This window comes from Bradyrhizobium lablabi, assembly GCF_018131005.1.
GTDB lineage: Bacteria > Pseudomonadota > Alphaproteobacteria > Rhizobiales > Xanthobacteraceae > Bradyrhizobium > Bradyrhizobium lablabi_D.
In genome coordinates, this window is sequence record NZ_JAFCJK010000007.1 from 1 (window position 1) to 110384 (window position 110384).

Here is a 110384-nt window from a genome sequence, read left to right on the forward strand (position 1 = left end):
GGAATGGGGCTCTAGATTCTTGTTTTGACGCGTTTTCTTCACGCGAACCGGTTTCCACTTCGCTCGAAAACGCTCTAATACTCAATCCCGAACACGTCATAGAGGCGGCGAAACACCGCCGGCAGCACTTCGGTCAGATCCTCCGCGATCAGCCCTGGCCCTGCTTCGCCGGCGCCCTCGCCGTGCATCCACACCCCGATGTTCGCGGCCTCGAACGCCGGCACGTCCTGCGCCAGCAGGCCCGCGATCATGCCGGCCAGCACGTCGCCGGCGCCGGCGGTCGCAAGCCATGGCGGCGCGTTCGCGGCGATCGTGGCGCGACCGTCGGGAGACGCAACCACGGTATCCGCCCCCTTGAGCAGCACCACGGCGGCGGACCGCTCGGCCGCAGCACGCACGCGTTCGAGTTTCGAGCGGCCGGGATGCTTGTTCGAGATGTCGCTGAACAGCCGCGGAAACTCACCCTCGTGCGGTGTCAGCACGACCTGTTGACCGTCGGACGCCTTGACTGCTTCGAACAGCCTGTCGGGCGCGTCGGCAAAGCTGGTCAGCGCGTCCGCGTCCAGCACAAGATGACGCCGTGCCGAAAGCGCAGTGTGGACGAAGTCGCGCGTGCGCGCGCTGACGCCGGCGCCGGGTCCGATCACACAGGCATTGAGCCTGATGTCGCCGAGCAGTTCGGCGAACTGGATCGGGTTGTCGACCGCGCGCACCATCACCGCGGTCAGTGCCGCCGCGTTGACCGCAAGCGCATCGCGTGGCGAGGCCACCGTCACGAGCCCCGCGCCGGCGCGCAACGCGCCGCGCGCGGCGAGCCGAGCGGCGCCGGTCGAAGCGATGTCGCCTGACACCACGACGGCATGGCCGCGCGCATATTTGTGCCCGTCGATCCGCGGCACCGGAAACGACGCCCGCCAGGCCTGCGGCACGTTCTCCGCGGTCAGCGGCTTGATCTCGTCGAGCACGGCCGGATCGATGCCGATGTCGGCGACGCGCACGCGCCCGCAATGCATCCGTCCCGGCAGCAAGAGATGCGCCGGCTTCTTGCGAAAGAAAGTCACGGTCTCCTTGGCCCGCACGGCGGCCCCCATCACAGCGCCAGTCGTGCCGTTGATGCCGCTCGGCAGGTCGATCGCCAGCACCGGCGCGCCGTTGCCGTTGACCGCCGCGATCATCTCGAGCGGATCGCCCTTCACGGGCCGGTTGAGGCCGGCGCCGAACAGCGCGTCGATGATCAGCGAAGGCCTTCCGAGCGCCTGCGGATTAAACGGCAGCACGGGAAACTTCCAGCCCTTGGCAGCCAGCGCCGCATCACCCTGCAGGCTGTCGCGCCCGCACAGCAGGACCACGGAGACCTCGCGCCCGCGCGCTGCGAGCTCGGCAGCCGCGACGAATCCGTCACCGCCATTATTGCCGCGGCCGGCGACCACGACGATCGGTCCCTCCTCGACCAGATCCATCGCGGCCTCGGCGACCGCCTGCCCCGCGCTCATCATCAGCGCGAAGCCCGGCGTGCCGGCGGCGATCGTCAGCCGGTCTGCGCGCTCCATCTCCGTCGTGGTCAGAACGTCCATGCCGAATCCTCAGTCTATTCGCCCTTTCGAAAGGCACTTCCTGCGAAGTTCGCCCTGTTCCCGCGTCTCATTGCTTAAGGATTGATCTATTTGCCTATTAGATAGGCTCGGATATCATGCGTATCGCCATTCGATATCAGCCGATTGCTTGTTAAAAGGCTGATAACGTTCCCAAATCGGGGGCCATTAACAACTTGGCATAGACCCTGCTTTTGAGGAAGCCGCTCGCTATGGTGCTTCATGCAACCATTGGGAGCGTTTCCGGTTACGCGCCGAAGCCAGAGGACGGACCGGACTGCGCCCCACGCGCATCGAACCACGAACCTGCAATCTGAAATGCCCGGGAGGCGCTCAGTGAAGAAGATCGAAGCCATCATCAAGCCCTTCAAGCTCGACGAGGTGAAAGAGGCGCTCCAAGAGGTTGGACTGCAAGGCATCACGGTCACTGAGGCCAAGGGCTTCGGGCGGCAGAAGGGTCATGCCGAACTCTATCGCGGTGCGGAATACATCGTCGACTTCCTGCCCAAGGTGAAAATCGAGATCGTGATCGGCGACGAACTGGTCGAGAAAGCGATCGACGCGATCCGCCGCGCAGCGCAGACCGGACGCATCGGCGACGGCAAGATATTCGTCTCCAACATCGAGGAAGCGATCCGCATCCGGACTGGCGAATCCGGGCTGGACGCTATTTGAGCCGGGTGCTATCCGAATTTCGCGACATGAGCGAAGAAAAAGGGCTGCCTCGGCAGCCTGATTTCGTTTCAGTAGTCACGCGAATTCACCAAAGCGGCAATGAAAGCCGTCGAACGCTGGAAACCGTCCTGCAAAGCCATAAGGGGTATTCATGAAGACCGCCAAAGACGTCCTGAAATCGATCAAGGACAACGACGTCAAATACGTCGACCTGCGCTTCACCGATCCGCGCGGCAAATGGCAGCACGTGACCTTCGATGTCAGCATGATCGAGGAGGACACCTTTGCCGAGGGCCAGATGTTCGACGGCTCCTCGATTGCCGGCTGGAAGGCGATCAACGAGTCCGACATGTGCCTGATGCCCGATCCGGTGACCGCGACGATCGACCCGTTCTTCGCCGAGACCACCATGGTCATCATCTGCGACGTGCTCGAGCCGACCACCGGCGAGCCCTACAACCGCGACCCGCGCGGCATGGCCAAGAAGGCGGAGGCTATGGTGAAGTCGATGGGCGTGGGCGACACCGTGTTCTTCGGCCCCGAGGCCGAGTTCTTCGTGTTCGACGACGTGCGCTTCTCCGCCGAACCCTACTCGACCGGCTTCAAGCTCGACTCTTCGGAATTTCCTTCCAATTCGGCGACCGAATATGAAGGCGGCAACCTCGGCCACCGCATCCGCACCAAGGGCGGCTATTTCCCGGTACCGCCGCAGGACTCGGTGCAGGACATGCGCTCCGAAATGCTCGGGGCGATGGCCAAGATGGGCGTCAAGGTCGAGAAACATCACCATGAGGTCGCCTCCGCCCAGCACGAGCTCGGCATGAAGTTCGACGCCATGACGCTGATGGCCGACCAGATGCAGATCTACAAGTACTGCATCCACCAGGTCGCTCACATCTACGGCAAGACCGCTACCTTCATGCCGAAGCCCATCTACGGTGACAACGGCTCCGGCATGCACTGCCACCAGTCGATCTGGAAGGACGGCAAGCCGGTGTTCGCCGGCAACAAATATGCCGACCTGTCGGAGACCTGCCTCCACTACATCGGCGGCGTCATCAAGCACGCCAAGGCCATCAACGCCTTCACCAATCCCTCGACCAACTCCTACAAGCGTCTGGTCCCGGGCTATGAGGCACCGGTGCTGCTCGCGTACTCCGCGCGCAACCGCTCGGCCTCCTGCCGCATCCCCTACACGGCGAACCCGAAGGCGAAGCGCGTCGAGGTCCGCTTCCCGGACCCCATGGCCAATCCCTATCTCGGCTTCGCCGCGATGCTGATGGCCGGCCTCGACGGCATCAAGAACAAGATCGATCCGGGTCCGGCGATGGACAAGGACCTCTACGACCTGCCGAAGGAAGAGCTGAAGCAGATCCCGACCGTGTGCGGCTCGCTGCGCGAGGCGCTCGAGAATCTCGACAAGGATCGCGCGTTCCTCAAGAACGGCGGGGTGTTCGACGACGACTTCATCGACAGCTACATCGAACTCAAGATGACCGAAGTCGAGCGCTTCGAAATGACCCCGCACCCGGTCGAGTTCGACATGTACTATTCGCAGTGAGGTTTCAGAGCCCGGCGAATACCAAAGGCGCTCCGAGAGGGGCGCCTTTTATTTTTGGTATTTTTGAGCGCCCGCGACCGTCACGGCGGACAGACCTGCTCGGCTACAATCGCCAGCGCCGCCGCGAGGAAATCGTCCTGGCTGAACTTGGCGTGTCGCATGGCCGCGAGCATTCGTGCTTCGGGCGAATGTGTCCACGTGCCTGCCCCGTTACACCCGAAACAATCTTGAATACCGCGCCTTGATTGCTTCGCTCTGCGCTTGCACCTCTGCGGGTTCTGCCTTGAGCAGCTTCAGCTTGGCCAGCGGCACGTGCTCGCCCTTCTCCTTCACCTGCGCATGGAACGAGCGGTGCGCGAACACATCGATCAGCATCTGCTGGGCCTCCGCGCTGAACAGGTAACTCTGGAACAGTTTTGCCGCGTTCGGGTTCGGCGCGCTCCTGAAGATGCCGCTCGGCACGACGATCAGCGGCGAGCCTTCGGCCGGATAGACCACCTCGACCGGCTTGCCCTGATCCTTTAGCAGTACGAGATTGTAGTCGTTGCCGTCCGCCATCACGGCACGTTCACCGAGCAGGATCTTCTTCGGCGGATCGGCGGCCGACTGCACCTGCATCACCTTCTGCTGCGCAAGCTTTTCCAGGTACGGCCAGCCGAGATCGCGCGCCAGAACGAAGGTCGCGGTCAGGATCGCGCCGCTGTAGCCGGGATGGCCCTTGACGATCTTTCCCTGCCATTTCGGATCGAGCAGGTCGGCATAGCTGTTCGGCGCCTCCTCGCGCTTCACCTGGTCGGTGTTGTAGCCGACCGCCTCCAGCCACGCGCATGACGTCGCGTGCGTGCCGTGGGGATCGACCTGATCGGCCGGAAAATGCCTTGCGACATCCTCGGGCACGTATGGCGCGAGCCAGTCGTTCTTCCTCCAGTCTAGATAATGCGCGGGGTCGGTCGAATTGGCGACGTCCACCGCATTGATGCCGCTGCCCTGCTCCTGCGCGATGCGTTGAAATATCCGCTCGGCGCCGGAGCGCTCGACGCGGACGCTGATCCCCGGATACTTCTGTTCGAAGGTCCGCGACAGCCGTTCGGCAGTATTGAGTTCGAGCGCAGAGTAAAACGAGACCTTACCTTCCTTCTTCGCCGCCTCGATCAGCGCGGGCGTCACCGCCGATGGCGGCGGTGCAGCCGCCTGCAGTGGCTCGGCGAACACCACGCCGGCCACCGAGGCAGCCGACACCTTGAGCAGATTGCGTCTCGACCATTTGCGGTCTTGCATGCATTAGTCTCCGTGTGATCGGGCCGTTAGCCGCCGGCCATGCTATTGTTGTGGTTCGACTGTAGCACAGACGGCATCGTTCGCCCGATGACGCGCAAGATGACCACGATTGCGGCGAGCGCAAGCCGGTGTCGTCCGAACTCGTGCTTCGCAGGCCCCCGGAATGACACCGCGGATTGGTGTGCACCAAAAAATCTGGATTCATGAGTGCGATCAATGCGACTCATGCCGTCCAGTCCCTGCGCAAAAAATATTCCGCTTCCGTCGTCGCGCAAATCAGTTGTTCAATCCCGCCCGTCTCACCTGAATGAGGGGCGGCTCGCGATCGTCACGAACGTGGTGTGAGATGCGGTGGACGCAGAGCGCGTGACTGACGAGCATGCGTGAAGCGGACGGCGAAGTCGTGTGGTTCTGACGCCCCGATGCAGGTGTCAAGTCGGCGAGAAGCAAGCTTCTCACTGGCGACGGTGACAACAAAGCTGGTCTCACCGGGAAGATCACGAAGGACACCGTAAAACCATCGCGCAGGGAAAGCCGGAGTGTTTCCGGTTACACCTGTGGTCCTACCCCCGTGCTTTTTGTTGCACGGGGCCCACGGGTGCGATCGGCACCCGGCTTTCCCTGCGCCCTCGACTGATTGAGAGGGCGGAACGAGACGCAAAGCTCGGACAAATCATGTCGCGAGAACGCGAGCTTACATCCTCATCGCTGTTTGACCTGGATGACATAGCAACCCCCTATTCGCGAGGGCGAAGCGACGAGGCGATCCATTGTTTTCTCTCTGCAGGACGATGGATCGCGCTAACAATGACGGCAGGGAAAGCGCGCTGCGCTCCATTCTCATCATACCCGGGAGGTCGCCAGCAGCACGGCGGCCACTGGCCCTATACTGCGCCCTGCCGCTCGCGCAAAGCGTCGCCAAACGCTTCGAACAGCGCACGGTTGATCGGGTTGCGCTGCGGGTCGTACTCGGCGTGCCACTGCACGCCGAGCGCAAAGGTGGGCGCATCCGCGATCCGGATCGCCTCGATGGTGCCGTCCTCGGCAATCCCCTCGATCACGACACGTTTGCCGGGCTCGAGGATGCCCTGCCCGTGCAGCGAATTGACGCGGATGGTCTCGCAGCCGAGGATTTTCGCGAACGCGCCGCCCGGCGTGAGTGTCACGTCGTGCCGGTCGGCGAACACGACGGTTGGATCGGGATGGATCTCGCCATTGTCGAGCCGGGGCATGCGGTGGTTTATTCGGCCGGGGATCTCGCGGATTTCCGGGTGCAGCGAGCCGCCGAAGGCGACGTTCATCTCCTGCAGGCCACGGCAGATGCCGAAGATCGGCACGCCGCGCGCGACGCAGGCTTCCGACAGGGCAAGCGCGACGTCGTCGCGATGGAGATCATAAGGCTCGTGCGCCGCGCGAGGTTCGGTGTTGAAGCGGTTCGGATGGACATTGGCGCGCGCCCCGGTCAGGACCACGCCATCGACCACGTCGAGCAAGGCGGCGACGTCGGTGATTTCGGGCGTACCGGCAAACATCAGCGGAACGGCGCCCGATACGTCGGCGACCGCGCGCAAATTGCGCTCTCCGACCATTTGAACCGCGAAACGATTTTCAATGCGATGGGCGTTTCCGATCACGCCGACCACGGGTCGTCTCATTTATCTACGTCTCGCGCGAGAGTTTTCGCTATTAGGTGCGATTCCGGGATGATCATGCCTTCGAGTCCGCGTGGGATCAACAATTTATCTCTGAATCCGCCGCCTGCAGCCCCGCGGGAGGACCGGGTCGCATGGACCGTAAGCGCGCCGGAGGCGGATCTGGTGCCCTCGGTCGTCGAGGCGCGACGCAGCCGCTTGATCCCGGCTGCGTTTTCGCGAAAAAGGGGTCGGACACCTGCGAGAGGGAGCGATGGTGACTTATCCGGCTGACAACCGCCTGCGGGCCCGCAACGACATGGCGTGGGCGATCGCCGTCGGCGGCATCGGCATCGTTTTGTTCGCCTCGCTGCTGCTGTTCGCCTGGCACTTCGCCTCGACGCTGTTCCTGCTGTTCGCCGGCATGCTGTTGGGCGTCGGCCTGAACGCAATGACCACCCTGCTCGGGCGCCTCGTCAATTTGCCGCATGCGCTGCGGCTTGCGATCGTTTGCCTCGCGCTCGCCGGAGTATTGTCCGGCATCGTCTTTCTCGGCGGCACCACCATCGCGCAGCAGGCGACGGTGCTGAGCGACACCATCAAATCGCAGCTCGGCGGCGTCAAGAAATTCCTGGAAGAGCACGGCGTCGATACCAGCTATCTCGATTTCACCAATGCCGCCGGCGCGGCCGCGCCGGCAGGCTCCGCGGCCACGACGACCGCGCCGGTCGCGACGCCATCTCACAATCTGCCGAGCGCCGGCGCGCTTGCCTCGAGCGGCGGCGCAATCGTCAGCCAGACATTGAAAGTGCTGCTCGGCACCGTCAGCGTGGTCGGCAACTTCTTCATCGTAATGTTTCTGGGCCTTGCCTTCGCAGCACAGCCCAGCGTCTACCGCACCGGCTTGCTGTTCCTTGCGCCGGCCAAGTACCGCGGCGAGGCGACCGTGATCGTCGATCGCATCGGCGAGACGCTGGAACGCTGGCTGATCGCGCAGATGATCACCATGGCGGCGGTGTTCCTCGTGACCTGGATCGGCCTCGCGGTCATCGGCATCCCAAGTTCGTTCATCCTGGGCATCCAGGCCGGACTGCTCGCCTTCATTCCGACGGTCGGCGCGATCCTGGGCGGGCTGATCGTGGTGCTGGCGAGCCTCGCCACGGGATGGATCGCGGCGCTGTCGGCCTTCGTCCTGTTTCTCGGCGTGCACGCGCTGGAGAGCTACGTGCTGACGCCGATCATCCAACGACAGGCGCTCGACATCCCGCCGGCCACGCTGTTTGCGTTCCAGATCCTGCTCGGGGTCGTGTTCGGCATCTGGGGGCTCGCGCTGGCGCTGCCGCTGATGGCGATCGCCAAGGTGATGATCGACCACTTCAAGGCGGAGGACGGCGCGGCCGCGCAAGCCGCGTGAGATGGCGCTAAGCGGTCAGCACGGTCTCGGTGTGCTCGACCTCGGGGGGCGCGGCAAAATACGGGCCAACCAGCCCGCGCCAGGCCGTAAAATCCTCCGAGCCGCGGAAATCAACGGTGTGGTTCTCGAGGGTCTCCCACTTCGCGACCAGCCGGTAACGCGAGGGCTTCTCGATCGACTTATGCAGCTCAAATCCCTTGCCGCCCTTGGCGCGCAGAAACAACGGCCGCGCCTCGGCCACCGCCGCTTCAAAATCCTTTTCGCTGCCGGGCTTGACGTCGATGAGTGCGATTTCCGTGATCATTGGGTTCTCCCTGGGAAGAAACCGTCTGTAACGCGGTCCGCGGGATCGGTGAAGCCTGCTTCCGCGCCCGTACCAAACATTCGGGTGCGGCAGGGCCATTTGGCGCCAACCGAGGCTTCAGCCGAGCAGGAGGATGGTCCCCAACGCCATCAGCGTGCAGCCGAACAGCATCGCGATCGTCCAGCCGCTCTTCGGCCGGGCGTAGCGGCCCTGCGCGCGCCGCTCGGCAATCAGCGCCGTCTCGTATTCGTCCGAGCTTGAGAACATGCAGGCGAAGCCGCCGCGCGCCGAAACGGCGGCCGCTTCGAGCGACATCAGGGCAGTGCGAGGATTGCTGGTCGGGATCGACTCCATGCTCAAAATGATGGAGCCGAATGGTTAATGAGCGGTTGCCGCCTATGCCACCAGGGGCTTTTGCCGGGCCGACGCCGGCAGGCCAGCGGTCTTGCGCCGCCAGTTCTCGAGCGACAGCGGCAACTCCGCCGCGGCCTCGACGCGGTTGCGACCACTGCGCTTCGCCTGGTAGAGCGCCGTATCGGCCGATGCCAGGAGCACTTCGAGCTCGGTTCCGGCGGGCCCGCCGGCTACGCCGATACTGACGGTGGTATCGACCGGCCCCTCCTCGCACACGATGCCGGAGGCCTCGAACGCCTCCCGCACCCGTTCGGCGACAAGGACGCCCTCCTCCAGCGGACAGGGCAAAAGTGCTGCGAATTCCTCGCCGCCGATGCGACCGGAAAGATCGCTGATGCGGAGATTACTGACCACCACGGTGGCGAACAGTTTCAAGATTTCGTCGCCGGCAGGATGGCCGAAGCGATCATTGATCGATTTGAAGTGGTCGATGTCGAAAATCATCACCGTGACCGGACGGCCGGCATTGGCCTCGCGCTCGATCACCCGCGTGCAGGCTTCGGTGAAGCCCCGGCGGTTGAGCATGCCGCTCAGCGGATCGACCGAGGCGGCGGTCTTGTGCACCGCCACCGCGCGGTCCGAGACCATCATGAAAATCACGAACACGGTCCCGATCGCGTACAACACAAGCTCGATGGAGAACATTTTGACCCAGAGGCTGGTCGCAAAGTGCTCGTCATGGGGCCGCACGATGTCGCCGATCAGGATCGGCAGCATCAGCACGCAGCCGTGCACCACCGGCACGACGATCGCAGGCCAACGCCTCTGCATCGAGCGACGCCGCTCGTTCCACAATTCCGCGGCTGTCAACGCGGCATAGATCGCGACGACCGCCGCGCCGATCGTCAGACGCATCGCGGGATTCTGCACCATCGTAACGGCGACGATCCAGGCGGCCGGTCCGAGCATGAGGCCCAGCAGATTGGGCTTGCGGCCGTGGAAAACACGAGAGGCGTTCCAGACTATCCCGCAGGCGGCAAAGGCGACCGCGTTCAACGCCAGCAGCAGGGGCGCGCCGAGCGCAGAGCCCCCGACCGTCCAGAGCGCGACCGAGGCTGCGCCCAGCAGATAGGCGCTGCCCCACCATTTCAACGCGGGGATGTTCTCCTGCTTGCCGAAGAACATCAGCATGGCGCCGAGCATGCCCGCAACCATGGTAGCGAACAAATAAAGTGTCGACGTGTCGAACGACATGAGATTACCCCAGCCAATATAATCTATACTTCGCAGGCGCATTTTTATGTGATGCTGCGCTACCGCGAGATTGACACGCTAGGGACCGCGGGTTCCAATTCCGTTTGCACGCATCCGCAAGTTTTCGCGAAAAACTGCGTTAATTCAGTTCTAAAGTCACAGCAAAAAGGGCGCTTCTCAGCGCCCTCTTTAGTTTCGGATTTGTCGCAATTGCAGCGAATTTGATCGCAGCGATTAGCGCTTCGAGAACTGGAACGACTTGCGCGCCTTTGCCTTGCCGTACTTCTTGCGCTCGACCGAGCGCGAGTCCCGGGTGAGGAAGCCGCCCTTCTTGAGGACGCTGCGCAACTCGGGCTCGAAATTCGTCAACGCCTTCGAAATGCCGTGACGAACCGCACCGGCCTGGCCCGAAAGGCCGCCACCGGCAACGGTGCAGATCACGTCGTACTGGCCGTTGCGCGCGGCTGCGACCAGCGGCTGCTGGATCATCATGCGCAGAACCGGACGGGCGAAGTAGACTTCGAACTCGCGGGTGTTGACCGAGATCTTGCCCGAGCCGGGCTTGACCCAGACGCGGGCGACCGCATCCTTGCGCTTGCCGGTCGCGTAGGCGCGGCCGTACTTGTCGGTCTTCTTGACGTATTTCGGCGCCTCGGGAGCGGCCGGTTTCAGCTGCGCGAGCTGGTCGAGGGACTGCATGGTATCGGACATTACGCGGCCCTCATGTTCTTGCGGTTCATCGCGGCGATATCGACCTTTTCGGGGTTCTGGGCTTCATGCGGGTGCTCGTTGCCGGGATAGACCCGCAGATTGCCCATCTGCTTGCGGCCGAGCGGCCCGCGCGGAATCATGCGCTCGATTGCCTTCTCGACGACGCGCTCGGGGAAGCGTCCCTCGAGGATATCCTTCGCGGTGCGCTCCTTGATACCGCCGATGAAGCCGGTGTGCTTGTGGTAGACCTTGTTCTCGCGCTTGCGACCGGTCAGCACCACATGTGCGGCGTTGATGATGATGACGTTGTCCCCGCAATCGACGTGCGGAGTGTAGGTGGGCAGGTGTTTGCCGCGCAGACGCATCGCAACGAGGGTAGCGAGACGACCGACAACCAGACCCTTGGCGTCGATCAGCACCCACTTCTTCGTCACTTCGGCGGGCTTGGCCGAGAACGTGCTCATGTGTGAATCCGTGAAATGAAAATCGGCGCCGCGTGCGCCGAACTGAGCGGCTTTCTAGAGAAGCGGGCGCCGTACGTCAACGCCCGAACACATCAATTACATGAGCCAAAACAATATCTTAAAATTAAGGTGTTATAATACCAGAAAAAAGCCTATTGATTCGGAATGGAATAGGTCGCTGTGACATGAGCGATCGGGTCGGGCGACGGGCTGGACAGCAGGGTGACCTCGCCCACTGCAAGCCGCTTGCCGAGCTTGAGCAGCCTGGCGGCCGCGAGCACGTCCTGCCCCGACCGGCCCTTGCGCAGGAAATTGATGTTGAGATTGGTTGTCACGGCAAGGCCGACCGGCCCGATCGCCGATAGCAGCACCACGTACATCGCGCAGTCGGCCAGCGCCATCAGCGTTGGCCCCGACACCGTGCCCCCCGGACGCAGCATGCGCTCGTTGTAGCGTTGGCGAACCAGACAGGTTTCGCCGTCGGCGCTTTCGATCTTGACGTCGTCGCCGCTGAAGACTTGCGGAAATTCCCTGCGAAGGAACTCCTCCAGCTCAGCCACGCTCATTTTCGCCGTCGCCATCCCGTCCCTGCCCTCGCTTCAGCCTGCCTGTTACATTAAATTGTCTGCAGAGACCTAACGGAAAACTGGTAATGCCCCAAGCCGCCCGCACCGCCGCACCACAGCCGTCAATTCTCCTGCGCGAACAGATCGGCAGCATTGCCGTGCTCACGCTCAACCGTCCTGATGCGCGCAACAGCCTTTCCGAGGACCTGATCGGGGCGTTGCATGGCGCGCTGAAAGAGATCCATGTCGACAAGAGCATCCGAGGCGTCGTGATCGCAGCGAGCGGTCCGGCCTTCTCCGCCGGCCACGACATGAAGGAGCTGACCGCGCGCCGCAGCGATCCCGATCGCGGGCGCGCCTACTTTTCCCAGATCATGACCGCATGCAGCGCCATGATGCAGGCTATCGTGCATCTGCCGAAGCCGGTGGTCGCGGCCGTCCAGGGCGTCGCGACGGCCGCGGGCTGCCAGCTCGTCGCAAGCTGCGACCTGGCGGTCGCCTCTGAGGCTGCGAGCTTCGCGACACCGGGCGTCGATATCGGCCTGTTCTGCTCGACGCCGATGGTGGCACTGTCGCGCAACGTGCCGCGCAAGCAGGCGATGGAGATGCTGCTCACCGGTGAGCCGATTATGGCCGCAACGGCGAAGGATATCGGCCTGATCAACCGCGTGGTCCCGGCGGGCACCGAGCGTGACGCCGCAATTGTGCTTGCGCAAAAGGTCGCGCTGAAATCGGCCTATACCGTGAAGCTCGGCAAGGAAGCGTTCTACCGCCAGGCAGAAATGACCCTCGCCGAGGCCTACCGCTATGCGGCCGACGTAATGACCGAGAACATGATGGCGCGCGATGCCGAAGAAGGCATCGGTGCCTTCATCGACAAGCGGGAGCCGAAGTGGCAGGACAAGTGACTCTGTCGTTGCGAAGCGGAGCGACACATTCCATCGCGTCACAAGGAAGGATGGCTTGCATCGTTTCGCTCTTCGCAATGCTCAATGAAAAAGACGAGTGATGAACCACGACGCCTACGACGACAACTACATCCGCAGCATCCTCAACAACGTCAAATCGATCGCGATGGTCGGCGCTTCGCCGGTCAACGTGCGCCCGAGCTATTTCGCGTTCAAATATCTGGCGCAGCGCGGCTACGACATGATTCCGGTCAATCCCGGCCATGTCGGCAAGACTCTGATGGGCAAACCCTTCGTGGCATCGCTCGCCGATATCGGCCGTCCGATCGACATGGTCGATATCTTTCGCAATTCGAGCCACATCATGCCTGTGGTGGACGAGGCGCTGGCGTTGACACCGCCGCCAAAGGTGATCTGGATGCAGCTCGGCGCGCGCGATGATGCGGCGGCGGAAAAAGCAGAGGCGGCAGGCCTGAAGGTCGTGATGAACCGCTGCCCGAAGATCGAATATGGCCGCCTGTCGTCGGAGATTTCATGGATGGGCGTGAATTCGCGCACCCTCAGTTCGAAACGCGCGCCGATCCCGACACAGGGCATGCGGCTGTCACTCAATCGCACGAGCCTTGGAGGCGGGCAGACCGCCGCATCCGACCGCGCCGCAAAGAACAAGAGCGAGACGAGCTGACGCGAGCGCGCAATAATTGCTTTGGTCGAGCGGTATAGCGAAGCACGCCAGTTTCAAAAAGCGCGCCCGCTTGCCAACCTGGCTTGACGCCGGGCGCCGCGATCATCAGCATGCCGCGCGTTTTCGACAAAGCAGAACAGGATGCAATAATGACCGATCGTCTTCCGGGATTTGCCACCCTTGCCGTCCACGCCGGGGCACAGCCTGATCCCACCACCGGCGCGCGGGCGACGCCGATCTACCAGACGACCTCATTCGTGTTCAACGATGCCGACCATGCAGCTTCGCTGTTCGGCCTGCAGGCCTTCGGCAACATCTACACGCGCATCGGCAATCCGACCAACGCGGTACTCGAGGAGCGCGTCGCCGCACTCGAAGGCGGGACGGCCGCGCTAGCGGTCGCCTCCGGCCACGCAGCCCAGCTCGTGGTGCTGCAGCAATTATTGCGGCCCGGCGACGAGATCATCGCGGCGCGCAAGCTCTATGGCGGTTCGATCAACCAGTTCACCCACGCCTTCAAGGCCTTTGGCTGGAACGTCGCGTGGGCCGATCCCGACGAGATCTCGACCTTCGAGCGCGCGGTAACGCCGCATACCAAGGCGATCTTCATCGAGTCGATCGCCAATCCGGCCGGCAGCATTACCGATATCGAGGCGATCGCGGCGGTCGCGCGCAAGGCCGGCGTGCCGTTGATCGTCGACAACACGTTGGCGACGCCCTATCTGATCAAGCCGATCGACCACGGCGCCGACATCGTCGTCCACTCGCTGACGAAATTCCTCGGCGGCCACGGCAACTCGCTCGGCGGCATCATCGTGGATGCCGGCACCTTCGACTGGTCGAGGGACAACAAATATCCGATGCTGAGCGAGCCGCGCCCGGAATATCATGGCATCAAGATCCAGGAAACCTTTGGCAATTTCGCCTTCGCCATCGCCTGCCGCGTGCTCGGCCTGCGCGATCTCGGGCCCGCGCTGTCGCCGTTCAACGCCTTCATGATCCTGACCGGCATCGAGACGCTGCCGCTGCGCATGCAGAAGCACTGCGACAACGCCAAGGCGATCGCGGAATTCCTGGCCGGCCACCCGGCGGTATCGGCGGTGAACTACCCCGGTCTTCCCGGCGACCGGTACAACAACTTGCAGCGCAAATATGCTCCGAAGGGCGCCGGTGCGGTGTTCACCTTCAGCCTCAAGGGCGGCTATGACGCAGGCGTCAACCTGGTGTCGAACCTGAAACTGTTCTCGCATCTCGCCAATGTCGGCGACACCCGCTCGCTCGTGATCCACCCGGCTTCCACCACCCACAGCCAGCTCGACGACGACGCCAAGGTAAGGTCGGGCGCGGGGCCTGACGTGGTCCGGCTCTCGATCGGGATCGAGGACAAGGAAGACCTGATCGCCGACCTCGAGCAGGCGCTCGACGCCTGATCATTAACCGTCCGGGGTGCCGCACCGCCCCGGACACTTTGCCCGATGCGACGAGCCTCTCGTTAACGCTCATTCCGGCATAAAGTGGCATTGATTGGGCTCCGGATGATTCGGGAGAGCATTGATGCTACGCTGGACAATAGCACTGGCGATCGCGCTGCTCGCGCTTTCGCCTGCCGAGGCCGCCGACGGCCCTGCCGCCGGCAAGCGCGCCGCGTATCGCGCTGCCCGACAGCTTCCGCCGGGCCTTCCCCGTCCCCACTACGCCTACCGCACGACGGTCGCCCCTGCCTATGTCAGGCCCGGACGCCAGCTTGTTGTCTTCGTTGAGCCCGAAGTAATACCGCTGAACGCTGTCCCCTACATCCCGATCGTGCCTCGCACGCCGTGGCTGCCGGGTTCGGCGACGCTGCCCGGCTATTACGGCACGACCCATTCCTACATTTATGACGGTCCGTATTACGGTGGCGCCTACGTGACCTACTGGGATCGCCTGCCGTATGCCTGCGGCGTCTACGGCTACTGCTAGCGCGGACCGAGCGCGTGGCCAGATCGGCGCAGAAAAGCAGCGCATCTAATTCCGGGAACGCGATCACCGCCGATCTCGTCGCAGTGCTGGTGGCCGTCGCAGACGGCGAGCCGAAGATCATGACGATTGGCGGCGGCACGGCGCTGCCAAGTGGCCCGTTCGAGTTCGCCCACCGCTCGCTGCAAACCGGCCTCAGAGCATGGGTCGAGGCGCAGACCGGGCATCCGCTCGGCTATGTCGAGCAACTCTACACCTTCGCCGATCGCGGCCGCGCCGGCGACGTCAAGGCGCCGCACACCATCTCGATCAGCTATCTCGGCTTGACCCGCGAGGACCGGGTCGGCGAAGGTTTCGAGGCGCATTGGTCCGGCTGGTACGGCTATTTCCCCTGGGAAGACCATCGCGCCGGCGTGCCGCCCATGCTCGCCAAGGTGTTGACGCCGCGGCTCAAGGCCTGGGCGAAGTCGGCGCCGTCACCGACGTTGCAGCGCGAGCGCTGGCAGCGCTGCGCGATCAATTTCGGTCTCGACGGCCGCGCCTGGAACGAGGAGTTGGTGCTGCAGCGCTACGAGACGCTTTACGAAGCCTCGCTCGTTCCGGAAGCCGTTCGCGACAACGGCCTCACAGCCTCGGTCGTGCCGGGAACGCCGATGACGTCGGATCATCGCCGCATCCTCGCCACCGGCATCGCGCGGCTGCGCGCCAAGATCAAATACCGGCCGGTGGTTTTCGAGCTGATGCCGGCCGAGTTCACCCTGCTGCAACTGCAACGCAGTGTCGAGGCGCTCGCAGGCCGGCTGGTTCACAAGCAAAATTTCCGCCGGCTCATCGAGCAGCAGGAACTCGTTGAAGAGACTGGCGCAATCGCCACCGAGGCGGTCGGGCGCCCGGCCAAGCTGTTCCGCTTCCGCCACGCCGTCCTGGCCGAACGGGCCGTCGCCGGCACCAAGCTCCCGCTCTCGCGTACTTGAACTCGCGCGCACTTGACAGACTTTATGCTCAGGATAAGTATAAGCCATCTTATGCTCACGGAGAGTATAAATGGTCAACCTCAACACCGAGCTTCTCGCCCGCACCGCACCGCTCTATGAGCGGGTCAAGCGGGTCATTCCGCCGTTCGAATGGGCAACCTTCGCCGAGGACGTAGACGCAATCATCGATCTCAAGCGCCGCCGCAGCGCGGTGGTGCTGGCGCACAATTACCAGACCCCGGAGATATTCCACGGCGTTGCCGACATCGTCGGCGACAGTCTCTTGCTCGCGCGCGAAGCGACCAAGGTGGACGCCGACATCATTGTACTCGCCGGCGTGCACTTCATGGCCGAGACGGCGAAACTCCTCAATCCGGCCAAGACAGTGCTGATCCCCGATCTCGAGGCCGGCTGTTCGCTTGCGGATTCGATCACCGCGCAGGATGTGCGGCTGATGCGTGCGCGCTATCCGGACGCGCCGATCGTCACCTATGTCAACACCTCTGCGGCGGTAAAGGCCGAGTCCGACATCTGCTGCACCTCGGGCAATGCCCTGAAGGTCGTGGAGTCCCTGGGCGCCGAGCGCGTCATCATGCTGCCGGACGAATATCTGGCGCAGAACATCGCCAAGCAAACTGGGACGAAGATCATCACGTGGAAAGGCCACTGCGAAGTGCACGAGCTGTTCAGCGCGGATGATGTGCGGCAGCTGCGCGAAGATCATCCCGGCATCACCATCCTGGCGCATCCGGAGTGCCCGCCCGAGGTGGTCGCCGAGGCGGATTTCGCCGGCTCGACGGCTGCGATGTCGAATTTCGTGGAGACCAAACGGCCGCCACGTGTCGTGCTGCTGACCGAATGCTCGATGAGCGACAATGTCGCCGCACAGCATCCGGATGTCGAATTCGTCCGCCCCTGCAATCTTTGTCCGCACATGAAGCGGATCACACTGAAGAACATTCGCCATGCGCTGGAAACAAACCATCATGAGGTGACGATCGATCCCGCGATCGCCGGCCGCGCGCGACGGGCTGTCGAGAGGATGCTGGCGCTATGAGCACGAATATCTCCGATCTGACCGGCCTGCCGGTAATCATCGGCGGCGGCGCCGCTGGACTGATGACCGCGCTCTATCTTGCCCCCGAGCCGGTCGTTCTGCTGTCGAAATCGCCATTGGGTGCGGAAGCCTCCAGCATGTGGGCGCAGGGCGGGTTTGCCGCTGCCGTCGGCGAGGATGACACCCCGGCCTTGCATCTTGCCGACACGATAGGCGCTGGCGCCGGGTTGTGCGACGAAGCTGCCGCCAGCCGGATCGTGCAGGAGGCTCCGAACGCCATCGAGCATCTTGCGAGCCTCGGCGTCGCCTTCGACCGCCGAGCGGATGGCGGCTGGCGTCTTGGGCTCGAGGCCGCGCACAGCCGGCATCGCATCGTGCATGCGACCGGCGACGGCACCGGCCGCGAGATCATGCGCGCCCTGATCGCGGCGGTCCGTCGCACACCATCGATCATCCTGCGGGAAGGCGTCGAGGCGCGCAGACTTCTCGTCGAGGACAACGCCATTACCGGTGTTCTGGCCGCAACCGACCGCGGCGCGCTTCCGATCGCAACCAACCGTGTCGTGATTGCAACGGGCGGCATCGGTGGATTGTTCGCCGACAGCACCAATCCGAGCGGATGTTTTGGCCAGGGACTTGCGCTTGCGGCGCGTGCGGGCGCGAGGCTCTCCGATCTCGAGTTCATCCAGTTTCATCCGACAGCCTTCGATGGGCCGTCGCGGCCGATGCCGCTCCTGACCGAGGCCATTCGCGGCGACGGCGCCGTGCTGATCGACGAAACCGGATACCGTTTCATGGCAGATCAGCCTGGTGCGGAACTCGCCGCGCGCGACATCGTCGCTCGGGCCGTATGGCGCCATCGCAGCGCGGGGCATCGGACGTTCCTCGACGCGCGGCAACATCCGGGGCCGCAGTTCGAGCGGCGCTATCCCGTGATCAGCGCGTTCTGCAAGATGGCCGGCATCGATCCTGTCAGTGATCCGATCCCGGTCCGGCCCGCGGTGCACTACCACATGGGCGGCATCGCCGTTGACGGCCACGGGCGCAGCACAGTGCATGGCCTCTGGGCCTGCGGCGAAGCCGCGCGGACTGGCCTCCATGGCGCCAACCGACTCGCCAGCAATTCGCTGATGGAGGCGATCGTCTGCGCGCGCTGGGTCGCGGACAGCATTGGCGGTGCGGGCGCGGGTGTGCAGCCGACGTCGCGCGCCGATGCGGCTCCGCTGGCCGCCGATCCTTCTGCCGTGCGGCCGATCCTGACGCAGGGGCTCGGCGTGCTGCGCCACCACAACGGCATCGAACGCGCGATCCGCAGCCTCCATCCGCTCGCCCGCGGCGAGGGCCCGGCATCGGATCCCGCACTGGTCGGATTGATGATCGCTGTCGCAGCCCACCAGCGCAATGAAAGTCGCGGCGGCCACTTCCGCAGCGATTTCCCGGAGAGCCTTCCCTTGGCTACCGCGTCGTCGCTGTCGCTCGCGGAGACGTTCGGCGCCGCGCGCGAGATCCTCGAATCCACGCTATCGGCTCGGAGTGCCCGGTCATGACCCTCAACCCTCTGCTGCCGCTGATATACGAGCCGCTGGTGCGGACCGCCTTGCTGGAAGATCTCGGCCGCGCCGGCGATATCACCGCTGACGCAATAGTGCCGGCCAACCAGCAGGCCCGCCTGCAGATGCGCGCGCGCCAAACCGGCGTCGTCGCCGGACTCGATATTGCGCGTTGCGTCTTTCAGATGGTGTCACCGGATGTCAGCCTGCGCGCCGAGCGACCGGATGGCGGCGCCGTCGAGCCCGGAGACGTGATCGCGACGATCGATGGACCGGCGCGCAGCCTGCTGACCGGGGAACGCACGGCGCTGAATTTCCTCTGCCATCTGAGCGGCGTTGCAACAGCAACGGCAACGCTGGTCGAGGCGGTCAAGGGCGCTCGAGCGCAGATCGTCTGCACCCGCAAGACCACACCGGGATTACGCGCGCTCGAAAAATACGCGGTTCGCGCCGGCGGCGGCGGCAATCACCGCTTCGGGCTCGACGATGCGGTGCTGATCAAGGACAACCATATCGCACTGGCCGGCGGCATCCGCACGGCCGTCGAGCGCGCCAAGGCGCACACGGGTCATCTGGTCAAGATCGAGGTCGAGGTCGATACGCTGGCGCAGCTCGAAGTGGCGCTGTCGCTCGACATCGATGCCGTGTTGCTCGACAACATGAGGGTCGAACAGCTCGCTCAAGCGGTCAGGATGGCTGACGGCAAGGTGATCACCGAGGCCTCGGGTCGTATCACGGCGGCTACCGCGCCGGCGATAGCGGCGACCGGCGTCGACCTGATCTCGGTCGGCTGGGTGACCCACAGCTCGGCCGCACTCGATATCGGGCTGGACTACCTGTCGTGAAGGTCAACCGGGCTGGCCGACGGGAATGAGCTTCGGCTGATCCAGCTCGGTCCGCCGCACAGCCAGCCGCTCGACCTGCAGGACCGCGAGCGTCAGCACGACGATCGCCACCGCCTGATGGGTCAGCGCAAGGTCGATCGGCACCTGATGCAGCAGTGTCAGGATGCCGAGCGTCGCCTGCGTCGTGATGGCGGCCACCAGCCACCAGGCGCCTGATACCACCGCGGTCGGAGCCCGCGAGCGCACCGCATCGATCGCGTGCAGGATCGCCAGCACAAACAGCAGATAGGCGGTCATGCGATGCTCGAACTGCACGGTCAGCGTGTTGTCGAACAGGTTGCGCCACCACGGCGTCTCAAATAGCAGCCGATCGACCGAGGGGATCAACGCGCCGTCGATCTCGGGCCAGGTATTGTAGACCCTGCCCGCACGCAGGCCCGCGACCAGGGCACCGAAATAGAGCTGCACGAAGGTAAGCACCAGCAACAATAAGCCCGTGACCTTCAACCGTGACGGCAAAGCCGCCGATGGCCGTTCCGTCAGTCGCCGTAGCGTCCAGACGATCGCAGCGAAGATCAACAGCGCCAGCGCGAGATGCGTCGCCAGCCGATATTGCGACACCTCGATACGCTGCGATAGCCCGGAGGCGACCATCCACCAGCCGACTGCGCCCTGCAGCGCCCCAAGAGCGAAAATCAGCCACAGCCGCCGCTTCAATTCACCGCTCAGGACGCCACGCCACAGGAAATACAGAAAGGGCAACAGATAGGCGCCGCCGATCACGCGACCGAGCAACCGGTGGCTCCATTCCCACCAGAAGATCGTCTTGAACTCGTCGAGCGTCATCCCCGCATTGAGCTCGCGATATTGCGGGATCGTCTTGTAGCCCTCGAAGGCCTGCGTCCATTGCGCCTCAGTCAACGGCGGCAGCGCGCCCGTCACCGGCTTCCACTCGACGATCGACAGCCCGGACTCGGTCAGCCGCGTGGCCCCGCCGACGAGCACCATCAGCGCGATCAGGGCGGCGACTGAAAACAGCCACATCCTGACGGCGCGGAGTTGCGTTGGCTTTGCGGACATGCCGGCCATTTCGCCCTGACTTGATTGGATTTTCCCGCCCCTTATAGTCCGCCCCGCCCGCGGCGCAAGCGCCGCAGAGATGACGAGTTGCACATATCAGCCATGGCCATACGTACCCGCAAACTGCTCGGAACTATCGCCCTGCTCGTCCTGGTCGTGGTGTGGTCGCTGCTCGGCATGACGGTGGCGCAGACGCCCTGGCTCGCCAATTCGGGATTGCTTCAGGCGATCTTCTACGTCGTCGCCGGACTCGGCTGGGTGCTGCCGGCGATGCCGATCGTCGCGTGGATGTCGCGGCCCGACCGCGCCTAGGGCAGAATCCGAAACTGCCCGGTGGCTTTCCGGAAAGACGATCCTGCTCAAGTAAAAAGCTCGATGACGATCAATCCTCATCATGGCGCTTGGCGCCGAAAACTTCGGGTCGGCTGCACCGACGCGAACATGACGCCTGACAGCAGCACCCGCATCATCCGCAGCGATCGCTCACGCCCGTCCCACGCAATGCGCGGGAGCACGTGAAGGTTGGTGTGGCCCTGCGCTTTGACGACGCCGGGAATTGTCGAGACCGCGCTCGCAAAGCCGATCTCCTCCGCCAACACCACGTGCCGGCGGTCGAACGACTCGCGATCTCCGAAAGGGAAGGCGAAATGCCTGATGTCACGGTCAAACGCCGCCTGCGCAACCGCCTTCCCCATCGCCATTTCGCGCCGCGCATCGTCTTCGCTGAGATTTGACAGCACCGGATAGTTCACTGTCGCGCTGCCGAACGTCACGTTCGCATCCGCGGCGAGCTTTGCCAGATCGTGCCAATCCATCGATGCGTTGCGCGACATCTGCGCGAGATCGACCGAGTAGCGGCTGCAAAGATCATTAATGGCAAATGACAGATCGGGCGGCGGCAGCGAGCGCATCCAGCCGAGGCAAAAATCGAACACTGCGCGCTTTTCCGAGCGATCTGCGATCGCAAAACGGCGCTCCCGGCCGCTGATCATCAGGCTGATCCGGCTTTCACGCCTGATGATGTCCTCCAGCGCAAGCCACCACGTTTCGCCCACGCCGTCCGGAAACGCCGTCGGCAGATACACCGTGAATGGAACGGCATGCCCCGACAGCACCTGATAGGCGTGCGTGATGAAGTCCTTGTAGGCGCCATCAAATGTCAGGCAGGCAAAGCGCCTGCGCTCGGGCAGCGTGACCGCACGTCGGCAGGCCTCGTCGATTCCGATGACGTCGTATCGCCACCGCTTCAGCGCGCGGATGATGCGATCAAGAAATTGCGGCGTGATCTCGTGGGACCGGAGCGGCTGGAACTGCGCGGAAGGGACCGGACGCACCCTCTCGAAGCGCAGGATGACACCGGCTCCGCCGGCCTGACGCTCCTTCAGCCTGAAGAGCCCGCTGAAATAAGCGAGTTCCATCCGCGCTCGCCGCAAAAACCTGCCGTTCGATGCCAAGATCCCGTCCCACTACGGCGGATCACCCCACCCCGCCGCGGCATTGTTATTACTCTTTGTTGACGTTTCCCTGCGAAAGTCGCAGTGCCCCGAAAATTGTAAATCATCGCTCCAAGACGGATTCTGGAATGACCGTGGCTGCTGCAATCAAACGCCAGACAGCGGATGCACGGGCGTGGTCGAAAGCAAGCCGCATCGCCGGCGTCGACATTTTTCATGATCTTGCCGCGGTCGAAACCATCTGGCGCGATTTCGAAACATCGAAGCAGTTTCATACCCCCTACCAGCGCTTCGATTTCCTTGCCGCCTGGCAGCGGCAGGTCGGCGAGCGCGAGGGTCTGGGCCCTTTCATCGTCGTTGGCCACGACAGCGAACGCCGGCCCCTGATGCTGCTGCCGCTTGCCGTTGAGTCCAGCCTGGGTGCGCGGTGCGCGCGTTTTATGGGCGGCAAGCATTCGACTTTCAACATGCCGCTGTGCGACCGTGGTTTTGCCGCCAGTGCGAGCGACGCCGATATCGCGGTGCTGATCGCCTCGATTGCGGAACGCTCGCAGGTCGATGCGCTGGCGCTGCATCAACAGCCGCTCCGCTGGCAGGACCTGCCGAACCCGATGGCGCGACTGCCGCGCCAGCCATCCGTCAACGATTGCCCGCTGCTGTTGATGGAACCGGGCGCCGCGCCGGCGACGCTGATCAGCAGTTCGTTCCGCCGCCGGTTGAAGGGCAAGGCGCGCAAGCTGCAGGAACTGCCCGGCTATCGCTACTACCTCGCGACCGAGAGCGCAGACATCAGCCGCCTGCTCGACTGGTTCTTCCGCGTCAAGCCGCAGCGCATGGCGGAACTCAAGCTCCCGGACGTGTTCGCAGAGCCCGGCATCGAGCAGTTCATACGTACCGCTTGCCTCACGCCGCGGACCGATGGCGACGGCCATATCATCGACCTCCACGCGCTGGAATGCGACGAGGAGGTGATCGCGATCTACGCCGGCGTCGCCGATGGTCATCGCTTCTCGATGATGTTCAATACCTATACGATGTCAGGCAACTCGAAATACAGCCCCGGCCTGATCCTGATGCGCGACATCATCGATCGCCATGCGAGCCAGAACTACCGCGCTCTCGATCTCGGTATCGGCTCGGACGAGTATAAGCGCCTGTTCTGCAAAAACGACGACGCCATCTTCGATAGCTTTGTCCCGCTCAGCCTTCGCGGGAGGCTGGCGGCGAGCGCGCTGTCGGGCCTCAATCGCGCCAAGCGGACCGTCAAGCACAACCCGGCTTTGCTCGAAATCGCGCAAAACCTGCGCAGCATGTTCCGCTAAACCACGACCCAGAGCTGGGTTTTCAGTCGGCCTGTCCGCCCTGCCCTGAGCGACCGTTCGGCACACCGAGCCGCATCATCGCGTCGAATACCAGCATGGCGGCTGGCGACAGCGTGCGTTTCCGAAGCCTGATCAGCCCATAACTCTCAAGCGTGAGCTTGTCCCGAATTCGCAGCATTTTGAAACGCTGCGGATCGACCAGATCGAAGACGAGCATCGGGACCGGCACGATCGCGTCGATCCCTGCCGCGATCCCGACGGAAGCGAGAAATGACTCGGTATTGATGATGCGCCGGGGCGGCGTCACGCCACGGCTGTAAAATAGCCGCTCGAGCGCCTGACGCATGAAGGATTCCCGCGGCTGGCAAATCCATTGCTGGTCGACCATGTCCTCCAGATCGACGTTCTCGCGACCGGCCAATGGATGCTCCATACGAACGAGCAGCGCCGCCTCCTCGGCACCGATCTCGTGATAGTCGAATTGCCGTGGGTCGACGCCGGCCGGAATCCGGGCAACGACGAAGTCGAATTCGAGCGCCAACAGACGCTCGATCAGCGGCGGGCTGGTACTGACATCCAGCGAAATATTCACCCGGTGAAGCTTCTTCCCGAGATACTGAATGACATCGATCACGAGTTCGACGCAGGGTTTGGCCACGGTTCCGACGGAGACCGTGCCGAGCTCGCCGGACTTGTAGCCCGCGAATTCGTCCGTGACCTGATCGAGGTCAGCCAGCACGCTCTTCCCGCCGCGGATCAGGATCGAGCCATAGGCAGTTGGCTCGACACCACGCGCTGTTCGTTCAAAAAGTGGAACCCGCGCCAGGGCTTCGATCTCGGCGAGCATCTTCGAAGCCGCCGATTGGGTGATGTTCAAGCGCTCGGCGGCGGTCTGCAGCTTGCGCTCGCTGTCGAGAGCGACCAACAGACGCAACTGGCGCAGTTTGAGATCCCTGATCACGGCTCGGCGCTGTCCTGCCCGACTGGTTCCGGCGTATATGCCGCGGTGCGGCATGACCATTTCGCCGTGGCTGCATTCCGAAATGCCATTAGCCACCCGGTCATGAATTACACAACAATGAACTCGCCAGTTGCAAGGACAGACAGCTCGGGATCCGGCTGCCGTACGCCCGGCGGGACGCACGATTGGTGGTGATGCGATCGGCCATAGCGGCCCCGATCGGGCGCCAGATCAAAAAGAACCAGGGGATGAGACAAGTGATCGATACCGTAGAAAAGCGCGCCATCGCAAAGATCATGCGACGGCTCATTCCGTTTCTGATCCTCTGTTACTTCGTGGCATACCTCGACCGCGTCAATGTCGGCTTCGCCAAGCTGCACATGAACGCATCTCTTGGGTTGAGCGAGGCCGCATACGGACTGGGTGCGGGTCTCTTCTTCATCGGATATTTCTTCTTCGAGGTTCCGTCCAACATCCTGCTTGAACGATTTGGCGCACGACGCTGGATTGCCCGCATCATGATCAGCTGGGGCATCGTCTCGGCCGCGTTTGCGTTCATTCCATGGATGTCTGCGGCCAGCGGACTGTCGAACGAGTCGATTTTCTACTCTCTTCGCTTGCTGCTCGGCGCCTGCGAGGCCGGTTTCTTTCCCGGCATCATCTTCTACCTGACGCTCTGGTTCCCGGCTGCCTACCGCGCCCGTGTCATCAGCCTCTTCATGCTCGCGATTCCGATCTCGAGCATCATCGGCTCACCGATATCCGGGCTGCTGCTCAACCTCTCAGGGCTGGGATTGGAGGGCTGGCAATGGTTGTTCGTTTGCGAAGCGCTACCCTCGATCCTGGTCGGCTTCGCTGTCCTGATCTTCCTGACCGACTTCCCGCGTGATGCGACCTGGCTTGCAACGGACGAGATCAAGTGGATCCAGACCACCCTCGAATTCGAGCGGCAGCAAAAGGAGGCCGTAGAGCATATCTCGATGCTTCAGGCACTCACGGACTTGCGGATACTGGCCTGCGCCCTGGTCTATTTCTGCCTCAACGCGGCGTCCTACGGCATCGCCTTCTTCCTCCCGACCATCATCAAGGCCTTTGGCGTTACCGATACCCAGACCGGGTTGATCGCGGCTCTCCCCTTCGTGTTCGGCGCCATCGGCATGGTACTGCTCGGTCGCCATTCCGACCGCACCGGCGAGAGGAAGATGCATGTTGCCGCAGCGCTCACGCTCGCCGCCCTCGGGATCAGCATGGCGGGACTGGTGTCCAACCCGGTTCTGATCGTCGCCCTGCTTTGCCTGGCACAGATCGGCGTCTCATCGGTGCCGCCGATGTTCTGGCCGATGCCGGCCAGCATCCTAACCGGGGCATCGGCGGCCGCGGGCATCGCCGCCATCAACTCGCTCGGCAATCTCTCGGGCTTCGCAGGCCCGTTCGCGATGGGATATCTGAAGGATCTCACGGGCGGATTTACCGCGGGGCTACTGTTGCTTGCGGCGATGGGGTTGCTCGGCGCGCTCGTCGCGATCAAGCTGCGGATCGATCCGATCCTCGAGCGACGCATGGCCGAGCCTGTGATGGTGCATTAAACATCTGACTCAGGCCGCAACCACCCGTGGGCCCGGCACGACCACATCCAACGACTCGTAGGACTCGCTCAGCATAGTCACGTCGGAAAAGCCGGCGGCCTTGAGCTGATCGACCATCACCGCGCGCGCGTTCTGCGCCATCGCCGCGTCAGGCACGACAATCGCCTGCGCTTGCGCGGAGAGCAGTTCCGCCGGCAGGTCGACGGCCGAGCCGGCATCGAGCACCACGTGGTCATAAACCCTGAGCAGCGCGTCGATCGCGAGCGTCAGCCGCGGTGATTGCAACTGCGCGCGGTCAAAGTCCGGGCGCCCGGCGCTGACCAGTTGGACACGCGACAGCCGGTCCTTGGTGATGATTTGCGCAAACGACGCTTCGCCCCGCATCAGCTCCGCAAGCCCGGGCGCGCCCGGATCGGCCGAAACCGCGGCCAGCATCGGCGAAAAGCCAACGAGATCGACCACCACAACCCTGGCCTGGCGCGCCATCGAACGCGCCAGGGTCAGCGCAGTCAGCGTGACGCTTTCGCCCGGCGCGGTACCGAGGATAGTGAGCTTGTGCGCGGCGGCGCCTGCGTCGCAGAGGCGCTCGGCAAGCCGATCAATCTCGCCAGCCGCCGAGGCGACTTTCGACCGCGGTTCGCTGAACACAGGCGGGGGCGTGGGCGGGGGCTCGATGGCGAGCTCCCGCGGCGCTGCCACCTCCGGCTCATCCTCGGCGGCTTCCTCGACAACCGGTTCGGGCGCTGGCTTGCGGATGGCAGCCACCGCCGGCGCGAACGCACGCGCGACCGCGCGCGGTGCCGACATTCGCAGCAGCTCGGCGGTGATGACGAGGCCCGACGAAAGCAGGAGCGTCGCCAGCGTCGCGATAAGCACGATCGGCAGTTTCTTCGGATAGGCCGGCGTGTTGGAAACCGTGGCGCGCGAAATGATGCGGCCATCGGCCGGCGCGCCCTCGATGTTTTCGCGGGCGGTCGCCTCGCGGTATTTGGCGAGATAGGATTCAAGCAGGTCGCGCTGCGCCTTGGCCTCGCGCTCCAGCGCGCGGAGCTGCACGTCCTGACCGTTGCTCGAGGACGCCTGCTTCTTCAATTGATCGAGACTCGCGGAGAGCGCCTCGACCCGCCCGCCGGCAACGCGGGCGTCGTTGTCCAGCGAGCGCGACACCTTGCTCGCCTCTTCGCGTAGCTGCCGGTCGAGATCGGCGAGCTGTGCCTTCAATTCCTTGATGCGCGGATGGTTGTCGAGCAGCGTCGACGACTGCTCGGCGAGCTGCGCCCGCAGCGTCACGCGCTGCTCTGACAACCTGCGGATCAGCTCGGAATTGAGTACTTCCGACGCCTCGATAGGCCTGCCACCCTGCAGCATCTCGCGGATCAGCCGCGCCTTGGTTTCGGTATCCGCCTTCAATGCACGGGCGTTGTTGAGCTGCGTATTGAGCTCGCCCATCTGCTGGTTGGAGAGCGAGGTGTTGTTGGTGCCGATGAACAGGCTGGACTTCGAGCGAAAATCCTCGACATGGGCTTCGGCCTCCGCGACCTTCTTGCGGAGGTTCTCGATCTCACCGGAGAGCCATGCGCTGGCCGACTTGGCCTGCTCCTGCCGGGCGGATTGCTGCAGCACCAGATAGCCTTCGGCGATTGAATTGGCAACGCGCGCCGCAAGCTCCGGATCGCGCGACTGGAACTCGATGACGATGACGCGCGACTTGTCGACCGCATACGCCGTGAAGCGATCGTAATAGGCCTCGAGCACCCGCTCTTCCGGCGTCAATGTGAACGGATCGCGGCCAATGCCGATCAGCGCGAGCAGCGATTTCAGCGGCGAGAAACCCTGCAGCACCGGATCGAATTCCGGTAGCTCGGCGAGCTTGTTCTTCTTGATGATCTCTCGCGCGAGGTCGCGCGACAACAGGAGCTGCACCTGGCTCGTCACGGCCTCTGCATCGAGCGCGGAGCGTTCCGGATCGCGCTCACCGTTCGGCCGCAGGAAGACGTTGTCGCGGCCATCGACCAGGATGCGCGCCTCGGACTTGTAGCGCGCGGTAACCAGGTTGACGCCGATGAGCGACAGCGTCAGCGCGAGCACGGTGGGGACGACGATCCAGCTCCGCTTGCGAGACAATGCGCGGCCTAGCGCGTGCAGGTCGAGATCGCCCGCCTCGGACACAGGAATGGGCCTGTCGGGAGCGGCATTGGCGGCAACGGGCTGCACAAGTTCGGCTCCTGCCGGAACAGGTCTGGCGACGGTTGGCGCAGACTTCGGCAAGGCCCGCTGCATCACGGCCTTGCCGGCGCGCCAAATCCCAAAACGCATCACACACTCCCCGCGGACCCGCGACCCACCTCAAGCTGGCGCGATTACACTCCATTATGGTTGCCGCTGGGTTAATCGGCCGCGGGCGGGGCATTCCGCCACGACCCGCCGTCATGTTTTGTTAACCATGCGCATCCTTAATCGACGCTGATACTTTTTCAGGATTCCCAAAATGCGTCGTGCGCGCGCCCCCATTGCAGGTCTGGACGCTGCACTCGCCGGCGAACGCTGGCTCTGATTTCCATGGCCCAAAATCAGAAACAGGACCAGATTCACGAACAGCCGCTGCGCATCCTGCACGTCGTCCGCGCCCCGGTCGGCGGCATCTTTCGGCACATCCTCGACGTTGCCAACGGGCAGGTCGCACGCGGCCACCATGTCGGCATCATCGCCGACAGCCTCACCGGCGGCGATCGCGCGAATGCGGCGCTCGCCGAGATCGCGCCGTGCCTCAAGCTCGGGGTCCGCCGCGTGGCAGTCCGTCGCGAGCCGCGCTTCGCAGACCTGGCGGTTGCCGCGCGGATCGCCGGCCTGATCTGGAAGCTGAGACCGGACGTGGTGCATGGCCACGGCGCCAAGGCCGGCGCCTATGTCCGGCTGCGGCCGCACGCGAAAAAGCTCATTCGTGTCTACACGCCGCATGGCGGCTCGCTGCACTACCCGCTCGACACGTTCAAGGGCAATTTCTACAGCTCCCTCGAGCGCGCGCTGATGAACAGCACCGAGCTGTTCCTGTTCGAGAGCGCGTTCGCTCGCGACACCTATCAGCGCACCGTCGGCGTGCCGGCCGGGCTGGTGCGCTGCGTGTTCAATGGCGTCACATCGGAGGAATTCGAGCCGGTCATCAAGGCCGACGATGCTACCGACGTCGTCTATGTCGGCGAGTTCCGCCACATCAAGGGCGCCGACCTCCTGATCGATGCGGTGGCGAAGCTGCGCGCCGGAGGCATGCCGCTGACGCTGACGCTTGGTGGCGACGGCGAGGAAACCGAGATGCTGAAGGCACAGGTGAAGCGGCAGTCGCTCGGCGACGCCGTGCGATTCATCGGTCACGTCAAGGCGCGCTACGGCTTTTCCAAGGGCAGCTTGCTCGTAGTCCCCTCGCGCGGCGATTCCATGCCCTATGTGGTGATCGAAGCGGCGGCCGCCGGCGTCCCGATGATTGCGGCCAATGTCGGCGGCATCCCTGAGATCTTCGACAGTCATACCGACGCGTTGTTCGCGCCGAGCAACGCCGCCGCAATGGCCGACGCAATCAAGGCCGCGCTCGACAATCCAGCCGTGACGGCGGCGCGCGCCGCGAAGCTGCGCCAACGCATCGCGGAGCACTTCTCGCAGCAGGCGATGGTCGAAGGCGTGTTGGCCGGCTATCGCGACGCATTTGCCAGACGTTAACCATTCCTTACCCGCGTAACCGTTTCTTCCGATTCTCCCCTTAAGTCTTGCGGCGGGGAATTTGGCCCCTGCGCCCGCATGCCTATCTGCATGTGCAGGAATGGACGTGGACACGTGGAACCGCTCAACGCACGCTCGATGCTGGATGCCGCGGCATCCGCAACGGCTGCCCGCCCGGAGATCGAACGACGACGGCGCTTGTCGCCTGCCGCGCTTGCCGTCACCAATCAGAAAGTTCGCGGCGCCTACTCACCGATCGTGATCGCGGGCGGCGTCCGCCTCGGCGATTTCGTGCTGCTCAGCCTGGTAGGCATCAGCCTCTATCTCGCCTATGTGATGCCGCTCGCGGGCTTCCGCTGGGAATACATTGCGGCAATCCTCGGCATGACGGCCGCGACCGTGGTCTGCTTCCAGGCCGCCGACCTCTACCAGGTCCAGGTGTTTCGCGGCCAACTCCGTCAGATGACGCGGGTGATCTCGTCGTGGACCTTCGTGTTCCTGCTGTTCATCGGCGTGTCGTTCCTGGTCAAGCTCGGCGGCGAGGTGTCGCGGGTCTGGCTGTCGTCGTTCTTCTTCGCCGGGCTCGCGGTGCTGATCATCGAACGCCTCGCGCTGCGCTTGATGGTACGCGCCTGGGCGCGCGACGGCCGCCTCGACCGCCGCACCGTCATCGTCGGCTCCGACCAGTGCGGCGAGCAGCTTGTCGAGGCGCTGAGGGCCGAGCCTGACTCGGACATCCACGTGCTCGGCGTGTTCGACGACCGCAACGACAGCCGCGCCATGGACACCTGCTCCGGCAGCCCGAAGCTCGGAAAGGTCGACGACATCGTCGAATTCGCCCGCCGCACCCGCGTCGATCTCGTGCTGTTCGCACTGCCGATCTCGGCCGAGACACGCATCCTGGAGATGCTCAAGAAGCTCTGGGTGCTACCCGTCGATATCCGATTGTCGGCGCACACCAACAAGCTGCGCTTTCGTCCCCGCTCCTACTCCTACCTCGGCAAAGTGCCGACGTTCGACATGTTCGAGGCGCCGATCACCGACTGGGATCTCGTGATGAAATGGCTGTTCGATCGCGTGGTCGGCGGCCTGATCCTGCTCGCAGCGCTTCCGGTCATGGCGCTGGTAGCGCTGGCGGTCCGGCTCGACAGTCCCGGCCCCGTGCTGTTCCGCCAGAAGCGCTTCGGCTTCAACAATGAGAGGATCGACGTCTACAAGTTCCGCTCACTCTATCACCATCAGGCCGATCCCAACGCGTCGAAAGTGGTGACGAAGAATGATCCGCGCGTCACCCGCGTCGGCCGCTTCATCCGCAAGACCAGCCTCGACGAATTACCGCAGCTCTTCAACGTCGTGCTGAAGGGCAATCTCTCGCTCGTCGGCCCGCGTCCACACGCGGTGCAGGGCAAGCTGCAAAACCGACTGTTCGACGAGGCCGTCGACGGCTATTTCGCCCGCCACCGCGTCAAGCCCGGTATCACCGGCTGGGCCCAGATCAACGGCTGGCGCGGCGAGGTCGACACCGACGAGAAGATCCAGAAGCGCGTCGAGTTCGATCTCTATTACATCGAGAACTGGTCGGTGCTGTTGGACCTCTACATTCTCCTCAAGACGCCGTTCTCGCTGCTGACCAAGAACGAGAATGCGTACTGAGAGCGCGGTACTCTCCGCGCGTCATTGCGAGCGGAGCGAAGAAATCCACCCTTACGCTCGGGGATAGATGGATTGCTTCGTCGCTTCGCTCCTCGCAATGACGGAGCGGGCGTGTCGTCATGTTGTGTTGCGTGAGTTCATTATGACCTATGCGGCGACAGCCGGGATCCCCCAACAGCCGCTTGCGGCGGCGCCCGGCGTGCTGGCGCTGCAGCGGGCGCTGGTCTGGCTGGCCGGCGCGTCCAGCGCCATCGTGTTCATCGAGCCAAGCCCCTATGAGCTCGTCACGCTGACGGCCTGCGTACTGTTCTTTGCCACGGGCCTGCGGATGCGGCTGGTGTTCATGCCGCTCATCTTCGCACTGATCGTGCTCAATGTCGGCTACAGCATCGGCGCGATTCCGTTCCTCGACAATTCCGTGATCGTCAACTGGATCGCGACTTCCTGGTACATGGCGGCAACGGTCATCTTTTTCGCGATGGTGATCTCCGAGGACACCGACGCCCGCCTCGACATGCTCCGGCGCGGCCTCGTCGTCGGCGCGATGATCGCCTCGATCGCGGCGATCGCCGGCTACTTTCACCTGGTGCCCGGCGGCTACGACCTGCTGACCCTGTACGACCGCGCCCGCGGCACCTTCAAGGATCCGAACGTGCTCGGCGCTTTCCTGATCCTGCCGGCTCTGTTTTCGCTGCAAAGCGTCGTTTCCGATCCCTTGGGCAAGGCGTCGCGCAACGCGGTGGCCTTCGGCATCATGGCGCTCGCCATCCTGCTCGCCTTCTCGCGCGCCGCCTGGGGCGGGCTGATCATCACCTCGGCCTTCATGCTGGCGCTGATGGTGCTCACCAGCCGGTCGCAGGCACAGCGCTCACGCATCATCGTGATGGCGTCGATCGCCGTGATCCTCGCAGTGGCACTGGTCGCCGTGCTGCTGTCATTCGACTCGATCGCACAGATGTTCAAGCAGCGCGCGAGCTTCGACCAGAGCTATGACGAGGGCCGCTTCGGCCGCTTCGGACGGCATATCCTCGGCGCCGCGATGGCGCTCGATTTTCCCTTCGGCATCGGGCCGCTGCAGTTCCACAACTACTTCCCCGAGGACACCCACAACTCCTATCTCAACGCCTTCATGTCGGGAGGCTGGATCTCGGGCGTCTGCTATCCGGCGCTGGTGTTCGTCAGCGTGATCATTGGCTTCCGCTATGTTTTCGTGCGCGTGCCCTGGCAGCGCACCTATCTCGCGATCTTCGCCGCCTTCCTCGGCACCGTCGGGGAGAGCTTCATCATCGATACCGACCACTGGCGGCACTTCTGGATGATGCTGGGCACGATGTGGGGCATGTACGCTGCCGCAGAGCGCTACCGCGCCACGGCTTCGGTGCCCATCAGCGAAGAGGTGGCTTCATCTTGAGGCTTGCCCGCTTCTCGGGCGGCGTATCGATCACGCCCTTCAGCGCCTGGGTCGCTTCCAACACGCCCCGGTAGCCGTCATTGGCGAAGCGCAGCAGCAGCCGCAATTCGTCGTCGGTGTAGCCGCTCCACACCTTCTCCATCGCCTGCTGCATCGGCACGTAAAACTTGCCGATCTCGGCGGCCTTCTCCGGCACGACGGAGATGAAGACCTTGCGCCGGTCGCTGGCGTCCCGCTCACGGCGGACATAGCCGGCCTTCTCGAGCCGGTCGACCACGCCGGTGATGGCGCCTGTGGTGAGACCCGTGACCTCGGCGAGGCGGCCGGCCGTGACTCGCCCCTCCAGATACAGAATATCCATGCATTCGAGGTCGGAATTGGAGATTCCGGCCACGTTCGCGACGGCCTGGCCGAACATCACACCCTGCGCCGACGACCGCCGCATCGCTTCCTCGAGTTCCTGCAGCAATGCGGTGCGCGCTTTTGACCTTGACAACGCGGCTCCTGTACCTTACGAAATTGATATCTTAGTAACTAAGCTAATTAGTCACTGATCTTTCAATAACCCACACGGATGCATGGAGCAAGGCATGACGCGACATCCCCGTAAAGCCCTGATCATCGGCGCCGGCATCGCAGGTCCGGTAGCCGCGATGTTCTTGAAGCGCGCCGGCATCGAGGCCGAAATCTACGAGGCATGGCCCTATTCCACCGGGATCGGCGGCGGCCTGCAGATCGCACCGAACGGTATGCATGTGCTGGCCGAACTCGGCCTCGCCGACGAATTGATCGCCCGCGGCTCGATCGCCGAATCCTTCGACTTCTACTCGCAGGGCGGCAAGAGGCTTGGCTCGCTCAATCGCAACATGCGGGAGCGGTTCGGGCAGCCCGCGGTGAACATGTGCCGCGCGACATTGAACGAGACGCTTGTCGACAAGGCCTGGTCGTCCAATGTCTCGGTTTTCTTCGAGAAGCGGCTGGTCAAGATAGAGGACCGCGGCGACCAGCCGGTCATCGTGTATTTCGCTGACGGCACGACCGCCGAGGGCGATTTCGTGATCGGCGCCGACGGCGTGCATTCGATGGTGCGGCGGCATGTGGTCCCAGACGGGCCGATGCCGTTCGACACCGGGCTGATCGGATTCGGCGGCTTCGTGCCGCGCGCAGTGATCGAGAATCTGGCGATCGGGCAGCGGGTCGAGACGACGTTCGGACAGAGCGGCTTCTTTGGCTACGGCTTCTGCAGCTCCGCCCGTGACGGCGGCGCGATGTGGTGGAGCACACAACCCTCGCACGGCATGACGGCTGCGGCCTATCGCCTCCAGACCCAGGATGCGATCAAGCAGCATCTCCGCGACTTTCATTCCGGCTGGCATGATCCAATCCCGGCAATCATCGAGGCGGCCGAGAACATCGTCGTGACGGATACGCTCGACGTCGCGACGCTGCCGACGTGGTCGCGCAAGCGCACGCTTCTGATCGGCGACGCCGCGCATGCCACGAGCCCGCATGCGGGCCAAGGCGCTTCGCTCGCGCTGGAAGACGCGATGCGCCTCGGCGCGCTGATGCGGGACGGCCAGGAGCTCGGTCTCACCTTCCAGAACTTCGAGCACGAGCGGCGTCCGCGCACCGAGAAGATCGTCGCCATTGCCCGCCGCAACGGCAACAGCAAGCGCCAATTCAGCCCGACCGGCGCCTGGATCCGCGATCACATGCTGAAGCTCCTGCTGCCGCTGTCGTCCAGAGGCATGGATTTCATGTACGCGTACAATCCGCGAGCGACGTGATGAACCCTCCTCTCCTTCTCCTCGGCTCTTGCGGGGTCGAGACGAGCGGAACTCGCTCCTAGAGGGTTGGGGTGAGGGGCTGACGCCGCAAAGATGGTGATTGCTCAGACATCCACTCAGCCGAAATTCAAGCGCTGCTTGAATTTCGACCTCTCCCCGCAAGGGGACCGCAAGCGGGGCGAGGTAAAGGAAGTTACTTCTCCACCGTGAACGTCAGCCCGGCATTGTCAACGAGCCGCTTGATCAGCCTGTGCTGCATCGCCGCGCCCGGCGTCCAGAATCCGGCGGGCAGGTCGGGCGCATCCCGCAGCAGGCAGATCGCGCATTCGGAGATCATCTTCGAGGTCGAACCGTAGCCGGGATCGCGGTCCCCCTTGATGGCGGCGCGGACCTGCCGGCCATCGGGCGCGATCGCGACATAGAGCAGGTCGTAGAGCCCGTTCTCGCGCTCTTCCTTCGATGGCCCCTCACCCGGCTTCGGCGCATTCGGGCCGGTCTTCCCGGCGTTGGCGGCCATCACCAGCTTGGCGTTGGCCTCGCCTTTCTCGCCGGGTCCGGTGAGCACCATTTCGTCGTAGACGAAGTCGCGGCCGTACGGGAAACCCATCAGCATGTTCGAGCGGTGGACGTTACGCGTGTTGATCGTCGCCATCATGAACGGCGCGGACCAGGATTGCAGGTCCTCTTCGTAAGCCGGCTTGCTGCCGCGCGGCTGCTTCGGCCCTTCAAACCCGGGTGTCAGCGCGAACGGATTGTTCAGGATCGCAACGAGACTAAGATCCCTGGCCACCGCTTCGAATTGGGCTCGGGCACTCGCCGCGGTGCCGCCCGAGAGCGTGCCGCGCATGTCGCGCACCCGGCCCTTGACCCGGGAGGCCGGCGCGCCGAACACGCGCCTTGCTTCCTCCTGCACGAAGAACGTGCCGAGCTCGAACGGAATCGAATCGAATCCGCAGGAAAACAAGATGCGCGCGCCGCTCGCCTTCGCTGCCGCCTCGTGCTTGTCGATCATCTGACGCATCCAGACCGGCTCCCCGCAGAGATCGAGATAGTCGGTGCCGTCCTGCGCACAGGCCGCGATCAGCTCGTTGCCGTAGAGCTGGTAAGGACCGACCGTGGTAACCACCGACCTGGTCCGTCCAACCATCGCCTTCACCGACGCAACGTCGCTTGAATCGGCAACGATGAGCGGTGTGTCGGCGGGCGCGCCGATAGCGTCACGTACCGAGGCAAGCTTGTCCTTGCTGCGCCCGGCCATCGCCCATTTGAGCTCGCTGTCTCCCTTATAGCGCGTGGCGAGATATTCGGCGACGAGCTGGCCGGTGAAACCGGTGGCGCCATAGACGACGATGTCGAATTTCGACGAGGCCATAATCAGGTTCCCTGCGAAGCGAATTGGCGCCCTTTTGTCATTGCCAGCGCAGTGAAGCAATGACTGTGGAAACGTCGTTCTTATTTCTTGCCGTACGACACACCCATTCCGGCGCGCACATCGGCCTGGATGCCGTAAGGCGCGATCGGATAGCGCAGGCCGTTCTTTGCGAGCTGCTTCATCCCGGCAATCGCCTTGGCAAGATAGGCCGGCGGCAGCGCCATCAGCATTTCCTCGTCGGGCACGCCCCCATAACGCCGCTCCGCGAAGCACGGCAGCGACAGGCTCGGCTCGCCGGACTTGAGCGCCCGCCCCCACGAATCCGCGCAGGCGGTTTCACCGACCACGCCCCATTCGAATTTCTTGTAGCCGACATACTGAAGGCCGTTGATCAGGATGATCATCTGTCCAGGCGTCGCATAAACGAGGCAGATGTCGGGCGGGTTGAGCCGGCCGCTGGTCAACGGGCTCACCGCCATCGCCTGGTATTGGCCGTAAGGCACGACATCGAGTGCCTCCTGCCGCTTGCGCGCGTCCTCAAGCGTGCCGTGCCAGACGCCGACATAATTTTCGCCGGCAAGCCATTTCTCGTCCTGCGGTCCGAGCCCGATCACGGCGCGGCACTGCGCGCCGACGAGATCGTCGCCTGTGATGCCGACCGTCCAGCCGAGACGCGACGCCATGCTGATGATCTGGTCGGTGGTGTGGATCGCGCTTGGACGGCGGATCTTCGGGATCGCCTCCATGTCCTCAACGCGCGCGAACATCTTGATGCCGGTGACCGTGGTCTTCAGACGCAACAGCGCGTTGAGGTCGGCCACCATTCCGGCGAGGTCGAATTGTTCCGGCGGCATCTGCTGCTGCATGGCGTGAACTCCCTGACGGCGGCGTCGCACCGCCCGTTGTTGCGGTGATGTTAGCCGGATTGATTGGCCGAGGCGATTGCCGGCTAAGGTCTAGCCGGCGGCCCCGGCAGCCAGTCATCGGTCTTGCCGGCCAGATGATAGGCCAGCAGGCCGAGCCACTCCCGCATGCCGAGCTCGGTGCGCGCGAGGCCCTCGTTCGCCATGCTCGTGAAGCGGAGGAGCGGATGGACTGCATTGCCGGTGCGCCAGTCCACCGGATAGGCCTCAACGTCGAAACCCGCCTTTCGGAACAGCCCGACTGCGCGCGGCATGTGAAAGGCCGAGGTGACGAGCAGCCAGCGCTCGCCCGGCTTCGGATTGAGCAGCGCCTTGGAGAACTCGGCATTCTCAACCGTATTGCGCGAGCGGCGCTCAATGATCAATCGCGATCTGGGAATACCCAGGCTCTCGAACAGTTCGCCCGCGTAGTCGGCCTCGCGCGCATCGCTCGAGACGAGGTACGGGCTGCCGCCGGTGAACACGAGACGCGCATCCGGATATCGTCGCGCCAGGGCAGCCGCAGCGATGATGCGGTCGGCGGCGGTCCGCACCACGGCAGAGCCGTGCGCCTCCGAAAGATCGGCGTCGATCGAGCCACCGAGTACGATGATGCCGTCAGGCGCGCCGTGCGAGGCGTCCCATGGCGGGAAACGTGACTCCAGCCCATAGAGCAACGCGCTGCCGAACGGCGTAAATCCGCAGATCGCGAGCAGGACCAGCGACAGCGCCATCAGCCTGCGGCCGAGCCTGGCAAACCGCGTCAGGAGCAAGATAACTCCGAGCAGGCCGATGTAGATCAGGAGATTGATCGGCAACAGCATGATGCCGAGTGTCTTGGAGAGAACAAAAAACAAGGGAAGCCTCAGCGAAGTTCTGCTACGTCATACGCCGCCGTTGCTGCAATCAAAAGACGCGACATGACCCACCATCACCTGACCTGCAGTCCCGAAGCCTGTCATTGGGGCTTTTTTGAAGCCAAGCTGAAGCCTGTCCTGACGATCGCGAGCGGCGACGAGGTCACGATCGACACCGTTAGCGGCGGTCCGGACGTCGTGCCGCCCGACCGCAGCAAATTCCATGTGCCGCCGGAATTGGATGATATTCATGCCAGCAACGAACGCATGGTGCCGGGCCACATCCTCACCGGTCCAGTCGCGGTCGCGGGCGCCGAGCCCGGTGACGTGTTGGAAGTCGATATCCTCGACGTCCAGCTCCGGCAGGACTGGGGCTACAATCTGATCAGGCCGCTATCGGGCACCCTGCCCGACGATTTTCACGAGATGCGCATCCTCAACATCCCGCTCGACCGCGGCCGCATGGTCGGCCGCATGCCCTGGGGCCTCGACCTGCCGCTGAAACCGTTCTTCGGCGTGATGGGGGTGGCGCCGCCGCCGGCCTGGGGCCGCATCTCCTCGCTGATCCCGCGCGCGATGGGCGGCAATCTCGACAACAAGGAGCTCGGGCCCGGCGCCAAGCTTTATTTGCCCGTGTTCGTGCCGGGCGCGCTGTTCTCCTGTGGCGACGGTCACGGCGTGCAGGGCGATGGCGAGGTCTGCGTCACCGCGATCGAGACCGCGCTAACCGGCCGCTTCCGCCTCACGCTGCGCAAGGATCTCAAGCTCGCCTATCCGCGCGCGGAGACCGCAGATCATTACATGACCATGGCCATGGATCCCGATCTTGACCAATGCGTCGTGCGCGCGCTGCGCGATATGATCGCGCTGCTCGGCGAAAAGCGGAATCTGTCGCGCGAGGACGCCTACACGCTCTGCAGCCTTGCCGCCGACCTGCGTGTGACCCAGACGGTGAACGGCTCGAAGGGCATTCACTGCATGATCGCCAAATCGGTCGTACACGGGTAAGGTCCCGCCTCCTGATCTTTGGCTAAGCCATTCATCGCCCTGACGATTTCGGCGATGCCTGCACGCGTCAACCGCTCGTGCGCGGCCCGCTATCGGCTTGCGCTGCCGTCTGGCCTTCGGCTTGACTCATCATCCCAATCCTAAATAGAGTCTAAATAGATACTTTTCAGTGCATGCGTTCAAGGCTAGCGTCCCTCATGGCTACGGAAAAGGCCGAAACCGACCGCGTACCGGTCACGTTGGCGCTCTCGACCATCGGGTATCTTGAGAAACTGGTGAGACAGGGCACCCACGGCACGAGCGTTCCCGGCGTTGCACGGACCCTGATCGAGGAAGGCATTCGGCTCGCCATCAAGGACGGGCTGCTTGCAATCCGCGACAACGGCCGCGCGCCCTGAGGACGTCGGACGGCGCGGCGGTTCAACAGAATGTGGAACCGTCAGATGATCGCGATCCAACCGACCTGGACGCCCGAGCGCGTCGAACAGCTCAAGAGCTATTTTGAAGCCGGCCTCTCGTGCCGTGACATCGCATTCAGCATAGGCGTCAGCCGCAACGCCGTGATCGGCAAGCTGTCGCGGCTCAACCTGACGCGCGGTACGGCCGGCGCCGAGCGCCGTCCCCGGAAGAGGTCCGGCGAGCACCCCAGGAAGCAGACAGCAAAGCAACAGCTCCTGATGCTGCGGTCGGCCTACGGCGACCCACAAGAGGAGGACGCTCCTGTCGTCAGCGCGAACAGTTGCTCACTGCTCGAGCTGAGCGAGCAGCGTTGCCGCTGGCCGATCAGCACGCCCGGCGCTGACGATTTCTGCTTCTGCGGTAACACCCCGCTTGGCGGCCTGCCCTATTGCCTCGGCCACTACCGCCTCGCTTATCAGTTCGGCCCGCGCCAGCGCACTGCGCGCGGGTGATCAACCGATTCGCCAGCCGGTCTCCGCCACGATGCTCTGATAGAATTCGACCGTATAGGCCTGCTCCGGCGTCTTGCGCACGCGCTCATCGAGCCGATGTGCATCGTCACCGACCAGGATGCGCCAGCGGCCGGCTTTCACGCCATCCAGGATGATCTTGGCAGCGGCGGATGCCGTGGTGGGAGCCTCGTCGTGGAAGATGCGCGCGCGGTCGAGGGCGGCCTGCTGGATGTCCTCGTCCGACATCGCAGCGACGTCGACTCCTTGTCCTTGAAGGCGCTGCCGCGCCTGCACGAACTCGTCGGCAGTGAGCCGGTCGGACTCGGTGCCGAGCCGCACCTTGCGCGAATTCGACACGATCGAGGTGCCGATATGGCCGGGCATCACGACCGAGCATTTGACATGCGGCGCATTAAGGCGGAGGTCGTTGATCAGCGCTTCCGTAAATCCCTTCACCGCGAATTTCGCCGCACTGTAGGCGGTGTGCGACACACCCATGCCGACAGAGGCCCAGAAGCCGTTGACGCTCGAAGTGTTGACGATATGCGCCTCGTCGGCCTTGACGAGCAGCGGCAGGAAGGTGCGGACGCCGAGATAGACGCCACCCCAGCAAATATTGAAGGTGCGCTCCCATTGCTCGCGCGTGTTGGTGAACAGGCTGCCGCCACCGCCGATGCCGGCATTGTTGAACAGGAGATGTATCTTGTCGGTGTGCTGCTGCTCGATCAGCTCGTCGCGAAAGCGTTTGAAGTGATCCTCGATCGAGACGTCAGCGACATGGGTCGTGATCCGGAGCCCCTGCGGCAGCTTTTCGACCTCGCAGAGCCTCTTGGTCTCCGCCATAGCCTCGGCCGAGACATCGCACATCGCGACATTGCAGCCCTCGGCGACGAGTTGACGCGCCAGCTCACGGCCCATCCCCGTGCCACCTCCGGTGATCACGGCGATCTTTCCAGCAAAATCCTTCATCTGAAATCCGTCTCTTCCCTGGTTCTTCTTCGTTCGGGCTGGCGCGCGGAACGCAGTCCAACCGGTTGCACTCTACATCACGGAATCATCGGACATCAACGACGGCACCGACGCGCCAATCTCACGCGCATGTGAGCGTTACAGCAAATCGAGGCAGCAAGACGATGTAACGAAATCATTCGATATCTCGAACCAGTGAATATCGAACAGTTGGGGGAAACAACCATGAAGCTCCTGAACAAGATGGTTGCAGCGATGCTGATGGCAATCGCGGCGGGCATTTCCGCCGGGAGCGCCAGGACGGCGTTGCAGAAGGGGCGCAACGCGGTGCTGATCCACGCCTGTGCGGACGGATCGCACTAGTCGCTCCGCCGCCTCGAATCGAACCTACTCGGCCGCCTCGACGCGTTTGCTGCCCGGCACACGGAGCCCGTCGAGGGCCTTCGCAATGGCCGCCTGCTGCGCCGGGGAGGCTTCGGGCATCGGAGCACGCGAGAAGCTTCTCGGCAGGCCCTGCAGCGTCTGCGCGTGGCGCGCGCAGGCCGGAAGGTTGTCGGAAACGATCGCGTTCCACAGCGTCAACAGCTTCTTGTGCAGCTCAAGCGCCCGCGGATGATCGCCCGCCTTGACCGCATCCCACAACGCTACCGATGCATGCGGCGCCGCGCTCAGGATCGCGGCGATCGACCCATGCGCGCCGAGCGTATAGGATGGATACATCAGCGCATCGACTGCACTGTAGATCAGTTTGTCAGGCGCCATCATCATGAGATCGGCAAACAGCTTGAGGTCGCCCGCGCTCTGCTTGACGCCGACCACCAGCGGCACCTCGGCCATGATCCGCGTCAGCAGCGCCGGCGAGAGATACGACCAAGGCACGACGTTGTAGATGATGATCGGCATGCCGGTCTCATCGGCCATGCGGCGGAAGTGACTGACCATCGCCTCGTCATCGGGCTTGAACAGATAGTGCACCGGGGTCACCTGCAGCGCCGCGACATCCATGTCGCGCACCAGCCCGCCACGGCGGATCGCGTCGCGCGTGGAATCGACGATGATGCCGGCGATCACGGGCACCCTGCTCCGCGCGGCCTCGACCGTTGCCGCAATCAGGTCGCGGTATTCCTCATGACCGAGGGTATGGCCCTCACCGGTCGAGCCGCCTGCCGCCAGGCCGTGGCTGCCGGCTTCGATCAGCCAGTCGACCTGCGGCGCCACCAGCGTGAGATCGAGCTCGCCGTCCTTCCGGAACGGCGTGGTCATCGGCGGTATCACGCCGGTCGGACGTATCTTCATCGGCTTGCCCTCGCTGTTTCGATTCCCACCGATCCGATCCCGCTCTTGCGCCGGTTCTCGCGACGGTTGGATCGAGCCTAGCCGATGTCGCGACGGCGTCCAGTTGCCGCGTCGCGGGACTGGCCGGCGAGCCGGTTATGGGTGGCGGCGAGGCGCCGTAGAATCAGCCGAAACAGGCCGCGCCAGGAGAAATCGAGGATGACCTCGTGATGCCGCAGCCCCTTGCCGCCCTTGACCGGGCCGAGATCCCGGATCAGGCAATAATGGCCGCTGCTCATCCGAGCCAGCCGGCTGTTCTTGAAGCGCCCCATGACGAGCGAGAATGCATCGCAGATCGATTCCGTCAAACCTTGGCTGCGCCCAATCGAATCTGCGCTTCCGACAACCTCATCGAAAGGTCGCCGTCACGGCCTGTGCACCGGCCATGTACGGCCAGCCTGTGAGCATGCGGCCGAGGAGATGGTCACCAGCCAATTCGCCGAAGGAGCCCGCCACCGGGCGGACGTGCCTTGCGCGAGAGCGGGATCGCGGCTAATTGAACGGCATCGGAGCGTGGCGCAGCCCGGTTAGCGCACTAGTCTGGGAGACTAGGGGTCGGAGGTTCAAATCCTCTCGCTCCGACCAATAAAATCAAACACTTAGCAGTAACGCTGAAAGCTGGCTATAAATTTTGTAGCCACTGTGTAGCCAGCCCCTTTTCCCGACCTAAAGAAACAGCCCGCCCCATCGCTGAGGCGGGCAAATCACCAGCGCGCTGGTGCTTTCAGGCCAGAACTCCGCACAGTACCTCACCTGATTCCCCAGTCTTCGACACCGCCCGCATCTTCCGGACCGGCCCGACGCCCTGCTCTAGGTCCGCGGCGCCCCAAACGTGGTTGGCCTGCCAGTCCGCGGACGTTTGGTTCGTAGTCGAAGTCCAGCCCAGGCTAGGCTCGTCATCGACATCAGGTTCACGCTCGTCCTCTTCCTCGCGGTCGTCGCCGTGATTGGCGTTCGCCGCGAAGACGATGGCAGCTTGATAATGCTGCTCTGGGGACCGGCGTCCCGTTTGCCAGTGGGAAGGTTCTGCGTCCAAGGGCATTCAGCATGTCAGCCAAGAGGTCGATCTGCGCCTCTACTTGCTGACGGCTGTGGTAGATTTGGCCTAGCCATTATCGCTTTGAGGGTTACGGCCGGGTGTTGCAGACGCCACCCGGCCTGCGATAAATGTGATGACGAATTTAGGTAACTACATTTATGGGCAGGCCACCGGCTAGGATTCAGGGTCGCCCCTTTCAGATGCGCGTCACTTACGATTTTCTGAAGCCGTCGACGACTGGGCCAAAAAGCAGCCCGACGAGCCGTCACGGTTTGTTAGCGCTTCGCCGGCTGGTTGAGATGCGATTGAAGACGAAGGGGAAATAGCCGGCCGGCTGAGACGTCCCGAGGACCGCGGCAAGGGAGCGATGCGCTTTCGCGCGCGCTGTGGTTGCGTTACCCTCAGCCCATGCGTGATTCACGTTGGCCGGGTGTTGCGACGGCGGTCGCAGTTTTATGGATTTTGTCGACGGTGGGTTGGCTGGGGATCGCGGGGCCGATTTGGCACGCGAGCAAGCATGCCAGCCCGGACGCGTGGATAGGATTCGCTGGTAACGCACTGGGTGCGATCGTTGCGCTGCTTGCAGCTATAGTTGCCGGTTATGCCGCATATCGGACCGTGCTGCCGATGCAGAGGCAGCTTTCAGAACTCGTGCGGCAGAACAATTTTGCGCACTACGATCGGCTGCAGCGCCGGGCAGCCGATCTAGTCGATATTAAGATCTTGATTGAGAACATCACGGCCCATCTGGAGGTCATGGATCGGTCGCTCTCATTGTCCGGGCTCGGGGCGTACGAAAAAAGAGGCGTGGCATTCGAACGCCTCGAAGCAAGTGTCGGAGCACTTAACATGACCCGACGCTCTGTCTGGGGAGACGAAAATGCTCAGAGTTTAACGACTTATTTCGTCGACAACTCGATCCGCGCGATGACTGCAGCAAGATCCGCGCTTGCTGGCTCTGCCCGGCCGTTCTCGGCCGACGAATGGGCTGCCATTAAGAAAGTCGCCGTTGAAGGCGGCGTTGCCTTGTATTCGAGAGTAAAGTTGGAGAGTGATATCTTGTCGTCTGAGATTGCCGCGCTCGAACCGTTGGTCCTTAGTCGACAACCTTTTCCCCAGCTCTGGAAGGGAGACTATCCTGGACCTGAAAAGCTTGCAGAGATGTATTCAGGCAACCGGAAATGAGGATCAGGGCGTGACCTATAATTACGCGGAGCCTTTCCCCACCCACGACACTCTGTAGCTCTCGCGCGTTCCGATCCCCAAGGAATTGATGATTTGCAAGGCCGCGGCGACATCGCTTGGATACGCCAATGCGTCGCCGCCGATACACGAAATGGTCAGGCCATTACCCGCCCGGCAGTCCCTCCGACTGGGTCGCTGACGGCCACGTCACCTGCAACATCCAATGCCACGGCGGCTGCGGACGCAGGGTTGATTTCCGCTTGAAAGCCCTCCCCCAGGACCGGCCCTGGTCGCGCGTCGGTTGGTGTCTCGTCTGCACAGTCTGCGGGACAGCCGGCGCGGTGAACATCGTCCCCAACTGGCATGACCGGATTGGGTATGCGGCACCTTTTTCCAAGGGATGGAGATAGCGATTTCCTATCGATGAAATTCGCCGTTGGGGCTAGTTCAGAATTGCAATTGCCGCGGGCGTTGTCGGCTGTACCATTTCGATAGTCGTGCGGATTGGCCGACGCACATCGCCCCGACCGTACATCGCGCGGGATCGCCGCTCCGCCCCAAACGGAGCGACGGTCCCGCCCAGTCCGTCAATTTTTGCACTTTTCGGGGTTCCGTAGCCCTGCTAGCCTAGTTCCATTGCCGGAAGTGGAAATGGAAATGGAATTGTTGATTCAACCTTTTCGGGGTGGGGTCGTGGCAAGAAAATTTCAGGAGCTGCCTTTTATCGCATCGGCAGTCTGCGCGATGGTTCTCATCGCAACCAGCCCAGCGCACGCCGTAGTGTACGATGTCTCTGGCACCAATCTCGCGGGCGATACGATAACTGGAACGATCGTTGGCGATGCAACGTTGTCCACGATCACGTCAATCAACCTTGTCGATTCTGCACTCTCGAGCCCGGTGACTAGCTTCTATTTTTATGACGGTTCAAGGCTGTTGGCCTTCGCAGCTGATGCTGCTCTCAACAACACTGTCGACGTAAGATTTACCTCAGATCCTGCAACTCTCCTTCAAAATTTTCAGCTTGCATATTCTACCGATGTGGCAACGGCTATTTCCAACTTTGATCCCGCGATCTGCGGTACTGATGAAGGTTGTGTGGCCTCGATTCTCCAAGCGCGAGCCGACGCAATCGCTTCGGCACAAATTGACTTTTATTTTCCCTTTGCCGCAACGGCGACTCCGCACGTCGCCGCCGTTCCTGAACCCTCCACCTGGGCGATGTTGATCCTGGGTTTCTGCGGCCTCGGCTTCGCGACCTACCGCCGCCGCAACGGGCTCAGCGTGACCTGATATTTGGCACAGCGCGCGATCGGTTGGCACCGGGAATTTGACGATCCGATCGTGCTGCCCGGCCGCGCGCTGTTGCGAGTTGGCGCCTCTTCGAGAACCCCACTTACGTGCGGCTCTTCAATTCCGGCATCGACATTATTAGAGCGCTGACAGTCGCAGCGCATCCCTGTCCCACACATGCTTGCGCCGTCGGTCCAACGCGAGATGAGGTGGTTCTCGCAGACCCACCCGAGGCTATGGGCAAATCGAACAATGCGGATCGATCACGGCGTATCAGGCGTCCGTAGCGGCGAAGATTTGTCCTGGTTCAACAGCTCTTGCCTCGCCAATTCCCAAAAATCATCGTCACGATCTTTGGGCATGCCGTGACGCTCCCAGATCTGATAGGCGCGCACATTGATGTCTTCTTCCGTTGGCTCGGGCACGCTCTACTCCATTAGCGCCTGCGGTCGCGGCGACAACAGCCATTCGCTCATGTGTGCGCCGGTCTCAGCCTGGTTGGCCCGTTGCAACAGAGCCTCTTTCTCAACACCGGGTGGCATCGCCTTCGCCCGATCGCGAAACTCTTGGGCTCGTTGAGCTAACCGCTGCTCGAGAGTTTCGATTTGGATTACTCGCCGTCGAATCTGACCCATGCCCGCTTCCTCTTTCCTCCCTGCCAAACATTAACGAGGCAGAAGGTTCCCAAACATTAACGAGCAGCCTATTCTGACGCCTTCATGGTGCGTTCAACCGCATCGGCCAGCGTCCGATGATGCGGCGCAAGCTTGGCGAAGAGCGCTCTCTTGGTCGCGTTGGTCGCGAATTTGCTGATCAGGTCGCATTCCTCAGCCTGAACACGCAGCTTTTTCAGGTGCGCCTTCATGTCCTTCATTCTCCCCGAGATACTGGGATGATCGCACATGGAACTGATCGGGAACCGCTGCTTCGCTAAATCACTCCCTGCTCTACAGCCACCAGACGCGTGCCGACCTCAGCCGACGCAGTGCATTAGCGGAAGGTGGCAGTTGCGGCATTAGCGCGCGGATTGAACGAACGCACGACGGCTGCGGTCCAATAGTAGATCGGGTGACTTGGGCGACGGGTCTAGGCGATGGCTGAATCCGGCCAGCAGCGCGACAGCGCGTATCCATGATTGCGTGTAGGCACCCAGTACGCCAGGAGATAGCGATGGATAGTGAAAAGCTCAGAGAAACGATCGTTGGAACACTTAAGCGGCGAGAGGCTCAGAAAATCGATTTTCATTGCGGCTCGCGGGCTGTCAACCGATCCATCCTCAACCAGGTTGTCGACAGGTTGAACAATGGCAAACTGTTCACAGATCCTGACCCATCAGCTCTCTCCACTCCTTCTGCTGAAGCGCAGTATTCTCCTAGAAAGCGAACTCTGTTTTTTAAAAGCGAAGACTATGGATCAGTGTCTTCGGCAGAACAGGGCACGATAGTTCATGAATCGGTGCATGCCGGTTTTCATGTTATTGGACACGGAGAGAAGTTTTTACGAATTGACAACGAACCCTCAGCCTACTTGGCCGAGGCATTCTTTCTGGTCAATTGCGGTTGGAGGTTCGAGGAAATTAGCAATCGTCCGATGCACCTTCAGTTAGCATTCACTATCGCGTTGAATATGCGATCCCAGAAACGATCCTCTGTGTCGCGGGATGATCTAAAGCTTTTGCGCAACGGGATTGCGAGGCTCGAACTAGGTTATGATACGGAAACCAGATTTGGGACTGACAAGGACTATCAAGGCATACCCAAATAGCGCCCGCTGCGGTCACCTCGGACGGGCGCTTTGGCAAGGTAGCATGCCACTCCACCCCACCACCTCACTGCAGCCCGCAGCCGTTCATTCACGACGGCCAGCTATCAATCTAACCTGAGATTTCCCCACCCACGGCGCGCTGTAGCTCTCGCCCGTTCCGATCCCCAAGGGATTGATAATTTGCATCTGCGCGGCGACATCGCTTCGATGCGCTATGCCCGCCGTTGGCACGCGCGTTGCGATTCGACCGTTGCTGGCATTTCAGCGACCCAGCTTGACACAGGCGTCGCCGGGACAGTGCATTTCGAGCCCGGCGGCGTATTTTTTTGGGATTACTGGTGTCACCGTGGGCTTAGTCGCCCCTTGCCTGTCCGGTGAATTCCGAGTTTGCCGCTGAGCCGAAGTTATTCAGTGCAACTATTTTCGACGGTTGGGTGGGCCGGTGGCCGCCGGCTCCTTCGCCGGCACGAACGATACCGGGGGACTCGTTCGGATCATGGAGGCCGCCTTGTCGTTCCTGTGGGCCACGAGGATCGTCGCCGCCGTAGCGAGCATCAGCAGCCCGGAGGTGATGACGACTAGAAAGAGGCGCTCCATGCGAACTCAATCAATCTCGCGAGGGCCTGTTCCGATGTTGCCGCGACTGTTTTGGGCTATATCTTACAGATCAAGGCGTCGCGTGTAGGGAGACGTGCGGTGCGTGAATACACTGGCCGGGAGGTGTTGCGGGACCGGGGCTTTTGGGTGACGATGGCGATCGGGCTCTCACCGGTCGTGGTGTCCGCCGCCATTCTGACCTGGGTGATATGGATGGTCTCCTAGAGAGACGTCCCAGTTGCGCAAACTGTTCCGACAGGAAACGGCCGCCACGCACGGAAGGTGCACCGGCACCGCCAACCCTGGACGTTTTCTTCCGGCTACAGGGACCTCGGGAAACTTTGGCAGCGGGACCGGAAGATCGCTGAATTGACAACGCGAGAGCGGCCGCTAATGGGCAGGTTCTTTATTGGGATTGTCATCCTGAGCATCGCGATCTTGCTGGCGTTCTACCTGCATATCATCGCGCTCTAGAACTTGGCTGACGTCAGGCTCCTCAATTCCGTCCTGAGGGGCCTGACACTCCCAGGGCATCCCCGCTCCGCACTGACAGCCCCATTCAGACCAAGGCCGCTTGGGATGGTTCTCGCACACCCAGCCGATGCCGAGGCATATGGGACAATCCGGATCGATCATCAGACGGGAAGACTATTGCTGTTGGGCTGGTCGGGCTGAGTTGGCGTGTCAGGGCTCTCGCTCTCGGCGTTCAACTCGACTTCCGCCGCGTGCCAGAACTCAGCATCTCTGCCTTCGGGACGGCCGGCCTTTTCCCAGAGTTGGTGCGCGTAATTCCGAATTTGATCTTCCGTCGCCATTGTATTCTCTTCGCTTGGTTTGAGATCGCTCTTTCACACCGCACTTGCGAGCGTTGCCGCACAAGCGACAAATGCGAGAACGCCGGCATTCCGAGCTTCCGATCGAATGAAAAGCCCCAGCTCCCATGCGCAAGAGGGTTGTTCCGAGAGCTGGGGCGAAGTGGGCATCGTATCCCGCCGCAGTGCCGGAGGGGCACAGACGGCAATCGCCAACTTTTATTTAGACCGGTCGGTTCCTATGCAGGCGCTTCGCAACGCTGCCGCAAGGTGTCGGGCGGTTGACTTGGATCAAGGCGGCCGGAACTCACGGGATCAGCGTTCCGGCATGACCGAACGCCGATTCGATTGGATTGAGATCGCCTGCTTCATCTCGATAGCCCTAACGCTGGTGGCCCTCGTCGTGCTTTTCTCGGGCTTGATGGAGCCGTCGTCGAGCTAACCTGGCACAAACTGCACTGGCGGCCTCGAACGCGCATAACTTATGTTGGTCGCGCAATGTGGAGTTGCGCGATGGGAAGAGACCTACTCTATACCGCGTCGATCATAATGCTGGGGCTTTGCTCCATGGCGATCACCGCTATCGCCGCTTTCATCTAGATGACCGCGCCCCAAGCCCAGACCAGGGCTAGGAACATCTTTCCATCAAGAACGTCGATCTTTTGCGGTCCATGGAGAACCCCAAATGATCGGCGAAGGCGAACCGCTGCAACACAGCGATGGGCGGAGTAAACTCGACGAGGCCAAGGAGGCCGTTCAGGCGGCTGCGGAGACGGTCAAGGCCACAACGCAGACTGTTGCTGACGCCATCGATGCGGGTCGAAAACCCGGCGCGCCACTCGACCGCCTGGCTCGCTGGACGCGGGAGGCGCCCCTGCCGGCGATCGCTGTTGCGTTCCTGATCGGCGTGGTGATTGGCCGCCCGCGCAGGTGACGCAGGCTGCCACCGCCGCAACGCGCTCAGCATAGCCTGAATAAAAGGACCCCAGATCCTCCGAGGGAACTGGGGCCAAGTTTGCCCTAATGGTTGCCGCCAAGTGCAACTGCGACAACGAGCGCCGCTTACTTCAGCCTAGCTGGTTCAGCAACCGTGGCCATCGGTCGCAAGGTGAAGAGAGACCTGACGGCTTGTAAATCTTTGGAGACGCGACACGGCCGCCGCCAACAAAAAGCGACCCAATCACGTACTGGGGCCGCAGGCCGTTACCTTATCAACGCCACTGTAACCGGGCCGGACAGTGCTCGTTCCTATCGCGGGGACGGCCGCTTCGGTTAATGGTGCTCTCCTGCTTCTGCGGTGGTGGCGCAATCCGCACTTGCGTTGCCAAACCTCACGGTCGTAGCCTCCGTCTCGCTTACGCGGAGGTAATGTCATGGGCGGTGACATGCTCTTTCGGGCCTGGGTCGTGGTGCTGGGCCTATGCTCCATCGCTTTCGCAGCATTCGCCCTATTCCTCTCGTGACGCTCGCAGAAGGCAGGCCTCTGACGGCCAGAGAGAAACAACTCCTCAGGCGCATGGCTCTGGGGCAGTCTGATCGTGAGATCGCCATCCAGATCGGCGGGACAGAGGCACAGGTCGCGACCCAGCGCCTCCGCTTGCTCAGGAAGCTGAATATCCGTTCTGCTGCTGAGATTATGGACGCTGCCGGGAGGTTGGCCCCTTGGCCGCGGCAAAAGGGTTTGGTCCGCGAGTGTCCAAAATAAAAGGGCCGCTGCAACTTGGAAACAGCGACCCTCCGGGTTTCAAAAATCTTCGAAATGAAAAGCGCCAGCCTCCCCGGTAGTCTATCCTTTCCCGATTAATTTGGTTCCCGCGAACACATATGTGAATTTCGTCTGTCCTAATTTGTTTCTGTTGATGTCTGAATTGGGGCGGAACCAACTGCGTAAAAAAGCCCCAGCTCCCAGGGGGCAAGGGGGGTTGTTCCGAGAGCTGGGGGCGAAGTGCGCATCATATGCCGCCCGCGCCGAGAGGGGCACAGACAGCAATGGTCAACTTTTATTCGGACGGCCAGGTTCCTATCTCAGACGCTTCGCAGGTCGGGTTTCATAGGACGCGATGCCACGATCCCACGGCGGGCGCTTATTAACCGGCCGTTAATTCGCGCTGTGGAGACCTGAAGGCTACCGCCAAGGCGGAGGCCCCATGGACCGTACAGCCCTGCTAGAGCAATTAAAGGAAGCCGAACGGAACATATCTGAAGGCGTGTCCAGGCTTGCGCGACAGGAGGTACAGATCGTGGAGTTGGACCGAGAGGGCCGCGAGTCTCAGCGGGCAAAAATCGTTCTCGCCACCTTAAAAGAAATGCTTGCGCGGCATTATGAAGATCGTGAGCGCATTTTGATGGAGTTGAAAAAGTAGGACCTCAGTTGGCGGAATCATTTTAACTAGCAACACCTCCGCCAACGGCCAATGAAGCGGCGATCTCTCTGGAGGGAGCCTCTCGATTGCAGCTAATTATGGCCCATATCACCGGCAACGGTTTATCCGTGGGCGTCGGTGGCTGAGAGACCGGTTTGCGCTCCCGCCTACATCATGTCAGGGAGGCATGCCGATGGAATATCGCGGCATCGAGTATACCGTCGTCCGGAAGATTTCGCCTAACGGCTGGCGTTGGACGGTTAAGTGCGATCACAAGGACAAGGTCGGAACGGCTTTTGATCGCGAAAGCGCAATCCACAGCGCGAAGAAGTTTATTGACGCGCTGATCAAGGTTCGATTGAAGCCCGAGAGGTAAGGCCGCCTCCGGCCGATACGCTGGGCCATGGCCCACGGGAGACGCTGGGAGACCATCCGATGAAGGACATGCAGGCACACTTGGAAAAGCTGCGGGTGCAGGTTCTGAATGTGAGCTGATCCGTGATTTGGCAACTGACAAGGCAAAGCGCGAACTATTCGACCGCATCGCTCAACACCACAGGGTGTTGGCAGCCGAGATCGAGCGGGCTATCTCAGCAGGCACAAAGCCTGCCTAGCAGCCCTTGCAGACGCTTTTCGCCTTCTGGTCGGCTCTCCTGTTCTCGCTATCGATCTGGGCGTCGCTGGCTTCCTCCCGCGTCGTCGTGGGGACGTTTCGGTGCGGCGGCCCGCCATCGCCAGCGCCTGACGGATTGTTGAGGCCTGCGTCGTCGGCGCCTTGGGGTGGGTTGGCCGAGTTTTGCAGATCGCCATCGAGCGGCTTGGCCGGTGGGTTAGCGATGCCTGTAGTTGTGCCCTGATTGACGCTCGACAAGTCGGCGGTACCGCTGGGGGCGTTGCCGGAGCTATTCATTCCGGCAGCATTCGCGGCGCCTTGCGGCGTCCCACGCACGCCAATCGATCCGACGCCTACCGAGCCCGCGCTCGGCGACCCTGCCGCGCCTCCCGCCGATGCACTACCGCCAGAGACGCCACCGGCACTACCGTCCCCACCTCCGCCGCCCCCACCTTGGGCACAGGAGGGATTGACTGAGGCTGTCGCCATCAACGCAGCAAATGCACTTGTCAGGATCGCCTGTCGCATTCGCATGTTGCTCTCCCTCTGCACGTCAGCGGACCAGGCGCCAATAGAGCGCGGCGAGAACTCCGAACATGCCGAAGAGACCAGCAATTCCAAGTATCGAGTCCCTCGGGCATCTCCCTGCGTCTTAGATTTTGCGCGATGGAAACGCGGGCCATGGTGAGCGGTTCCTGTAACGCGAGGTCCCCTGTAGGAACACCGCGATAGGGATCAGAGTTGGCACTGGCATTCGCTGTCTGTGTCCCTCGGTACGGGGGCGACGTTTCTGTGCAGTCCGCCTGCACGTCGTGCAACAAGGAGTAGCGTCACAATGAAGCGTCGTCGTGTCCAACAACCGTTGGCACTTGCTCAGCGCCTAGCGCAGGAGGCGACCAACCTGCGCCTGCAAGCTCGCGGCATGCCACGCGGCGTTCGCCGCGACGAGTTGCTGCGGAAAGCGCGCCAAGCCGAAAGCAGCGCGCGGGTGACGGAGCGGGTGAGATCACCCAGACCGAGGCTCCCAGAATAGGCCTTTCCCCTCGCGAGGAACGGCCCCGGCGCGCGGGCTGTCAGGGATACGCGCCAGAGCCGTCTCATCCCCCTCGGTGTGCGCTCGGCCGAGCGCAAACTCAGCGTAGCGGGAGTCGTGACCTTGTCGGATGAGACAGCCTGTCACTGTGCGTTTGAATGAGAGCCTCCGGTCTGGCTGCTATCCTTCATATTGATGATGGGCGACGCCAGCGTTGGCAGAAACTATCGTGCCCGCTTCGCGTTCACTTTTGGATGTCAAAAGAGTTTCCGAGCGAACGCGATAAACTGACACCAGAACAGCGCAGGGCCAGAGACGCCGAGCGTCGGCTTGATGCCGAGCAGGCGATGCGGGAGCATCAGCTTGCGGAGGAAGCACGCCAAGAGAACATGAAACGGCTCCGCGCTGCACGATTAGCACGAGAAGCCTCGGCCAAAAAATAAGCCGCCTGAGTTGGCGGCGAAACCGTATTAGACCGACGATCTCGGCCCGGGAGATGATCGCAACCATCCCGCCATATGGGCCGCAGCCTCGTTCTGGCGAACTCTGTGTAAGACTGCCTCTCGCTCTTCACCTGCCGGAAGCAGTTTCGCCCGCTCTCGGAGCTCCTTGGCCTCCTCGACCAGTCGCACTTCGAGGGCATCCTGCTTCCCGTAGCGTCGTCGCATGGCCTTCCCTTTCCTCAGTCTGCCCGCCCGGAACGGAAACCATAATTCGTTGCGACGCTCTAAGTTCCAACGCTGTTCACGGCTGAGGGACGAGGCATGCGATGGAAAGGTTGTCGCATGCAGCGCACCGTCTAATCTCTTCGTTCGGGATGAAGGTCGCGCTTCTGGGCTTCGTACTCAGCTATGAGCAAGCGATCCCATCTAGCGCGACCCGGTCTGTGATACGCGCGGAAAGCGCTTTGAGGTGCTCGACCTTCTCGTCCAGCTCCACGCACTTCTCACACATGACCAATTCCGAGCGTTCGTCCGGGCGCAACTAGGCTGGGCAAAGCCTGTCGTCGCCATTGTCGCCGTACCCACGTTGAATTCTCGCCGCCGCATGTGCCGTCCTCTGGAGACCACGCAAATGGGAGCACGAGCGTAGCACTTTGTCGTGGGGCGGTGGGGGTGAAAGGACTGCTTTGGGGTCATTCGCGTCGGAAGTTGGCGAGAACGGGTATGTCTTGCTTAGGGCGCGATCCAAATGACCGCGCCTACAATGGCCAGCGAAACAATTATCACCGTTATGTCGACGGCGAGCCAGTCGGGAACGCCTCTCGATGGTTGTTCACTCATGGCGCGACTCCTTGGTCCGCGTTAAGACCAAATGCTAAACCGGAGCAGCGCGAGCCTGTGTGTTCCACGTCACTAACACAAAAGAAAGACAAACGCTTGAGTTTTCGCTCTCGACGAGTACAGCCGCGCCCTTAGTCCAAACAAGTTGTCGCGAATGACCGCAGCACCGACATGCCTCTCAGCGGAATGCAGCGAGCTTCGATTGAAGCTCGATCCGGAAGGCGTCAGTCGAGCAGATCGCCTTCAGGCTCTTCCGGCGCCCGCGACACCTTGCTGGCATCTGCCGGCGTCGCGCCCACTGAACTTAGGCACAGCCTCAGCAGGCTAAGCGCCTTCGTGCCGATTTCCTCACCTGATTGCAGGCGGGCTCCACAATAGGTCGCCCAGTCGGCCATCAGCGGGCGCTCTTTTTAACACCCACCCTCGCGCGTTCCGATCCCCAAGAGATTGATAATTTTCAAGCCCGTGGCGACATCGTTTCGATGCGCCAATGCATCGCCGCCGATACAAGAAATGGTCAGGCCACTACCCGCCTGGCAGTCCTGCGGACTGGCTCGCTGACGGACACGTCACCTGCAACATCCAGTGTCACGGCGGCTGTAGGCGGAGAGTCGATCTCCGCCTGGACGCCCTGCCCCAAGATCAACCGTGGTCGCGCGTCGGTTGGTGTCTCGTCTGCTCCGTCTGCGGCGCGGCAGGCGCCGTGAACAGCGTGCCGAACTGGCACGACCGGATCGGGGTACGCTGTGCCGTTCAGCAAGGACTGGATATCTCAATAGTTCGGCACGGGCCCAAACGACCCCCGGCGCGAAGGTGATCAAAGACGCCGAGGATCGCCAACCCAGTGGGGTGGGTTTTCTCCCGGTTCTGGAAATTGGGGGGCAGGCCGGGAGCAAGGGACCGACTCCGCAACCGTCCCGACGTTCCTATCACGCGCCTAGGCTGGCGCCGCTCTCGGGGAATAGTCCTGTTGAATCGACCCGAAACAAAAAAAGCGACCCCGATAAGACTGGGGCCGCAGGCATGTACCATAACGCCACGGCAACCGGGCTTGACAGAGCTCGTTCCTACTGCGTTCGCGAGTATCAACCAAACGGCCAGAGAACGTGGCGCGTGCTGGACAATTTGGACCCTGAGTGGAACCTATAGCCTTCCCCTATATTCTGGATCACGTGGCGCACCCTTGGCGGCGATCTGTTTCGGCGGCGGGCCCAAGGGTGTTTAGTCGAGGAAATTGGCTGTGGGCAACTTCCTTCACAATCCGAAACATTGGCGGGATCGCGCGGAAGAGACGCGTACTAAGGCGGCCCGTTTCTACAATGTCGAGTTAAAGCGTCGCATGCTGCGGATTGCAGAGGAATACGAAAAAATAGCGGATCAAGCCGCAGAATTGGAGCGCACCACGAAACTCTTGCAGTCGGAAAAGTAGGTCTTGGGCTGTTCTGGTTTAGGCGAGCAGAAACCAAGCCTTAGTTGGTGAACGGTTCCCCTGCGCGAGGAACCGCCTCAGCTCGCCTCGTCCCAAGACGTTGACGTAGGACAGCTTTGGTGAAAATTCCGCGAACGACCCGGCCTTTGCATCAGCAGCCCTTGCAGATGCTTTTCGTCTTCTGATCGGCCCTCCTGTTTTCGGTATCGATCTGCGCGTCGCTCGCTCCCTCCCTTGTCGTCGTCGGCGCGTTTGACCCCAGCGTGCCGCCACCGCCCACACCCGACGAATTGGCGGTGCCAGCCGCATTGGTGCCTTGGGGCGGACTCGTCGAGTTTTGCAGGTCGCCATTGAGCTGGTTTTGCTGCGATGGATTGGCAAGGCCGGTTGTCGTGCCCTGATTGGAGCTCGGCGTGTTGTCGATTTTGCTGGGGGCGTTGCTGGAGTTATTCAGTCCGGTGGCATTCCCGGGACTTTGCGACATTCCAGTCGCGCCACGCGATCCGGCCGCCGAGCCCGCACTTGGCGATCCCGCCGCGCCTCCCGACGATGCGCCACTGCCAGAGGCGCCACCGGCACTACCGCCCCCACCACCGCCGCCGCCTCCCCCGCCACCACCGCCTCCTTGAGCATATGAGGGATGGACTGAGGCTGTCGCGATCAACGCGGCAAATGCTGTTATGAAGATCGCCTTTTGCATTCGCATGTCACTCTCCGCTGTATGGGAGAGACCAAGGAGTAGCAGAGACGTTTTGTTCCTAGGACCGGCTCAGGCCACCGTCTGCTCACGCATTACTGTGTTTTCGCGCCCGGCACAGCTTGCGCGGGTTGATGGATTGGTTGGTCTTGAATACGCCTATGCGGGCGGGGCCGTCATCGTTCTACTAGGGCTAATCGCCCTGATCGCCTTTTCAACAGGTCGGCAGGCTGCTCCTCCGGCTGCGCCGATGCCGTCAGCCGGTACACCGGCCGCACGGGGCACCACAAGCCCCATCGCCTTCGTTGAAGCGCCACTCGACGCCCCAATGATCAAGCCCCAGCCTGCGCCGAGCCCTTCACCGACACCGAGCGCAAAGGCAATCCAACCGAACGCCGCCGCTCCGCCATCGAACACGAGGCGCAAGGCCGAGATTGCACTGACCGCGGCAGCCATTGCCGCCATCATCGTGAAGACCAGCCGGGACCGGTACTACGCCACAGGCCATCCATGTGCTTGCCCGGATGATCGCATGCGCAACGGTCGAGCATGCGGCGCGAGGAGCGCCTATTCACGACCGGGAGGAGCTGCGCCGCTCTGCTACCCCGCCGATGTGACGGTCACGATGATCGACGATTACCGCAAGAGCTTGGCACGCTGAGCTGAACCGAAAGAAGCCGCGGGGAATGTTTGCAATCTCAATTACCATCCCGCCTGTGGCTTCGGCTTGGGCTGATTGCGCAATGCGCGGCAAACTACCAACCTTTCCACAACGGAGCTTCGCGCCACCATCAAGGCACGTCGCCCGACTTCCTCGACCCGCCGATGCTGTATGGCCGGTTTAAAAAATAGTCACGGTTGCCAGTGGCCGCTTCCGCTTATTGATCAATGGCCAGCATGATTGCTTGAACGTGGTGATAGCACCAGCCCTCGCGCGTCGCCTGACGGCGCGCTTGTTCAAGGGCCTTGAGAAACGACGGCGGGTTGGTCTCATCATCGAACCATCGCAATGGTTGGCTCACCATTGCCGACCTCCCAAGACCCTCCCCTTGGTTGGGCCGGGCACGTCCTTCTTGAGCCGGTCTCGCTCGGCGCAAAGGGTATCGAGCTTGTCGAGCATTCGCTGGAGCAACGTTTCGGCAGAGGCAGTTGAAACCTCGGCCCGTTGGAGCTGGAGGATTTCCTTACGCTGGCGACCAACCTGCGCGCGCACGCGCTCGATCTCCGCGAATAAACTCAATATCGGGCATTGCCTGCCTATCAGGTGATGTCGGTCATCGTGAACGAATAGAGAACAAAATGCAAGGGGCGTAGAGTGCCGGTCATCACACTTGCCGGCCGAGCCGGATGGCGGGCTCACCACTTGGGTCTTATTCGACGCATAAATGCTCCAACACCCTATTGCAGGCCTTCTCAGCGTCATCATAGGTTTTAAATGGCGATCCACTAACCTTGATCGCGCCGCTGGAGTCAGAGTTAGCGCGCCAAGACGCAACGTAGCCGGGACGCCCGTGAAAGCCGGGACCGGTGGTGCTCGCGAAGCTGATCACGAATGAGAAGCCATCGCTGTTTGCGAGCCATAAATTCATATTCTCGACGGGGCGGGAATTGCAGGGGAAGATCGATTTTCGTCCTCGTCATCTCAGCTCCGACGCAGCCAATGAGGGTCGATGTTCAGAGCACGACGGCGCGGGCCGCGTCCGTCACGCGCCATGCAAAAGCGGCGTCGTTTCAAGCAAACTCAATCATTGGAAGAACGTCTAACTGACGAGGCAATCCGCCTCCGCCAACAGGCTGACGTGTTGGCCCCCGGGGCTGACCGTGAAGGCCTTTTGAAGAGGGCCCGACAGGCTGCGACCGGCTCGCAAATCAGCGAGTCGCTGCGATCCCCCGGCCTTCGGTCTCCACAGTGAGCCAGAAGCAATCCTTGACCATCGTCACCGTGTCGAACCCCACCGCCTTCTCGGGAAAAGGCAGCATCATCGTGCTCGAATACGCAGACGAGGATGTCGCAAAGACGGTGGCCCGGAAGATAGCCCTGGAGACCGGTCGCTCCGTCACGGTATGCGGCGAGGACAGGAGCGTGATCGAGACGATTCCAGCCACGACCCATTGAAGTCGTTTCGCGGGCCGCCTCACCGGCTGCGCGCCAGCGTTGCGCTCCAGACACGTGAGCGACAGCCATGCGACATGCGGCAGATTGGCGCTGAGTCGGCTTATCGCCCAACTCGCGGTTGCGGTTCTTGCGCTCAATCCGGTGCCTCTGCCGAGCAAGTTCGACGGGCTCATCAAATGAGCTAACACTTGAGGAGAGACTCACCCCCGGCAACGGTGGGAACAACAGGAACAAACACTCATCATTTTGCTTTCCCGCGGTAGCCTCGCGCTTCGCGAGGCGCGAAAGTCAAACATCCGAGGGGACTATGAGCAGGAAGCCGATTGGAATGGCCGTGCTGGCGCTCGCAAGCGTGCTGACTTTGAGCGGTTTGCAAGCGCAAAATAGCAAGGGCAGCAAAGCAGATGGCAAAGCAGATGAAACCTTTTTGAAGCAGGCGATGCAAGGCGATATGGCGGAAGTCAAAATGGGACAGCTGGCCCAGCAAAAAGGCGCGGACGACAAAGTGAAGCAGTTCGGACAAACGCTGGAGAGCGACCACACCCAGAATCTTGAGAAGGCCAAGTCGGTGGCACAGGAAATCGGGATGAGCCCACCGGAGGCGGTCAACACCGAGCAGAAGGCGACATACGACAGACTGAACAAACTCTCTGGCCAGCAGTTCGATAAGCAATTTGCTCAGCACATGGTTCAAGACCACAAGAAGGACATCAGCAAGTTCGAACAGGAAAGCAAGAAATCAGGTTCGGTCGCCAACTTCGCGCAGGGGACGCTGCCCGTGCTGAAGAAGCACCTTGAAATGGCCGAGTCGCTCGGCGGCCATCAGACAAAGGGATCTGGTCGCTGATCTTCCCCCGGTAAAGCGGGCACATCGTCCGGATAGTCCTGGGACCGGGCGAGCACGGGCGCTGCCGATTCGGGCGATGGATCGGGGCTGGCTCGTGCTGCATGAGAGCAGCACCTACGCGAAGTCCACGGGGCGGCATAGACCTGTTCGCAAAGAAAAAGGAGCGGCCCCAGCTCCTGGGGATTTCGGGAGGTCTTTCAAGAGCCGGGGCCAAGGGGCTCTTCCTCGAAGCTGCCCGCGCTCACTCGGGCAGCACAGCCACTTTCCCCAATCCTTCCGGTTCCGTCATTAACACATGCGATTCATGAATCCGGATTTTCACAAGGACTCGTTTTAGGCGCATCGCCACCGTACCTTGGAGTCCGTTCATTCGGAGCACTGCGTAATGGCCGCCCAGGCGCCTTCCATCATTCCGAACGACCGGCTGGACCGAAACTTCTATCTCGTGCTCGAGGACTTCACGAGCGGCGCGGCCTTCCGCGAGACCGACGAGGGCATCGACTATCCGACCCTGTCAAGGACCTGCTCTCGGGCCAATACGACTGTGTGCTGCGGATAGTCGCCTTCAACCCGGCGGAGGGCTGGGCGCGCGACGCGTCCGCTGAAGTAGCCCACGATCTGGAGGGGCGGATCGGCGCCGAGGGTCTTGAGGTGTCCGACAGCCTCACAGATTTCATCGAGAGCTATCTCGGCCGGCCGATCGGCGCACAGTTGGCGCTGCCGCTGCGCCCCTGATGGTACATCGATGGCGTCTTGCTCGCGCCGGCAATCACATACCCGCTCCATTGACAGCCCATCGGATCTTCAGTCCAGGCAAGGTGCGGGTGGTTCTCGCAGACCCAGCCGATCCCGAAACAGATTGAGCAGTTTCTGTTCACCTAAAGAATATCGGGGGTGCGAAGCGGGGATGATTTGTCCCTATTACGCAATTCCTGTTCGGCCAATTCCCAAAACTCCTTGTCGCGGCCTTCAGGCCGCCCAGCCGCTTCCCACAGCCTATGAGCGAGAGCGCGTATCTCGTCGTCAGTCGGTTCAGCCATTGCTTTTTCATTCAGCCCAGTTCCGCGAGGCTAACGCGGCCTAACCTCGACCGGTTCCAGCCGGCGGCTACCGGAAGGTTTGCGGCTGTGTCAGTTTTAAATCACCTTTGAGTTACGCAGTGTGTCGTGGCGTGTCGCTCTGATGGTCGCGGAAGCTTTCGACCTCTTCGGGCTCTCGCTCGTCGATGCTGGCAAGGTCGTCGCGCGCTTGGCGGTCAACCCGAAGGAGTTCGTCCAGCTTGGCGTGAATGGCTTGCGTGTCGCGATGCTCTGAACGCTGGATAAACAGCGTCATCAGCAGGGTGGCGAGTGTGGCGACGCCGTGCCAGTTGAGCGTTGCCGCATCCAAACTTAGCCACAGCACAGCGTAAAGACCGATGGCCGCCACGGCCCATGGGCTTGATAGCCATGTCCCGGCATTTGTGAGAAGTTGCCTCACGGGTTCACGCGCCGAGACGCTTTTCCACGCGCCTGCGGCTATTGCCGACCTTCTTCACGGCTTTCTTGACCGAAGCCGCCGACTTCCGCGTCTTCTTGGCCTCGTAGCGAACCTCATAATTTTGCCCGCCCGCGACACTCGCCCGGTCCTGCTTACGGCCCCGCGCGGTCTTCTTCGCCTTTGTTGCCATTCCTCTCTCCCATTGTTGTTCAAAGCCAACGCGGGTTAACCTTGATCGGTTCCGGCCGGCCGCAGCCGCCGGAACGATTGCGCCTGCTTCAGTTTTGAATCACCTGTTTGAGTTACGGAGTGTGTTGTAGCGTTTGAGCGGAGGAAGCCGCCGGCGATCGGCACCAAGGCGCCCTTCCCCGGCTTCATTGCACCGGCGCTGGCTTCGCCGATCGACAAGGTGCCGAACGGCGCGCGCTGGATTCACGAGATCAAGTTCGACGGCTATCGCGTCCAGGTGCACCTCGCCAACGAAACGGTGAAGATCTTCACCCGGCGCGGTAACGACTGGACCACCCGCTTCAGGAAGGTCGCCGACGACGCCTGGCACATCTCGGCATCCTCCGCGATCGTCGACGGCGAGATCGTGGTGCCAGGCGCCGACGGGACCACGGATTTTTCGGCGCTGCAGAACGAGCTGCGCGGCAAGTCCGGCAGGATCGTACTGGTCGCCTTCGATCTGCTCTATCTCAACGGCCGCGACCTGCGGAAGCTGCCGCTGCTTGAGCGCAAGGCCGAGCTGAAAAAGATCATCGCCGGCAGCCACATCCAGTTCAGCGAGAGCTTCGAGGCCGATGGCCCCGAGATGTTCGCGCACGCCTGCAGGGTCGGGCTCGAGGGCGTCGTCTCCAAGGTCCGCGACAGCGTCTATCCGACCGGCAGCCGCCGCCGCGACTGGGTGAAGAAGTCCTGCGCGCAGCGCGAGACGTTGACGATCGCAGGCTTCGCGCTCGACGGCGACGAATGGGACGGCATCTATGTCGGCCGGCGCAAGGGCGAGGGTCTGATCTACGCCGGCAAGGTCGACCACGGCTTCGACAAGGCCTCGATCGCCGACTTGCGCAAGCGCCTGACGCCGCTGATCCGCAAGACTCAGCCCTACACCAGGCGCATCGCGCACAAGGCGATCTGGGTCGAGCCGGAGGTAAGGGCCGAGATCGAGTACCGCGCCAAATCCAGCGAGGGCAAGGTGCGGCATCCGTTCTTCCGGGGCGTGCGAGAGGACCAGTGATGGCGATCGACAAGCGCAATTGTGAACAGTGAGTCGCCCCATGCCCAGAGCGCTTCCGCGGGTTCTGGAACGGAGGCCGAGGGCGCCGTGTTGGATCTCATGGATCGCTTCTGCCTCGCCGTCATCGTCTCCGCCGTGCTGCTGCTTGTCGCAGCGGCCGGCCTGCTCGTGCAGACGACGAGGGGACCCAGCGCCGCCGCGATCGCAGAACGTCAGACCGTGGGCCGGCATTCATTTTATCCAGGGCAAAGCTCGGCTATACCCTGCCGCCACTCGCTGACTTCGCCCTGTCCAAACGTGAGGGGCGCGGACCGCAGTTCTCCGCCGTGAAGGAAATTCGGTGCTATAAGGCCGCGCGGGACTGGGTGAGCCGGCCTAAGGACCTAGGACGATGCCAATTAATCTGCTGCTGAAAAAAACGAGCACCCGCCAGAGGAAGTCGAACTTCTGAACAAGGCTTTCGACCAGGCTCTTCATTTGCTGGGCATTCTCGATCGTGATGACGCGCTTGCCGAGATGGTAGCCCGCGACGTTATTGACATCCGCACAACCGGCGTCGGCGATCCGCGCAAGATCGCGGAAAATGGCCGTGAGACGGATGGGCCTCCGGCGAGGCCGGTCACTGCGTCTCGCGAGAAGCTGTAGCGCGGATCGCTGGCCAACCACGCGGCGAAGGCCGGTGTAATGACTGGATCAAGGTGAAGAACCGGGCTCCCCCGGCGCACGGCCGCATCGAGGATCAATTCTAACGCGCGGACGTCGGGCTTTGGGATCTAAGCAGAACTTTTTCTGCTCAATCAGGGTGCCGGTTTTTGGTAGGAACTCCAAACTGCCGGGCGAGTTACACAACCGCCGAGAGGATTGAACGATGAGCGGCAATCTAGTCGAGTTCGCGGTAGCAGTGGATTTCTGCTCATCGCGCGCGTCCTCCATTGGGGCAGTATTTGAATAGAGAGGCGACAATGAAAGCACCCCTTCTTCTTGCTGGCGCACTAATCATCGGATGCACCGCCCCAGCACTGGCTGAAGATTATTACGTCGTCCAAGGACCCAGCCGTCACTGCACGATTACCACAACGCGCCCGGCAGACAAGGAAGTCGTGACGCAGATCGGCCCAATGGCGTTCACGAGCCGCGTGGAAGCTGAAGACCGCATCAAGCAGACTAAAGTCTGCGACGAAGGCACTGTTGGTAGCACTAGCGGCACTAGCAGCACGACTGTTATCAAAGAGAAGTAATCGACAGCCTCGTTCCTGATCGAATTCTGCGGATTCCGAGAAGGGTCGCGCCCGTTTCTGTGGGCGCGACTTTTTGTTTGCAAACCACCTGTTGGAGCCCTGCGCCGGCTGTGCGATCCTTGCCCGCCTGTCCCACGTGGGCTACAGGAATCAACGTGAACGAAGTCCCTTGATCAAGTCAAACCGCACGGCGGTCGACCACCTAGCGCACTACCAACCTGCGACTGAATCAAGAAGAACCGAGCTCACCCGCATGCATCGTGGATCAATTCTAGGGCGCGGATGTCGGCTCTTGGGGTTCTGACCGGAAATTTTCTCCTCAATTATAGCATTGCCGGTTTTGACCTCATAGCAGTCATGGACTCCGTCGTCGCCGCAACTTAAAGCGCTATCCTTAGAGAGCACAACGAGCGTTGACTGTTCTCAGACTGACGCCGTTGGACACAGGTCTCTAGGATCGCCAGCTCGACGTTTGTTGATTGGAGTTGCTACCTAAAATCATCGTCGACGTCCAGAACGCGCTATTGATCTCAGTTCATGCGGAACTCGCACAATCCGCGCGTTTGGAACGCCACACCGCAAAGCCTGTTGTCTTTTTCAGAAATGACCGTCGTGGTCGCCCCCCATTTTCTTGGAGCGTCAGATGAGCCAACGAAAGCCGGCAACAGCGTCAAAGCGCTCCCGCCATCCGGAAATGGCCGCGCGGGCCCAACAAAACAAGCAGGCCGTTGTTAAAAGCCAGAAAGACAATTTTCCGCGCTCTGTTGCGGCAGTCTCGATTGAACCGCCTCACAAGCTTCATGACGATTCAAAACATCAAGCTCCCATCGTTGAGAATGGGGGTGCCTTACAAAATGACCTCAGTCAGAAGATGAGGGATAGCGATCCAACGAAAGGGTTTGCTTTAGCGACGGCAAACACGCAGGCTTATCAAGCGAAGCTTCTTGAAATAGCGCAAGCCAACGTGCAGTTTGCCTTTGAATTTGGCCTGAGGCTTGCGACGATCAGGTCACCAACTAAATTTTTCGCTGTCATTGCGGAATTCACACGCAGGCGGATCGACATGTTCGGGCAGCATTCGAAAGAAATCGCTGCATATCCGTTCTGGCGCATCGAGGCGTCCCGACAGCTCACGGCTCTGCCGGGACGATGACAGCAAGCCAGACCCGCTGTAGCAAATGGATGGACGCAATGCGGATTACGCACGCGCCGACCACGTTTGCTTGCTTTCGGCGGAGCGAGCGCGGGCCCACGGCGAGGGAGGGGGTCAGCCTCTGCCATTGGACCTTAGCGAGCCCGCCCATTGGTGACTGTGATGTCTGCTTTTCCGGCCATTAGGTCGCGTTGTTCCCCCGATTCGAAGTACCGCGCCGGCGCCGGTTGCTAACCGGTCGATTCGCAAGGGATGATGAAGGATTGCTTGCGGTCGATCACGTCGCGGCCGGCGGTCAAAAGTTGCAGGAACGGATGACTATCAGCGCAGTTTTTGATGACCCGCAAAATATTCGTCGGCCGTCATCATTAGCCTGGCATAGGTCACGGCATCATGCTGATTGACGAAGTTGACACCAACGTCCGGCCGCAACGAGAACAATTGCTCTTCCAGTTGCCAGATCTCCCATCCGTTCACCGTATTGAGCTGCTTGGGATACATCTCCTTGCGTTTCCTCATCGCACTCTCCTCCGACAATCATCAACTGATCTCAGGTCAAGAATCCTATCGGCACCGCAAACCAAGCAAGCGCGATGAGCTATGATCGGAAATCTGCGCTGTCGAGAAGTAATGACCGTTGTGAGGGCCGGCGCGGCCGTGGAGCCAGCCGCCCATTCAAGGTTAGTCAATTTGGCTGCTTACTCAAAGTGCAACCGTTAACCAAATCTTTAGCGCGGCCCTCATACTCGACAGCTATATCTCTAAGTCTGCGGGCGGCAACCTCGTGCACTGTTTCGGCCGCGACCTGGCGGCAGTAAGCTGCATGATCAAGTAGGGCACGGATTTCTCGCTGCTCCATTGTGTGACAACAGCTCTCGTTTAACTCGGTTGCAATCTTCGACCAAAGTTCTGAAATAAACAGCAACGAAAGCACCAGTAGGTTGTTTGAACTAGTGTCACGACTTCCGCAATGAGGTGCTGCACGTGGAATGCTATCTGTGTGCCCTCGCGGCAGAACAAGCGTGGTCAATCTACCTAGATCGGCATCACACGGTCTCGCCAGAGGACGAGCGACGCTGCGCGCTAGAACGCTTTGTGCGGGCACGCTGGCAAGCCGGAGAAAAAGACCTGGATGAGTTGACGTGCTCGGGCTTGTTCTTCATATCGCGTCTTGCTCCGACGGAGGATGGTGAGGATTGATTCGGCGCATCTCGCTAAGCTTGTTACATGAAATCTTGGCGCATAGTGCACAGCCCAATCTCGTTCTGGCTGCGCTGTCTTTTTGCGCTGCGGCTTGCGCAATTGTCGTATTGAGAGCGGCGATGGCCTTAGGAGCGAGGAGCGTCGACGCTTGGCTCTCCTAGAGAGGCGAAACGGCGTTTGGGCTGCGCGCAGGTCTCCTGCGATATCTCGATTGTCCTGCATCGTCCCTCTCCTACGCGGCGGCGCGTTCGACCGGCCGCAGGCGCATCGGCTTTCCGCCCGGCGGACTCCGTGGTCCTTCGTCCAACGCACAGAGCGCTTCCAGGATCTCGTCAATGGTCACGGGCGCCTTCAGTCCTTGCGGAGCCAGGATCGACGGGCACGACGCGATCGCGGTCGCATCCGATGCCCATGAGGCCAGGATGGCGCGCTTCTCGGCCAGGCTTAATTCCGGATGAGCGACCACATCGCGCGGGTGCGCGAACACTGAGCCAGGGTGAAGGAGAGAGTTGAAATCGAAGACGTTGTCGTGCGCGAGCGTCGTCCGCATGGCTTGCCTCCAATCATAAAGACGCGTTGATGGGTGGCCGCACGGAAATCTCCGGGCGGCAGTGATCGGTCCTAAGCCGCGGTTGATTAAGTAGCCTCGCCCTCGATCTGCTTGACCTGCCCGGCGTTTGCGCTCGTGATGGCGATGCGGCGCGGCTTCATGGCCTCGGGAATCTCGCGTTGAAGCTCGATGACCAGCAGACCATTTTCGAAGCGAGCGCCCTTGACCTCGACATGGTCGGCCAGGGTGAACTGCCGCTTGAACGAGCGCGTCGACATTCCGCGATGCACAAACGTCTTCCCGTCCTTCTCGGCTTTCTGGCCTTCCAACGTCAGGACGTTCTGTTCAACCGTAAGGGCCACCTCGTCCGGTGTGAATCCGGCTAGCGCCACCGAGATCTGGAAGCGGTTCTCGTCGAGCCGTTCGATGTTGTAGGGGGGATAGCTCTCTTCGGCGGTCCGATGAACCTCGTCGAGAACGTCAAACAGGCGGTCGAAGCCAATGGTCGACCTCCACAGCGGAGTCCAATCATACCTCATATCCAAATCCTCCGTGGAGCAAGATGGTTACGAGCAGGCTCCGGACACCGTCCGGGCGCCCGTCTCATTCGCGGGACCCCGAAGGCGCCCCGGCCGCCGCGATGGCGACGCCGAAAAAATTTGGAAGGCCGAAAAAAGTTTCAAGGGGTCGGCGGAAATTTTTTCGCGCTAGGAATCGCGATGGTTAATTCGGTGCTGCCGGCCTATTCCCGGGCGTGGCGCAGCGCTTCCTTCAGTCTCTCCCTCTCGCTCTCCCAACGTACCTCCTCCGCCTCAAGGCGCTTCTCGATCCTGGCACGCTCGGCATCAAGGGAGCCGGCACGCTCTTCGTGCTCCCGCTGCGCCTTGTCCAGCGCCGCCTGCGCTTTCGCTACTAACTCTTCGCGACCGGCCCGCTCTCTCTCCCTGGCCGCCTCTTTTCTGCGGCGCTCGGCTTGGCGCCGCTTCTCCTCGCGCTCGAACTCCGCGGCGGCCTTGCGTCCTTGGCGCTGATCTTCGCCGCCGGCTGTCTTCGCGGCTCCCGCCGAGGGCTCTTCTTTCGTCCCTCCCCTCGTCCTCCACGTCGGGCAGGCCGGCGTGCTCGGCGAAGCGTCCGTTCGATCCTGCCGCCCGCTTGAGAACCACGCCCGGCTTCGACATGGTCCCTCTGACCACCTCGGGATCATCGGTCTCGTGGGCCGCGCCCTGATGGAAGAGATTGCGGCCCGTGCCCATGCCTAAGCGCCGCCTCATCGACGGCGCGGCGATCGCGAGATCGTAGAATCCGATGGCTGTCTGGTAAGCCTTCAGCTTCCGCGGCATGACCGGTTCACCTGCGCGATCGCGATGCCTCGGCATACTACGCCGCATAGGGCGTGTTCCTCGCCATGTGCCGGTTGAGATCAGGTGAGCCGTCCTTCCACCAGACTGGGCCGCGGTCTCCGAGCGCCCGTTTGGCATGGCCTACGGCGCGATGGGCAGCAGCCTCGGACCAGATCCTCGCTCGCCTTTGAGCCCGATGTTGCCCGGCGTTTCGATCGCGGAGCGCATGGGACCCGGACTGGAAGGCAGCATGAAATTCGTCGAGCCGCCCTGCGCCGACCCGGAGAAAGCCGCGCGCAAGATCATGGAGATCGCCACCGGTCTCGGAACGCCGGCCGAATGGAAGGCTGGTCTCGACTACGCCATCGCAAAAGGTTTGATCTGCGCGAGGGCGGCACTTACGCCAAGTTTACCCAGGCCGGGAAGAACCTGATCGTTTAAAAGCCCAGCTCCGAGGTTTCGGGGTTCTCAGTAGCTGGGGGCCGGAGTGCAGCGAGTGCAAGCCTGGAAGTTGCCGCCCGAACCCACGACGGGCGGCAACCAGCAGTTTGCACCGACCCATCCATCCACCACAATAACGCATGTGAATCGCAATTCGGTGCGCAGCCGCATGCCCTTCCCAGACCTCGCTGCAATGTCTGCTCCCACATCAAGCGGACATCGCAGATCAAAGTGAGAACCGCGAGCACCCCGCCTACACTCGCGTCATTGATCAATTCTGGCGGCACGAAAATGCCCGCTCCTGGTGCGACCAAATGCGGGCCGGGTTGCGTCCCGGTCGATAGCGACAACCGTCCCTGGGGCGCGGTGTGCAAACAACTGCAAACGAGTTGGCCGGTCAACCCGCACCGGAGAGATGCCTAACGAGTTGTCCGATCCAATAGGCGAACGTCAGCAGGCTCGCCAGCAGCAACGATATCATCGCGGCCGGAGACCAATATACGCGCTGCGCCGTGGTATCACTGCTTCGCTCATGTCGCCGTCCTAGCGGCCCTGAAGGCCGATCCTATCCGGCCGCTCCAGCAAAACGATTGCTGACGTTCTCAAATACGAACTGCCGCCGAACTGGTGTCCTCACCTCAACGCGCTCGCACAGAATTCGTCTCGGGGAAAAGTGGCATCGAGCAGGAACGTTGGGAGGTCAGGCAAGTTTGATTCAGGAATTTAGGAGGACCATCGCGCCAACAGAAACGTCTCCCTGCAGAGCATTCTGATGTACAAAACTCCGATCTACGATGAGTTGAGGCAGGTCGAGCGCGACGTCGTCGAGGGGGAGCGACGGCTCGCAGAACAAGAGGCGCTTGTTGTTGAGTTGAAGCGGCAGGGTCAGAATACGGACAACGCCGAAAAGGAACTTGAACGATTGCGCCAAAACCAGCGTCGTTGTGATCAAGACCGCCAACGCCTCCTCTCGCTGTTACAGCCCTGACAGGGCTTCGTGCTTGTTCAATGCTCGGCGGTCTGTTCTGGTGTACCTGCTTCACCTCGGGGGGCGCCAGGGTCTTCGAATCCGCTTGCGATCTGATTTCAGGCCCGGCGTTGGTCGGCCGAAACGGTGACCATGGGGGTAACTGCAGATTTCACGGCTTCCTTGGAACGTAATCGGCCTTGCCGTTTTTTCCTAATTGGGAGGCTCGGCTCTCGGCGCCAGACTCAAAACGAGCGGCGAATTAAAAGGAAAGTATGATGAAACCGGCGGTGGCGGCTCTCGCGTTGACACTCGCTACCTCGATATCCACGGTCTCGGCGGAGCCGGTAAGATGGACAACTTACACCATCCCGGAGACCGGCACGTCGATTGATTTTCCTTCTTCGATCTTTACTGAAGAAGCTGGTCGCCCGGACGGTTATGGGCAGCGATATCGAACCGCCGACGGCCGAGCCGACCTCACAATACAGGCAGCGCCTAACGTTTCGAACGATTCCCCTGCCGCCTTTCTCGCGAAGAAGCATCCGCCTCCGCGCATTCAGTACAGGCGAGTGGCACCTCGCTTCTTCGCGGTCTCGAGCTACAAGGGCGACAGGGTCTGGTACGACCGCTGCAATTTTTTGAGGCGGTTGGTCCATTGCGTCCTGATCAACTATCCGGCCAGCGAGGAGCACGACTGGGATGACATAGTCACTCGCATAAGCCTATCGCTCAGAGCCAAGTGAGATTTCGCCGGCGCGCCGTTCAGAGCGCGCTCACGCCAAAAATAGGATTGTGGTCATCGGCAGAGGATGCGAGACGGCAGCCCCGGATTGTCGATTCATTGGATGCGTTACTGATATCTTCCCTTGACTGTCTCGCGCACGAGGTATTTCGAACCGCCGTGCAGGAAGCGTGCGGAACGCGTCTCTCCTCAATCAGAGGCGACATGCTCGGGATGCCGCGCGACTCCATTTCGATAAGTCGGCCGCCATCGGCAGCCGTTAGCCGACAGCAAGAGCCGCTCATTTCAATGCCGGCCCGGCGTCATGCTCAGTATGCGGTCATTCAGCTATGTCCCATCTGAATGCTTGCTTGGAGACTTTTGCCGCTTGATAGCTGAGGGAGACGTGAATGGCCTTCCTCTCGCCGAGAGCGCGATCAACGAATACCTGAATGCGACGCCCGGCTCGCAGAGCGGCCTCCGTCTGATCCAGCAATCTGTTCTGGTCCGGCGCGACGCCGTCGGCCGGCACAGGCTCAAAACCGCGGCTGGCGACAGAAACAAAATGCCGCTGCGTCCTTTATAGGAGCATGAAGAGGAGCAAGCCACCGAAGTTCGCTTGGTTCGTGTCACAACCGATGGTGGCGAGCGATAGATCTGGCTTGCCGCAACCCCACGCGAGGAAGCCTGGATCGAGTGCTAGACGCCATCCCAGAAGGATGGACGGTCAGCCTTGTTGAGCGGCAGCTCAACGCCGAACATACAGCGGCTCTGAACATGGCGCCCGGAGAAATCCGCCAGCACCAAGCATTCTAAGCACCTCCGCGTATTTCGGAGCGCCAGTTCAGCGCCCCTTCGGGCGGGGCGGCCATGAACCAAGTCGGTGTCTCAAATTCCTCGAAAGTTAACCTCTGATGGAGAAAGCCGACGCCGTCGCCAATAGGCTATCGGACACCACCGGGCAGTCCTGAGGCATATACCGGTGATGAGAACGCCGTTTGCGCTTTCGCCTTCTCCAACGGAAAGGAGCGAGCGCATGATCAAGCGTCGCCGCCGTATCAAGCACCGGAAGACCTTTGAAGAGCGATTAGCTGAAGAGATTGCGCGCTGCAAAGCTGCCGCAGATCATCTTCCACCCGGCGAGCAGCAAGAGATATACCTACGGCGGGCCCGGCAAGCCGAGACGGCCTCTCATATCAACGAATGGCTGACCTCACCCGGCCTCCAGCCTCCGAAGGAAGTGGCTGACCTGGCTGCGGGTGGGAAGAAGTAGGTTTGCGACCGCGCTCCCGTGGATCCTGTGCCGCGGCGCCTGCAGTGGTGGAGCGCGCGGAGGCCACCTCAATTTAGCAACCAAACAGAGTTTCAACATTTGTCCTCGGTAATCGCCAATCAGGAGGACAACAAATGTTGCGTTTCTCATGCTTCTCCCAGCGGCAGTTTTGCTGAGTGCGGCGCCGGTATCCGCTCAAACGCAGCCAGCGCAGAGCAGCCCGAACAACAACGCCATCGACCGATCGAGTTATAACAACTCAAACGCACCCGTGGCTGGACGAAACAGTTTCACGGAGGGGCAAGCAAAGTCGCGAATTGAGGCTGCCGGTTTTTCGGATGTGTCGGACTTGAAGAAGGACGACAGCGGCGTCTGGAGGGGCAAGGCCAAGAAGGAAGGCAAGCAGACTGAAGTCAGCCTGGACTTCCAGGGCAATGTGAACCCAGCAAACTAGGAGGGAAGACCAGATGACCACTACCATTTCTCGCCTTTACGACAACTACGCGGAAGCAGAGCGCGTCGTTCAAAACCTGGAAGCGAACGGAGTGCCACATTCGGACATCAGCATCGTCGCAAACAACGCCGAGCGCTGGTACGACCGCGGTGGCAAAGTGGATCGGGATCGAGATGGAGTTGACGACCGGGCCGAAGGAGCCGGTGCAGGTGCAGGCATCGGCGCGGGTGTAGGTGGAGCGGCAGGTCTGCTCGCCGGCCTCGGCTTGCTGGCAATTCCCGGCCTCGGTCCCGTTGTCGCCGCGGGATGGCTAGTCTCTACCGCAGCCGGTGCGGCTGCGGGCGCCGCCTCGGGCGGGATCGTCGGCGCCCTGACCCAAGCAGGCGCTTCTGACGAGGAAGCATCACGATACGCCGAAGGTGTCCGCCGTGGTGGCACACTTGTCTCCGCACGCGTCAATAAGCAGGACCGCGGGCGAGTAGAGGCCATTCTGGATCAGTCATCGGTCGATCTGACCAAGCGCACTGCGGCATGGCAGAAATCAGGCTGGAAGCGCTTTGATCCCGCGGCCGAACCACTTGGTCGCGACGAGATACAACGAGTGCGCGAACTCTATGGCGAAGGAACAGGATTGAGACCGTGATACGGACGACTGCGCGCCCGGTGCGCAGTGCTGTCTTCAATCAAGCCACCGGCCCCAGCTCTGAGGAGCTGAGGCCAGCGGGCTCACAGGTGGCCCAGTCTTGGCACACCGCACGCAAAGCCCCATTGAACCGTTGGCGCTCTGTTCTGATTGTCAGTGCGTCATTTTATGAGGTGCCCCATGAGCAAAACCAAGACGCTTCAAGACCTCTTTCACGACGCCCTTAAGGACATTTACTACGCAGAGAAGAAGATTCTCAGCGCATTGCCGAAGATGGCTAAAGCAGCTCATAGCGAGAAACTGCGTTCCGCATTCGAGCAGCATCTCCGAGAGACGGAAGGTCAGGTAGAGCGGCTGGAGGGCGTTTTCGAAGAGATTGAGGCTAGGCCACAGGGAAAGACTTGCGATGCCATCCTTGGCATGATCGTTGAAGGCAAGGAGATCATGTCGGCGTACAAGGGCGGCCCGGCCCTCGACGCGGGCTTGCTTGCCGCTGCTCAGGCGGTCGAACATTACGAAATTTCCCGCTATGGGACATTGATAACGTGGGCCGACGAATTGGGCCTCACAAACGCCAGTGCGCTTCTCAAACAGACACTCGCCGAGGAAGAGAACACTAACGAAATCCTTACAAGGTTGGCGAAAAGCGTAGTGAACGAAGAAGCCCAAGCGGCTGAATGAAATCTCGTTGCCAGGGGAATAGGTCCGCTGTACCCATCGAAGGAAGGGATCGCGAGAGCTGCCCGGCGCGCGGTCGGAGGGATGTGCGCAGCACCATCATCACACACCGTGAATGCTTAGCGGATTCTCGTCGAGCCCGATAGGAACCCGGCATCTTTCCGACAGTTGACGGGCTGTCATCGCGCCGCCCACGGGCATACTATCGGTGATGAGACCGCCTATTTGCGCTCCCGCCCAAACGTACCAGGGAGGAGCGTCATGAAACTACGCCACAACAAGCAATCATCGACACTTGAGCACCGCCTATAGCAAGAGGCGGCCAACTTGCGCTTGCAAGCTCAGGGCATGCGACCCAGCATTCGCCGGGAGGAACTGTTGCATAAAGCTAGCCAAGCCGAAAACGCCGCGCGCGTGACCGAGCGGCCTGGTTCAGCCGACCCCAAAGCGCCAATCTAAAGCCTACCTTGCGCGCAAAGCCCTTGGTTGCCTGAGCATCACCGACCATATCTCGGCCGCCGATGGCTGAGAGACCGGTCGCTCCCACCACGCAACATACACAGAGCGAGCGAGCTAATGATGACTACTGCGAAGTGCGAAGAGTTCGCGCATCATTGTAATCAGCCCTCGCCGGCGGGCGGCATTTCCAAGGACCGAGATGCCACCCCGACGCTCATCGCTAGAAGTTTTAATGTTTAGCTGGCCAATTGGATAAACTATCCGCGCTCGCAAGGGACGACGATAAGGCCGCCTCTGTTGCCCGCCGCGCGCCATATAACGACTCCGCAGGAACTCCCAGCGCTGGTCGGCAGAATTAGGCCGCTCTTGCTTTATTTCGGAGCGCCAGTTCCGCCACCTGCACCCGTGGTCTGAGCTTGACTCGGAGGATGCGCGGAAGCGCCCGGCTTGTCTTGGTCGGCCACGTATCCGGACTCTCCGGAATTGCGTGTCTTGGCGCCTTTGTCTGCATCTTCGTTGGGCTCGCTTGTCTTGAGCCCTTTGTCGCCCTGCATCTTCTCGCTCTTCTCACCGGTTTGGTTGCTAGGCGCAGCCTGTTGCTGTTGTGCTGTTGCTGGGAAGGCAATCGAGCTTCCGGCAATGACGACCATCGCGAGTATTGAGGTCCGCATGATTTTCCTCCAGTGCGTTCTCTGGTTCGGTAAACGTGCGAACTTCCGAAAGTTTCCTGGTGACCTCGGGAAGCGGAATACGACGCGGAGCCGCTCAAAGGATCGAGCTGGGTGAGCTTCGCGACGCGGGCATCTCTCACGCCGCGCACCATGAAGCGCTTCGAGCGCTCGGCGACATGGTCAGGGATGCCATAGCAGTGCCTGACGGACCTCAGACTGTAGTCATTGAAGTCCGCGATAGCGGTGCGAGCTTCTACCTCAATCTTTTGAGTAAGGCCATCTTTACACCCAGCCCTAAACGCTCCGAAACCGTGGTCGGTGATGAGAAACAAAATGCCCCTGCGGTCTTTATAGGGGGATGAACGTCAAGCCCGCAGATGAGGTCACTCTGGTTCGTGTTACGACCGATGATGGCGAGCGACAGATTTGGCTTGTCGCAACCCCGCGCGAGGAGGTTCTGGATCGCGTGCTAGACGCCATCCCACTAGGATGGACTGTCAGTCTCGTTGAGCGGAGGCTCAGCGCCGAGCATGCGGTGGCTCTGAATATGGCGCCTGGAGAAGTCCGCCAGCATGAAATATGCTAATCCCCTTTTGCTTTGTTTGCCAATCGGTGGCACTGCACAGCTGTCCGGCGGCACCAAGGAAGAAGAAGCGGCGCGCATTGCCGAAGAAATCTATCGGTCCGCATGCAGCATTCTCGCTAGTGAGCTGGACCGAGCCAGCCGCATCGAGCGCTTGCGAGAGAACGGTGAGAAAGTAAGGACTGGCCTCGGTTGGCGCCCTCTTTCAGTCGGGCCAAGCTCGCGATGTGAATGAAGACATTGTGGTGAGCGCTTAATCGAGTGACGACGTTCCCCCTGTCCCGCCATTGCTAGAAAGAAGCGGTGTGCTCATCTGCGCAGCGAGATCGGCCCGACGCTACTCTGGATCGCCTGCCGCATAGGCTGGGGAGGTTTCAATGCATCCGCTCAACCGGTGCAAACGGCCCTCATCACGTCGCGGTGGTCGGCAACCGGTGAAAAACGCCATGGCAGCCCTTTAGGCACTATTTGGCGGATACATTGTTAGGGTCTGATGGACGACCGTTTGAAAGAAATGAGCCATGGCAGCGAGCTGGATAAGCTTCGCCGTCACATGCGCATTTTGGTCGATATCGGGCGACTTGAGAATGTTGACTTGGACCGCTTTTTAGACCGGGCCGTCGTCCAGATCGCCCGGGCAGTAGAGATAGATCACGTCAAGATTCTTCGATATCGTCCTGAGGCGGCCGATCTCCTCCTCGTCGCGGGTATCGGATGGAAGGAAGGTGCCCCCCGCACCGCTACCTTCCCCGTTGACCTACGTTCGCCTCCTGGGCGCGCGTTTCAAACAGCAGAGCCTGTCAGCATCAAGGACTTCAGCGAGCAAGCGGAATATTGTCGTTCCGATTTCCTAAAGCAGCATGGCATTGTCTCGTTGAGCAACGTGCCTGTGCTGATTGGTGGAGCGGCATGGGGGGTGTTGGAAGTAGACAGCACTACACCAAGAGACTTCACGGAGGATACCACCGACTTTCTCACCGCTGCTGCCGCCCTAATAGGAACCGTGCTGCGCCAAAGTGGGCGGCCGGATGAACAAGCACGTCTAATGGCTGCCGTTGCCGAATCTCAAAAGCGAGAGATTTTGCTTCGCGAAATGCAACATCGGGTCAAGAACAACTTCCAGCTCGTTCTATCATCAATTTCCATTCAAAAACACCGGTATGAAGGCGCGGAAGCGCATCGGGCTCTGAACCACGTAGCGAGCCGGATCAACGCGATCTCGCTAGCACACGATCAGCTTGCTCCTCGGCAGGAGGGCCAGATCGTTAGACTCTCGCACTACATTCGTGCGCTTTGCAGCGCAATCCGCCAGCAGGTTGAACAAGTCGAATTCGATGTCGAATCCGACGAGCTCGAATTGAACATTGATCGGGCGTTACCAGTTGGTCTCATCTTGAATGAGACAGCGATGAATAGCATAAAGCATGCGTTCGGCACGGAAGGTGGCAGGATCAGAGTGCGCTTGGTAGGAGGCATCGGCTATGGTGAGGCCCGTTTGACCATGTCCGACAACGGGCGGGGCATGCACAATCCAAACAACAGTGGATCAGGACTCAGATTGATTGCCTCTCTTGCTAAACAGATCGGCGGGACTATTGATCACGAGAGTAGTCATGAGCGCGGCACAACGACAACCCTCACGTTTCCCCTGCTAGGCTAATCGACGGCGAGAAATTAACCCGACATCTCTCTGAGAGATGTCGCCGTCGCTGGATGCCTGATGAGACCCGATTTGAGTTTTCGTCGCATAGGAAGCAAGGGAGCGATCAAACTTCCAGCCGCGGAACTCGCCAGACCGCTCCCTCCAGTGCCGCATCTCTTCCGGCAGCCGACGTAACCGACGAGATGCCGTTTGGTCGAGCTCCGCGCGGAGACGCATTCGTGTCATTAGACGAAAGTTGCCGCGAACCCTTTCGCCGCTCGATCGTTCCCTGCCAGTTTGCGCGCTCGCGCTGTGGTCTCGCGACGAGCGACGGCATTGGCGTTAACATCGGTTGCTGCGGCCTTTCCGGTCCAACAAAAATAGGTCCCGACGTGTAGGCGCCGGGACCAGCTCAATCGGAGGTCCATTCTTCGCAAGCATCGAAACAAGTAGGATATCGCGACATCGTTCCTATTCTCGAACCGGAGCCATCCCTTGCCTTAACCCATGTGCATGAACCGAAGGCTCCCTTGGTGCGAAAAGACTGCGCCAATGGATTTCGGAGGACACATGGAAAAGAAGAGGCGAAACCGCGCAAAGCAAATTTTGACGCTTGACGAACGTCTTGCTCGGCAAGCGCAGAGCCTCCGGATGAGAGCCTGCCACACCGCTTCGGCTCAAGAGCGCAGTCTGCTGTTCAAGCGGGCGCGTCAAATGGAGGAGGCCCGGGACATTAGCGCGCTGCTGTCGGCCCCCGCATCGCAACCAGTTCGCGCCAAGGACCTCAGCTCTAAGGGGTGTAACGCGAGCTGAGGTCCCAGGACACACGAGGCACCGCTGATCAGCTCAGCGGTCCTCGCCGGGTTTCAAAAGACACGAATGAAAATGACCCAGCCTACCCGGCCCCGGCATCGTCAACTACATTTGCCGTTTTCACCATAACCTGTGTGAATCCAGCGCAAAAACTGATCTAGAGAATGCAGCTGTCGTTCGGACACCGGCTGCGAAGCTATCTTTGGAACCATTTTCTTGCTGTGGGTTAATGTCGATCATCGGTAACGATCCTGAGGCACCGATGGCTGAGAGTGTCGAGCTCCCGCCTTTTTTGGTCCGGAGCGCGCTTCAAGCCCCGCCGGTTCAAAGAGATCCTCCAGCACGGAGTGACACCGATGTCCGCGAATGTGGCGACTGCGCTGCTCACGAAATTGACAGTGTCGAACCAGCTGGATGGAGACGACATCCAGGCGCTTAGCAGACTACCGATGCGAATCCGAAACCTGGAGGCCCAGCAGGTCATCGTCGCCGAGGGCGACCGTCCTGAAGAATGCTGCCTCCTCTCTGAAGGCTTTGCCTTCCGATCCAAAACGACATCCGACGGTCACCGGCAGGTTCTTTCACTGCACATCCCCGGCGAGGTTCCGGACCTTCAAAGCCTCCACCTCCACGTGATGGATCATGACCTCTCGACCCTTACACCGTGCACCCTCGGATTCATCTCCCACGATGCGTTGAGACACTTGAACCGCGCACGGCCCAACGTCGCGGCAGCTCTTTGGCGAGAGACCCTGATCGATGCCGCCATTTTCAGGGAATGGATGGTCAATGTCGGGCGGAGGTCGGCGACGGCTCGGATGGCGCATCTCTTTATCGAGCTGCATCGAAGACTTGAGGCGGTGGGACGCACGCGCGATGGAGAGTTTGGATTGCCAATTACGCAGGCCGTTCTGGCGGACTGCCTCGGCTTGTCAACGGTGCACGTAAATCGTGTGCTCCAGAATTTTCGGCGAGCGGGGGTGCTGACGGTTAACCGGGCGCAGTTCCACATCCTCAAAGCAGACAGGTTGGATGAACTCGCCGGCTTCGAAAGTACCTACCTGCATCAGCGTCCCGACGTCTAGTCTGTATCCGAGTCGATCTTTTGAGCCGACACGTCGATTCGAAAGATGGGTGTCTCGCCTCGCTTGACCTGGATCGACCAGTGATTGGAGTCATCGAGATTGAGCGTCGCAGCTTCGGAAGTCGAGAAGGGCTGACCATTCGCGATTTCGAAAAAATACTGTGCCATGACAGGCCGAACGATATCAGTAGGCCTTGGTTCCTAATGGCGCCCGGTACCTGTTTTGGGATTCGTGCCGACAATACCTGATGGCCCCTTCGATCATCTGATATTGGCACCGACGAAAGACTGCGGTCCTGCCGCAACCTCGCCAATTGCCGAAGGACCTTTCGCGATGCCCAGCGACGGCGACACGCGACGGCGACACTTGGCTCAGCTGGATCGGGGTTATCAGCTTAAACCGCGGCATTTCCAAAGTAAGATGCGCAGCGATCGACAGCCTCCCGTTGATGCAGCCGACGCAGCAACTCCAATGGAACGACTGCCAACACGATCGGTTAGCAGAGATCAACAGGAGAACAGCACAATGACAGTTACAAAGATTGCACTAGCCGCCGCCTTCGTCTTCGGATCGATCGCTGCGGCAAGCGCCCAGGGCGGCGGTGCCGGCGGCGGCGCAGGTGGCGGCGCAGGTGGCGGCGCGGGCGGTGGTGCAGGAGGCGGTGGAAACTCCCCGGCCGCAGCCACCGGTCAAGGCGCTTCGAGCAGCCCAAGCTCAGCGAACCCGGGTGCCACGGCCAATGATCAGAAGATGAAGAGCCAGAAGAAATGAGAGGTGACGCCCGCTGGGGCAGCACCTCGGCGGGCATTTTTACGGACTTGCGCCTGAATGCCTCGCGCCTACACGGCGCGCAACTCAAGACCGGGTTCATCAGCTCTGCTTTCTGTGTCTGCTGATCACATGGCCTGACGCTGTCGCACCTTGTCACGACCTTGGTCGCCCGCCTCGTCCCTTGCCGCCCGACGTGGAAGTGCCGCTCCCGCTGCGATTGGGAGACATGCCCTCATAGCATTCGGATCCGCGCTGGGGTTGGCCGTGCTGGCGGCGGGGTCGCCAGTGACGGAGCCGCGACCGTTGTGCTCACCGGCAGTTTGGCCCATCGCGGGCGAGAGCATTAAAATGTTAGAGCTGCGGATGCGACGATTTTCCCCATCCACGTGGTCCTCTGACAGATCCCTCTTGGGCAGCCCGGAAACGCGGGCGGCACGTCAGCCAGAACCGACCCACGGCGGCAGCGCGCGGGGCGGTTGCTGCCGCGCGAAACCGACGCGCTGGGAGCGTGAAAGTTGCTAAGTTTGGCCTCAAGAAAGCGCCCGCAGCTCAATCGCATCCCGAGCCATGCGCTCCAGCTCGAACCGTGCGACCTCCGCCGCGGGTTGCACCCCCGAGGCGTTTCCTACTATGGCCATCGGGGGAATGCGATGCAGGATTACCGCGTCTACATTTTGGGGGATGACGGCCATACCATTGACCGCCCCGAATTTTGGTCTATGGATGACGAAACGGGCAAGGACTGTGCCAGGCAGTTTATCGATGGCCAATCGATATCGAGCTTTGGCGACAGGACCGGAAGATCGCTGAATTGAAACGCGAGACCGACCGCTAATGGGCAGGTTCTTTATCGGGATCGTCATCCTGAGCATCGCCATCTTGCTGGCGTTCTACCTGCATATCATCGCGCTCTAAAACTTGACTGACGTCGGGCCCCTCCATTCCGTCTTTGAGGGTCCTGACACTCACAAGGCATGCCCGCTCCGCACTGACAGCCCAATTCAGAGCAGGGCCGCTTGGGATGATTCTCGCACACCCAGCCGATACCGAGGCATATGGGGCAATCCGGATTGATCATCAGCCAGGAAGGCTATTACTATTGAGCTGGTCGGGCTGAGTGGGCGCGTCTGGACTTTCACTCGCGGCGTTCAACTCAACTTCGGCCGCATGCCAGAACTCAGCATCTCGGCCTTCGGGGCGGCCGGCCTGTTCCCAGAGTAGGCGCGCGTAATTCCGAATTTGATCTTCCGTCGCCATTGTACTCTCTCCTCTTTGCTAAGCGCCTACGTGCCTTTTTGGCCTGCTTTTTCTCGATCTGGACTCCCCGAACTTTTTGCAGCCTTTTGCTTCTTGGCCGGCCGGTTCAGCGCCATGAACTCTTCCGATGACCTGTTACGCTCGGCCCAAGCCGACGCTCCGCCGATCGCACTCTTTGTTGCGATCGCTTCTTCGCCGTACCCTGCGGGCATGGTCGCCCGGGCGGCTTGCATGACTTGCGGCCCGGTGTGCGCTCGACTCGAGTGCTATAGTGGCAATTCGCAGTGATTCGAGACCCGTCATGAAGAGCAATGCCCAACGCCGCCCACCGTTGGAGGCCGCCCGCCCTGCCTACCGCAATCTCAACGGCTGGGCACTCGCCAAGCTGCTGGAGCATCATGTGGTCCGCGAATGCGAGCACCATGGCCACGTCCTCGATCGCGCTGATCCCGCCGCCTGCAGCCGCGCTCGCGAAGCGGCGTGGAGCGATCCCTTCCCCTGCGCCACGCCGGACGAATGCCTTGGCGCGATTGACGACGTTATGGGAGGAATTGGCGATACCTGTCCGGAGTGCTGAGCGGCTCGAGCGCCGGTCTAGGACGGACGCTCGCAGTTGCTCGGCCCGCCGCGGGCGTGCTGCCATCCGGTCGAGACCCGCCTGCTCACTCGGACGAAGACGGCCGGCGTCCATGACGCCATAGGCCTAGCGCTAACCCAAGCACCGTCGCACTGATGAACATCCAAAGCATGCGGAAGGCTGTTCCGCCACACCAGACGCTCCTCTCACCATGCGCTGCCCTACAAAGCTGAATGCCGGCCGGAACCGCAGGTCCCGACAGTTTGATGCCGGCAGTCCGGGGAACCATCCATGCTGACTCCACATCTCCGCTTGCGCGCCTATATTGAACCCATTCAGTATCAAGGGAGTTTTGTGTATGGCCCCGCGCGCCAATTGGAAGGGCTTTTTGCGGTTGTCGCTCGTGACATGCCCTATCGCATTGTTTCCGGCGACCTCTGAATCCGACAAGATCAGTTTCAACCAGATTAATAAAAGAACCGGCCACCGGATCCGCTACCTCAAGGTCGACGCCGACACTGGCGAAGAGGTGTCCACCGAAGACATCATCAAAGGTTACCAGGTCGACAAGGACCAGTACCTTGAGGTCACCAAGGAAGAGCTCGAGAATATCGCGCTGGAATCGACGCGCACCATCGAGATCGACGAGTTCGTACCAAAGAACGAGATCGACGATCTCTATCTCGCGCGTCCTTACTACATCTTGCCCGATGGCAAGGTCGGCCACGACGCCTACGCCGTCATCCGCGAAACCATTCGCTCGACAAAGTAGCGCTCGCCCGTGTCGTGCTGACGAACCGCGAACACGTCATCGCGCTCGAAGCGCGAGACAAGGGTCTGATGGGCATGCTGCTGCGCTACCCCTACGAGGTGCGCGATAGTGCCGATTATTTCGACGATATCCAGGACGTGAGGATCACCAAAGACATGCTGGATCTTGCTAAACATATCGTCGAGCAGAAGTCCGGGCATTTCGAGCCGGAGAAGTTCGAGGACCATTATGAGACCGCGTTACAGGAGTTGCTGGCGCGGAAGCAGAAAGGCCAACCGATGCCCACGGCGCGCAAGCCGGCGCCGAGCAATGTCATCAGTCTGATGGACGCGCTGCGCCAGAGCATCAAGGGCGCGGGCAAACCAGCCTCTGTGGCGAAGCCGGTCAAAGCGAAAAAGGCAGCCAAGCCCCGGCGCAAGGCCAGCGTTTGATCTTATGCCGTCGGCCTTCCGATCCAGATTCAGCAGGCCGTTGAGCCGCGCATTGCGAGCAGGTGCTGGTACCCCTTATCGACAATCTCCTGCTCTTAACGCCATCCAATCAGACACAATTCTAAACCTTTGGACTTTTTTGCCGCCTTCTTTTCCAGCTCGAGCGCTGATGAACTCGCCGACGCTGACCTTGCCCCCAAGTTTTATCCAATTCTGAGTTCGCGCTAGCGGTTGGATTTGCCCGGTCGGGCGGTAGTAGCGACGGGAGCTGGCGCGGAGCCTTCGACATAGCGCAGCGGCAGGTCCCGTCGCGGGTGGCATGTGATGGCAAACTCGGAGGGTGTCTTCCATCCGAGCTGCGAGTGTGGTCGTGCAGCCGTCTCCGCCGAACGACGTTTTGCTTTATCGATGTTCTCCACTCGGCCCTTGCGATCATGGTCGCCCGTGCTGGTTGGCTCGCCTCGTCCCTCCCACTGGTAAGGTTCACTTTGTTCCGCGAGCCCTTGGGGTTTTGAATGGGAACAACCCCGTGTCGGCGAGATTGTCGCTGTATGGAAATTTCGAAGGCAATACGAAAGCAGGCGGAAGCGGCCGAGCGGAGGGCGACCCAAACCGCTGACGCTATCTTTGCCAACCAAATGAAGACACTAGCTGAGGCATTCCGTGCCCAGGCCGACGTTTTGAAAAGGAAGAAGAAAAAGAAGAAGAAATGAGTTTCACCGTCAAAGGCACGTGCAAGCACGGCGAATTGTCGCACCGCAGAAGAACAGCAGAAGCGGCGCTCAAAAAGGCGCGAGAGCTTACCAGGACTGGTTGCTACGACGTGCACATCATTACCCCCGAAGGCAGGGACTACGCCTCCTCCGAGTTTGGCGATATTCCCCGTACGCCGGCGCACCGACCTTTTCAGAAAAATTACACACCTCTGTGAACCCCGCATCCAGCTCGCCGGGTCTCGTTATGGCCAATGCCAGATCCGTGGGGAAGCTGGAGACCATTTTTTGCCAAACGTGTCGCCGCGTAGCGCGAATGGTCCGGGGCATTACGCGCTGCTCAAGCTTAACGACTCATCTATCGCTGATGGGTCGGCCGCCGATCTTCCACAGGACTATCAATCAGGCTGACCACTTATCCTCTTCGCGCCGATCACGTCTGGAAAGGAAAGGCCTTCGGAAATCTATGTATGGCCTCACCAGAGGAACTCTAACCCCTCTCGAGAATTGGATGTGACAGGAGGAGCGCAATGATGCGAACTTCTTGGACACTCGCGGCGGCTCTTGCGCTCGGCTTCATTGCCTGGACTGTCTTTGCTACTCCGCAAAAAAGTGCTTTGCGGCTGGAAAGCTCCGATTCCTCGAATGACGTCCCTGATTTGCGACTTATATCAGAACGCAGCCCTTACATGCGAACAGAGCGGTAAGCCGCTCACTAGTCTCTTTCCGTAGCTATCGCTCAGCCTGCAAACTGACCTTAGAATCACGGCAGTTGCACAAGCGTTTTCGGTGCGCCGTGCGTAACGCTCTTCGCACTCCCTAGGAACACCAGCTAATATCCCAGTGTTGTCGAATACGACACAGCATCTTTGATCTGGCGGGCGAACTGTCGGCTTGAGATGAGCTTGGAGCCCCGTGAGAGCGGCGGCGAAATCTTTCGAGGCGGTCATCGGGTAAGGACGCGCAGAACCGCTCGCCCTTGCATCAACTCAAGCGGGCGGCCCGATATCGACTGCCCAAGGCTCCCGTGGCGTGACAATCCTGATCCAACGCAGCCTCCGCCGAACTGGATGGGCCGTGCGGTCAGAACTCCGGCGCGACGATTTGATAGGAAAAACGAGGTCCACTGGTGGCTAGGCATAAGGATCAAAGCTTTTTGCTGTTGCTTGTCACCGTTACTCTGGCTTTCGCCTGGATTTTGCAGCCATTCTACGGCGCCATACTTTGGGCAGTTGTCGTGGCGGTCATCTTTGCGCCGATTAATCGAGAGCTGCTGAGGTCGATGCGCGGGCGGCGCACTCTCGCTGCCACGGTAACGGTAACGATAATCGTCGCTATGGTGCTTCTACCTCTGGCGATCGTAGCGACCTCGTTAGTTCAGGAAGCCTCGAGGCTTTACGCAAAGGTCCAATCTGGAGAGTACGACCTTGCCGGTTACGTCCAGCGGATTCTCGATGCGCTTCCGGCCTGGGCAGCAAGCTTGCTGAGTCGATTCCATCTGACCAATCTCTCGACACTTGGCGAAAGCCTGCCGTCTAATCTCGTGAAAGGCGGACAGATTATCGCGCCTCAAGCGCTCACGATCGGAATAAACACGTTTGATTTCATGATCGGCCTGGGGATTATGTTGTACCTTCTGTTTTTTCTTTTGCGTGACGGGAAGGAATTAACCGAGCAAATCAAGAAGGCCGTTCCTCTCCGCGACGACCAGAAGGGGGCGCTCTTCAGCAGATTTGCGGATGTTGTCCGGGCGACCGTCAAGGGTGGTATCTTGGTGGCCATTGCCCAAGGCACACTCGGTGGGTTGGCCTTCTGGTTCCTGGGTATCCACGCGCCCTTGCTGTGGGCTGCGTTGATGGCCTTCCTATCCCTCCTGCCGGCGATAGGAGCCGCGCTGGTCTGGCTACCAGTGGCAATCTACTTTCTGGCAAGCGACGCCGTGTGGCAGGGTGCTGCCCTGATCGCGTATGGCTTACTCGTTATTGGATTGGTGGACAATGTCCTCCGTCCTTTCCTGGTCGGTAAGGATACCCGGCTGCCCGACTACATCGTGCTCATTTCCACGCTGGGTGGCATTGAGGTGTTTGGTTTGAATGGATTTGTCATAGGTCCGCTCATCGCGGCGATTTTCACGGTGAGTTGGCAAATATTTTCCGCCTCCACGACGACATCATAGGGGGGCCCTTCTTAGCTGATGCCGTCGCGCCGGTTGTCCATCCGTAATCACTGTGCGAAACCCTTTGACTGAGGGTGCATATCTACGAGGGCCGAGAATAGTACGCGGGCTAACGGACCCGGATCGGCTTACCGACGCCGACCCGGGCAACTAGGAAGATCGCGCCCGATCAGCGCATACCGCCATAGAGCTGCCGCTCTCTGCGGAGGTCTTCGGCCCCGTAGGGTCGGCCTGCGGGATCGAACCCCTTCCATCCAGTCTTCTGCCATGCAGCAGTCCGATCGCGCATGTTAACCGCAGACTCGTTCAGCAATGCTTCAAGGCGGGAGCGATCCGAATCCGGAACGCGAGCCGATACCAGAGTGCCACCGCGGCGGACGCCTTCCGCATAGGCGTGAGCGTCCTCTTCCGACACCCCCGCCTCCGTCAGGGCACCGATAATTCCACCGGTGGCAGCCCCCGCAGCGGCGCCTACGGCGGTCGCGGCGAGCCAACCGGCCGCAACGACCGGCCCAAGGCCGGGAATCGCGAGCATTCCCAGACCGGCCAGAAGACCCGCAGTTCCGCCGAGACCCGCGCCGACTGCTGCACCCGCACCGGCACCCTCGGCACGGTCGTCAACGCCGTCACGATCGCGGTCCTTCCTGCTGCCCTCGTACCAATTGTCGGAATTATTGGCGACGATGCTGATCTCCGAGTGCGGTACACGCGCATCTTGAAGTCGCGCCACAGCCCGTTGAGCGTCCGAATAACTGTCGTACAGTCTTGAGATCGTCGTGGTCATGTCGATGCCTTTCGTTAATTCACATTGCCTTGGAAATCGACGCTGACCTGCGTCGTCTTTCCACCCTTGCTCGCCTTGCCTCGCCAGACGCCGTTGTCGTCCTTCTTCAGATCGGAGACGCCGGTGAAGCCCGCATCCTCGATCTTGGACTTGGCCTGCCCCTCGGTGAAGCTGTTACGACCCGCAACAGGGGCGACGGAGTTGTTCTGTCCAGCACTGTTGATAGCGTTATTGTTTGGGCCGGGTTGCGCAGGTGGATTCTGCGCAGCGGCCGCCGTGGCGAAAAGAAATCCAATCGAAGCTAACATGAGCGAGCGTTTCATCGTCTCCTCCAGTGTGTAAGGAGCGCTGTAACCTCCCGCACCAGGGCAAAGTTCCTCGAAGACACGAGCGCGCATGACTGCGCCAAGCATAAGGGCTCATTCGTCGCAGGCGTCGGACCGGAACCCGCTTTGCATTCGAACTGCAGATCTTGGGCTGCGGAACACGGTGCTTAACACAGGTTAGCGCTCGCTCTGCAAAGCAGTTGCTTCTTGAACATCGCCGCGAATAAGGATCGACCTCGTCGCGCGTTTTGCGACCCCTCTGGCGCGTCGCCAACTCCCCGCGGTCATCATGGACAGACCGGGGTTGATACTCGCCTTTCAAGGTAAGCCAGCTCATTGCCGCCGAAGACGATCGATCGACGGTGGACTGCAGCCGGCGACTTCTCATCGCTGGCGGCGCTTACTGAGCCGAACGCCATGCGGCTCGGAACACGCGATGACGGCAACATTCGCACGACAACCAAATTGGAACTTCGCGGGTCAGGCTAACGTTCTCCGACGATTGGGAGCAACGGATGACCAGCAAGTCCCTTTGGGCGGACGTTGACGTGATGCCTGCGGCAGGTTCGCTGGCAGAGGACGTTGAGTGTGATGTAGTGGTGGTCGGATCGGGGATCGCGGGAACTTCGACGGCTTACGAGGTCTGCAAACGTGGCAAGTCGGTGGTGATAATCGACCGCGGCCGCATCGCGGGCGGGATGACCTCGCGTACTTCCGCGCATCTGGCTCCGCTATGCGACGACCTTGTCAGCGAAATGACGAAGATCAAGGGATCGGATGCGACGAAGTTGTTCTGCGACAGCCAGGCGGCGGCGATCGACCGTATTGAAGTGATTCAAGAGCAGGAAGAGATCGACTGCGATTTCCGTAGGCTCGATGGCTACCTGTTCCAGGGCCGCGATATGACTTCCGACATCATCGACCAGGAGATGGACGCGGTGCGGGAGATCGGAGCTCCGGTGCACCGGCTGGTCGGCATGCCGTTCAACGGATGTGCGAACCGGCACGTGCTACGCTATCCGAGGCAGGCGACGTTTCATCCCCTAAAGTATCTCTCCGGCGTAGCAAGAGCCTGTCGGAACAACGGCGTGACTTTCTTCCGCGATAGCCCGGTGGAAGAAATCAGTGAGGACAATGGCATTGTGTTGGTGAGAACGACGCGCGGCGTCATTCGCGCCAAGCACGCGGTCGTTGCGACCAACTCCTCGATCTCCGACCGCTTCGCCATCCATACCAAGACAGCACCCTACCGGACTTATGTCATGGCGTTTGAAATCAAACGAAACGCCCTGCCCGATGCCCTCTACTGGGACACCGAGGAGCCTTACCATTATGTGCGTCTACAGCCGGGACCGGATCGTATCGACTACGTTCTTGTGGGCGGCGAGGACCACAAGAGCGGCGAAGCCGACGATGCGGACGAGCGTTTCAAAAGACTCAAAGCATGGGCGCGTGAACTGATCTCCGGTCTGGGCAGGGAGACACATCGTTGGTCGGGGCAAGTGCTCGACACGATCGACTACGCTGGCTTTATCGGCCAGGATCCGGGCTGCAAGAATGTCTACGTCGCCATGGGCGATTCAGGGCAGGGCCTTACCCACGGCGTTGTCGGGGCGATACTGAATACGGCGCTGATCATGGGTGAGGACCATCCGTGGAAGGAACTCTATGCCCCGGGCCGCATCCCGCTTAAGGCGGCCAAGAACTTCGTCATGGAGAACGTCACCCCGGTGAAGAGTTTCGCGGAATATGTCGCGCCGGGTGAACTTCATTCACTAGATGATTTGAGGCGCGGACAAGGCGCAATTGTGCGACGCGGCCTAGAGAAAATCGCAGCTTACCGCGACGAAGCCGGCGCGCTTCATCTGAATTCGGCAAGCTGCAGCCACGTTGGCTGTCACCTGCATTGGAACAGTTTCGAGACGTGTTGGGACTGTCCATGCCATGGCTCGATGTTCGACGTGAAGGGGCAACCGATCAATGCTCCCGCAGTCGCACCGCTCGACAAAAGGTGACGACCCCTCCTCTGACGCTGCCAGTCAGTCAGTCGTTCAAGCCGTCCGGCCCCTCGCGCGATCCGATGGCCGCCGCGAATCACGGAGTTACATCGGCTGCAGCGAATTGTTGCCACGGCGCGATAGGAACAACGGCAGCGCCTGCCCGTTCGGGACTGATATTCTCTCTCATGCCCGAGGTCCTCCATGTACCACCATGTGAAGAAGCTGATGTTCACCGTTCGCGTCGATGAGCCGGACCCTCGTTTCGGCAACATGCTGCTTGAACAATTCGGCGGCGCCAACGGCGAACTCGCGGCCGCAATGCAGTATTCAATACAGGGGCTCAACTGCGAGGATCCGGATCGCAAGGACCTGCTGATGGACATCGGCACCGAGGAACTGAGCCATCTTGAGGTTGTCGGCACTCTCGCACGCATGCACCTCAAGCCATCAAAGTTTGACCGTCAGGCCGCAGAAGCCGATCCTTTAATCGCGATCGCGGGCGGCGGCGGAGTGAACCTGTTCAACTCCCAGGGAAACGCCTGGACCGCCGACTACCTGAAGATTACCGGTGAACTGGACGTGGACCTACGGAGCAACATCGCCGCCGAAGCGCGCGCAAAGATTGTATACGAGCGCCTGATCAATTTCTGCGACGACGCAGGTACAAAGGATGCTCTGCAGTTTTTGATGACCCGCGAGATCACCCACATGAAGGCCTTCGCTCTGGCGCTTGAGAGCATGGGAAAGCCGCCATTCAGTATCGGCCGCATCGCGCCGACACCGGGGCTCGTCGATCAATTCTTCAACGATTCTACCGGCACCGGTGAGCATGGCGAGATCGACACCCGCGGACCGTGGAACGAGGGCGGCGACTGGATCTTTACAGATTCGCCGGCCATTCAGGCCGGAGAACCTGGTCCGGCTGCCGCCATCGTAACTGAGAGTTCACCGCCGGTGGACGAAACCGGCCTTGGCGATCTCCTGCTCGACGAACTCCGTGATATCTTGCATGCGGAGAAGCAATTGACGAAGGCGCTCCCCAAAATGGCGGAAGTCGCGCGTTTCGATCAATTGCGTGACCTCTTCGAGCAGCATTTGACCGAGACCGAATCCCAGATCGAGCGCATCAACGAGTGTTTCGAGTTGCTTGGCAAATCAGCGCGCGCAAAGCCGTGCAAGGGCATGATGGGCCTCGTCGAAGAAGGCCAGGAGATCATCGCCGAAGGCAAAAACAAGGAGGACGCCGCAGCTGACCTCGCTCTGATCGGTGCGGCGCAGCGGGTCGAACATTATGAAATTGCCGGCTATACCACGGCGCGCAACCTCGCCCAACAGCTACGCCATAGCGCAATCGTCAGCTTGTTATCGAAATCACTGGCGGAGGAGGAGAACGCGGATCAGTTGCTCAACCAGGTCGCGCGATCCTTGATGTCGGTCGCAAAGATGCCCGCTACTGTCGAGCAAACCGAGTAGTGCCCACTTGATCTGCCGATTGATCATCGGCCGATCTTTGCGGACAGGAATGCCGTTGACATGAGGACGCGCCTGCCGGGGAGCGGAAGCCCTAGTCCGGCGCCGGCACGCGCGAGATCAAGCTGCATAATCGGCGGAAGGCAACGATCGCGCGCGGCCGGGGTCTGTAGTCTGAGGAGTTGTTCATGCCATCATCGTTCGTCACCATGACGAGCAGGATATTGAAACAGGACATTTATCTTGTCGAAGACGATCGCGGCGGCTCGGATCATGCGAGTGGTTGATCTTGGAGATCTTGCGACCAACCGCATTCTTGACTGGTGGCGGGGCTGGTTCAGTGAACAGATGCCGATCTGCTCAGGGTGGCGAGAGCGCGACCATGCCGGGCTATTTGACGCCAGCACAGATGGCGGAGCTGCGGAAGCCAACCGACACCGAGTTTGACGCGGTCGTCGTCCGTCTGATGAGCTTGCATCATGCGGGGCAGTCCAGATGGCAGACGTGGAGTGGCATTCGTCCGGCGAACCACGCCTGCGTCTGATGGCTCATGCCATACCGCATGAACAACAGGGCGAGATCGCCTTGATGAATCATGTCAACGGCATCGGAGCGGTGCGGCAGGCGATCCGCAATATGCTGGCGAACAATCTTCCCCTGTCACAGCCGTCGGCGTTGGCCTTAGGCGTTCGCTCTTGCCGTTGCGGTTGGTGACCGGGCCCGTGCCGATCGTCATCACGCCCCAGCGCTTCACGTCCTGCACAAAGGGGATTTCGCATAGTCCCTGTACAATGCCGTCATTATGCATGGCGATGGCGGCGTCGTGCTCTCCAATTTGGGAAGGTGAAGCGTTCCTGTCCGTCCATGTCAGTCCCCTGCGACAGGAACAGCGACCGGTCGGCCGCGTTCTATTGCATCACCGCGAAAGGAGATGTCGAATATGGGAATTTTCACCAAGGACATCAAAACCATGGAGGACCTGCTGGTCCACGGCCTTCAGGACATTTACTACGCCGAGCAGCAAATCATTAAATCGTTGCCCAAAATGATCGACAAGGCGACCAACCGCAACCTCGTGACCGGGCTGAAGGCCCATCTCGAAGAGACCAACAAGCAAGTCGAGCGGCTTCAGAAAGTGTTCGAAAAGCTGGGCAAGGAGCCCAGCGGGACACAGTGCCCGGCGATCGACGGCATCATAAGGGAGGCCGACGAGACCGCAGGGGAAATCGAAGACAAGGCCGTGCTGGATGCCGCCCTTGTCGCTGCTGCGCAGGCGGTCGAGCACTATGAGATCTGCCGCTATGGCACACTGATCGCCTGGGCCGAGCGGCTCGGACACGACGAGATCGTGCGGTTCCTTACCACCAATCTGAACGAGGAGAAGGCGGCGAACAGCAAGCTCAACACCGTGGCGCTACGCAAGGGTGTCAACGCGAAGGCTTCGAGCGCCGCTTGATATCCGGCGTGGTCGATCTCAGCGGCTTCGCGGGATCGCGGAGCCGCTTTTTTGTCCGGTCCGGACTCTCCGCACTGATCGCAGTTTGCGTCGCACGTACCAAGCCGCGACCGAGACCAATAGCCAGGCAAGCGATGCGCCAACAAAAGCGACCGCGACGCTAGTTTCCGCCGCCAACGAGAAGACGATCGCAAAGGCCAGCATGCCCAGCGCGCCGAGCGCGGCGCCGGCCGAGTCGACCGCGGCCGCCATTTGCCCGCGGCGCTCCCCGGCCACGCCCGCATCCCGCTTGCGGCGGATCTCATGCTTCTCGATGAGCGTCGCGCTGGCGCAGAAGATCGCAGGAAGGCCGAGAAAGAGGCCTCCTGTGGACGCTCCATAGCGGCTGCTGATGAGACCGGTGAAGACGGTTGCGATGCCGCCTAATGCGAAGCGAACCAGATATTCGTACCAGCGGCCTTCCTTCAAAGATGAGGGCGAAAAGCGGATCGGGGTCATGCCTGCCCGCCAGCGAAAATCAGCAGTCCGAAGGCGACAATGAGCCAAACGGCGAGTGATAGCACGGTGGCGAGCAATGCTCGCATTCGCGCGCGAACCACGACGTGGCAGACGACGACACTATAGGCGGCGAGCGCGATCGCACCCGCAATCATGGCATGGGTTTGCAGAGTCGCGTAGCCCGGTCCGTGCTGATATACCGCGATCCCGAGCGTGGCGAGTGCAACCGAGGGCGCAGCTGCGAAGAGACCGGCGAAGCTCTTGGGACGTAGAAGATCTCCCAGCATCGCGAAGGCCGAGACCACAGCGCCTCCAATGAGAAAGCGCACGATGTGTTCTGTCATTTCGCCTTCTTCCAGAGTTTCAACAGTGGTCCGCCAGCGCCATAGACCGGATCCTTGCGCGGCACCGGCACCTTCGGGATGGTCTTCAACGCCTGCGCTCGCTCCTCCACAGCCGTGCATTCGTCGTACGTGCCCGCCGGCGGATAGGCGCCGATGACGAGGAAGTTGTCATCGGCCGAAAGGCACTGATGGCCGGTTCCGGCGGGCAGAATGGCGACATCGCCCGCCTTCAACGTAAAGATCCGCCCCCTGTTGCCGCCGAATCTCACGCGCCCCTTGCCGCGCCCAATGCCGAGCACCTCATGGATTCGAGAGTGATAGTGCACGTAATCGTAGACGCCGTCGCGCCAAGTGTCCCCCCATCCATTGGCCTCGAAAAGGTCCTCGATCACGGCCGCCGGGTCGTGGCGCCCATCCAGATCGACCGCACCGCGATAGATGATCAGCGGCCATCGCGGATGGTTAGGGACGAGACCATCGTCCTTGAAGCGAACCGTTTGGGGCTTGCGGGGTCGAGCAAGATCCGGAGCCCATCGCTTGCCCGGCCGCTTGAGACCGGTGACGCGCTCCGCATACTCCTTCAAGTCTTCAAGTATCGGCATGATCGGTTTCCTTCGATAAGCAGTCCGGGTAGCCAGTCCATAATCTCAGCAGGCGCTCGAGCACCGCTCCGAGCACGAAACCCGCGATGGCATCGCTCGCCCAGTGCGCCAGGACCACGATGCGCGTCAGCGAAATGCCGACGGCAAGCGCGCGAACCGCCCGGCGGGGACCGGCCGGCAGGACGCCGGCTGCGGATGCCAAGGCGCCCATGTGCAGTGCGTGGCCGGAGGGAAAGGCGTCGTTGCGCTTGCCCGAAAAAGAGACCCCGTGGACGTGCCCGATCACCGTCCTTCGGTCAGGACGCGTTTGGTCGAACAGAAGTTTCAAACCGTGGGGCAAAAGGGACGCTGCAACCGTGACCAGAAGCGTGTGGTCGCCGGCGCGCTGCAGCGCTTCGCTGCGTCCGCGCGAAGCAATCCAACCCGCCGCGGCGAGAAACAAAAGGACCTTCTCGTCGGCTCCCCAGGGTCAAGGCGCGGGCGATCTCCTCGGGGGCGGACGCGGTATTGCGCGCGATGGCGCGCGCGATCAAGACATCCGTCTTGGTGGGTCGAATCGTGATTGGAAAGCTTGACCCCGGGCGCAAACTTCGTCGAATTCTATTTGCCGTACGCATGGCTCCAACGATCGGAAACGTAGTGCCAGGGCCGCTCAGATCGTTCGGTCCTCTCCGGCGGCTTGCAGATGCGACAAAGGCGCTTGACCTGACAGTTCAGTTCAAGGTCCTCGCTCACCTACCCGGTCCTAACGCGTCTTCAGACTCTCACGGAGCGCATCTGCCCCGCTCCGGGCAGTTTCTCGCAGCCGCTCGAGAGTTTCGGTGCCGAGGTCATCGACTTCGGCCTTGAGCGTGTCGGCGGACTCGCGCACGCTCTGGGTTACCGCCCCTGCCCGAACAGTCAGGTCCTCTTTGACGCTGTCGCTGAGCTCACCTGCCCATTTGTTTTCGAGATCGGACGCACTGAACGCGCCCGCAACGGTCGCTCCGACCACCAAACCTATTGCGCCCAGCAGAAGCGGTTGTCTCTCGAGCAGATCCGAGAACGACGACTGGACCTTTGCGATCGTCTCCTTTCGGGGCAGCGCGTCGCCGAGCTTGCCCAAGTTTTCCCGCGCATAGGCAACACCCTCATCAAACCGATCCTTGGCCGCATCTGCTGCGCCCGCCACGACATCCGCCGCCGTGCTTTTGGCATCGCGCAAAGTGTCGCCCAAGTGTTGTGATGATCCGTTGTCCGTCTCCGGAGCGGTCGGCGGGCTGCTCGTGAATTTGGGTGCGCTCGACCGCAGATTGGTGCCAATATCGGCAAGTGGTGCCGTTGCCGCACCCATCGAAGTTGCCACGTTTTTCAGCCTCTCGTTACCCATCAAGAGCCACAGCGCGCCTCCTCCGATCAGCGCGGCGGCAAGCGGATTTTCCCGCACTGCTTCCCTCAGATTGTCCAAAAAACCTGATTGTGTGCCGCTCATCGCACCATTTCCTTCACGGTGTCCTTGTCCTTCTCTAGCTGACGCATCGTTTCACGAGGCGCCAAATGGCGGGCGTCCAGCCGGTTCATACCGACAGCAAACAACACGCCGGCAACCACTGCCGCAACGATCGCGGAGACAAGGTATGAAATCGGCTGCGACCAGCCGGCCGTGATCAAGGCCGCCGACAGGGCAAAAAGGGCCATGACGAGCGCCGGAACGACCAGGATGGCACCCGCCGCGAAGAAGCCGATGGCGCCGCCGACCCGCTGCATCTTCTCGCCGACTTCGGCCTTGGCGAGATCAACCTCGTTCTGAAAAAGCTTGGCGAACTGCGAAAGCGCGTCGCCAAAAAGGGTTGAGACCGCCCGAAGATCAGATCGAGTGTTCATGACGCACCCTCGCCATCCGAGGATGCCTTGCTTCCCGAGGCCTTGAAGAAGCGTATTGCTGCGAAGCCGGCGAGCACCGACAGTCCGAGAAAGGCGGCCGGCTGGCGCTTCGCAAAGTCGGACGCCCCGTCGACAAGGTCGCCGAAAGTTCCGTTGCGGACCTTCTCGCCGACGTCTTCGACGTAGTCAGCGGCGGAGTTGATTCCGCGTGCGGCAAATGGCGCGTCGCTGTCGAAAGCATGGGCGGCTTGCCGAATGTTTCCCGCGAACCGACTGAGGAAATCCGCTCCGGAGCGCTGCTGCTGTTCGGCTTTGTCCTGGAAGTGATCTGCGGCTCCCTCCGCCACGTCTCGTGCCGCGTCGGCAGCTTCCTTGAACTTGTCGCGCGCGACGTCCGTTGAGGCCCGCAGCGCGTCGCCTGCGCGTTGCCTGACCTCGCCGCCTGCATCGGCGATTTTGTCCTTCATAGTTTGCGAGGAGGTCGAGCCCTGCCCCTGAGAGGCAGCTTGTCGGATATGGCTTTCAAATTCGCTCATGACGGTTTCTCTTCAGTTCGAGAGGGATTAAATGCTGCCGTCACCATGTCGTCGGCCGCTTCCTTCAGCCTTTCGGACATGTCCCGGGTCATCCGGCTGGCGTGTTTGCCGAGATCCGCATCCGATACGCTTTTCGCAGCGGCATCGGCGGCCGACAGGACCGCGTCCTTGGCCGTCTCGAATCCCGACTGAGCCGCCCTGCCTGCCGCACGCTTGACGCCATCGCTCGCCTTGCCGATCGCCGAAGATTCCGCCCTCGTGTTGGGAAGCGAGGCCGCAATGATCGCTCCGATTGCGACGCCCAAACCGGCGATCAGGGCGGCGTTGTCGTGAAAGACCTGACGCACGGTTTCCGGTGCAGCGGTTGCCTTTTCGCGTGCAGTCGAACGGCCCCGATCGATGCTATCTTTTGCGGCGTCCGAGGCGGTTTCGATGCCTGCTTTCACTCGATCAACAGTCTGGGTCAGCCGGTCTTTCAGGTCGCCGGCAAGCGTGCTTGCGGTGGCCTGGGCTCCACGCGCTAGGTCGGCGGCCTCACGCCCCGTCGCGGATATCGCATCCGCCGTATCTTCCCCGAAGGATCGAGCGCGTTCGGCGGCCTCACCTGCTATTTCCGTGGCCTTTTCGATCGTGGGCGCCGCCGCCTCAACAGCGCGGCTGCGAACAGTCTTCGACGTCAGGGCGAGGCCGGCACCGATCATCAGAAGGGGAAGTGGAAAGCCCCGAGCCAGCCGCAGGAGGGGCACCGCAACCGCGGTTCCCGCAGCGATCGTCTGCATCGGGTTCTCCATAGCTTGCTGCTTCAGCGTGTCGCGCCAGCCTTGGGCTTTTCGGCCGACGAACTCGGAGACTTCTGACTTGATCCCTTGCGGAGAGACCTTGTGGCGAAGGTCTTCTGCAGTGTCGGTGATTTGTTCCCTTAGCCGATCGACGGTCGCCGCGAGTTGCGCCCGGCTCCGCTCGGACTCTTCTCTTAATTGCTCAACGGATCGCGTCATGGCCGTCACCGCCTCATCGTTCTTGTTTGAAGGCGAACTCAAGCCTTGTTGAATCGTTCCTCTGGGGGCTTGGCGGTCCGGTGCGTGCTCATCGGCGATAGCCTTGGTCAGTTCGGCGCCGAACAGAAATATCTGGGCGGAATAGTAGGTCCAGATCATCAGAACGATCAGCGCCCCGGCCGCACCATAGGGCGAGCTTGGCGCCGCCCGCCCGAGGTAGATGCCGATGAGGGACTTGCCGACCGTGAAGAGCACGGCGGTGACAAACGCGCCCAGCACCAGGTCGCGTCGGGGTATCGCCGTATCGGGCAGGACCTTGTAGATCGCTGTGAACAGTACCGTGAAAATGGATAGGGACACGACGGTATTGAGGATGACCAGCAGGACCTTGCCGCCGAACCAGCCCTGAAAGGCATGCCCGAGGGCCGATAGCGCGGCGCTCGCCGCCAACGACACCATCAGCATGAAACCAAGCGCAGCCACGAGCCCCAGGCTGGCCGCACGGGTTCGGATCAGCGACGAGACCGGCTCGTCGATCGGCTTGGCCTTAAACGTGGCGTTCAGCGCTGTGTGCATTTCGCCGAAGACACCTGAGGCCGTGATCACAACCGTGAGAACGCCAACGAGCGTCGCCAGAGTCCCGGAGCGCGGGTCGCTCGACCGCTCGAGGATGGACTTGATGAAATCGCCACCTGCGGGCCCGAAAAGCTGGCCAAGCTCGTGGCTGATCGCCGCGCGCGCAGCGTCCTGGCCGAATGCGAGGCCGGCGATTGCGACGACGATGAGAAGTACGGGCGCGAGCGAGGTCGCGGCATAGAAGGCAATCGCCGCCCCCCGGCTCAAGGCATCGTTGGCCACAAAACCGGAAACTGCCACCTTCAAAACCCGCCACAAGCGTCCCATGCGATTCTTTCATGGTCGATACGAACGGCACATGCTTGCGGCAACGACTAAAGGTCCTTGATTGTTTCCTTGAGTTGAGGGACGCAATGTCGCGAGGGAGCAAAGGTTAATCGTGGGCTTCTCTATGACTGGCCTCAGGCAAACCGTCCAAGAGTAGCTGTGGGCTTGGGCCTGTTACCCGGCCGGCCTTCGAGGACTGATGGTGGTTCGATACAGTGATGCCAAATCGACACCAATCAGATGACCTGCACTGGACGTGTCGTCAACTTGCTCCTACCCAATGTTCGGAACCAAGTCGGCGTGGCCAATGTTGACACGAAGCCAGTGGGCGCCCGGACGATGCACCCGCTCACCTTCGCCCCGCCCGCTTTTTCCTAGCAGCTTTCGTGACTGTTTTCTTGCCTGCGGTCCCACGTCGAGCTCTTGACTGAGTCGTTTTTGACCTCTTCGATGACTTCTTGGCGGTTTTCTTAGCTGTCCTTTTTCGCGTCTTCGTAGCGTTGGCTATTGTCGTCGCCACTTTCTTGACGGGCCTTGGCAGTCGCTTAGCAACCGCCTTTTTGGCTTTTCTTGAGGCCGCTTTAACAGCCGTTTCAGCAAGGGTCCCGGCGGCCTGCGCCGCTAAATCGGTCATTTGATCAATGATGGGCTTTCGCTCCTCAGGAGGGTTATCGCCTCCATTCCCGTGCGGCGTTTTCTCAGTATCCATGGCCGGCTCGTTGGGTCCACCGTCGTCGCTTCGATCACCACTCGGCAACGGTACCCGTCGTCAGATTTCGCCCTGCGTGACCGATCTGGACAATCAAGCCCAAACTAACCCATTTTGTTCCTGGAAGGCACTCGCACAAAAACCGCCCAGCCTTTCGCCACGCTTTCTTACGCCCGCAAAGTTGCTCGGCGGCGCGGTCAGCGCCAGCAACAGCCTTTTTCCATCGTGCCGCCCGGGCCCGGGCTATCGCCCTTCGATGAAGGAGATCCGATGAGCCACCACCAGCCCAGCCCAAGCGCGAGCGCTGGGCCGAATTAGCTCCGCACAAGACCGGCGGCCTTCAATGCCGCCGCGATGATCGGGCCGGGCGCAACGCGTGGCGACGGGCCGGGCAGCGCTGCGGGGATCTCCGGAACCGGAAGACCTGCGGCCTTGAAGGCCGCCGCAATGATGGCGTTGGGGTCGAGCGGGTAACGCGACTGCCGCTCTTCATCGTCAGCAAGCGAGGCTTCGGCCGAACCGTGCGCGCCTTCGGCGGCCGCTCCTGCGATGACAAGGGCGCCGCCATCATTCGCAATCTGGATAGTTGCTGACACGGGCACCGCGGCATCCGGCAAATCAACCCGGGATTTGTGCAGGCACCAGAAGCGTGCGATGTGATGCGTAGAGGAGATTCCCACATCAAGGAAAAATGCACCGGCAGAGCCGCAACTCTCATCCGTGGTCGTCGCGAGCGGCACGCCATGCGCCATGCCACTGATGGAGAAAGCCTCGATAAGGGCCTCGCCGTTTGGATCGCTCCAAACGCGGCGGGTGAAGCTCTCGGCGAATTCGTGATGCGAGGAATTCTCCGGAAGTCCGTGCACGTTGGTCCACTGCCGAACGATGTCGTCACCATTGCAAGATTTTACGATCGGATCGCAGGTGCCGTGCCATACAGAGATTTTCGGCCACGGCCCGCGATGTTTGGATGCCGCCCGCACGCGATCACCAAGCGCCTCTGCGGCATATCTCTGCTCGGTGAACATGGCCTCGAATGCTTGTTGAACGTTGTTAGCGCACCCATAGGGTAGTCCGGCAATAACGGCGCCCCCGGCAAAAACCTCTGGGTAGGTTGCGAGCATAGCCGACGCCATGGCCCCGCCGGCGGAGAGGCCGGTCACGAAGACTTTGCGGCGGTCGGTACCAAAAGCCGCAATGGCGTGCTCCACCATCTCTCGGATCGAAAGCGTCTCTCCCTCTCCGCGCGCGATGTCGCCAGGCAAAAACCACGAGAAACAGTTTTTCAAATTGTTGGCGGGCTGCTGCTGCGGATAGACAACCGCGAAGCGTAGGCTGTCAGCAAGCGACGACCAGCCGGTGCCGCGGTCATACTCGGCGGCGGTCTGAGTGCAGCCATGTAGCGCGATGACCAAGGGCGCCCCACGCGCCAGGTGTTTCGGCGCGTAGGCAAACATCCGAAGATTGCCGGGATTTGTACCGAACCTGGTCAATTCTCGCAGTCGGGTCGGGCGGTCGGCGGGCGCCCCGGCCGCGCTGTTTCGAGCCGCTGCAAGAAGACCTTCAAATTTGCTTCGAAGGCCTGAAGACGGGCAAGCATCTGCGGGAAATCGCGCATGGAACACCCTATTATTGCATTGCAAAAAACAATGTGCAGCGCAACATGGGCACTTGCGCGGTTGAGTCAAGAACCGCGCCGGTAATTTCGCTGGACGCAAGACTGCGTGCTTCATCGCGGTCCGCTGTCCATTGCTGACAATCTCCAACTACATCTGTTCTTCGCGCTCGCCGTGAGCGAATCCGACCGCATCAAGGCAAAACCTTACCGCGGCCCCGTGAGTGCGGTCAGAAGCTGGGCAGGCCAACCCTGTTCAGAGACCGCTCCACCGCCTTCGCCCAGAGCGTGCGGGCCATCGTGTCGCGCATCTGATCTCCCGCGCAGGCGCCGTCCACCTCGGCATCAAGACTGCAACCGGCGGTGAATGCCTGTCGATGACCGTGCGCCGCCTAATCAGCCGCCTCAACCTCGCAGGAGCCGCGCCTGACCACAATCAGTTCAGCGCTGCGCTCGTCAAGCTTAGGTCTGCAAGAAGCTGCCCAGTGGCGTGATGTCCAAGGGACAGGTCGAGCTTGCCAACAAGCTTCAGACCGATGATCGCAGCGTGCGCCGATGGCCGGTGGCCAGTGCCAGTGCCGACAACGATCGCAGCGCTTCCCAGTTTTGATGCTCAAGACCGGTCGCCAAGAGCGTGTCGAAGCGGTTTCCGTGGATCGTTGAGACCGCGCTCACGCTCCGCTAATCGCTTCGCGATCGATGGTGAAGCTGTGTTGCGCGGGGTTGACGGCTTATCCGATTTCGACGGCTGCTGTCCCGCAAGCACGATGCCGACGTTCAGTTCTATGCTTCGACATGCTGGCGGGCGGCGGCAACGATTACCGCGCGTCGCCGCTATCGCAGCTGACACGCCGGGTCGATGGCATCCACCTGGCCCCTGCGAGCACAGCGAGATGGTGCCGACCCATTCCGCCACGCTGCCTGATGGGGCTGGAGGGTCTGGTGGCGAACCATGCGCAGCGGGGCTAGAAGGCCGGGCGCTGTACCCATTGGGTGGAGGTCAAGACCCCCAAGCATCCGGCCTACCGCCGGGCAGATCAATCCACAGTCAGCGGATGAAACGCCAATAAAGCGCCGCGAGAATCCCGAATAAGCCGAACAGACCGGCAATTCCCAGTATCGATTCCATTCAGGTCTCCGTACATTTTCGACGCTCTGCAAAACGCGCAATGTGTTGGCGCGTTACCCGCATTTGACGACTGCGACTCCCAGGGCCTCAGGGAAGGACGAGCGCAAAAGCCCCTCACTATCACCGGCAACATGGCCAGCACGACGAGGAGAATAGTGAACAGGCGATCGTCCATGACCCGTTGAATGTACGCCTGGGTCGGGTCGTGATCTGTTCAGAAGTATACGTAGCCCTGATTTGGTTTATCGAGGTCAGCAGGTCACAAGCAATCGTCGTTGACGCTTTACGTTGCAAAGACTCATTGAACGCAACTGCCAATCACGGCTTCAGTGCGATAGGAACCAATAAAACTGATCAGCGTTATCGCGCGCTCGCAATGCTCTCTACCACTATCCCCGCCAAAGCAGGCGCCGCCTGCCCCACGTCGTGCAGTCAGCACACGGACGTCTGCACGACCAACTGCTACTGGACCTTTCATTACGTAGCGATTTTTAGAGCGTTCGGCCCGGCAGCGATGCCGGGCCTATTTCTTTGTCAGGTAGTCGCGGTGGTAAGCGTTTCAGCTCTTCCGGCTTTTTGGGAGCGTCTTCCATGCAGTGGACCAATCGAGGCGCTCGGGCCGAGTTCTTCGGCAAATTCCCGTCGGGCGGCCTGCTCTGGATCATCGTCACCATCTATTTCGCCCTTCGGAATAGACCATGCGCCATTGTCCTTCTTGCGCCAGAAAGGACCGCCGGGGTGGACGAGCAGGACCTCGAGGCCGCCAGCACCTTTGCTGTAGGCCAGGATGCCCGCGCTCAACATAAGTCTTCCGGACTTCGTTTTCTGCGTTGCCCCGTCCTGACAAGTTTCTTGATCGCGTTTATACCGGGCGGCGTTGACAAGGCGACGCCTTCAGCGCGCGCCCTGGGCTCTGGGATCGCGGCCGGCCAATGTTGCCTCAACATTTGAATTGCAGGCGCGCGTGAAAGTGGGCCACACCGGCCGCGGAAAGCCGACTTGCGGACTTCTTGGCATGCCCCTGCCCCGCCAGCCGAATAGCCTGAGGAATACCTGCGGCAGCGCTCTGTGGCCCACGATCGCCCTATTAAGGGGATAATTGCACGTCGTTCCACTCGCCGCAGATGGCTAATACCTCACAGATGCCAGGTCTCCACCGGAGCGGCCCAATCGGCTGGAAGTTCAACCGGGTCGCCCGCCGCCTCATTCCGTAACGGAAGGCGCTAGTTTTACTTCGGTGCACCGGAGTCGAATCGGCCCGTTGTCGTCACGTCGGCCTCGGTTGCGTCCGGCTGTCCCGCCGGATCGTCTTTGATAAATAATCAAAACCGGAAAAGTTTATGCGGATGACGGGGCGACTGGTTTGCGGAATCGGGGTGATCTGGACTTTGGAGGCCACCCCCTGGTTTCGCGATTGCGAATTTTGCGGACGGAAATTCTTTGCTGGGCCGGTTTTTACTGCAAACGCCCGAGACTTTTTCTCGGGGCGTTTATGGTTGCGAATTTAGGCGGCTGGTGTTTGGAGCGGATGGCGAGACTTCGGGGGCGCCCCCCTTTGACACAAACGGAAAACTTGCGGGCTAACGCGTGCGAGGGCGGCACTGGTGTGAGGGTTGAGCAGCGCTAGAGTGTGAGGTGGCCCCTACCCGGTCAGCCACGGCACCAGATCACCGCGACCAGCGTCGACGAGCACCTCGACAGGCACCCATTCCCACCTCCATTGGCCGGTGGTGGTGTCGCGCCCATAGGCGTGAAGGCTCTCGCCGTCGCATTCGTCTGCGTCCTCGATCGTATCGATATCGATCATCTCAATCTCCATTCGAGACCGATTTGCAGATTTGAAACCCATACGGATTCTCGGAGTGATCCGAAAAAATCGGGAGTGATTGCAAATGCTGCAAATCTGCAAGTGATTAGATAATACTTATATATATCATATACTTACACCTACTACACCACTTGCCAAACTCTTGCCATTTGCAACACCGTGGCACAATTCTCCGTACCAGCGCGTTGCAATTGCCGAGCTTTTGCAAGGGATTCTGCAAGTGCCACTCACCCGCTACCGGCGCGTGAAAGAACGAACCGCTTGCCGTCCGTCTTCTCGATCTCGCGGGTTTCCTGAAGCCTGAGGATCGCAGCATCAAACGTCCTGGTATCTGAGCCACTGATGCCTCGCCGCTTCAGCAATTCCGCTCGATACATGGAGCCACCGCGGCTGCTGCGAAGCGAAGACAGAATGGCCTGGCAGAGCTGCTCAAACTGGCTGCTAGACATATACTTATCGACGCCATCGTCGAGCGATCGAACGGACGCCGACATGATGGCGTGTGCCCACCGCACGTCCTCGACGTTGACTGACGGCTGCGAGGGGCTGCGGCTGAGCGCGCGTAAGGTGGCCAACCGGATTGCGTTCTCTGCCAATCGTCCAACAAGCCCGTCCCTGGTTTCATCGCGCTCAATTTCAGCTTCCTGCCAATCTTCGATAGCCAGCCACGCGGCTTCGGCCGCCTCATCAGCCCACGGGACTTCGTAGAGATGGGGCTGAACATCGGGCGTCCGCCAATTCCCCTGCGAGTTTGTGGATGGCCACGGGAACTTCTTCTGCGCTTCCTTGATCGCCTCCCGCAACGGCGCCGGCACCACCAGCCCGCCGTCGCGAGGGTTGCCGCGCTCCGGTCGCTTGGTTGGAGCAATAAAGACCATGCGGGCGGCAAAGCCATCTGATAGGTTCTTTTCCGACAACCCACCGTAAAATCGTGTTGGTGTCGACGTGCCGATGACAGTCAACGACGGGCAATGGATCGGCGCCCCGATCCGCTCGTCATCCATGGTTTCTTTGCCGAACCAGACACCGGTCGATTTTGAATATAACTCCAACATAGCTTTGCGAATTGTCGACGCCCAGTTCCCATTTCCTTTTGCGTTGATCGACTCCAGAACGTCACCAACTTCGTCCCAGGGCATTACGACGACCGGCTTGCGCCGCAGTATCTTCTCGATCGCACTGGCGCTGGATACCTCACCAGCACCCACGAGGAACGCCATGTCGGTATCCTGCAGCAACTTCACCAACCGCTGCAGCGGTGCCTCCTTGCCGAAGCCAGGGCCGGCGATGCCAGCCAGGTAGAGGTTCACGCCGCAACTGGTCGGGCCGATGACGCGCCGCCCATAGAACACGGACATGAAGGCGATTCCCGACATGACCGCAAACTCTGGTGACTTGCGCCGAGATGTATCGAGAATCCACCGAGAGATGTCCGCCATGAGACCACCACACGCCTCCGGGGTGAATGGATTCCCATCACTGCGAGGGCTCGCGGGAGACCGGATGTCATCGTTCGCCGGCTTCGGTAATGCTGTGCGGCCGGTGATGATCGCAACCGACTGCCGCTGCTCCCAACCGAGGTCGGCCGGAGTAACGTCCAGGCGCTCGCACAGCCAATCCGCTGCAGCCTTCGCGGTCGGCGCTCCACCGAATTCCCTGACCAGTTCAATCGGCGTTGCACCTTGTTCGCGGCCGAAGTCCTGAATCCCATCGGGGTGGACCGAGATATCCTCTTCGAGATTCCGGCCAAGTTCTTCGCTGGAGACTCGCCAAGCTCCTGTGCCGGGTTGGTGCTGCGCACCAGGGAATAGCGTTTTTACCCATCGGTCTGGCGACGCAATGGCCGCCGTGTTCACCCGCTGCCAGAACGAATCCTTGCCATGGGCGCGCCTCGTCTTCGGCTTCTCTTTCACTCTCTGTCCAAGGCCGGTAAGGATAGAGTCCGCCTCGGTGAGGAACGCGGCAATATCATCGTTGGAAATTGGAGGCAGGTCTGCGGGTTTGATATCCATCGGCGAGCCGTTCGCCCAAGTATACGGCTTGCCGGTTTCAACGTGATCGCCAAACGCAACGAACTGCTGGCCGTCGCGAAGAACCTCCACTTGGTGCTTTGCACCCTCGATCATGAACTCCGGCGTGACACTCTTGTCGCCCGGCTCGGTGGCGCGAAACAGGAATAGACATTTGGGCGCCTTGCCAGTGCGCCGCGGCGCTAACTCCGCTGCTGGCACAATCTCGGTCAGCCGCTCGATCAACTTTTCGCTTACGGCCTCAGTCGGTGCATCGATATCGATCGCAACCAAATCGTTCCCGCACAGAATGCCTGTGCGGACGTGGTCAGGATGTTGGCGAAGATATCCATCTACTTGGCTGGCCGTAATGCGCTTCTTCGCCCAGCCCGGAATGCGCGGGCCTTTATCGAGAACCGGAATATGATGGTAGCCCTGCTCACACAGCGAACGGCGGAGATCGGCGATGTCGTCGGTGTTCTTAGCTGCAAGTGCGTTCATTGTGCGACAGCCCTTCAACAGTGAGTTTTGCAATCTGGTTTGCTACGTCATGATCGAACGCACAGGTTCGACCGCGATCATTCGAGGGCCCGAAAGCCCGATAAGCGCCGTCTTCGGTGCGACTGACGCGCACGCCATAGATCCGCGTGCCCGGAGAGGGTTCAATATTGACATGCGCAAGCGTGCTGCCGCCGGGAGGCGACGGGCGGATGGATAGGATTTTCAAGATGGGATTCCCTGCTGGGGTTGCGGCTGTGCCGCGTAGCATTCGGCTAAAGGGCCGATCGAGCTGGTAGATCAGGTTAGGCCTGCTGCGGCTTGCTCGGCGAGTATCTGCACTACGCGCGGGTCGTCGAGAGCGACGTCGCCATTCTTGTCGACCGCCGACTGCGGTATCCCGCACGCGGTCGAATACACAACAACGCCGCCGGCTTCGAGTGTTGCGTGGGTCTCCTCGAACTGGCTAAGGAGCCAGGTCAGGGTATCCAAACTGGAGGCGCCGGCCTTCGCCTCGCCCATAGTATTGATCAAGTGGTAGTCGGAGCCTCGCTTGCGGATGCTCTTGTAGCCGATGGCGCGGGCACGGGTGCGCAGTTCGTTGATGGTGGTCATCTATGCAGCCTCCACCGACAGGGCATTGTCATTCGCCGGCGCGACCGTGCAGCCCTTCGCCCACCGGTCCAGTTCGTCGGTGCTGTAGACGACCGCCCGGCCGAACCGCATGAAGCTCGGCCCGTTGGTGCCGTAGCACCGGGCCTTGTCCAGAAAGGATTTCGAGACGCCGAGATATTCGGCCGCCTCTCGTACTCTGATGTTAGCCATGAATAGCCTCCGTTGGTTGTTGACGGAGGGCTATATGCTCGCATGCAGCCGAAAAATCAGCCGCATGGCGTTACTAGAACTGTGCGGTTAGTCCTTGGCGGCGCGCCACATCGCGACGCACTTCTGGATATGACGCTCCGTATATCCGAAGTGCTGCTTTGTTTTCGCCACGGCTTTCTCGTAGGTTTCGCCCCGGTCCTGGAGGTCGGTCACCATCTCCGCGACGTCCAGCCATTCCTTCGGCAACTTCTTGCGGCCACCGCGCAGCGCCTTGGCATCGCCGGGACGCAAGCCGAGAGCAGCGATCCACTTGGCCGCCAGCGCCTGCACGGTCCTGTCGGCGTTTCCGGTCTCGAGCTGCCGCACTAGTGCGTGCAGCGCATCCTCCGCGCGTCCCTCGTTAATCGCCGCTGCAATCGGGTGGGCAGCCACACTGAACGACTTCGGGAGCGGCGCCATCACTTGCTTCCCGCGATTGCCGCGGCGATCTTGCCACCGATAGCCTCCACAGCACGTTTAGCAGCCTCGTCGGCAAGGTGGGCGTATCGTGCCGTCGTGCTGGGATCGGCGTGGCCGAGCAAGGCGCCTATAACGGGTAAGCCCATCTGGTCGCCGACCCCCGTGGAAGCGAACGTGTGCCGCAAGTCATGGATTCGCGCATTCTTCACTCCAGCGCGCTTGCAGATTGCCGCCCAAGGCCTTTTAAGGTCGGCGCGGGGTTTCTCACGCTTGGTACCAGCGCTCTCGCCAGCGATGACATATGCGCCAACGCGAGTCAGCGCCTTGATGATCTCGATCGCGGCGGTTGGCAGATAGATGTCCTTGTCGCCGCTCTTGCTGTCTGGCAGCCGCAAAACTCCATGATCGAGGTCAACCTCCGTCCAGCGCAAGTTGAGGATTTCACGCAGGCGGGCGCCGGTCAGCATGATCAATCTGATTGCCGCGGCAGCGTATGGCGACATGACGACTAACTGGCCCTTGGGCGCGTGCTTCGCCGTGCCGGCGTCCACAGGCAGCCCGACAGTCTCCGCCTCGATCATTGCGTTGCCAATGGCCCGCAATTCGTCGGCGCCGAGGTACCGCTTTCGTTTCTTCTCCTCGTTCAGATTGGCGCCGGAGGCGGGGTTCATGCCTTCGGGAACGTAGGTCGGTGCGCCCACCTTCGAACTATTCCGTGCGCCCCAGCCATACGCGGCCGACAGCAACTTGACAGCGCGGTTCGCCGATACGCGGGCCTCGCGCGACATAAGGGAGTGCGCCCGGTTGACGTCGGGCCGCGTCAGCACCACAGCCTTTATCTTCCCCAGCCGTGGTCCGATGTGCTTCTTCAGCAGCATTCGGTAGAGACCGGCCGTCGACGCCTTCGCGGTATGCTCGCTGATGTATCTTGAGACTAGCTCCTCAACCGTCACACTTGCCCGCTCGTCGCTGCGATCCTTGGCAAGGTCTTTGCCCAGAGCCGCGTTGGCGATGGCCTTGCGGGCCGCCTCACGTGCCTCGTTGGGCTTCAGCGTACCGACCCGCCCCAGCTTTAACCGCTTCTTTGAGCCGCCAGCCACGGGCCGGAATTCGGCAAAATAAGTGCCTGTGCCGGTGGTCGTCCTGTAGAGCCCAAAACCCGCAAGATCCTCATCGAAATAGTACGTCGTACGGTTCGGAACCGCCGACTTCATCAGCGCCGCAACCGCGTCGGTCGTGATTTTGATCGACATGTCGCCCCACCAAATTTATAGCCACTATATAGCCAGCAATATGGCTATCGGCTCTGAAAAGGCAAGTGGACATAGGTTGGATAACGTTGGAATTATCGGGATTTTTGCGCATCATCCAACGCAAGGAATGGCTATAAAACGGGTCGTTTATAACTGGGAGACTAGGGGTCGGAGGTTCAAATCCTCTCGCTCCGACCAATATAACTAAACTAAGTAGAATCAATCGCTTGATAGGGCGCCGAACGCGTCTCCTCTTCTCGTAGCACCGATCGGAACCGCCGATTCTGTTTTGACGGCTGCCGCCCCCGAACCGTCAACCTGGGCGATGATGATCCTGGGCTTTTGCGGGTCGGGTTTCCTTGCTTACCGGCGCAAGGATCAGACGACGCTCAACGCCGCATAGAGCACCATCACCCTTTGACTTGAGATCGAAAGACCGCCTTCGGGCGGTCTTTTGCGTCAGCTCCAATCGCCCAGCTCACCTTGGACCGCAACCTGTCACCTTCCACGGAGGTAACGACGTTACGGAATTCCGGCTTAGCCCGAACCGTCCTTCATCGCTGCGTCCAGCATCTCCCGGCAGGCAACCAGGTCTTGCAGGGCGCTCTCGAGCCGCGCGCGATCGGCGGCCGCGACGCCGCGCACAGGAGGAGCGGCAGCCTGCGCTCTCGCCGGCTGGGCCCTCGCCTTGTAGGTCGACAGGATGGCGTCCTCGTCGGGGTCGACGAAGCGGTAGTCGATCCCTCCCTCGTCGCCGTCGCCCTCCTCGCCGTCGAGATCCGCGCCGTCGGTCATCTCGGCATCGTCGGGCTCAGCCATGCTGTGGCCGACCGCTTCCTCGACCGCGCCGAACGATACAGCCGCGGTCTGGTCGGCGATGCTCTGCACCGATTTGATGCCGTGCTCCTTGAGGATCCGTTGCACCCCGCGGATGGTGTAGCCCTCGCCATAGAGCAGGCGGCGGATGCCCTTGAGCAGGTCGACGTCGTCGGGACGATAGTAGCGACGGCCGCCACTACGCTTCATCGGCTTGATCTGCGCGAAGCGCGTTTCCCAGAATCTCAGGACATGCTGGGGAATATCGAGTTCGTCAGCGACTTCGCTGATGGTACGGAACGCATCCGGCGCCTTGTCCAAACGCCCGCTCCTCTGTGTCAGAGCATGACCCGGAAAGTGGAAATCGGCCTTCCGAAGATATCTTGCTCAATCGAATAGGTCAGTCAGCCTTACTGCCGTCGCCATTGGGTGCGTGACCATTGATGCGCTGCTTCAGAATCGCCGACGGCTTGAACACCATAACGCGACGAGGCGAGATCGGCACCTCGGTGCCGGTCTTCGGATTACGTCCGATCCGCTGTCCTTTCTTGCGCACCATGAACGACCCGAACGACGACAGCTTCACCGTCTCGCCCTTTTCCAGGCAATCGGTGATCTCCTTCAGCACGAGTTCAACGAAGGCAGAGGATTCGGTCCTCGAGAGGCCTACCTTTTGATAGACCGCCTCGCATAGATCAACGCGTGTAACTGTTTTGCCGGTTCCCATGCTCATCGCCTGCCCCACATCTCGGCGAACAATTTGTTGACTGAAATTAAAAGCTTAGCGCGCAATGGTCAACAGCGACCATCATGCACAAGCATGAAAGAAGACAACAAGACGCCAGCACCACTTAACGATGCGGTTACCAGCGCAGGAGCGCCGAACCCCAGGTGAAGCCACCACCCATCGCCTCAAGGAGCAGGAGGTCCCCCTTTTTGACGCGTCCATCCTTCACCGCGACTGCCAGAGCGAGCGGGATCGACGCGGCCGAGGTGTTGCCGTGCTTGTCGACGGTCAACACGACCTTCTGCGGCGCAATATGGAGCTTGTGCGCCGAGGCATCGATGATGCGCTTGTTGGCCTGATGCGGAATAAACCAGTCGATGTTCTCGGCGGTGATGCCGGTCGCATTGAAGGCGTCGACGATCACGTCGGTGATCATGCCGACCGCGTGCTTGAAGACCTCGCGCCCTTCCATGCGCAGATGTCCCACCGTCCTGGTCGAGCCTGGGCCGCCATCCACGAACAACTTGGACTTGTGACGGCCGTCGGAGCGCAGATGCGTCGTCAGCACGCCGCGGTCGCTCGCGTTGCCCGCCTGTTGCTGCTGGGCCTCGAGCACCACCGCGCCAGCGCCGTCGCCAAACAGCACGCAGGTACCGCGGTCGTCCCAGTCCAGGATGCGCGAAAAGGTCTCCGCGCCGATCACCAACGCCCGTTTATAGGCCCCCGCGCGCAGGAAGTTGTCGGCGGTCGCGAGTGCGAAGACGAAGCCCGAGCAGACCGCCTGCAGATCGAAGGCCGCGCCATGGCTGATGCCGAGCCCATGCTGGACCGCGACCGCGGTCGCGGGAAAGGTATTGTCCGGCGTCGAGGTCGCAAGCACGATCAGGTCGATCGCCTGGGCATCGAGCCTTGCATGGGCGAGCGCGGCGCGCGCCGCCTTGATCGCGAGGTGCGAAGTGAACTCGTCGTCGGCTGCAATGTGGCGCTCGCGGATGCCCGTGCGCTGCACGATCCATTCATCCGAGGTGTCGATCTTGGTCGCCAGTTCGGCATTGGTCAAAACCCGCTCCGGCAAATAAGAGCCGCAGCCGAGCACGACCGAACGTATCGCAGTCAAGAGACATCCTCCGGCGCGGTCTGCGCCTGCACCAGCGCACTGCCGTCGCGATTGAGCATCTGATTGATCTTGGTGAGGAGATCGTAACGGGCCATCTCATAGCCCCAATCCACCGCATAGGCAAAGCCTTCCGCGCTGGTGCCGCCATGGCTCTTGACCACCACGCCCTTCAGGCCGAGCAGCACGCCGCCATTCGACTTGTTGGGATCGAGCTTGTCGCGCAGCTTCCCGAACGCGCCACGCGCAAACAAATAGCCGATCCGCGCCCACACGCTCGAGGTCATCGCGTCTCTGAGAAATCCGAACATCTGGCGTGCGGTTCCCTCGGCAGCCTTGAGCGCGATATTGCCGCTGAAGCCTTCGGACACAATCACGTCGGCCAAACCCTTGCCGATCCCGTCGCCCTCGACGAAACCGATATAGTTGAACTGCGGCGAATTCATCGCACGGAGTATCTCGGCGGCCTCGCGAATTTCCTCATGGCCCTTGATCTCCTCGACGCCGATATTGAGGAGGCCCACGGTCGGACGCTCGAGGTTGAACAGGACGCTCGCCATCGCGCTGCCCATCACCGCCAGCGCCACCAGATGGTGGGCGTCGCCGCCAATGGTTGCGCCGAGATCGAGCACAACCGAGTCGCCCCGCAGGGTCGGCCACACTGCCGCGATCGCCGGACGGTCGATGCCGGGCAGCGTGCGCAGGTTGAAGCGCGCCATTGCCATCAGCGCCCCGGTATTGCCCGCGGACACCGCGACGTCGGCCTCGCCCTTTTTCACGGCATCGATCGCCAGCCACATCGAGGAGGTCTTGCGGCCGCGGCGCAACGCCTGGCTCGGCTTGTCGTCCATGCTGACGGCAACGTCGGTGTGAACGACCTTGGACACCGCCTTTAGTTCGGAATGCTTGGCGAGTTCTGGCTCGATCCGCGCCCGATCGCCAAAAAGCAGAAACTCGCTCTCGGGATGACGGCTCAACGAGATCGCGGCGCCCGGAATGACGACCGATGCGCCGGCATCGCCACCCATGGCGTCAAGCGCGATTCGAACCTTTTGAGGCATGAACGTCCCGGAAACCTGCTCTCTCACGGCCTTCACAACAAAGGCCGCGCGCTTAAGGC

The 110384-nt window shown here is 61.2% G+C and carries 115 protein-coding genes, 1 tRNA gene and 6 pseudogenes; 60 read left to right on the top strand and 62 right to left on the bottom strand.

Going from position 1 to position 110384, the window contains the following annotated elements; all coding sequences use genetic code 11:
* Positions 1-74: 74 nt before the first annotated feature.
* The gene (locus JQ553_RS21345; protein WP_212502000.1) at positions 75-1574 is read right to left on the bottom strand and encodes an NAD(P)H-hydrate dehydratase; all 1500 of its coding nucleotides are present in this window, start codon (positions 1572-1574) and stop codon (positions 75-77) included.
* Positions 1575-1928: 354 nt separating this feature from the next.
* On the opposite strand from JQ553_RS21345, the gene JQ553_RS21350 reads away from it, so the two are divergent.
* Positions 1929-2267, top strand: a complete 339-nt coding sequence (locus tag JQ553_RS21350) for a P-II family nitrogen regulator (protein WP_044542445.1) — start codon at positions 1929-1931, stop codon at positions 2265-2267.
* A gap of 151 nt (positions 2268-2418) precedes the next feature.
* Entirely contained in the window at positions 2419-3828 is a 1410-nt protein-coding gene (glnA, locus tag JQ553_RS21355; RefSeq protein WP_212502001.1) for a type I glutamate--ammonia ligase, read from the top strand.
* A gap of 210 nt (positions 3829-4038) precedes the next feature.
* Here glnA and JQ553_RS21360 read toward each other — a convergent pair whose 3' ends face one another.
* Entirely contained in the window at positions 4039-5106 is a 1068-nt protein-coding gene (locus tag JQ553_RS21360) for an extracellular solute-binding protein (RefSeq protein WP_212502002.1), read from the bottom strand.
* 884 nt (positions 5107-5990) lie between these two features.
* Positions 5991-6761, bottom strand: coding sequence for a gamma-glutamyl-gamma-aminobutyrate hydrolase family protein (locus JQ553_RS21365; protein ID WP_212502003.1), 771 nt, complete (start codon positions 6759-6761; stop codon positions 5991-5993).
* A 253-nt stretch (positions 6762-7014) separates the two neighbouring features.
* Here JQ553_RS21365 and JQ553_RS21370 point away from each other — a divergent pair, with 253 nt between their 5' ends.
* On the top strand, positions 7015-8151 hold the full coding sequence (locus JQ553_RS21370) for an AI-2E family transporter (protein ID WP_212502396.1): 1137 nt from the start codon (positions 7015-7017) through the stop codon (positions 8149-8151).
* A gap of 7 nt (positions 8152-8158) precedes the next feature.
* Here the strand turns inward: JQ553_RS21370 and JQ553_RS21375 are convergent, their stop codons facing one another.
* From JQ553_RS21375 to JQ553_RS21400, 6 genes are all read right to left on the bottom strand, one after another.
* Positions 8159-8455: an antibiotic biosynthesis monooxygenase gene (locus tag JQ553_RS21375; protein ID WP_212502004.1), complete on the bottom strand. Its 297-nt coding sequence runs from the start codon at positions 8453-8455 to the stop codon at positions 8159-8161.
* A 117-nt stretch (positions 8456-8572) separates the two neighbouring features.
* Positions 8573-8809, bottom strand: coding sequence for a hypothetical protein (locus tag JQ553_RS21380; protein ID WP_212502005.1), 237 nt, complete (start codon positions 8807-8809; stop codon positions 8573-8575).
* 42 nt (positions 8810-8851) lie between these two features.
* Positions 8852-10063 carry a GGDEF domain-containing protein gene (locus tag JQ553_RS21385; RefSeq protein WP_212502006.1) on the bottom strand — a complete coding sequence of 404 codons (1212 nt, stop codon included), beginning with the start codon at positions 10061-10063 and terminating at the stop codon, positions 8852-8854.
* Between the two features lie 234 nt (positions 10064-10297).
* The gene (gene rpsI / locus JQ553_RS21390) at positions 10298-10774 is read right to left on the bottom strand and encodes a 30S ribosomal protein S9 (protein WP_212502007.1); all 477 of its coding nucleotides are present in this window, start codon (positions 10772-10774) and stop codon (positions 10298-10300) included.
* Positions 10774-11238, bottom strand: a complete 465-nt coding sequence (rplM, locus tag JQ553_RS21395; RefSeq protein WP_212502008.1) for a 50S ribosomal protein L13 — start codon at positions 11236-11238, stop codon at positions 10774-10776. Before rplM ends, rpsI begins: the two co-directional genes overlap by 1 nt.
* Positions 11239-11390: 152 nt before the next feature.
* Positions 11391-11819, bottom strand: coding sequence for a PaaI family thioesterase (locus JQ553_RS21400; RefSeq protein WP_212502009.1), 429 nt, complete (start codon positions 11817-11819; stop codon positions 11391-11393).
* A gap of 71 nt (positions 11820-11890) precedes the next feature.
* On the opposite strand from JQ553_RS21400, the gene JQ553_RS21405 reads away from it, so the two are divergent.
* From JQ553_RS21405 to nadC, 8 genes are all read left to right on the top strand, one after another.
* Positions 11891-12712, top strand: coding sequence for an enoyl-CoA hydratase (locus JQ553_RS21405; RefSeq protein WP_212502010.1), 822 nt, complete (start codon positions 11891-11893; stop codon positions 12710-12712).
* Between the two features lie 100 nt (positions 12713-12812).
* Positions 12813-13397: a CoA-binding protein gene (locus JQ553_RS21410; protein ID WP_212502011.1), complete on the top strand. Its 585-nt coding sequence runs from the start codon at positions 12813-12815 to the stop codon at positions 13395-13397.
* A gap of 149 nt (positions 13398-13546) precedes the next feature.
* Positions 13547-14827 (top strand): O-acetylhomoserine aminocarboxypropyltransferase, encoded by a 1281-nt coding sequence (locus JQ553_RS21415; RefSeq protein WP_212502012.1) that lies wholly within the window; start codon positions 13547-13549, stop codon positions 14825-14827.
* Positions 14828-14951: 124 nt separating this feature from the next.
* On the top strand, positions 14952-15356 hold the full coding sequence (locus JQ553_RS21420; RefSeq protein ID WP_212502013.1) for a hypothetical protein: 405 nt from the start codon (positions 14952-14954) through the stop codon (positions 15354-15356).
* A gap of 14 nt (positions 15357-15370) precedes the next feature.
* Positions 15371-16327, top strand: coding sequence for an NrtR DNA-binding winged helix domain-containing protein (locus JQ553_RS21425; protein WP_212502014.1), 957 nt, complete (start codon positions 15371-15373; stop codon positions 16325-16327).
* 70 nt (positions 16328-16397) lie between these two features.
* The gene (gene nadA / locus JQ553_RS21430; protein ID WP_212502015.1) at positions 16398-17384 is read left to right on the top strand and encodes a quinolinate synthase NadA; all 987 of its coding nucleotides are present in this window, start codon (positions 16398-16400) and stop codon (positions 17382-17384) included.
* Positions 17381-18931, top strand: a complete 1551-nt coding sequence (locus JQ553_RS21435; protein WP_212502016.1) for an L-aspartate oxidase — start codon at positions 17381-17383, stop codon at positions 18929-18931. Before nadA ends, JQ553_RS21435 begins: the two co-directional genes overlap by 4 nt.
* Positions 18928-19779, top strand: a complete 852-nt coding sequence (gene nadC, locus JQ553_RS21440; protein ID WP_212502017.1) for a carboxylating nicotinate-nucleotide diphosphorylase — start codon at positions 18928-18930, stop codon at positions 19777-19779. Before JQ553_RS21435 ends, nadC begins: the two co-directional genes overlap by 4 nt.
* 3 nt (positions 19780-19782) lie before the next feature.
* Here the strand turns inward: nadC and JQ553_RS21445 are convergent, their stop codons facing one another.
* On the bottom strand, positions 19783-20859 hold the full coding sequence (locus JQ553_RS21445; protein ID WP_249144501.1) for a COX15/CtaA family protein: 1077 nt from the start codon (positions 20857-20859) through the stop codon (positions 19783-19785).
* Positions 20860-20961: 102 nt separating this feature from the next.
* On the opposite strand from JQ553_RS21445, the gene JQ553_RS21450 reads away from it, so the two are divergent.
* Positions 20962-21171 (top strand): DUF2842 domain-containing protein, encoded by a 210-nt coding sequence (locus tag JQ553_RS21450; protein ID WP_212502019.1) that lies wholly within the window; start codon positions 20962-20964, stop codon positions 21169-21171.
* An 80-nt stretch (positions 21172-21251) separates the two neighbouring features.
* On the opposite strand, the gene JQ553_RS21455 is transcribed toward JQ553_RS21450, so the two are convergent.
* On the bottom strand, positions 21252-22277 hold the full coding sequence (locus tag JQ553_RS21455) for a polysaccharide deacetylase family protein (protein ID WP_249144502.1): 1026 nt from the start codon (positions 22275-22277) through the stop codon (positions 21252-21254).
* 164 nt (positions 22278-22441) lie between these two features.
* Between JQ553_RS21455 and JQ553_RS21460 the strand changes: the two genes are divergently transcribed.
* A complete protein-coding gene (locus JQ553_RS21460; protein ID WP_212502021.1) occupies positions 22442-23635 on the top strand; it encodes a GNAT family N-acetyltransferase in 1194 nt (397 codons plus the stop codon).
* Between the two features lie 22 nt (positions 23636-23657).
* Here the strand turns inward: JQ553_RS21460 and JQ553_RS21465 are convergent, their stop codons facing one another.
* Complete coding sequence (locus JQ553_RS21465) at positions 23658-24779, bottom strand: LysR family transcriptional regulator (protein WP_312015177.1); 1122 nt, start codon at positions 24777-24779, stop codon at positions 23658-23660.
* A 77-nt stretch (positions 24780-24856) separates the two neighbouring features.
* Here JQ553_RS21465 and JQ553_RS21470 point away from each other — a divergent pair, with 77 nt between their 5' ends.
* Positions 24857-26182 (top strand): MFS transporter, encoded by a 1326-nt coding sequence (locus JQ553_RS21470; protein WP_212502398.1) that lies wholly within the window; start codon positions 24857-24859, stop codon positions 26180-26182.
* A 9-nt stretch (positions 26183-26191) separates the two neighbouring features.
* Here JQ553_RS21470 and JQ553_RS21475 read toward each other — a convergent pair whose 3' ends face one another.
* A complete protein-coding gene (locus JQ553_RS21475) occupies positions 26192-28498 on the bottom strand; it encodes an exopolysaccharide transport family protein (RefSeq protein WP_212502022.1) in 2307 nt (768 codons plus the stop codon).
* 243 nt (positions 28499-28741) lie between these two features.
* Between JQ553_RS21475 and JQ553_RS21480 the strand changes: the two genes are divergently transcribed.
* The 3 genes from JQ553_RS21480 to JQ553_RS21490 all read left to right on the top strand — a co-directional run bounded on the left by JQ553_RS21480 (position 28742) and on the right by JQ553_RS21490 (position 32957).
* The gene (locus JQ553_RS21480; RefSeq protein ID WP_212502023.1) at positions 28742-29893 is read left to right on the top strand and encodes a glycosyltransferase family 4 protein; all 1152 of its coding nucleotides are present in this window, start codon (positions 28742-28744) and stop codon (positions 29891-29893) included.
* Positions 29894-30007: 114 nt separating this feature from the next.
* A complete protein-coding gene (locus tag JQ553_RS21485) occupies positions 30008-31546 on the top strand; it encodes an undecaprenyl-phosphate glucose phosphotransferase (protein ID WP_212502024.1) in 1539 nt (512 codons plus the stop codon).
* A gap of 142 nt (positions 31547-31688) precedes the next feature.
* Complete coding sequence (locus JQ553_RS21490) at positions 31689-32957, top strand: O-antigen ligase (protein WP_212502025.1); 1269 nt, start codon at positions 31689-31691, stop codon at positions 32955-32957.
* Here JQ553_RS21490 and JQ553_RS21495 read toward each other — a convergent pair.
* Positions 32932-33402 (bottom strand): MarR family transcriptional regulator, encoded by a 471-nt coding sequence (locus JQ553_RS21495; protein ID WP_212502399.1) that lies wholly within the window; start codon positions 33400-33402, stop codon positions 32932-32934. The genes JQ553_RS21490 and JQ553_RS21495 overlap by 26 nt on opposite strands.
* 145 nt (positions 33403-33547) lie before the next feature.
* Here JQ553_RS21495 and JQ553_RS21500 point away from each other — a divergent pair, with 145 nt between their 5' ends.
* Positions 33548-34744, top strand: a complete 1197-nt coding sequence (locus JQ553_RS21500; RefSeq protein WP_212502026.1) for an NAD(P)/FAD-dependent oxidoreductase — start codon at positions 33548-33550, stop codon at positions 34742-34744.
* A 193-nt stretch (positions 34745-34937) separates the two neighbouring features.
* On the opposite strand, the gene JQ553_RS21505 is transcribed toward JQ553_RS21500, so the two are convergent.
* From JQ553_RS21505 to JQ553_RS21515, 3 genes are all read right to left on the bottom strand, one after another.
* Entirely contained in the window at positions 34938-36116 is a 1179-nt protein-coding gene (locus JQ553_RS21505; protein WP_212502027.1) for a trans-acting enoyl reductase family protein, read from the bottom strand.
* An 80-nt stretch (positions 36117-36196) separates the two neighbouring features.
* Entirely contained in the window at positions 36197-36982 is a 786-nt protein-coding gene (locus JQ553_RS21510) for a DUF169 domain-containing protein (RefSeq protein WP_212502028.1), read from the bottom strand.
* A gap of 83 nt (positions 36983-37065) precedes the next feature.
* Positions 37066-37875, bottom strand: coding sequence for a YdcF family protein (locus JQ553_RS21515; protein ID WP_212502029.1), 810 nt, complete (start codon positions 37873-37875; stop codon positions 37066-37068).
* Between the two features lie 63 nt (positions 37876-37938).
* Between JQ553_RS21515 and JQ553_RS21520 the strand changes: the two genes are divergently transcribed.
* The 3 genes from JQ553_RS21520 to JQ553_RS21530 all read left to right on the top strand — a co-directional run bounded on the left by JQ553_RS21520 (position 37939) and on the right by JQ553_RS21530 (position 39794).
* Positions 37939-38883, top strand: coding sequence for an acetamidase/formamidase family protein (locus JQ553_RS21520; protein WP_212502030.1), 945 nt, complete (start codon positions 37939-37941; stop codon positions 38881-38883).
* Positions 38884-39080: 197 nt separating this feature from the next.
* A complete protein-coding gene (locus JQ553_RS21525) occupies positions 39081-39281 on the top strand; it encodes a hypothetical protein (RefSeq protein ID WP_066514059.1) in 201 nt (66 codons plus the stop codon).
* A 45-nt stretch (positions 39282-39326) separates the two neighbouring features.
* A complete protein-coding gene (locus JQ553_RS21530) occupies positions 39327-39794 on the top strand; it encodes a GcrA family cell cycle regulator (RefSeq protein WP_212502031.1) in 468 nt (155 codons plus the stop codon).
* Here JQ553_RS21530 and JQ553_RS21535 read toward each other — a convergent pair whose 3' ends face one another.
* Complete coding sequence (locus JQ553_RS21535; RefSeq protein ID WP_212502032.1) at positions 39795-40763, bottom strand: SDR family NAD(P)-dependent oxidoreductase; 969 nt, start codon at positions 40761-40763, stop codon at positions 39795-39797.
* A 225-nt stretch (positions 40764-40988) separates the two neighbouring features.
* On the opposite strand from JQ553_RS21535, the gene JQ553_RS21540 reads away from it, so the two are divergent.
* Complete coding sequence (locus JQ553_RS21540; RefSeq protein ID WP_212502033.1) at positions 40989-41126, top strand: hypothetical protein; 138 nt, start codon at positions 40989-40991, stop codon at positions 41124-41126.
* A gap of 24 nt (positions 41127-41150) precedes the next feature.
* Here the strand turns inward: JQ553_RS21540 and JQ553_RS21545 are convergent, their stop codons facing one another.
* Both JQ553_RS21545 and JQ553_RS21550 read right to left on the bottom strand, forming a co-directional pair.
* The gene (locus JQ553_RS21545; protein WP_212502034.1) at positions 41151-42059 is read right to left on the bottom strand and encodes a dihydrodipicolinate synthase family protein; all 909 of its coding nucleotides are present in this window, start codon (positions 42057-42059) and stop codon (positions 41151-41153) included.
* Positions 42060-42136: 77 nt separating this feature from the next.
* Positions 42137-42406 carry a hypothetical protein gene (locus JQ553_RS21550; protein ID WP_249144503.1) on the bottom strand — a complete coding sequence of 90 codons (270 nt, stop codon included), beginning with the start codon at positions 42404-42406 and terminating at the stop codon, positions 42137-42139.
* Positions 42407-42605: 199 nt separating this feature from the next.
* Between JQ553_RS21550 and JQ553_RS21555 the strand changes: the two genes are divergently transcribed.
* The 3 genes and pseudogenes from JQ553_RS21555 to JQ553_RS35305 form a co-directional block, all read left to right on the top strand.
* Positions 42606-42683 (top strand) — tRNA-Pro (locus JQ553_RS21555).
* 862 nt (positions 42684-43545) lie between these two features.
* Positions 43546-44322 (top strand): hypothetical protein, encoded by a 777-nt coding sequence (locus JQ553_RS21560; protein WP_212502035.1) that lies wholly within the window; start codon positions 43546-43548, stop codon positions 44320-44322.
* 1182 nt (positions 44323-45504) lie between these two features.
* A pseudogene (locus JQ553_RS35305) lies at positions 45505-45615 on the top strand (PEPxxWA-CTERM sorting domain-containing protein); the annotation flags it as partial.
* Positions 45616-45878: 263 nt separating this feature from the next.
* Here the strand turns inward: JQ553_RS35305 and JQ553_RS21570 are convergent.
* Together JQ553_RS21570 and JQ553_RS21575 are read right to left on the bottom strand one after the other, a co-directional pair.
* The gene (locus JQ553_RS21570; RefSeq protein WP_212502037.1) at positions 45879-46040 is read right to left on the bottom strand and encodes a DUF2934 domain-containing protein; all 162 of its coding nucleotides are present in this window, start codon (positions 46038-46040) and stop codon (positions 45879-45881) included.
* A 278-nt stretch (positions 46041-46318) separates the two neighbouring features.
* Entirely contained in the window at positions 46319-46480 is a 162-nt protein-coding gene (locus tag JQ553_RS21575; RefSeq protein ID WP_212502418.1) for a hypothetical protein, read from the bottom strand.
* Positions 46481-46785: 305 nt separating this feature from the next.
* Between JQ553_RS21575 and JQ553_RS21580 the strand changes: the two genes are divergently transcribed.
* The gene (locus JQ553_RS21580; protein ID WP_212502038.1) at positions 46786-47379 is read left to right on the top strand and encodes a hypothetical protein; all 594 of its coding nucleotides are present in this window, start codon (positions 46786-46788) and stop codon (positions 47377-47379) included.
* 696 nt (positions 47380-48075) lie between these two features.
* Positions 48076-48201, top strand: coding sequence for a hypothetical protein (locus JQ553_RS34945; protein ID WP_283817277.1), 126 nt, complete (start codon positions 48076-48078; stop codon positions 48199-48201).
* Positions 48202-48611: 410 nt separating this feature from the next.
* Here the strand turns inward: JQ553_RS34945 and JQ553_RS21585 are convergent, their stop codons facing one another.
* Entirely contained in the window at positions 48612-48791 is a 180-nt protein-coding gene (locus tag JQ553_RS21585; protein WP_212502039.1) for a DUF2934 domain-containing protein, read from the bottom strand.
* 682 nt (positions 48792-49473) lie between these two features.
* Between JQ553_RS21585 and JQ553_RS21590 the strand changes: the two genes are divergently transcribed.
* From JQ553_RS21590 to JQ553_RS21605, 4 genes are all read left to right on the top strand, one after another.
* The gene (locus JQ553_RS21590; protein ID WP_212502040.1) at positions 49474-49722 is read left to right on the top strand and encodes a hypothetical protein; all 249 of its coding nucleotides are present in this window, start codon (positions 49474-49476) and stop codon (positions 49720-49722) included.
* A gap of 486 nt (positions 49723-50208) precedes the next feature.
* Positions 50209-50493 (top strand): LuxR C-terminal-related transcriptional regulator, encoded by a 285-nt coding sequence (locus JQ553_RS35310; protein ID WP_212502041.1) that lies wholly within the window; start codon positions 50209-50211, stop codon positions 50491-50493.
* 442 nt (positions 50494-50935) lie between these two features.
* Positions 50936-51151, top strand: a complete 216-nt coding sequence (locus JQ553_RS21600) for a hypothetical protein (protein WP_212502042.1) — start codon at positions 50936-50938, stop codon at positions 51149-51151.
* Between the two features lie 193 nt (positions 51152-51344).
* The gene (locus tag JQ553_RS21605; RefSeq protein WP_212502043.1) at positions 51345-51527 is read left to right on the top strand and encodes a hypothetical protein; all 183 of its coding nucleotides are present in this window, start codon (positions 51345-51347) and stop codon (positions 51525-51527) included.
* A gap of 234 nt (positions 51528-51761) precedes the next feature.
* On the opposite strand, the gene JQ553_RS21610 is transcribed toward JQ553_RS21605, so the two are convergent.
* Positions 51762-52061 (bottom strand): hypothetical protein, encoded by a 300-nt coding sequence (locus JQ553_RS21610; RefSeq protein ID WP_212502044.1) that lies wholly within the window; start codon positions 52059-52061, stop codon positions 51762-51764.
* Positions 52062-53051: 990 nt separating this feature from the next.
* On the opposite strand from JQ553_RS21610, the gene JQ553_RS35315 reads away from it, so the two are divergent.
* Positions 53052-53240, top strand: a complete 189-nt coding sequence (locus tag JQ553_RS35315) for a hypothetical protein (RefSeq protein WP_249144504.1) — start codon at positions 53052-53054, stop codon at positions 53238-53240.
* Positions 53241-54304: 1064 nt separating this feature from the next.
* On the opposite strand, the gene JQ553_RS21615 is transcribed toward JQ553_RS35315, so the two are convergent.
* On the bottom strand, positions 54305-54475 hold the full coding sequence (locus JQ553_RS21615; RefSeq protein WP_212502419.1) for a hypothetical protein: 171 nt from the start codon (positions 54473-54475) through the stop codon (positions 54305-54307).
* 845 nt (positions 54476-55320) lie between these two features.
* Between JQ553_RS21615 and JQ553_RS21620 the strand changes: the two genes are divergently transcribed.
* Positions 55321-55509: a hypothetical protein gene (locus JQ553_RS21620; protein WP_212502045.1), complete on the top strand. Its 189-nt coding sequence runs from the start codon at positions 55321-55323 to the stop codon at positions 55507-55509.
* Between the two features lie 151 nt (positions 55510-55660).
* On the opposite strand, the gene JQ553_RS21625 is transcribed toward JQ553_RS21620, so the two are convergent.
* From JQ553_RS21625 to JQ553_RS35110, 3 genes are all read right to left on the bottom strand, one after another.
* Positions 55661-55993: a hypothetical protein gene (locus JQ553_RS21625; protein WP_212502046.1), complete on the bottom strand. Its 333-nt coding sequence runs from the start codon at positions 55991-55993 to the stop codon at positions 55661-55663.
* Between the two features lie 372 nt (positions 55994-56365).
* Positions 56366-56662, bottom strand: a complete 297-nt coding sequence (locus JQ553_RS21630) for a hypothetical protein (RefSeq protein WP_212502047.1) — start codon at positions 56660-56662, stop codon at positions 56366-56368.
* Positions 56663-57084: 422 nt separating this feature from the next.
* The gene (locus JQ553_RS35110; RefSeq protein ID WP_312015179.1) at positions 57085-57231 is read right to left on the bottom strand and encodes a hypothetical protein; all 147 of its coding nucleotides are present in this window, start codon (positions 57229-57231) and stop codon (positions 57085-57087) included.
* A gap of 902 nt (positions 57232-58133) precedes the next feature.
* Here JQ553_RS35110 and JQ553_RS21640 point away from each other — a divergent pair.
* The 4 genes from JQ553_RS21640 to JQ553_RS35120 all read left to right on the top strand — a co-directional run bounded on the left by JQ553_RS21640 (position 58134) and on the right by JQ553_RS35120 (position 59904).
* A complete protein-coding gene (locus tag JQ553_RS21640; RefSeq protein WP_212502420.1) occupies positions 58134-58322 on the top strand; it encodes a hypothetical protein in 189 nt (62 codons plus the stop codon).
* 328 nt (positions 58323-58650) lie between these two features.
* The gene (locus tag JQ553_RS21645) at positions 58651-59169 is read left to right on the top strand and encodes a DUF4142 domain-containing protein (protein ID WP_212502048.1); all 519 of its coding nucleotides are present in this window, start codon (positions 58651-58653) and stop codon (positions 59167-59169) included.
* Positions 59170-59554: 385 nt separating this feature from the next.
* Positions 59555-59728 (top strand): hypothetical protein, encoded by a 174-nt coding sequence (locus tag JQ553_RS35115; protein ID WP_312015180.1) that lies wholly within the window; start codon positions 59555-59557, stop codon positions 59726-59728.
* The gene (locus JQ553_RS35120; RefSeq protein WP_312015181.1) at positions 59716-59904 is read left to right on the top strand and encodes a hypothetical protein; all 189 of its coding nucleotides are present in this window, start codon (positions 59716-59718) and stop codon (positions 59902-59904) included. Before JQ553_RS35115 ends, JQ553_RS35120 begins: the two co-directional genes overlap by 13 nt.
* Before the next feature lie 143 nt (positions 59905-60047).
* Here the strand turns inward: JQ553_RS35120 and JQ553_RS21655 are convergent, their stop codons facing one another.
* The 3 genes from JQ553_RS21655 to JQ553_RS21665 form a co-directional block, all read right to left on the bottom strand.
* Positions 60048-60209, bottom strand: a complete 162-nt coding sequence (locus tag JQ553_RS21655) for a DUF2934 domain-containing protein (protein WP_212502049.1) — start codon at positions 60207-60209, stop codon at positions 60048-60050.
* Positions 60210-60321: 112 nt separating this feature from the next.
* Positions 60322-60597: a low affinity iron permease family protein gene (locus tag JQ553_RS21660; RefSeq protein ID WP_312015182.1), complete on the bottom strand. Its 276-nt coding sequence runs from the start codon at positions 60595-60597 to the stop codon at positions 60322-60324.
* Between the two features lie 55 nt (positions 60598-60652).
* Positions 60653-60838, bottom strand: coding sequence for a DUF3606 domain-containing protein (locus tag JQ553_RS21665; protein WP_212502051.1), 186 nt, complete (start codon positions 60836-60838; stop codon positions 60653-60655).
* A 156-nt stretch (positions 60839-60994) separates the two neighbouring features.
* Here JQ553_RS21665 and ligD point away from each other — a divergent pair, with 156 nt between their 5' ends.
* The 3 genes from ligD to JQ553_RS21680 all read left to right on the top strand — a co-directional run bounded on the left by ligD (position 60995) and on the right by JQ553_RS21680 (position 64279).
* A complete protein-coding gene (gene ligD / locus JQ553_RS21670) occupies positions 60995-61888 on the top strand; it encodes a non-homologous end-joining DNA ligase (RefSeq protein WP_212502401.1) in 894 nt (297 codons plus the stop codon).
* Positions 61889-62850: 962 nt separating this feature from the next.
* Positions 62851-63126, top strand: coding sequence for a hypothetical protein (locus JQ553_RS21675; RefSeq protein WP_212502052.1), 276 nt, complete (start codon positions 62851-62853; stop codon positions 63124-63126).
* A 643-nt stretch (positions 63127-63769) separates the two neighbouring features.
* Complete coding sequence (locus JQ553_RS21680) at positions 63770-64279, top strand: phasin family protein (RefSeq protein WP_212502053.1); 510 nt, start codon at positions 63770-63772, stop codon at positions 64277-64279.
* A 321-nt stretch (positions 64280-64600) separates the two neighbouring features.
* Here JQ553_RS21680 and JQ553_RS21685 read toward each other — a convergent pair whose 3' ends face one another.
* The 4 genes from JQ553_RS21685 to JQ553_RS21700 all read right to left on the bottom strand — a co-directional run bounded on the left by JQ553_RS21685 (position 64601) and on the right by JQ553_RS21700 (position 67236).
* The gene (locus tag JQ553_RS21685) at positions 64601-64798 is read right to left on the bottom strand and encodes a hypothetical protein (protein ID WP_212502054.1); all 198 of its coding nucleotides are present in this window, start codon (positions 64796-64798) and stop codon (positions 64601-64603) included.
* 916 nt (positions 64799-65714) lie between these two features.
* Positions 65715-66032: a hypothetical protein gene (locus JQ553_RS21690; protein WP_212502055.1), complete on the bottom strand. Its 318-nt coding sequence runs from the start codon at positions 66030-66032 to the stop codon at positions 65715-65717.
* A gap of 86 nt (positions 66033-66118) precedes the next feature.
* Entirely contained in the window at positions 66119-66571 is a 453-nt protein-coding gene (locus JQ553_RS21695) for an Hsp20 family protein (protein WP_212502056.1), read from the bottom strand.
* Positions 66572-66774: 203 nt separating this feature from the next.
* Entirely contained in the window at positions 66775-67236 is a 462-nt protein-coding gene (locus JQ553_RS21700; RefSeq protein ID WP_249144507.1) for a hypothetical protein, read from the bottom strand.
* A gap of 386 nt (positions 67237-67622) precedes the next feature.
* Here JQ553_RS21700 and JQ553_RS21705 point away from each other — a divergent pair, with 386 nt between their 5' ends.
* The 7 genes from JQ553_RS21705 (at position 67623) to JQ553_RS21735 (ending at position 72555) form a co-directional block, all read left to right on the top strand.
* Positions 67623-67805 (top strand): hypothetical protein, encoded by a 183-nt coding sequence (locus JQ553_RS21705; RefSeq protein WP_212502057.1) that lies wholly within the window; start codon positions 67623-67625, stop codon positions 67803-67805.
* A gap of 780 nt (positions 67806-68585) precedes the next feature.
* Positions 68586-68801: a hypothetical protein gene (locus JQ553_RS21710; RefSeq protein ID WP_212502058.1), complete on the top strand. Its 216-nt coding sequence runs from the start codon at positions 68586-68588 to the stop codon at positions 68799-68801.
* Between the two features lie 257 nt (positions 68802-69058).
* Positions 69059-69526 carry a hypothetical protein gene (locus tag JQ553_RS21715; protein WP_212502059.1) on the top strand — a complete coding sequence of 156 codons (468 nt, stop codon included), beginning with the start codon at positions 69059-69061 and terminating at the stop codon, positions 69524-69526.
* A gap of 1014 nt (positions 69527-70540) precedes the next feature.
* The gene (locus JQ553_RS21720) at positions 70541-70777 is read left to right on the top strand and encodes a hypothetical protein (RefSeq protein WP_212502060.1); all 237 of its coding nucleotides are present in this window, start codon (positions 70541-70543) and stop codon (positions 70775-70777) included.
* A 148-nt stretch (positions 70778-70925) separates the two neighbouring features.
* Positions 70926-71231 (top strand): hypothetical protein, encoded by a 306-nt coding sequence (locus JQ553_RS21725; RefSeq protein ID WP_212502061.1) that lies wholly within the window; start codon positions 70926-70928, stop codon positions 71229-71231.
* Positions 71232-71244: 13 nt separating this feature from the next.
* Positions 71245-71874, top strand: a complete 630-nt coding sequence (locus tag JQ553_RS21730; protein ID WP_212502062.1) for a general stress protein — start codon at positions 71245-71247, stop codon at positions 71872-71874.
* A gap of 180 nt (positions 71875-72054) precedes the next feature.
* Entirely contained in the window at positions 72055-72555 is a 501-nt protein-coding gene (locus JQ553_RS21735) for a ferritin-like domain-containing protein (RefSeq protein WP_212502063.1), read from the top strand.
* A gap of 827 nt (positions 72556-73382) precedes the next feature.
* Here JQ553_RS21735 and JQ553_RS21740 read toward each other — a convergent pair.
* Positions 73383-73682, bottom strand: coding sequence for a hypothetical protein (locus JQ553_RS21740; protein ID WP_212502421.1), 300 nt, complete (start codon positions 73680-73682; stop codon positions 73383-73385).
* A gap of 59 nt (positions 73683-73741) precedes the next feature.
* Here JQ553_RS21740 and JQ553_RS35320 point away from each other — a divergent pair, with 59 nt between their 5' ends.
* The 4 genes from JQ553_RS35320 (at position 73742) to JQ553_RS21755 (ending at position 78576) form a co-directional block, all read left to right on the top strand.
* On the top strand, positions 73742-74044 hold the full coding sequence (locus JQ553_RS35320) for a DUF6894 family protein (RefSeq protein WP_409363089.1): 303 nt from the start codon (positions 73742-73744) through the stop codon (positions 74042-74044).
* Between the two features lie 714 nt (positions 74045-74758).
* Entirely contained in the window at positions 74759-75925 is a 1167-nt protein-coding gene (locus JQ553_RS21745) for a sensor histidine kinase (RefSeq protein WP_212502064.1), read from the top strand.
* 1151 nt (positions 75926-77076) lie between these two features.
* Positions 77077-77805, top strand: a complete 729-nt coding sequence (locus JQ553_RS21750) for a Crp/Fnr family transcriptional regulator (protein ID WP_212502065.1) — start codon at positions 77077-77079, stop codon at positions 77803-77805.
* Positions 77806-78330: 525 nt separating this feature from the next.
* A complete protein-coding gene (locus JQ553_RS21755) occupies positions 78331-78576 on the top strand; it encodes a hypothetical protein (protein WP_212502066.1) in 246 nt (81 codons plus the stop codon).
* A gap of 1077 nt (positions 78577-79653) precedes the next feature.
* Here the strand turns inward: JQ553_RS21755 and JQ553_RS34950 are convergent.
* Positions 79654-79833 carry a DUF2934 domain-containing protein gene (locus tag JQ553_RS34950; RefSeq protein WP_212502067.1) on the bottom strand — a complete coding sequence of 60 codons (180 nt, stop codon included), beginning with the start codon at positions 79831-79833 and terminating at the stop codon, positions 79654-79656.
* A gap of 301 nt (positions 79834-80134) precedes the next feature.
* Between JQ553_RS34950 and JQ553_RS21765 the strand changes: the two genes are divergently transcribed.
* Positions 80135-80410: a hypothetical protein gene (locus JQ553_RS21765; protein ID WP_212502068.1), complete on the top strand. Its 276-nt coding sequence runs from the start codon at positions 80135-80137 to the stop codon at positions 80408-80410.
* Between the two features lie 358 nt (positions 80411-80768).
* Positions 80769-81613 (top strand): annotated as a pseudogene (locus JQ553_RS21770) (Ku protein).
* A gap of 224 nt (positions 81614-81837) precedes the next feature.
* Here JQ553_RS21770 and JQ553_RS21775 read toward each other — a convergent pair.
* Positions 81838-81987 (bottom strand): annotated as a pseudogene (locus JQ553_RS21775) (IS3 family transposase); the annotation flags it as partial.
* 177 nt (positions 81988-82164) lie between these two features.
* On the opposite strand from JQ553_RS21775, the gene JQ553_RS21780 reads away from it, so the two are divergent.
* From JQ553_RS21780 to JQ553_RS21790, 3 genes are all read left to right on the top strand, one after another.
* On the top strand, positions 82165-82326 hold the full coding sequence (locus JQ553_RS21780; protein ID WP_212502069.1) for a hypothetical protein: 162 nt from the start codon (positions 82165-82167) through the stop codon (positions 82324-82326).
* Positions 82323-82544: a hypothetical protein gene (locus JQ553_RS21785; RefSeq protein ID WP_212502070.1), complete on the top strand. Its 222-nt coding sequence runs from the start codon at positions 82323-82325 to the stop codon at positions 82542-82544. The genes JQ553_RS21780 and JQ553_RS21785 overlap by 4 nt, the downstream gene beginning before the upstream one ends.
* Positions 82545-83455: 911 nt before the next feature.
* Positions 83456-84502 (top strand): AI-2E family transporter, encoded by a 1047-nt coding sequence (locus tag JQ553_RS21790; RefSeq protein WP_212502071.1) that lies wholly within the window; start codon positions 83456-83458, stop codon positions 84500-84502.
* Between the two features lie 169 nt (positions 84503-84671).
* Here JQ553_RS21790 and JQ553_RS21795 read toward each other — a convergent pair whose 3' ends face one another.
* Entirely contained in the window at positions 84672-85286 is a 615-nt protein-coding gene (locus tag JQ553_RS21795; protein ID WP_212502072.1) for a hypothetical protein, read from the bottom strand.
* Between the two features lie 14 nt (positions 85287-85300).
* Entirely contained in the window at positions 85301-85609 is a 309-nt protein-coding gene (locus JQ553_RS21800) for a hypothetical protein (RefSeq protein WP_212502073.1), read from the bottom strand.
* A gap of 518 nt (positions 85610-86127) precedes the next feature.
* Between JQ553_RS21800 and JQ553_RS21805 the strand changes: the two genes are divergently transcribed.
* Complete coding sequence (locus tag JQ553_RS21805; RefSeq protein ID WP_212502074.1) at positions 86128-87627, top strand: FAD-dependent oxidoreductase; 1500 nt, start codon at positions 86128-86130, stop codon at positions 87625-87627.
* Positions 87628-87813: 186 nt separating this feature from the next.
* A complete protein-coding gene (locus JQ553_RS21810) occupies positions 87814-89085 on the top strand; it encodes a DUF892 family protein (protein WP_212502075.1) in 1272 nt (423 codons plus the stop codon).
* A gap of 595 nt (positions 89086-89680) precedes the next feature.
* Here the strand turns inward: JQ553_RS21810 and JQ553_RS35325 are convergent.
* Positions 89681-89920 (bottom strand): annotated as a pseudogene (locus JQ553_RS35325) (hypothetical protein); the annotation flags it as partial.
* A 102-nt stretch (positions 89921-90022) separates the two neighbouring features.
* Between JQ553_RS35325 and JQ553_RS21820 the strand changes: the two are divergent.
* Entirely contained in the window at positions 90023-90538 is a 516-nt protein-coding gene (locus JQ553_RS21820) for a ferritin-like domain-containing protein (RefSeq protein ID WP_212502076.1), read from the top strand.
* An 18-nt stretch (positions 90539-90556) separates the two neighbouring features.
* Here the strand turns inward: JQ553_RS21820 and JQ553_RS21825 are convergent, their stop codons facing one another.
* The 17 genes and pseudogenes from JQ553_RS21825 to JQ553_RS21910 all read right to left on the bottom strand — a co-directional run bounded on the left by JQ553_RS21825 (position 90557) and on the right by JQ553_RS21910 (position 106607).
* A complete protein-coding gene (locus JQ553_RS21825; protein ID WP_212502077.1) occupies positions 90557-91036 on the bottom strand; it encodes a DUF3147 family protein in 480 nt (159 codons plus the stop codon).
* Positions 91033-91380, bottom strand: a complete 348-nt coding sequence (locus JQ553_RS21830; RefSeq protein ID WP_212502078.1) for a DUF3147 family protein — start codon at positions 91378-91380, stop codon at positions 91033-91035. Before JQ553_RS21830 ends, JQ553_RS21825 begins: the two co-directional genes overlap by 4 nt.
* The gene (locus JQ553_RS21835) at positions 91377-91982 is read right to left on the bottom strand and encodes a cupin domain-containing protein (protein WP_212502079.1); all 606 of its coding nucleotides are present in this window, start codon (positions 91980-91982) and stop codon (positions 91377-91379) included. The genes JQ553_RS21830 and JQ553_RS21835 overlap by 4 nt, the downstream gene beginning before the upstream one ends.
* Positions 91969-92424 (bottom strand): phosphatase PAP2 family protein, encoded by a 456-nt coding sequence (locus JQ553_RS21840; protein WP_312015184.1) that lies wholly within the window; start codon positions 92422-92424, stop codon positions 91969-91971. The genes JQ553_RS21835 and JQ553_RS21840 overlap by 14 nt, the downstream gene beginning before the upstream one ends.
* Positions 92425-92727: 303 nt before the next feature.
* On the bottom strand, positions 92728-93453 hold the full coding sequence (locus JQ553_RS21845) for a hypothetical protein (RefSeq protein WP_212502080.1): 726 nt from the start codon (positions 93451-93453) through the stop codon (positions 92728-92730).
* Entirely contained in the window at positions 93450-93845 is a 396-nt protein-coding gene (locus JQ553_RS21850; RefSeq protein WP_212502081.1) for a phage holin family protein, read from the bottom strand. Before JQ553_RS21850 ends, JQ553_RS21845 begins: the two co-directional genes overlap by 4 nt.
* Complete coding sequence (locus JQ553_RS21855; protein WP_212502082.1) at positions 93842-94381, bottom strand: hypothetical protein; 540 nt, start codon at positions 94379-94381, stop codon at positions 93842-93844. The genes JQ553_RS21850 and JQ553_RS21855 overlap by 4 nt, the downstream gene beginning before the upstream one ends.
* The gene (locus JQ553_RS34585; RefSeq protein ID WP_249144508.1) at positions 94378-96282 is read right to left on the bottom strand and encodes a YhjD/YihY/BrkB family envelope integrity protein; all 1905 of its coding nucleotides are present in this window, start codon (positions 96280-96282) and stop codon (positions 94378-94380) included. Before JQ553_RS34585 ends, JQ553_RS21855 begins: the two co-directional genes overlap by 4 nt.
* 349 nt (positions 96283-96631) lie before the next feature.
* The gene (locus JQ553_RS21870) at positions 96632-96991 is read right to left on the bottom strand and encodes a hypothetical protein (RefSeq protein ID WP_212502083.1); all 360 of its coding nucleotides are present in this window, start codon (positions 96989-96991) and stop codon (positions 96632-96634) included.
* A 314-nt stretch (positions 96992-97305) separates the two neighbouring features.
* The gene (locus JQ553_RS21875; protein WP_212502084.1) at positions 97306-98448 is read right to left on the bottom strand and encodes a PHB depolymerase family esterase; all 1143 of its coding nucleotides are present in this window, start codon (positions 98446-98448) and stop codon (positions 97306-97308) included.
* A gap of 1842 nt (positions 98449-100290) precedes the next feature.
* Positions 100291-100539 (bottom strand): annotated as a pseudogene (locus tag JQ553_RS21880) (NUDIX domain-containing protein); the annotation flags it as partial.
* Between the two features lie 838 nt (positions 100540-101377).
* Positions 101378-101542 carry a hypothetical protein gene (locus JQ553_RS21885; protein WP_212502085.1) on the bottom strand — a complete coding sequence of 55 codons (165 nt, stop codon included), beginning with the start codon at positions 101540-101542 and terminating at the stop codon, positions 101378-101380.
* Between the two features lie 248 nt (positions 101543-101790).
* Positions 101791-104073: a bifunctional DNA primase/polymerase gene (locus JQ553_RS21890; protein WP_212502086.1), complete on the bottom strand. Its 2283-nt coding sequence runs from the start codon at positions 104071-104073 to the stop codon at positions 101791-101793.
* A 297-nt stretch (positions 104074-104370) separates the two neighbouring features.
* Entirely contained in the window at positions 104371-104685 is a 315-nt protein-coding gene (locus JQ553_RS21895) for a hypothetical protein (protein ID WP_212502087.1), read from the bottom strand.
* The gene (locus tag JQ553_RS21900) at positions 104686-104895 is read right to left on the bottom strand and encodes an AlpA family transcriptional regulator (RefSeq protein WP_212502088.1); all 210 of its coding nucleotides are present in this window, start codon (positions 104893-104895) and stop codon (positions 104686-104688) included.
* An 87-nt stretch (positions 104896-104982) separates the two neighbouring features.
* Positions 104983-105354: a hypothetical protein gene (locus JQ553_RS21905; protein WP_212502089.1), complete on the bottom strand. Its 372-nt coding sequence runs from the start codon at positions 105352-105354 to the stop codon at positions 104983-104985.
* A complete protein-coding gene (locus JQ553_RS21910) occupies positions 105354-106607 on the bottom strand; it encodes a site-specific integrase (RefSeq protein ID WP_212502090.1) in 1254 nt (417 codons plus the stop codon). The genes JQ553_RS21905 and JQ553_RS21910 overlap by 1 nt, the downstream gene beginning before the upstream one ends.
* Before the next feature lie 280 nt (positions 106608-106887).
* Between JQ553_RS21910 and JQ553_RS35330 the strand changes: the two are divergent.
* Positions 106888-107010 (top strand): annotated as a pseudogene (locus JQ553_RS35330) (PEPxxWA-CTERM sorting domain-containing protein); the annotation flags it as partial.
* Between the two features lie 134 nt (positions 107011-107144).
* Here JQ553_RS35330 and JQ553_RS21920 read toward each other — a convergent pair.
* The 4 genes from JQ553_RS21920 to plsX form a co-directional block, all read right to left on the bottom strand.
* The gene (locus JQ553_RS21920) at positions 107145-107744 is read right to left on the bottom strand and encodes a MerR family transcriptional regulator (RefSeq protein ID WP_212502092.1); all 600 of its coding nucleotides are present in this window, start codon (positions 107742-107744) and stop codon (positions 107145-107147) included.
* A gap of 79 nt (positions 107745-107823) precedes the next feature.
* Positions 107824-108150: an integration host factor subunit alpha gene (locus JQ553_RS21925; RefSeq protein ID WP_212502093.1), complete on the bottom strand. Its 327-nt coding sequence runs from the start codon at positions 108148-108150 to the stop codon at positions 107824-107826.
* 136 nt (positions 108151-108286) lie between these two features.
* Positions 108287-109267, bottom strand: a complete 981-nt coding sequence (locus JQ553_RS21930; RefSeq protein WP_212502094.1) for a beta-ketoacyl-ACP synthase III — start codon at positions 109265-109267, stop codon at positions 108287-108289.
* Positions 109264-110325: a phosphate acyltransferase PlsX gene (gene plsX / locus JQ553_RS21935; RefSeq protein WP_212502095.1), complete on the bottom strand. Its 1062-nt coding sequence runs from the start codon at positions 110323-110325 to the stop codon at positions 109264-109266. The genes JQ553_RS21930 and plsX overlap by 4 nt, the downstream gene beginning before the upstream one ends.
* Positions 110326-110384 lie beyond the last annotated feature (59 nt).

Bases quoted from the DNA above. Each gene is read 5' to 3' on its own strand.
- JQ553_RS21345 (WP_212502000.1), bottom strand. From the start codon at position 1,574: ATGGACGTTCTGACCACGACGGAGATGGAGCGCGCAGACCGGCTGACG.
- glnA (WP_212502001.1), top strand. From the start codon at position 2,419: ATGAAGACCGCCAAAGACGTCCTGAAATCGATCAAGGACAACGACGTC.
- JQ553_RS21360 (WP_212502002.1), bottom strand. From the start codon at position 5,106: ATGCAAGACCGCAAATGGTCGAGACGCAATCTGCTCAAGGTGTCGGCT.
- JQ553_RS21365 (WP_212502003.1), bottom strand. From the start codon at position 6,761: ATGAGACGACCCGTGGTCGGCGTGATCGGAAACGCCCATCGCATTGAA.
- JQ553_RS21375 (WP_212502004.1), bottom strand. From the start codon at position 8,455: ATGATCACGGAAATCGCACTCATCGACGTCAAGCCCGGCAGCGAAAAG.
- JQ553_RS21380 (WP_212502005.1), bottom strand. From the start codon at position 8,809: ATGGAGTCGATCCCGACCAGCAATCCTCGCACTGCCCTGATGTCGCTC.
- JQ553_RS21385 (WP_212502006.1), bottom strand. From the start codon at position 10,063: ATGTCGTTCGACACGTCGACACTTTATTTGTTCGCTACCATGGTTGCG.
- rpsI (WP_212502007.1), bottom strand. From the start codon at position 10,774: ATGTCCGATACCATGCAGTCCCTCGACCAGCTCGCGCAGCTGAAACCG.
- rplM (WP_212502008.1), bottom strand. From the start codon at position 11,238: ATGAGCACGTTCTCGGCCAAGCCCGCCGAAGTGACGAAGAAGTGGGTG.
- JQ553_RS21400 (WP_212502009.1), bottom strand. From the start codon at position 11,819: ATGGCGACGGCGAAAATGAGCGTGGCTGAGCTGGAGGAGTTCCTTCGC.
- JQ553_RS21405 (WP_212502010.1), top strand. From the start codon at position 11,891: ATGCCCCAAGCCGCCCGCACCGCCGCACCACAGCCGTCAATTCTCCTG.
- JQ553_RS21410 (WP_212502011.1), top strand. From the start codon at position 12,813: ATGAACCACGACGCCTACGACGACAACTACATCCGCAGCATCCTCAAC.
- JQ553_RS21415 (WP_212502012.1), top strand. From the start codon at position 13,547: ATGACCGATCGTCTTCCGGGATTTGCCACCCTTGCCGTCCACGCCGGG.
- JQ553_RS21420 (WP_212502013.1), top strand. From the start codon at position 14,952: ATGCTACGCTGGACAATAGCACTGGCGATCGCGCTGCTCGCGCTTTCG.
- nadA (WP_212502015.1), top strand. From the start codon at position 16,398: ATGGTCAACCTCAACACCGAGCTTCTCGCCCGCACCGCACCGCTCTAT.
- JQ553_RS21435 (WP_212502016.1), top strand. From the start codon at position 17,381: ATGAGCACGAATATCTCCGATCTGACCGGCCTGCCGGTAATCATCGGC.
- nadC (WP_212502017.1), top strand. From the start codon at position 18,928: ATGACCCTCAACCCTCTGCTGCCGCTGATATACGAGCCGCTGGTGCGG.
- JQ553_RS21445 (WP_249144501.1), bottom strand. From the start codon at position 20,859: ATGTCCGCAAAGCCAACGCAACTCCGCGCCGTCAGGATGTGGCTGTTT.
- JQ553_RS21450 (WP_212502019.1), top strand. From the start codon at position 20,962: ATGGCCATACGTACCCGCAAACTGCTCGGAACTATCGCCCTGCTCGTC.
- JQ553_RS21455 (WP_249144502.1), bottom strand. From the start codon at position 22,277: ATGGAACTCGCTTATTTCAGCGGGCTCTTCAGGCTGAAGGAGCGTCAG.
- JQ553_RS21460 (WP_212502021.1), top strand. From the start codon at position 22,442: ATGACCGTGGCTGCTGCAATCAAACGCCAGACAGCGGATGCACGGGCG.
- JQ553_RS21475 (WP_212502022.1), bottom strand. From the start codon at position 28,498: ATGCGTTTTGGGATTTGGCGCGCCGGCAAGGCCGTGATGCAGCGGGCC.
- JQ553_RS21480 (WP_212502023.1), top strand. From the start codon at position 28,742: ATGGCCCAAAATCAGAAACAGGACCAGATTCACGAACAGCCGCTGCGC.
- JQ553_RS21490 (WP_212502025.1), top strand. From the start codon at position 31,689: ATGACCTATGCGGCGACAGCCGGGATCCCCCAACAGCCGCTTGCGGCG.
- JQ553_RS21495 (WP_212502399.1), bottom strand. From the start codon at position 33,402: ATGCGGCGGTCGTCGGCGCAGGGTGTGATGTTCGGCCAGGCCGTCGCG.
- JQ553_RS21500 (WP_212502026.1), top strand. From the start codon at position 33,548: ATGACGCGACATCCCCGTAAAGCCCTGATCATCGGCGCCGGCATCGCA.
- JQ553_RS21505 (WP_212502027.1), bottom strand. From the start codon at position 36,116: ATGGCCTCGTCGAAATTCGACATCGTCGTCTATGGCGCCACCGGTTTC.
- JQ553_RS21510 (WP_212502028.1), bottom strand. From the start codon at position 36,982: ATGCAGCAGCAGATGCCGCCGGAACAATTCGACCTCGCCGGAATGGTG.
- JQ553_RS21520 (WP_212502030.1), top strand. From the start codon at position 37,939: ATGACCCACCATCACCTGACCTGCAGTCCCGAAGCCTGTCATTGGGGC.
- JQ553_RS21525 (WP_066514059.1), top strand. From the start codon at position 39,081: ATGGCTACGGAAAAGGCCGAAACCGACCGCGTACCGGTCACGTTGGCG.
- JQ553_RS21530 (WP_212502031.1), top strand. From the start codon at position 39,327: ATGATCGCGATCCAACCGACCTGGACGCCCGAGCGCGTCGAACAGCTC.
- JQ553_RS21535 (WP_212502032.1), bottom strand. From the start codon at position 40,763: ATGAAGGATTTTGCTGGAAAGATCGCCGTGATCACCGGAGGTGGCACG.
- JQ553_RS21540 (WP_212502033.1), top strand. From the start codon at position 40,989: ATGAAGCTCCTGAACAAGATGGTTGCAGCGATGCTGATGGCAATCGCG.
- JQ553_RS21545 (WP_212502034.1), bottom strand. From the start codon at position 42,059: ATGAAGATACGTCCGACCGGCGTGATACCGCCGATGACCACGCCGTTC.
- JQ553_RS21560 (WP_212502035.1), top strand. From the start codon at position 43,546: ATGCGTGATTCACGTTGGCCGGGTGTTGCGACGGCGGTCGCAGTTTTA.
- JQ553_RS21575 (WP_212502418.1), bottom strand. From the start codon at position 46,480: ATGAAGGCGCACCTGAAAAAGCTGCGTGTTCAGGCTGAGGAATGCGAC.
- JQ553_RS21580 (WP_212502038.1), top strand. From the start codon at position 46,786: ATGGATAGTGAAAAGCTCAGAGAAACGATCGTTGGAACACTTAAGCGG.
- JQ553_RS21585 (WP_212502039.1), bottom strand. From the start codon at position 48,791: ATGGCGACGGAAGATCAAATTCGGAATTACGCGCACCAACTCTGGGAA.
- JQ553_RS21590 (WP_212502040.1), top strand. From the start codon at position 49,474: ATGATCGGCGAAGGCGAACCGCTGCAACACAGCGATGGGCGGAGTAAA.
- JQ553_RS35310 (WP_212502041.1), top strand. From the start codon at position 50,209: ATGCTCCATCGCTTTCGCAGCATTCGCCCTATTCCTCTCGTGACGCTC.
- JQ553_RS21600 (WP_212502042.1), top strand. From the start codon at position 50,936: ATGGACCGTACAGCCCTGCTAGAGCAATTAAAGGAAGCCGAACGGAAC.
- JQ553_RS21605 (WP_212502043.1), top strand. From the start codon at position 51,345: ATGGAATATCGCGGCATCGAGTATACCGTCGTCCGGAAGATTTCGCCT.
- JQ553_RS21610 (WP_212502044.1), bottom strand. From the start codon at position 52,061: ATGAATAGCTCCGGCAACGCCCCCAGCGGTACCGCCGACTTGTCGAGC.
- JQ553_RS35315 (WP_249144504.1), top strand. From the start codon at position 53,052: ATGTCAAAAGAGTTTCCGAGCGAACGCGATAAACTGACACCAGAACAG.
- JQ553_RS21615 (WP_212502419.1), bottom strand. From the start codon at position 54,475: ATGGCCGACTGGGCGACCTATTGTGGAGCCCGCCTGCAATCAGGTGAG.
- JQ553_RS21625 (WP_212502046.1), bottom strand. From the start codon at position 55,993: ATGTCGCAAAGTCCCGGGAATGCCACCGGACTGAATAACTCCAGCAAC.
- JQ553_RS21630 (WP_212502047.1), bottom strand. From the start codon at position 56,662: ATGGCTGCCGCGGTCAGTGCAATCTCGGCCTTGCGCCTCGTGTTCGAT.
- JQ553_RS35110 (WP_312015179.1), bottom strand. From the start codon at position 57,231: ATGGTGAGCCAACCATTGCGATGGTTCGATGATGAGACCAACCCGCCG.
- JQ553_RS21645 (WP_212502048.1), top strand. From the start codon at position 58,651: ATGGCCGTGCTGGCGCTCGCAAGCGTGCTGACTTTGAGCGGTTTGCAA.
- JQ553_RS35115 (WP_312015180.1), top strand. From the start codon at position 59,555: ATGGCCGCCCAGGCGCCTTCCATCATTCCGAACGACCGGCTGGACCGA.
- JQ553_RS21655 (WP_212502049.1), bottom strand. From the start codon at position 60,209: ATGGCTGAACCGACTGACGACGAGATACGCGCTCTCGCTCATAGGCTG.
- JQ553_RS21665 (WP_212502051.1), bottom strand. From the start codon at position 60,838: ATGGCAACAAAGGCGAAGAAGACCGCGCGGGGCCGTAAGCAGGACCGG.
- JQ553_RS21675 (WP_212502052.1), top strand. From the start codon at position 62,851: ATGAAAGCACCCCTTCTTCTTGCTGGCGCACTAATCATCGGATGCACC.
- JQ553_RS21680 (WP_212502053.1), top strand. From the start codon at position 63,770: ATGAGCCAACGAAAGCCGGCAACAGCGTCAAAGCGCTCCCGCCATCCG.
- JQ553_RS21685 (WP_212502054.1), bottom strand. From the start codon at position 64,798: ATGAGGAAACGCAAGGAGATGTATCCCAAGCAGCTCAATACGGTGAAC.
- JQ553_RS21690 (WP_212502055.1), bottom strand. From the start codon at position 66,032: ATGCGGACGACGCTCGCGCACGACAACGTCTTCGATTTCAACTCTCTC.
- JQ553_RS21695 (WP_212502056.1), bottom strand. From the start codon at position 66,571: ATGAGGTATGATTGGACTCCGCTGTGGAGGTCGACCATTGGCTTCGAC.
- JQ553_RS21700 (WP_249144507.1), bottom strand. From the start codon at position 67,236: ATGATCCCGAGGTGGTCAGAGGGACCATGTCGAAGCCGGGCGTGGTTC.
- JQ553_RS21705 (WP_212502057.1), top strand. From the start codon at position 67,623: ATGAAATTCGTCGAGCCGCCCTGCGCCGACCCGGAGAAAGCCGCGCGC.
- JQ553_RS21710 (WP_212502058.1), top strand. From the start codon at position 68,586: ATGTACAAAACTCCGATCTACGATGAGTTGAGGCAGGTCGAGCGCGAC.
- JQ553_RS21715 (WP_212502059.1), top strand. From the start codon at position 69,059: ATGAAACCGGCGGTGGCGGCTCTCGCGTTGACACTCGCTACCTCGATA.
- JQ553_RS21720 (WP_212502060.1), top strand. From the start codon at position 70,541: ATGATCAAGCGTCGCCGCCGTATCAAGCACCGGAAGACCTTTGAAGAG.
- JQ553_RS21725 (WP_212502061.1), top strand. From the start codon at position 70,926: ATGCTTCTCCCAGCGGCAGTTTTGCTGAGTGCGGCGCCGGTATCCGCT.
- JQ553_RS21730 (WP_212502062.1), top strand. From the start codon at position 71,245: ATGACCACTACCATTTCTCGCCTTTACGACAACTACGCGGAAGCAGAG.
- JQ553_RS21735 (WP_212502063.1), top strand. From the start codon at position 72,055: ATGAGCAAAACCAAGACGCTTCAAGACCTCTTTCACGACGCCCTTAAG.
- JQ553_RS21740 (WP_212502421.1), bottom strand. From the start codon at position 73,682: ATGCGGACCTCAATACTCGCGATGGTCGTCATTGCCGGAAGCTCGATT.
- JQ553_RS21745 (WP_212502064.1), top strand. From the start codon at position 74,759: ATGGACGACCGTTTGAAAGAAATGAGCCATGGCAGCGAGCTGGATAAG.
- JQ553_RS21750 (WP_212502065.1), top strand. From the start codon at position 77,077: ATGTCCGCGAATGTGGCGACTGCGCTGCTCACGAAATTGACAGTGTCG.
- JQ553_RS21755 (WP_212502066.1), top strand. From the start codon at position 78,331: ATGACAGTTACAAAGATTGCACTAGCCGCCGCCTTCGTCTTCGGATCG.
- JQ553_RS34950 (WP_212502067.1), bottom strand. From the start codon at position 79,833: ATGGCGACGGAAGATCAAATTCGGAATTACGCGCGCCTACTCTGGGAA.
- JQ553_RS21765 (WP_212502068.1), top strand. From the start codon at position 80,135: ATGAAGAGCAATGCCCAACGCCGCCCACCGTTGGAGGCCGCCCGCCCT.
- JQ553_RS21780 (WP_212502069.1), top strand. From the start codon at position 82,165: ATGGAAATTTCGAAGGCAATACGAAAGCAGGCGGAAGCGGCCGAGCGG.
- JQ553_RS21785 (WP_212502070.1), top strand. From the start codon at position 82,323: ATGAGTTTCACCGTCAAAGGCACGTGCAAGCACGGCGAATTGTCGCAC.
- JQ553_RS21795 (WP_212502072.1), bottom strand. From the start codon at position 85,286: ATGACCACGACGATCTCAAGACTGTACGACAGTTATTCGGACGCTCAA.
- JQ553_RS21800 (WP_212502073.1), bottom strand. From the start codon at position 85,609: ATGAAACGCTCGCTCATGTTAGCTTCGATTGGATTTCTTTTCGCCACG.
- JQ553_RS21805 (WP_212502074.1), top strand. From the start codon at position 86,128: ATGACCAGCAAGTCCCTTTGGGCGGACGTTGACGTGATGCCTGCGGCA.
- JQ553_RS21810 (WP_212502075.1), top strand. From the start codon at position 87,814: ATGTACCACCATGTGAAGAAGCTGATGTTCACCGTTCGCGTCGATGAG.
- JQ553_RS21820 (WP_212502076.1), top strand. From the start codon at position 90,023: ATGGGAATTTTCACCAAGGACATCAAAACCATGGAGGACCTGCTGGTC.
- JQ553_RS21825 (WP_212502077.1), bottom strand. From the start codon at position 91,036: ATGACCCCGATCCGCTTTTCGCCCTCATCTTTGAAGGAAGGCCGCTGG.
- JQ553_RS21830 (WP_212502078.1), bottom strand. From the start codon at position 91,380: ATGACAGAACACATCGTGCGCTTTCTCATTGGAGGCGCTGTGGTCTCG.
- JQ553_RS21835 (WP_212502079.1), bottom strand. From the start codon at position 91,982: ATGCCGATACTTGAAGACTTGAAGGAGTATGCGGAGCGCGTCACCGGT.
- JQ553_RS21845 (WP_212502080.1), bottom strand. From the start codon at position 93,453: ATGAGCGGCACACAATCAGGTTTTTTGGACAATCTGAGGGAAGCAGTG.
- JQ553_RS21850 (WP_212502081.1), bottom strand. From the start codon at position 93,845: ATGAACACTCGATCTGATCTTCGGGCGGTCTCAACCCTTTTTGGCGAC.
- JQ553_RS21855 (WP_212502082.1), bottom strand. From the start codon at position 94,381: ATGAGCGAATTTGAAAGCCATATCCGACAAGCTGCCTCTCAGGGGCAG.
- JQ553_RS34585 (WP_249144508.1), bottom strand. From the start codon at position 96,282: ATGGGACGCTTGTGGCGGGTTTTGAAGGTGGCAGTTTCCGGTTTTGTG.
- JQ553_RS21870 (WP_212502083.1), bottom strand. From the start codon at position 96,991: ATGGATACTGAGAAAACGCCGCACGGGAATGGAGGCGATAACCCTCCT.
- JQ553_RS21875 (WP_212502084.1), bottom strand. From the start codon at position 98,448: ATGTTTGCCTACGCGCCGAAACACCTGGCGCGTGGGGCGCCCTTGGTC.
- JQ553_RS21885 (WP_212502085.1), bottom strand. From the start codon at position 101,542: ATGATCGATATCGATACGATCGAGGACGCAGACGAATGCGACGGCGAG.
- JQ553_RS21890 (WP_212502086.1), bottom strand. From the start codon at position 104,073: ATGAACGCACTTGCAGCTAAGAACACCGACGACATCGCCGATCTCCGC.
- JQ553_RS21895 (WP_212502087.1), bottom strand. From the start codon at position 104,685: ATGACCACCATCAACGAACTGCGCACCCGTGCCCGCGCCATCGGCTAC.
- JQ553_RS21900 (WP_212502088.1), bottom strand. From the start codon at position 104,895: ATGGCTAACATCAGAGTACGAGAGGCGGCCGAATATCTCGGCGTCTCG.
- JQ553_RS21905 (WP_212502089.1), bottom strand. From the start codon at position 105,354: ATGGCGCCGCTCCCGAAGTCGTTCAGTGTGGCTGCCCACCCGATTGCA.
- JQ553_RS21910 (WP_212502090.1), bottom strand. From the start codon at position 106,607: ATGTCGATCAAAATCACGACCGACGCGGTTGCGGCGCTGATGAAGTCG.
- JQ553_RS21925 (WP_212502093.1), bottom strand. From the start codon at position 108,150: ATGGGAACCGGCAAAACAGTTACACGCGTTGATCTATGCGAGGCGGTC.
- plsX (WP_212502095.1), bottom strand. From the start codon at position 110,325: ATGCCTCAAAAGGTTCGAATCGCGCTTGACGCCATGGGTGGCGATGCC.